Raw genomic sequence first — 112,908 nt, forward strand, 5'->3', positions numbered from 1 at the left:
CTCGCTCCGGTCAACCCGTCCGAGCGAGTGACGTGGACGGCGAGCAGATCCCCGCCGGACGACCGCGCGGCGATCCGGGCCGCACGCCGGATCAACGTCTCCCCCTCGGGTCCGCCGGTCACGGCGACCACGACCCGCTCCCGGGCCTCCCAGGTCGAATCGATCTCGTGCTGCGACCGGTACTGCTGCAGCCCCGCGTCGACCCGGTCCGCCAGCCAGAGCAACGCCAGCTCCCGCAGCGCCGACAGGTTGCCCACCCGGAAGTAGTTGCCCAGGGCAGCGTCCACCTTGTCGGCGGCGTACACGTTGCCGTGTGCCATCCGGCGCCGCAGCGCCTCCGGCGTCATGTCGACCAGCTCGATCTGGTCGGCTGCCCGGACCACGCGGTCCGGGACCGTTTCGCGCTGCGGGACGCCGGTGATCTTCTCGACCACGTCGTTGATCGACTCCAGGTGCTGGATGTTCACCGTGGAGATCACATCGATCCCGGCGGTCAGCAGCTCGTCGATGTCCTGCCAGCGCCGCTCGTTCCGGCTGCCCGGAATGTTCGTGTGCGCTAGTTCGTCGACCAGGACGACGTCCGGCCTGCGGGCCAGTACGGCGTCCAGGTCGAACTCGGTGAAGCTGGCACCGCGGTGATCGACGATCCGCCGCGGCACCACCTCCAGTCCTTCCAGCATCGCGTCCGTGTGGGGCCGGCCGTGGGTCTCCACAAAGCCGACCACCACATCGGTGTCCCGCGCCACCCGGCGCTGCCCCTCGCCGAGCATCTTGTACGTCTTCCCGACGCCCGGGGCAGCCCCGAGGTAGATCCGCAGTCGCCCGCGGCCGCTCCTGCTCATCCCTCGACCGGGCCGGTCAGCTCAGCTCGGCGAGATCGCGGTTCAGCGTCACGACGTTCACCGCGGTCTCCCCCAGGAACCCGAGCGTGCGGCCCTGGGTGTTGTCCTTCACCAGCTGCTGGACCTGGCCGACGTCGAGCCCACGCTCCCGCGCGACCCGCTGCACCTGCAGTGCGGCGTACGCCGGGCTGATGCTCGGGTCGAGCCCGCTCCCGCTGGCCGTGACCGCGTCCGGCGGAACCTGCGACGGGTCGACGCCCTCGAGCTTGGCGACGTCGGCACGACGCTGCTCGATCAGCTTCAGCAGCTCGGGGTTGTTCGGACCGTACTGCGACGCCGAGCTGCCCATCGCGTCGTAGTCGACCGCGGACGGCCGGGTCTGGAACCACTTCGGGTCGGCCTCCATGATCGGCTCGCCGTCCGCGTCCTTCTGGCCGGTGTCCCGGGTGTAGGCCTGACCGATCAGGTCCGAGCCGACGTCCTTGCCGTCCACCTGGACGATCGAGCCGTTCGCGTTGCCGTGGAACAGGGCCTGCGCGGCACCTGTCATCGCCAGCGGGTACACGATCCCGAGAGCGATGGTGAGCACCACCACGGCCCGGATCGCCACCCCGAACTGCCGTACGGAGCCGGGGAGATTGCTAGCCATTGCAGTACACCTTTCGAATCGTCATGACGGTCAGCCGATCCCGGGAATGAGCGAGACCAGCAGGTCGATGAGCTTGATGCCGACGAACGGGGTGACGAGTCCGCCGAGCCCGTAGATCAGCAGGTTGCGGCGCAGCATCGCCGAGGCCGACGACGGCTTGTACCGCACACCACGCAGCGCGAGCGGGACCAGCGCCACGATCACCAGCGCGTTGAACACGATGGCCGAGACGATCGCCGACTCCGGCGAGGCCAGCTGCATGATGTTCAGCTTGTCCAGCCCCGGGTACGACGCGGCGAACAGCGCCGGCAGGATCGCGAAGTACTTGGCCACGTCGTTCGCGATCGAGAACGTGGTCAGCGAACCCCGGGTGATCAGCAACTGCTTGCCGATCTCGACGATCTCGATCAGCTTGGTCGGGTTGGAGTCCAGGTCGACCATGTTGCCGGCCTCCTTGGCCGCCGACGTCCCGGAGTTCATCGCCACACCGACGTCGGCCTGGGCCAGCGCCGGGGCGTCGTTCGTCCCGTCGCCGGTCATCGCGACCAGTCGGCCGCCCTCCTGCTCCTTCTTGATCAGCGCCATCTTGTCCTCGGGCGTCGCCTCGGCCAGGAAGTCGTCGACCCCGGCCTCCTCGGCGATCGCCTTGGCGGTCAGCTGGTTGTCGCCGGTGATCATCACAGTCCGGATGCCCATCGCGCGCATCTGGTCGAACCGCTCCCGCATACCCGCCTTGACGACGTCCTTCAGGTGGATGACCCCCAGCGGCCGCGCCACCCCGTCCTTGCTGATGGCAACCACCAGCGGGGTCCCGCCGGAGGCCGAGATGCCGTCGACGAGGTCGCCCAGCCCGGCCACCACGGTGCCGCCCTGGTCGTGGATCCACGCGGTCACGGCACCGGCCGCACCCTTCCGGATCTGCCGGTCGTCGACGTCCACACCGCTCATCCGCGTCTGCGCGGTGAACTCCACGAACGTTGCGTGCGGCAACTCACCGGTGTGCCGCTCGCGCAGCCCGTACCGGCTCTTCGCTAGTACGACGATCGACCGGCCCTCCGGCGTCTCGTCCGCCAGGCTGGACAGCTGCGCCGCATCTGCCAGCTCGGTCTCGCTGACCCCCGCCAGCGGGATGAACTCCGCGGCCTGCCGGTTCCCCAGCGTGATCGTCCCGGTCTTGTCCAGCAGCAGCGTGTTCACGTCGCCGGCCGCCTCGACCGCGCGGCCCGACATCGCCAGCACGTTGCGCTGCACCAGCCGGTCCATGCCCGCGATCCCGATCGCCGACAGGAGTGCACCGATCGTGGTCGGGATCAGGCACACCAGCAGAGCGACCAGTACGACGATGCCGAGGTTCGTTCCGGCGTACGCCGCGAACGGCTTCAGCGTCACCGTGGCCATCAGGAACACGATGGTCAGGCTGGCCAGCAGGATGTTCAGCGCGATCTCGTTCGGCGTCTTCTGCCGGGAGGCACCCTCGACCAGCGCGATCATCCGGTCGATGAAGCTCTCCCCCGGCCTGGTCGTGATCTTCACGACGATCCGGTCCGACAGCACCCGCGTCCCACCGGTCACCGCACTGCGGTCACCACCGGACTCACGGATCACCGGCGCGGACTCACCGGTGATCGCAGACTCGTCGACGCTGGCCACGCCCTCGACGACGTCACCGTCGCCGGGAATGACCTGGCCGGCCTCGACGACCACCCGGTCGCCCAGCTGCAGCGCCGTGGCCGGGACCTCTTCCTCGGACCCGTCGGCGGTCAGCCGCCGCGCCGTGGTCTCCGTCTTGGCCCGCCGGAGCGTGTCGGCCTGGGCCTTGCCGCGGCCTTCCGCGACGGCTTCGGCGAGGTTGGCGAAGATCACGGTCAGCCAGAGCCAGACCACGATCCACCAGACGAAGACACTCGAATCGGTGAGGGCCAGCACCGTCGACGCGACCGCGCCGACCTCGACCACGAACATCACCGGGTTCTTCACCATCACCCGCGGATCCAGCTTCCGGACGGCGTCCGGCAGCGACGTCAGCAGCATCTTCGGGTCGAACAGACCCGAGCGCGTCTTCGTCACCGCCTTCTGCGGCGCCGGTGCCGGGGACGGGGTCTTCAACAGCGTGGTCACAGTCCCTCCGCGAGGGGTCCAAGGGTGAGTGCGGGGAAGTAGGTCAGGCCCGTGACGATCAGTACGACGCCGACGAGCATCGTGACGAACAGGGCCTTGTGGGTGGGCAACGTGCCTTCGTTCACCGGTACCGGCTGCTGCTTGGCGAACGAGCCGGCCAGGGCGAGAACGAGCACGATCGGTACGAACCGGCCGAGCAGCATCGCCAGGCCGAGCGCCGTGTTGTAGAACGGCGTGTTCGCGCTGAGACCGCCGAACGCGCTGCCGTTGTTGTTGGCCGCCGAGGTGAACGCGTAGAGCACCTCGGAGAAGCCGTGCGGGCTGTCGGTGTTGAAGATCGAGGCCCGGGCCGACTGCAGGCCCATCGCGATCGCCGTACCGGCCAGCACCAGGCTCGGGGTGGCCAGGATGTAGAGGGAGACCAGCTTCATCTCGCGGGCGCTGATCTTCTTGCGCAGGTACTCCGGCGTCCGGCCGACCATCAGCCCGGCGACGAAGACCGCCAGGACAGCCAGCACGAGCATGCCGTACAGGCCGGTGCCGACACCGCCCGGACTGACCTCACCGAGCATCATGTGGAACAACGTCGTTCCACCGCCCAGCGGGGTGAGCGAGTCGTGCGCGGCGTTCACCGCGCCGGTCGACGTACCGGTCGTGGACGAGGCGAACAGCGCCGACGCCCACTCGCCGAAGCGGGTCTCCTTGCCCTCCATGGCAGCGCCCGCGGCCTGCGTCGCCGTACCGGCACCGCGGACCTCGAAGATCGTCGCCGCGAAGGTGAAGGCCGCCCACAGCGTGCCCATCACGCCGAGAATGGCGTAGCCCTGGCGCTTGTCCTTGACCAGCAGGCCGAAGGTGCGGGTGATGCAGACCGGGATCAGCAGGATCAGGAAGATCTCGAACAGGTTCGACAGCCCGTTGGGGTTCTCGAACGGGTGCGCGGAGTTGGCGTTGTAGTAGCCACCGCCGTTCGTGCCGAGCTCTTTGATCACCTCCTGGCTAGCGACCGAGCCACCCGGGAGGGTCTGCGCCTGGCCGACCACACTGGTGACCTCGTGCCCCGACGACAGGTTCTGTACGACGCCCATCGCGACCAGCAGCAGGCCGCCCAGGATCGCGATCGGCAGCAGGATCCGCAGCACGGTCCGGATCAGGTCGACCCAGAAATTGCCCAGCCGGTCGGTCCGGGACCGGGCGAAGCCGCGCATCAGCGCGACGGCCACGCTGATACCGACCGCGGCGGAGACGAAGTTCTGCACCGCGAGGCCGGCGAACTGGACCAGGTGGCCCATCGTCACCTCAGGCGAGTACGACTGCCAGTTGGTGTTCGCGACGAACGACGCGGCGGTGTTGAACGACAGTCCCTGCTCGACCCCGGGCAGGCCGTTGGAGAACGGCAGGTGACCCTGCACGCGCTGCAACCCGTAGAGGAAGATCAGGCTGACGGCGGAGAAGGCGAGCAGCGACCGGGCGTAGACCGCCCAGGTCTGGTCGGCCTTCGCATCGACTCCCAGCAGCTTGTACGTACCACGCTCGACCCGGGAGTCCTTGTCCGTGCTGAAGACGTGGGCCATGTAACCACCCAGCGGCCGGTAGGCGGCCGCCAGGAGCAGGACCAGCAGGCCGACCTGGAGCAGGCCGGCGGCGGTGTCGGACATCAGAACCTCTCGGGAAAGATCAGGGCGGCGACCAGGTAGAGGACCAGCGCCGCGGCGACCACGAGGCCCGCGATGTTCTCGGCGCTCACAGCTTCTCCACCCCCCGCAGTACGAACCACACGGCCGCGAACGTACCGACACAGACGGCTAGGAACAGAAGGTCCTTCATGACCTGCCCCACCCCTCGACTAAAGAGCTCATGCCTCTACTGGACACCGCCGCCTGCCCAGTCAGGAGTCTTCTCGCAGACCTCTCACAGCCGCTCGCCCAGCTCTCACGCGACTCTCACGGCGACGCCGGGATCGTCGTCACGGCGACCAGGTTCACCCGCGAAGCAGCTCGACTCAGGCGGCGAACATCTCTCGCAGGGCCTGCTCCTGCTCGGCGGACAGGTTCGACTGGATCAGCTCCGGCTTCTGGAGGCCGGTCGCGTCGAACGTGGCTTTGACCTTGTCGCGGTCCACGTCGCTGGTCAGCAGGAACAGCGCCGATGTTCCAGGGGTGATCTGGTCGCGGGCCGACCTGATGAACTCGTCGTCGATCCCGACATCGACCAGGGATCCTGCCAGGGCGCCTGACGCGGCCCCCAGCGCGGCACCGGCCAGTGGCATCAGGAAGATCAGGCCGAACAGCATTCCCCAGAACATGCCGCCGATCGCGCCGACCCCGGTGAGATCGCGGACCTGCCGGGTTCTGGGGCGTCTCGCCTCGGGTTGCCACGACACCGAGGCGGCGTCGTGCACCTTGAGCAGATCCTGTTTCGCGAGCGCCTCGAGCGTGGCGATCGCCTGGTTGGCGCCGTCCCAGCTCGCGAACTTCCAGACGGTCAAGGTCGCCATCGGTCTGCTCTCCCTCGCGTGCGGATCATCGGAACAGGTCCAGGCCGCGGCCGATCAGGACGGTGGACAGGACGAGCAGGAGGACGACGGTGATCGTGTTCAGGTTGGTCAGCAGCCAGGTCTCGAGGCTCTTCAGGGTCTCGGCGGACTTCGCCGTACCGGCGATCACCACCGCGACCAGCGGGCCGAGGACGGTCAGTGAGGCCGCACTGACGAAGACGGCGGTGGCGGCTGTCAGGGATCCCGCGGCCAGACCGGCTCCGCCCAGGGAGCCGCCGGCGCTGACGATCAGGGGGAGGTTCTTCACGTTGGCCAGCGCCGCGCCGGCTCCGGTCAGGACGAGCGCGGGTCCGGACAGCGCGGCGATCCGGTCCACGATCGCCGGCCGGGGTGGCGGTTCACCAGGTACCGGCCGTTTGCGCCAGTACCGCACCGCGAGGCCGGCGAACAGCAGTCCGACCGCCAGTTGAACGAGGTCGACGCCGTCGCGTGCAGCCTCCGCGTCGTCCTGCGCGACGGTGTCGGTGAGCCACGCGACGAGACCGACCGCGATCGCCAGCGCGCCCACCCAGCCGACCGCGAAGCTCAGTCCCGCGCGCACCGGCCGGGCGGACATCAGCACCAGCACGATGCAGACCATCGGGACCGGGCTCAGGGCGATCGCCATCGCTTGCGGAAGGACGGCGCCGACCACAGGCCACACTCCGGGGCCGCCCCTCAGTCCTTCTCCGCCGACCGGTTCGGCGGAACCTGCACCACCTCGAGGATGTCCACGCCCAGCATGTCCAGGTGGTTGAGGATGCCGGCCAGCGCCGCCTGGTCGGCCAGGTAACCGTGCAGGATGGTCTGCGCGGGCTCCGGGTCGGCGGACAGGGCGGGGAACGCGTCCGTCAGATCGCGCGACAACTCGCCTTTGACCCGGATGACGTAGTGGCCCATGGCGTAACGCCCCTTTCACCCTTCGACCCGATGTTGCGGCCTCACGGCCTCGACCGACTCCCCCGGATCGGGGGATGGTGGCCGGGCTCCGGCTCAGCAGGCTGTACCCATGGCCGAGCCCCTGTCGCCTCCGGCGCACGCAGCTCCCCGGCGGAAGATCCCCAAGCCTGTCCTGCGATTCGGCCGGATCGCTCTCGTCGTCGTGGTGGGCTGGCTGCTCCTGCGTCTGCTCCGTGACGTCAGTTGGTACGACGTGGGTACGGCGCTCACCCATCTCAGCGTCTGGCAGATCCTGGTCCTGCTGGCCGCGATGCTGGTCCGGCGGGCCCTCCTCGCCGCTCCGATCGCACTGCTGATCGCCGGTCTGGGCTACCTGCGGGCCATGGTCAACGATGTCGCGGCCGCCTCGGTCGCCATGATCGCGCCGTCGCCGAGCGACGTGGTGATCCGGCTGGCCATGCTGCGGTCGTGGGGCATCGACACCACGAACGCGGCGTCCGGGCTGACCGTCAGCACGCTGCTGTTCTACGTCGCGCGGCTGAGCGCGCCGGTCCTGGGCTTCGCGATCTTCTGGGCCACTCGCACGTTCTACGCGCCGTTCGGCTGGTCGGCCTTGCTGTTCGGCTCCGCAGCGGCGCTTCTCCTGGGCGGACTGCTCTACGCGCTCCGGGCCGACCGGACCGCCGCGAAGCTCGGGCGTCTCCTCGGATCGTTGCTGCGCCGGGTACGGCCCTCCACCCGCGGACCGGACGCGTGGGCGCAGGTGCTGGTCGAGTTCCAGTCGCACAGCGCCGAGCGGATGCGCCGGCGCGGGGGTCTCGCGGTCGCCAGCCAGATCGTCCTGATCGCCGCGGAAGCGGGCGTTCTGATCCTTTGCCTGGCGTTCGTCGGCGTCCGGATCGACGGCCCCACCCTCGCGATCCTCGCCTGCAGCTTCTTCGTCATCTACCCGCTGACGGGCCTGCCGATGATGGGCGCCGGGGTGCTCGACGCGACGTACGCCGCCTTCGTCTCCGACCACAGCACGGTCGCCGCGACCGACCTGGTCGCGGGCCTGCTGGTCTGGCGGGTCGCCGTCCAGCTCGTGCCCGTGGTCGTCGGCCTGCTCACCGTCTTGTGGTGGCGCCGGTCCAACTCCACGACGGCAGCCACCGACTAGTCAGTCGTCCTGCAGGATCTTCGCCTTCTCGGCCTCGAACTCGGCCTCGGTCAGTACGCCGGAGTCCCGCAGCCCGCCGAGCTCCTGCAGCTGCCGCAGCATGGCGGAGCGCTCGTCGACCGCGGACGGCGCGGGTGGCGGCGGAGCCGTCGTCGACGCCGCCCAGGTTCCTTGCTGCCGGGCAGCGATCCGGTTGTGCACGCGGGTCGCCGTACCGGCGATGACGGCGGTCCGCGCCGCGGTCCTGAGCAGTCTCACCGTGGCTCCCCCTGGTCGACACCCAGTGCTGCTTCGAGGTCCGCGGCCGGGATCCGGCCGGCGGCGGCCAGTCGCGCGCCCTGCTCCCGCAGGGCGGCCTCCATCGACACGATCCACTCGTTCTCGTAGATGACGACGACGCCCAGCCTGCCCGGCTCGATGAAAGCCCCCGCCTCCCGGAGGTCGTCGGCGTCCAGCAGACCCGACGAGGCACCGGCGAACGGCGCCAGCTCCGGAAGGACGCCGTCGCCGGGGATGACGAAGGACAGCGTTCCGTCGGCGGACTTACGGACCACCTCGAGGTCGAGGATCCGGACGACGTCGCGCTCGGCGAGCTGCAGCAGCGCGCCGAACCCCTGCGGTCCGGGACCGTCCGGAGGGATCTCGACCACCAGCAGATCGATCGGACCCAGCACGTGATCGGCGTCCTGCTTCGCCATCTGCGACCTCCGCTCGTGTCGCGGCGCGGACGACACAAGCGCCGTACGCCGGGACGTCCGCCATGGTTCCAAGCTGTTCCGGCCGCGCGGATCACCCGGATCGGGTGACCCGGCGACGGGCGGTGGATCAGCGTTGGATGGTGCGGGAGCAGCTCCCGCGGACTCATCCTGACGACATGAAGGCATCCGCGTGGAGGCGTGCTGTGATGTCGGCCGCGGTCGTCGCGGTGCTCGTGTGCCTGCCCGGCCAGGCGGTGGCCGACGAATCTCCGCAGGACGAGGCCGGGAAGGCCCTGGCCGAGCGCTACTCCCCCGTCGTACGGCTGCAGCAGGACTCCCCGAGGTGTGCGGCCGGCGAGCAGTTCCGGCCGACCGACGTCGAAGCCGTGCTCGGCGATCAACAGGTGGCGCTCCGCGGGCCTTGGCGGCCGCCCGACCTGGTCAAGCCACAACCCGAGGGCACGGACCTGGGACGCCAGTACCCCGGCCACTTCCTCGACTTCCCCGGCGACCCGCTGCGCCCCGGGTGCGGCTACGCCGAATGGTCGACGCGGATCAACGCGGTGCATCCGGCGACCGTCTACGCCCACGTGGTCTCCGATCCGGGGTTCCCCGGCCAGCTCTCCTTGGAGTACTGGTTCTTCTACGTCTTCAACGACTACAACAACACCCACGAAGGAGACTGGGAGTCGATCCGGCTGGTCTTCGACGTCGGGACCCCCGCCGCCGCACTGACCACAGACCCGACCGCCGTCGGCTACAGCCAGCACGGCGGAGCCGAACGGGCGTTGTGGGGCGACGCGAAGCTCGAGCTCGTGGACGGCACCCACCCGGTCGTCTACCCGGCGGCGGGTTCGCACGCGAACAAGTTCGGCCGCCGGCTGTACCTCGGCCGAGGCTCGGAGGGACTCGGGTGCGACGACACCACCAGGCCGATGGACGCGATGGGCCCGCGCGTCGCCTACGTGCCGATGGCCCGCGCGGACTACCTGTCGCAGTATCCCTGGCTCGCCTTCGAAGGGCGTTGGGGCGAACGGCAACGGTCCTTCTTCGACGGTCCGACCGGGCCGAACATGAAGACGTCGTGGACCGCGCCGATCCAGGACGCCGAGGCGACCTGGCGGGACGACAGCAACACCGTGCCGGTCGGCGCGGTGCTCGGACCGAGCAGCACCGGCGTCTTCTGTACGGCGGTCGGAACCGGATCGAACCTGCTGCGCGAGACCCTCGACCGGACCTGGCTGCTGGGCCTGCTGCTCGCGACACTGGTGGTCCTGATCTGGTTCGCAGCGAGCCGTACTCGCTGGTCCGACGCTCCCCCGCTCCCGGCCCGCAAGCGGCGGGCCTGGGGTCAGACGGTTGTCGCCGCCCTTCGGCTGTTCAGGCACAGACCCGGTCTGTTCGCGGGCTTCGCCACGGCCTTCGTCGTGCTGAGCCTGGTGACCGTCGCCCTGGCCAGGATCCAGGTCGCCCGGCGGGACGCGCCGGCCGACCTCGGCGCCCCGACCGAGAACGCGACCGGCTTCTGGGCGTCCCTGCTCGCGCTGGTGGTCACGATCCTCACCATCGCGACGTACGTCGTCCTGCTGACCGCTGTCACGGCAACGCTCGACCGACTCGACCGCGGCGTCCCCGCGACGGCAGGACCCGCGCTGCGCCAGGTGACCTCGAACTGGCGTCCGGTGACCCGGGTGGCCGTGCAGTACTTCGTCGTGATCACCGTCCTGACGATCTTCGTGGCGACGATTCCCCTGGCGGTCTACTACACGGTCAGTCGTGCGTTCGCCCTGCCCGTCGTGATGGCCGAGCACTGCTCCGGCCGTACGGCGTTGCGCCGCAGCCGGTTGCTGATCAGAGGCCGCTGGTGGCGTACGGCGGGACCGCTCGCGGTCGTTCTCGGCCTGGGCCTGGCGGCCGGGCCGGTCGCCGGGATCGTGCTGCTGCTCGGGACCGACCTGTCGGCGACGCTGATCGACGTGGTGTCGTCGCTGCTGTTCGCCCTGGCGATGCCGGTCGCCGCCACGGCGGTCGTCTACCTGTACTTCGACCGCTTCGTGGCCGGGCCGCGATCACCTGGATCGGGTGAGCTTCCCGACGCCGGACGAACTTACGCTCGGGATGGTGACGGGAGCGTCGAGGACGACCTCACGCCGGCGCGCTCCGACTCCTGAACGCACGAAGGAGATCGAGATGGTCCAGACCGACGGCGGACCGCCGGATCCCGCAACCGCCCCACCGGTCCGTCGGCACCGCCAACTGCTGGTCCCGACGGCGGTCGGTGTGATCGTCGGCGCGCTGGTCACCGCGCTGATCTTCCTCGCCGTACGACGTGACGACGACACCGCCGGTACGGCGTCCGCCGCCGACCAGGCCGATCCGCAGCCGGCGATGTGCGCCGCGATCCCGGTGGCGAACCAGGTGCTGCCCTCGATCGTGAAGATCAGCGCGCGCCGCGGCGCCCAGGCCGGCACCGGATCGGGGCAGGTGATCCGGGACGGCGGCTACATCCTCACCAACGACCACGTCATCTCGGTCGCCGCGGCCGGTGGTGGCGCCGTCTCCGTCCAGTACAGCGACGGCCACGAGTCCGGCGCCGTGATCGTCGGCCGTGACCCGAGCACCGATCTGGCGGTGCTCAAGGCCGCCGATGCCGCGAAGGGCTTTCCGGTGATCGGGTTCGGTTCGTCGGAGTCGCTGCAGGTCGGCCAGCCCGTCGTCGCCCTCGGTGCGCCGCTGGGACTCGCCAGCACGGTCACCTCCGGCATCGTCAGCGCGCTGGACCGGTACGTGCCGGTGCCGGGTGACGGAGTGACTCACCACCTGATCGGAGCCATCCAGACCGACGCGGCGATCAACCCCGGCAACAGCGGAGGCGCGCTGGTGGACTGCGCCGGACGCCTGGTCGGGGTCAACGCCGCGATCGCCACCGTGCCGAACGCCGCCGGCATCAGCGGCGGTGGCAGCGTCGGGCTGGGCTTCGCGATCCCGCTGGACCTGGCCGAACCGATCGCGGACGCGCTGATCAAAACCGGAAAGCCGGGGCATCCGACGACGGGGCTGCAGGTCCAGGAGATTCCACCGGCGGCCGCCCAGGCGGCGAACGCGCCGACCGGCCTCTTCGTGCTCGCGGTCGACGCCGCGGGGCCTGCCGCCAAGGCCGGGCTCAAGGCCGGCGACATCATCACCGAAGTCGCGGGAGAACGCGCTGTCAGCAGTGAGCAGCTTGTCGTCGCCACCCTGACCGGCGCGGTCGGCGACGCTGTCGAGCTGACGTACCTGCGAGCAGGTCAGTCGATCAGCGCGACCCTCACCTTGGCCGCTCCGTAGCAACCGGTACGGCGGGCCGGACGGGCTGGGACGCGAGCAGGTCGAGACCGAGCCGCCGCGCCAGGAACCGTGCGGTCAGCTGGCCTCGCACGCTGTTGCCTGCCTGGTCCAGCCGCGGCGCGAACGTTCCGAGCGCTCCCTTGCCGGGCGAGACGGTGACGATGCCCCCGCCGATCCCGCTCTTGCCGGGAACCCCGACGTCGAGCAGCCAGTCCCCCGACGTCTCGTACAAGCCGGCGATCGTCATCACCGCAAGCGTCTCGCGGGCGGTGTCCGGGTCGACCACCCGCTCCTGCGTCACCGGGCAGATCCCGCCGTCGGCCAGGGTCGCGCCCATCACCGCGAGGTCGGTCGCCGTGACGCCGAGACAGCTCTGCCTGGTGTAGAGCTCGACCGCTTCGCCGGGGTCGCCGGCCAGACCGTCGACGCTGCGCAGCAGAGCGGCCAGGGCGCGGTTGTGGTGATTCGTGGCCAGCGCCGAGGCCAGGACGCTGCGGTCGAGCTGGAGTTCCCGACCCGCGAACGACGACAGACCGTCGGCGACGAAGCCCCAGCGCTCGTCCGCCGTACAGCCCGGAGTCAGACTGGTGGTCGCGATCGCGCCGGAGTTCACCATGGGGTTGGTCCGCCCGCGCGGCGATCGCTCGACCGCCTGCACGGAGTTGAAGGGCAGACCGGTGGCGTTCACCCCGACCAGCGCACGCACGGCGTCGACACCGGCTGCCTGGCAGACCAAGGCGAACACGAACGGTTTCGCGACGCTCATGATCGTGAAGGTCCGCCGTGAGTCCCCCGCCTCGACCAGCCGGCCGTCGGTGGCCGCGACGCAGACGCCGAAGGAGTCCGGGTCGGCCGCGGCCAGTGCCGGATACACGTCGGTCACCTCCCCCGTACCGACGTCCCGGAAGGTCTCGTACGCCGCCTGGACCAGCTCGGCGACGCTGGTCAGCTCGGGCAGGCCGCCGGTGGACACGTACCTGTCGACGGCCGGCATCTCAGAACGGCCAGACCAGCGGGATGATCGTCAGCGCCGTGAGCAGCCACCACGCCATCACGACCAGGCCGAGCTTCCAGTAGTCGCCGAAGCGGTAGCCCGCGGGGCTCATGATCATCATGTTCGCCGGGGTCGAGATCGGCGTCAGCAGCGAGGCCGCTCCGGCGACCGCGATCAGCATCAGGACCGGTTGGACCGACGTCCCGGTTCCCTCCGCGGCGGCCACCGCGATCGGCGCGACGATCAGCACGGTCGCGGTGTTGCTGACCATCTGCCCGAGCGTCGCGGTGAGGACGAAGAGGGCCACCAGCAACAGGTACGGCCGGCCCGGCCCGATCGCGTCGACGATCAGGTCGGCGATCCGGTCCGCGCCACCGCTGGACTGGATCGCAGCCGACAGCGGGATCAGCGCGCCGATCAGAACGACGATCTGCCAGGAGATGGCGCGGTAGGCCTGCCGCGGTCCGACCACCTTGGTCAGCACCATCGCGGTCGCGGCGAGCAGACCGGCCATCGCCGGCGGAACGGCTCCCGTGGCGAGCAGGACGACCATCGCCGCGAGGACGGCGACGGCGATCGATGCCTTCGGCCCCCAGGGCACGGCCTGCCGCCGTACGAGCTCCGGTGAGTCGACCAGCAACACGTCCCGGTCCTTGGTCAGCTCGTCGAGGGCATCCCACGGGCCGTGCACGAGGATCGCGTCCCCTTCGGCCAACTGGGTCTTGCGGCTGCCGCGGTCCTTGCCCATCCGCTGGACGGCGATGATGACCAGGTCCCGGCCGCGGTGCATCCCCGGAAAGACCGTCTCGCCGACCAGCGACGACCGCGGCGGGATGACGGCCTCGACCACTCCGGCCTCGCGCGACATCAGGTCGTCGACCGGCGTCGGCGTCGTACTGACCGCGAGCGACGAGTCACTCGTCAGACTGCCCACCTGGTCAGGCGGACCGGTCACCACCAGGACGTCGCCGACGTCGATGGAGGCATCCAGCCGGGCCCGTCCGCGTTCGTCCTGGACGCCGACAACCACGACATCGGGGTACGACGTGAGGTCGAGCTCGCCGATGCCCTGGCCGATCAGCCGGGACAACTCGCGCACGCGCAGCCGGTAGAACCCGTTGGTCAGCGCGTAGTGGCTGTCGAGCGTCTGGGCGTGCACGGCCAGATCGGCGGCCGGGTGGGCCGGTCGTGCGGCCGGGAGCAGCTTCGGGCCCAGCAGGACCGAGATCGCGATGGTGCCGACGACGAGCGGGACACCCACCACGGCGAACGAGAAGAACGGGAACGCGCCGGCGCCCGCATCGGCGGCCGCGTCGGAGACGATGATGTTGACCGGTGTCCCGGTCAGCATGAGCAGCGAGCCCGCGCTGCCGGCGAAGGTCAACGGCATCAGCATCCGGGACGGCGGTTCACCGATCCGCAGCGCGAGCATGACGACCAGGGGCAGCAGCGCCGCGGTCGCCCCGTTCAGCGTGATCAGCGCCGACAGCACAGCGCACAGACCGGTGACGGCGACCAGCAGCCGGACGCGCGTCGTTCCGGCGTACCGGACGATCGTCTGCCCGGCCCACGCGGTGACGCCGGTGGAGTCGACGGCCTCGCTGACCACGAACAGCGTGGCGATGAAGATCACCACCGGGTCGCCGAACCCGGCCAGCACCGCGGTGAAGTCCAGTACGCCGGTCGCCCAGAGGGCCAGAGCGGTGAGGACGGCGACGACCTCGACGGGGAGGCGGTTCCAGACGAACAGGGCGACGGTGAGCCCCAGGATGAGCAGGCTCACCGTTCCGTCATCCACGGCGACCGCCTAGCCCAGGTGCACCGGTGCGGACGGGCCCCACGGAATCCCGACCAGGTACCACGCGACGTAGAACAGCGTCCAGGCCACCAGCACGATGATCGTGTACGGCAGCATCATCGACACGACGGTGCCCAGGCCGGCCTTCTTGCGGTACTTCTGGCAGACCAGCACGATGAACGGCAGGTAGACCATCAGCGGCGTGATCACGTTGGCCGGACCGTCGCCGACCCGGTAGGCGGCCACCACGGTCTGCGGAGCGACGCCGAGCCGGTAGAACAACGGGATGAAGATCGGCGCCAGGATCGCCCACTTCGGGATCACCCCGGGCATGATCAGGTCGATGATCAGGACCAGCACGATGAAGCCGATCAGCAACGGCAGCGCGCCGATGTCGGCCCGCTCGAGCAGGTCGGCCAGCCCGGTCGCGGCGAGCGTCGACATGTTCGTGTAGTTGAAGTAGGCAATGAACTGGGCGATCAGCAGCATCAGGAAGATCAGGCCGCCGAGCCCGTTGAAGGTCTTGACGATCGCGTTGATGACGTTGGTGCTGCCGGTCAGCGACTTCGACCCCTGGCCGTAGCCGAGGCCGGCGGCGAGGAACAGCATCGAGATGATGAAGAGCAGACTGCTCATGAACGGCGAGGAGCCGAAGATCTCACCGGTCTCGGGATTGCGCAGCGGGGCGTTCGGGATGAACGTCAGCGCCGAGACGATCGCGACGGCGACCAGCAGGTAGTAGACCGACCAGCGCAGTCCACGGGACTCCAGCGCCGTCTCCTCCTCGGTGGGCTGGTGGTCGACCGGCGCGTCGGCCGGAGCCTCTGCCACGTCGTACTTGCCGAGCCTGGGTTCGAGGATGCGCTCGGTGATCACCGTCATGACGAGGGCGCAGAACAGCGTCGCCGCGATGCTGAAGTAGAAGTTGTGGGTGACGTTGAGGTGGACGTCGGGGGCGACCAGCGCGATGGTCTCGTTGGTGACCTCGGTGATGATGCCGTCGGCCGGCGTGATCAGGACGTTCACGAAGAAGGCCGCGCTGACTCCGGCGTACGCGGCCGCGATCCCGGCCAGCGGATGTCGCCCGAGCGACGCGAAGGCGGCCGCGCCCAACGGGATCAGGACCAGGTAGCCCGCGTCGGAGGCGACGCTGGAGATCCCGCCGAGCAGCACGATGATGAACGTGATCGCGCCTTTGGGGGCGACCTTCACCATCTTGCGGATCAGCGCCGCGATCAGGCCCGCCTCCTCCGCGACGCCGACGCCGATCATCGCGACCAGGATGACGGCCACGACTCCGAAGTCGTTGAAGTTCTGTACGGCGGTGGTGAAGATGAACCGGATCCCGTCACCGGTCAGCAGGCTTTCGGCGGTGATCGTCTCCTCGTGCACCTCGAAGTCCGGCACGGCCGTCGCCGGCGGCGCGTCGTTGCCGGGAACGCTGGTGCCTCCCGGGTACTCCGGGGCGACCTCGACCGTGGTGGGTTCGGCGACCTCGGTCGTGACGCTCGTCCCGGTCCAGGCCAGGATCTGCGAGGCGATGATGACGGCGGCGATCAGGCCCAGGAAGATCAGGGCCGGGTGCGGAACCTTGTTGCCGACCCGCTCGATCCCGTCCAGAACCCGTTGCATCCCGCCCTTCTTGACGGGCTTCTCCTCGACGGTCTTGGCGTTCACGGCCGTGTCCCACCGGCGAACCGCAGCGCGAACTCGATCAGCAGCTTGGTACCGGCGCCGGTCGCACCCTTGTTGCGCCACGTCCTCGGCGCCGCCAGCTGCGCGGTGCCCGCGATGTCCACGTGCGCCCAGGGCCTGCCGTCGACGAACTCCTCCAGGAACAGCGCGGCGGTGATGGATCCTGCGTTCGGGCCGCCCATGTTGCTCAGGTCGGCGATCGAGGAATCGAGCTGCGACCGGTACGACCGGTGCAGGGGAAGCTCCCAGACAGGTTCGTCGACGGCGTCGCCGGCCTGACGGAGCTGTTCCACCACGGCAGGGTCGTTCCCCATCACGCCGGCGATCTCGACGCCGAACGTCCGCAGGCAGGCTCCGGTCAGCGTCGCGATGTCGACGATCGCGTCGACCGGCTCCTCCGTGGCCAGTGCCAGCGCGTCGGCCATCACCAGACGGCCCTCGGCGTCGGTGTTCAGCACTTCGACCGTCGTACCGTTGCGCATTCTCAGGACGTCACCCAGCTTCATCGCCGAGCCCGACGGCATGTTGTCGGTACACATCAGGTAGCCGGTGACGGCCGTCGTACAGCCCAACGCCTGCAGGGCTGTCATCGACGCCAGTACGGCGGCTGCGCCGGACATGTCGTTCTTCATCTGCGCGTGCGACTCGTCGCTCGGCTTGAGGCTGATGCCGCCCGAGTCGTACATGACCCCCTTGCCGACCAGGGCGATCGCGCCGGTGGCGTTGTCGGGCCGGTAGCGCAGCCGGATCATCCGCGGTGGCTCGACGCTGCCACGGTTGACGCCGAGCAACCCTCCGCAGCCCATGGAGATCAGTTCGTCCTTGTCGAACACCTCCACCTCGAGACCTGCCGGCGGACCGAGCTCGAGCGCGACCTCGGCCATCCGGGCCGCGGACAAGGTGGTGGCCGGACAGTTGGCCAGGTCCCTGCCGAGGCAGTAGGCCTCGGCGACGACGCGGCCCCGCTCGACCCCGATGCCGACCGCGTCGGTGTCCTCGTCGGACGCCACCACCAGCAGCGACTCCAGCGGCGTACGGTCGGCGTCCTTGCCGACGAAGTACCGCCAGCGCGCCAGCAGCACTCCTTCGGTCACCGCCTGCGCGAAGTCCTGCGGGGAGATCCCCAGCCCGCGGGCCGGAACCTCGACCGCGAGGCGCCGGTGCCAGGGCACCGATCGCGCGAAGTCCGCGGCGAGATCACGGACGAGCGTGGCGTCGACGCCACCGGACGCACCGATCCCGACCGCGACGCGGACCGGGCCGTCCGTCCGGGTCCGGACGAGCGTCTGACCGCGCTCCGCGGTGAATCCGGCGGAGGCCAGTTCGGCAGCCGCGGCCCCGAGCTCTTCCGGCGGCGTCGCCCCGAGGCTCACCGGTACGGCGATCGCGTCGGCCTCCTGCTCGGCCTGCTTCAGCGTGCCGACGCCGACCGGTACCCGCTGCCGCGTCGAAGGGATCGGGTCGAAGTCTGTGGTCGTGTTCACGAGATCTCCTCGGCACCGCGGGATCAGGGCTGGAGGGCCTGAACGAGCTCTTCCTCGCGCTCCTTGCTCAGGTTGGTCTGGATCACCGTCGGGCCGTACGGCTTGAGCGCGTCGACCACGCGGTCGACGGTGGCCGACCGGGCGAGCAGGAACACGGCGGCCTTGCCCTCCTGCAGCTGCTGGCCGACCTCCTTGATCATCTGGTCGTTGATGCCGACGTCGGTCAGCTTGCCGGCCATCGCTCCGCTGGCCGCACCGACGGCCAGACCGGCGATCGGGTTCAGGAAGATCAGGCCGATCAACGTGCCCCAGAGGGCGCCACTGGCCGCCGCGGGTCCGGTCAGACTCATCGTTTGCTGGATGCGGACCTTGCCCTTGTCGTCCTTGTAGGCGATGGCCGCGTCCTCCCGCTGCAGCAGCTGCTGCTTGGCCAGGTCTTCGGTGAGCTGGACGACCTTCTCGGCGTCCTCACGGCTGTTCAGACCGAGCACCACCAGATGGGTCATGAGGGATCCTTCCCGGGTCGATGCCTGCGCTGGAGGTCATCGCATCAACCGGCCGCCGCGTCGGCATCCTCCGATTAGGGTGAGGCCCGCGTGAGGTCTAGGTGAGACCGACGGTCCTGGCGACCCGGAGCGCCGCGGACCGCTTCTCCACGCCCAGCTTGCGGTAGAGCGACATCAGGTGGGTCTTGACCGTGTTGTCGGTGATGTACAGCGCCTGACCGATCTCGGTGTAGGAACTGCCGAGCGCGAGCTGGTCGAGCACGTCCCCCTCGCGGACCGTCAGCCGGATCCGCGCGCCGTTCACCACGGCATCGAGGCGACGCGCCGCCGGAGTGTCCCGGCTCGGTCTGGTCCGCGCCAGCGGCGTCAGGCCACCGCCTTCCCGCGGCGCGGTCAGGTAGCCGGACAGCCTCTCCAGCCCGACGGCGGCGAACGGGTGCGGGTTCGGACCGGCCAGGTGGTTGCGCAGCTGATCCAGGAACACCGGCTCGCCTCCCGCGGTGACCAGGGCATGCAGGTTCCGTTGCTGGGTCGTCCGGTTCAGCGTGTCGATCAGCGACGCCTCGGCCGCCGACTCCTCGCCCATCCGGACCAGCAGCACCGTACGGAACGACGCGGCCGCCGCCGCGATCGGCGGGTACAGGTCCGGCCGTTCGAGCTTCTGGTCGATCGCCGCCACGGTGGCCTGCAGGCTCTCCTCGCCGAGCGAGATCATCGCCCGGACCAGCTCCGCCTCGGTGCGGTTCCCGATCCGGTCGAGGTCAGCGATCTGCGTGTCGGCACCGGACTGGTCCCCGACCAGAACCGCCAGCCACAACCGCATCAGGGCCAGGTCCCGCGCCAGGAAGGAGGGCAACGGCCCGGCCGCCGCGGGATCGCTGATCAATTCCGTCGACGCCTCGTCCAGGCGGCCGGCCTCGATCAGCAGCACGGACCGCAGGATCACCCGCAGCACCGTCACGACCGTGTCGGACTCGGCCACGTCGGTCGCGACCGCCAGCTCGTGCCAACGCCAGGCACCCTCGAGATCGAGCTGACTCATCGCGGCGAAGCCCATCACGAGATGCGCGCGGACGGCGTACTCGTCCGGCAGGTCGCCCTCGCCCACCGCGTCGAGCGCGGCCTGCGCCGATACCGCCGCGCTCTGCAGGTTGCCGCGCACGTACAGCACGACCGCGCGATGCGCGAGCCCACCGGCGACCAGCCGGGCGTGGTGGGCCATCCGCGCCGTGACCAGCGCCTCGTCCAGATGGACGAGCGCGGCGTCGAGATCGTCGGCCCAGGTCTCGGCCGCAGCGAGCTCGATCAGCAACCAGGCAAGCCGTTCAGGCGCCAAGACCACTCGCCTGCTTCCACCGTCCTCGCTCCGGTCGAGAGCCAGCAGGGACCGCGCCCCGTCGATCGCCGACCGTACGTCGTACCAGCCGTAGCGCGACTCCCACAACCGCAGCAGGGTCGCGTCCGCCCGCAAGGCGTCGTCGTCCGCTGTCGCCGGTCCGGACTGTCCGACACTGGCCAGCTCGTCGGCCGAAGCCGCATCCATCACGGCACCGGCGGCGTCCCCACAGACCCGCCGCAGCAGTCCGCGGACGCCGAGCAGCTGGGGACGGGATGCCAGAAAGCCTTCCGGGAGGGTCTCGAAACCGGCGGTGACCAGGTCGGCGTTGCCGGCCGCGAGGAGCTCCGGCCCGTGACCGATCAGGATCCGCGCGACCAGAGCCGAGTCGTCCGCGCCGAGCGCGCTGCGCAGCGCGGCGGCCCCGTCGCCGCGGTTCTCGTAGTGCAGTGCCGACCGGCGGTGCGCCGCGACCACGGTCTGGCCGTCCTCCGGGCTGCCCGCGACCCGTCGCCGGAGCAGCTCGATCAGGAGCGGGTGGTAGCGGTACAGGGGTTCGCCGTCCGGACCGTCGACGTACGCCATCACCAGCAACCCGTTGCCGGCCAGGTCCGCGAGCATCGCACCGGCGTCGGCGTGCCCGCTCAGCATCACCGCCAGCGGTTCGGTGACGGCACCGGCCGCGAACGTGCTGAGCAGCATCGCCTGCACCCGGTCGTCGAGGGTGCTGACGCTTTCGCCGAGCAGCAGGTCCAGCACCGGTCGCTGACTCACCAGCGGCCATCCGACTCCGGACGCCGCGAAGGTCCGGGCGGCAAGCACCAGCGCGGCCGCCCAGCCGGCGGTGTGGGCCTGGAACTGGAGAACGTCCTCTCCGGTGGCGTCCTGCGCGTGGGCCTGGACGAGCGCGATGGCCTCGTCGTCGTTGAAGCGAAGGTCTCCGGCACGCAACGTCAACGCCAGTCCTCGCAGCTCGAGCTCCGAAACCGGCAGCGGCAGGTCGTACCGCGTGGCCAGCACCAGCCGGACGGTGTACGAGGAGTCCTTCAGCACGTGGGACAGGTCCGCGATGCCGGCGGCCGGCAGCAGGTGGGCGTCGTCGACGACGATCGGGTCCGGGCTGCTGGTTCGGAGCGTCTCGTGCAGCAGGTCAGGTGATTGCCCCGACACCCAGACGACGGACTGGCCGAGCTGTCTTCGGCGGGCGACCCAGTCCGACAGCAGAACGGTCTTGCCGGTGCCGGCCGGCGCGATCACCATCGTCAGCGGAGCCCGTACGCCGAGGTCGAGAGCGGAGTGCAGCCGCTCGCGAGTCACCAGGGTCAGCGGCGGTCGAGGAACTCTGCCGTCGTCCTGGAACTGGAGTTCCTCGCGCCCCTGCCCCGGCGCCGAGGTGGTCACCATCGTCGCCCCTCCCCTGGCCGACGTACGTCTGGGCTCTGTCCGGTCTCCGCTCATTCGTCCCGAAAATATCGAGACTAACCGGTTCGCACCGAATGCGGCAGGGGGATCGCCTTCAGATCTTCGGTGGCCGGCGGCCCACCCGGGGGACCTTCGCGCCGATCCAGACCGCGACGGCGACCAGCGAACCGATGCCGAGCGACCATCCCCAGAGGCCTTCGGACACCGGCCCCAGACGGCCGAGCGCGAAGCCTCCCGGGTCCTCGGACTGCTGCAGTGCGACGACGTACGCGATCACTGCCCGCTTGTCCTCGGGGAGCAGGACCTGGTCGGAGAACACCGGCATCTGCTGAGGACCGGTCAGCATGGCCTGGTACAGATTCCTCGGTGAGGTCGTCATCAGCGACGGCGCGTAGCGGCCGTGCGGCAGCGCACCGCCGCGCCCGGCGAAGTTGTGGCACGCCGTGCAGTTGGTCCGGAACAGCTCGCCACCCCGGACGATCTCCTCCTGCGTCGCGTTGCTGACGTCGTAGGCCTCCTCGGCCGGGACCGCCGGCCCTGGACCGAGCGATGCGACGTACGCCGCGAGCGCCGCGATCTCCGCGGTCGTGTACACGGGAGGCTTCTGCGGGACCTGAGCCCCGGTCTGTGCCGCCGGCATCCGTCCGGTGCCCACCTGGAAGTCGACCGCGGCGGCGCCGACGCCGATCAACGGAGGACCGGTGTCGCGTCCCTCGCCGTTCGTCCCGCCTTCGGCGTTGAGCCCGTGGCAGCTGGCGCAACCAACCGCGAACAGCCGCCGGCCTTCCTCGATCTGCTGGGACTGCGGCCCGTCCGCACCTGTCGCGGCGGGGGGCAGCAGTACGGCGTACAGGAGGCCGACTGTCACCAGGGCCGCCGCGATCACCAGAGCTTTCGCGCCCCTGCTCCTGCGCAACGGGCGTGCGCCCCCGCTGTCCGCATCGCGCATCTCCGCACCTCCCGGCCCGCGCGCAACCAGCAGACACGACCCGACGACCGTTGAGATCACCCGATTCGGGCGAGGTCAGCGGGTGTCGCCTGTTGGCCCGTCGTCCCCCGGTTCTCGTGAGCCCTGTTGCGCGTCGGCCCGTCGTGCAGCGGTTCTGGCGAGGTCAGCGGGTGTCGCGGGCTGCCTGGCGGCGGGCGCCGGCGGCGCGGGAGGAGGCGTCCTTCTTGAGTCCACCGGTGGTCTTGGTCGCTCGACGTGGAGCACTGTCCGGGACGGGAGCGTCGACCGCGCGGGCCACGGGTGCGCTCACCGTCTCGCGGGCCGACCGAGCGGCCGCGATCCGTTCGCTGCGCAGCTCCGACGCCGCATGCCTCGCGGCCGTCGCGACGTCCCGGCTCACTCGCGCCAGGACCGTCTCGAACAGCTCCGCCTTGTCCCGGTCCCGCTGGTTCCTGGGATAGGACTGACCACGCCCGCCGGCCTGGGCAACCCCCGCACTCGCACCACGACGGTAGTTCTTCACGTACTTGGTGCGGGCCCGCCGGATCCGTTGGTGGAGCTCCAGCAACCCGTCCTCGTCGAGCCCCTTGACCACGTCGCGTTCTGCCTCGGCCACCAACTGGCGCTCGGCATCGGTCAACGAGTTGAGCAGTCCTTGGTTCATCGCGGTCTCCTAGGAGGATGCTCGGAGCGTACGTCGCCTGTCTTGCTCGGTCGAGAGCGAAAGCACCTACCTGCGGGGGCTTCCGCTCTCCCGTCGTACACACCGCTTCCGGCTAGTGGTGCCCGGACCCGTCATCGGAGGACTTACCCGAGTGGCCGTCGTCGGACGACTTGCCCGAGTTCGATCCGTGGTGACCGCCGTGGTCGTCGCCGCGCTCCGTCGTACGCGAGGACGACGGACGCAGCCCACCCTTGTCGTCCGTGGGGTGGGTGGTGGGAGTGGGCTGGGGGCGCGGGCAACGGCTATCGGACCTTGGTCGTAGTACGGATGGTCGGCTGCGCCGTACAGCGCCCGAAATCCGAGGCCGGCTACTCGGGCAGTTCCTGGCCGGTGCGCTCGGCGATCATGTACGTCGCGTACCACTGCGGCCACTGCTCGTCGAACACTCCACCGTTGCGCTTCTCGTGCTCGCCGTGGGCGCTGGCGGCGCGCTCGAGTGCGTGCTGAAGGTCGTCCACCGACGTGTACGCCGTCTCCGCCGGGTCAACACGGCCGGGGAGTCGAGTGGTGACCTCCTGCAGCAACCAGCCGTTGCCGTCGGGGTCGGAGAACGTCGCGAAGGACCCGTAGCTGGCATGCCCGTCGTCAGGCCCGGCCGCGCGCCCACTCGCGTCGTCGCGCTGGAACTGGGCGCCGGGCGCCTTGGGGTGGAACGTCTCGCTGACCTCGACCCCACGAGCGGCCAGCTCCTCGCGAGCGGCCTCGATGTCCGTGACCACCAGGTACAGCCCACTCGCCGACCCCGGCGCGGCCGCCGTGATGTTGCTCCCGAACTGCACCGACGCCGGCGACCCGGGCGGCGTGAACTGAACCACCCGGAACCCGTTGTCGAACGCGAAGTCGGCATCGAGCCGCCACTCCAGCTTCTCGTAGAACGCCTTCGCCTGGTCCACGTCCGTCACGGGAATGACGACAGCCTCGAGCTTGAGATCGGTGGTCATGGTTCTCCTCCAGTGAAGTGTTGTTCCCACCACCGACTATGACCACGCACCGCCCCCATCGCACCAGTGAGACCCCCTGGTCCCACCCCCGGGGCGCGAGCAGCTCGAGCTCAGCTCTTCGGCGCGGTGACTCGCTGGGCGATGCGATCGAAGAGACGGTCCGGCACCAGGCGCCGTACCTTCGGTACGACGGTGGCCGCGGCACCAGTGGCATACCGGGTCCGAGGCCGAGCGACTGTCACGGCCTCGACGATTCGCTCGACGGCCTGGTCCGCGCCGGCGCTGTCCTTGCCCATCCGCGTCAGCCGCTCGCGCAACGCGTCGACCCGCTCCCGGTAGCGGTCATTCGGCGGCAGCGCGTCGAGCGTCTTGGCCGCCTTCGACCAGATCGGCGTCGCCAGCGGACCCGGTTCCACGATCACGACCTGTACGCCGTCCGGCGCCAGCTCCTGCCGCCACGCGTCCGCGATCGCCTCGAGCGCGTACTTCGACGCGTGGTACGCCCCAGCGAACCCCACCGCGACCAGCCCACCGACAGACCCGACCAGTACGACGCGAGCGCCGTCGACCCGTCGCAGCATCGGCAGGAACTGCTGCGTCACCGCGACCTGCCCGATCACGTTCACCTCGAACTGGTCGCGCAGGCTGTCGATCGGCAAGGTCTCCAACGGACCCGCCACCCCCTTGCCCGCGTTGTCGACCAGCGCGTGCAGCCCGTCCGAGCCCAGCGCCAGATCGACCTGCCCCGCGAACTCCTTGATCGACTTCTCACTCGTCACATCCAGCTGTACGACGGTCGTCCGGTCCGACGTCTGCCGGTCCAGGATCTCCACGTCGTGCGGATCGTGCACGCCAGCGAACACCCGCCACCCGTCCCCGTCCAGCCGAACCGCTGTCGCCGCCCCGATCCCACTACCGGCTCCGGTCACCACCACGCTGCGCATCGCTCTCCTTCCGTCGAGCCTCGCCGGTGCCCCGGAAGCGCAGCTTCAAGCCGAACTGTTTGCCGGGTCCGATCCGGGACACCGGGGGCCTCCTGGGAAGACACCGCTTCGATGTCTGTCCACCGAGAGAAGGGCATCGCCGATGAGCACCACACCGATCCCGCCCGTTCCGCCGTTGCCGGACCCGGCCGACCCGGGTGAGGTCAATCCCGACGACCCGGACACCACGCCGTACCCGGAGCCCGAGTCGGACCCCGACGAGGACCCGAACGAGCAACTCCCCCGCGACTGACCCCGACCGAGCCGGCCTCCTGCTCGCCAAGGCGAACAGGGGGCCGACCGGTCACGTATGGGTCAGAAGGTCGCGATCGGATTGGCCGGGCTACCCGACGTACCAGCCAGCCGCAGCGGCGCGAGCGCAAGCTGGAAGTCCCACTGGCCAAGCTCCGCAGCCGTCGCCGCGCACGCTTCCAGGTCGCAGTTGTCGAGCAGCCACAGCCCCATCGCCACCAGGCTCACGGCGTGGACCGGCATCAGTACGTCGGCGTACCCCGAAGGCTGAACGTCCTGCGGTGTATCGGCGCCGATCACCGCGACCTCCCGCTCGTGCAGCCACGGCAGGCAGGACGCGTGCCAGCCGGCCTGCGTCAACCCACCGGCCACGCCGCCGGAGTGCCGAGCCCGCCCGTAGCCGGTCCGCAGCAGTACGGCGTCACCAGACCCCACCCGCACACCCTGCCGACGCTCGGCCTCCTCGAGGTCGTCAGGCGTGACACCCTCCCCCGGCTCCAGCCACTCGACCTCGCGGACCGCAGCAACGTCCAGCAACACACCACGCGTCACGATCCCATTGGCAGCCGCCGTGACAGCGGCCCATCCCGATCCCGTCTCGGCGTTGACGAGCGAGTGCGACCGCCCGTTGTACATCTTCCCGTCCCAGAACAGATGGCACGGCGAGTCGAGGTGAGTGATCGTGTTGCCGTGGAAGAAAATGCCGAGCTTCTCGTTCGAGAATCCCCAGCGCCGGTCGTTGTGGAACAGCTCCGGCATGTGCTCGGCCCCCGGCATCTCGGCGGCGCACGGGCACGCGGTCGTCGACCGCTCCATCTCCTCCGGTACGGCGACCTCCCACCCGCACGACACGCTCCTGCCGTGACGCACGGCCCGCGCCGCCGCCAGCCGGACGTCGTCGGTGATGAGGTTCAGGGTGCCGAGCTCGTCGTCGTCACCCCAGCGTCCCCAGTTCGACAGCCTGTCGAAGTACCCAAGCACGTCGTCCTGCGTCGGCATCGTCATCCCCGCACCCAACTCCTTCGCGTACTGATCAGCTGCTGATCTTGAACTTCGCCGACGTCACCAGCTCGGCCAGTTGGCCGGTCGTGAACACCGGTTGCTTCAGCGGCGATCGCTTCGCGTCGTCGCTCTTCCTGGCCTGCGCCAGGTACACGACCGTACCGTCAGCGTGCCGGTAGGCGGCCCGCTGGTCGGCGCTGCCGCTCCCGGTGGCGGTCACCACGCCGACCTTCTTGCCGCCGACGTCGACGACTGTGCAGGGACCGGTCCGACCCCAGTACCTCAACGCGAGCTTGCACGGGGTCGTCGCCGGCTTCCCGTCCGGAGTGATCGACTGCACCATCAACTGGCCGACCCCGCCGTCCTTCTGCACCGGGATGGAGGCCTGGTACTCCCAGTAGTCCCGCTCCCCGTCGTTGGACGCGTACTGGGTCTGCGGCGATCGCATCGCGCGACCGTCCGGGTACTTCAGATCCGGCGTACTGAAGCCCGCCGGGACCGACGAGCTCAGATCGGTCATCAGCGCCACGGCCCGGACCGCGCGAGGACCCACGGTCGCCGTCCGGTCCGTCTGGCCCTCCGGCCACGGGTCGCCGGTCTTGCGCGTTGTCGGCGCGACTGTCGGGGTCGGCGTCGCCACCGGCTTCGTCGTACTGATGCCTCCGGCCACCATCGGGCCCGCCGACCGGTCGGCCAGGTCCGCGATCAGCGACGGTCCAGCCCCGACCGCAACCACCAGCGGTACGACGGCAACCGCGGCCCACGCCACCCTGCGCCGCTTGCGCACCCGGCGGGCCTGCTCGAGGGCACGGGCGGAATCCATCGACGGCGGCGGGCTGCTGCGCACCATCACATCGCGCAACGCCTCGTTGAGATCCTCTTCGTTCATCGAACCTTCTCCTCTTCGAGCAGACCGCGCAGCGTCGCCAGCCCGCGAGCGGCCTGGCTCTTCACGTTTCCGGCCGAGCAGTCGAGCAGCGCGGCGGTCTGCTCGACGGACTGGTCCTCCCAGTACCGCAGGACCAGTACGGCGCGCTGCCGCGGCGGCACCTTCACGAGCGCGTCCAGCAGCACCAGCCGCTCAGCGGCAAGGTCAGGCGACGGCGCCGCCCGGTCAGCCGACCAGGCCCCGACCGACTCGAGCCGGAACCACCCCCGGCGCCGCTCGGACAGAAACGTCCGGACGAGCGTCTGCCGGGTGTAGTTGTCCATCGCCTCGTGCCGCTGGATCCGGCGCCACACCAGGTAGATCTTCGTGAACGTCTGCTGGACCAGGTCCTCCGCGCGGTGCCAGTCCCCGCACAGCAAGTACGCCGTACCGCGCATCGCGTCGGAACGCGCCGCGAAATACGCCTCGAACGCGGCGTCCCGATCGCTCATCTGCTCTCCCATCCTCGACCCCCCTGCGTTAGACACGCCTCCGGGCCCGAAGTTGGTTGCATCCGCTCAGGATTTCCTTCACCGAGCGACAGAGGTCAGTCGAAGGGCCAGGTACTCCGAGCCAGTTCCCAGGCCTCCGGCGTGGTCGCCGCGAGAGTCCCGAGGCCAGTGGCATCTGCCCGGTACGACGTACCGTCCAACCGCCGACTCACTCCGCCGGCCTCGGCGAGCAGCAGCGACCCCGGAGCGTGGTCCCACGGCAGGATCCGCCCCCAGCAGATGAAGTCGATAGACCCCTCGATCAGCGCCGGGTAGTCACAAGCGGAGTTGAGACTCCCCAGCGTCCGCCGATACGGCACCGGACGCGACTCCATCACGGCGTGCTGTTCCGGCGGGAAGAACCGGGTGTGGAACACACCGCGCAACTCCGACAGCGTTGACGCGGTCGGACCGACGTGGACCCGCTCGCCGTTGCGGTACGTCCCGGCTCCCGCTTCGGCCTGCCAGGCGACGCCGAACTCGGGCTGCCAGATCCAGCTCGCCACGGCCTCACCTCGCTCGACCAGCGCGATCGCCATCCCGTACGCCGGATCGCCGCGCACGAAGTTGCCGGTGCCGTCGACCGGATCCACCAGCCAGCATGAACCGCCGGGGTACAGCACGTCGAGCACTGACGGGTCGGCCGCCACGGCCTCCTCGCCGACCACCGGCAGGTCAGGCCGTACGGCGCGCAGCGCGGACTCCAGGAACGTCTCGGCCTCGCGGTCTGCGATCGTCACCCAGTCCCCGGGCGACTTCTCGGCCATGTCCGCATCGGCGAGCGCGCGGAACCTCGGCCGTACGAACCGCTCACCGGCCTCCTGCAACAACGCCATCACTGTCACTGCGCTCTCCCCCGGCGTCAGAGCTGATCATTTCCCGGCCACACTAGCTCTGACCGGGACCGCATCGTTGTGCTCAGCAATCACCTGCCCCGACGCACGACCCGCAAGAAGCAGGAACGGAAGCGCCAAGAGCTGGATCGCAGCACCCACCAAGTACGACGCCCCGAAGCCCCACACGTCGGCGGCCCGGCCGAGCGTCGGCTGGATGATCACACCACCGCCCGAAGCCAGCACGTTGTCCGACGACAGGACCGTGGCCCGCTGCGCCGAGGGAATGCGCTCGTTGAGATACGCCTGCCGAATCGGCCCGGTCGCCGCGGACAGCACGGCCCACACGGTCAGCAGGATCAGCACCGCCCAGAAACCAGACGCCAATCCCATCAGCACCAACACGATCACCGCGCCGATCGAAGCGACGAGCAGCACCGACGTACGCCGCCTGAAGATCTTCCCGATCACCGGCGCCGATGCGCCGCCGACGATCTGCGCCCCCGCGACCAGGGCGGCCGAGAGCCCGGAGATCACGTACGACCCGCTGTCGCCGTACAGCTGCAGCAGGTACGGCTGCGCCGCGTAGAAGCCGTACCCCGTGACGCCCGCGGCGAACGGCGCGGCCAGCATGACCCAGCGCACCGACGGTTTGCGCAGCCCGTGATCCAGCGAGGCCCGCAGGATGCCACCCATCTCGGCGACCACCGACACCCGCGGCTTGGGTGTGAAGCCGACATCACGCATGGCCCGCCAGGCGACGACGAACGCGGCCGCGAGCAGCACCGTGCGCACGCCGTACGGGACTCCGAGGTTCGTGGTCTGCGCGAGGATGCCGCCGGCAACGGTCCCGATCATCATCGCGACGCCGTTCGCGATCTGCCCCTTGGCGAAGGCCGACTCCAGCGAGCCCGTGTACCCGGTCGCCTTCAGCCCGTCGACCAGCCAGGCCTCGGTCGCGCCGCTGAAGAACGTGAAGCCCAGCCCGAGCATCATCGACACCACGGCCCACGCGGCGAACGGCGCTTCCACCTTCCACAGCAGCAGGTACAGCAGCGTCGAGACGAACAGCGTGGTGGTCCCGAGCAAGTACGACGCCCGCCGCCCGACGGTGTCCGCGACCACCCCGGTCGGCACCTCGAACAGCACCATGCCCACCGTGAAGAACGCGTTCGCCGCGAACGCCGCACCGACACTCAGGCCGGCATCGAGCAGGAACAGCGTGTTGATCCCCCAGATCAACGACGACGCACCGGTCGACACCACGGTCAGTACGACGTACGTCCGCAACAGCTGATCGGCTCTCATCGTGCGCTCCTTCACCACAGGTCATGTCACCTGCAACGTCGGAGCCCCTCCCGCCTTCTCGACCTGCGCCCGGGTGACACGATGGGGACATGCAGGTGTTCGCAGGGCCCGTGGACGACGCGGCGATGGAGCTGGCCGTGGCCAACGCGCTGGTACGGCGAGCGTCTGCTGGTGAAGTCACCGACGCCGTCCGGATCTACCGGCCGGCCGAGCCCGTGCTGGTCTTCGGACGCCGCGACACGCGTCATCCGGGCTTCGAGGCCGCCGTACAGGCCGGGCGGGACGCCGGATTCCAGCCGCTCATCCGCGCCGTCGGCGGACGACCGGTCGCCTACACCTCCGAAGCGGTCGTCGTCGACCACGTACGGCACGACCTGCGCGCGACCGAGGACCACCAACGACGCTTCGGCAGCTTCGGGACCCAGTACGCCGACGCGCTGCGCGCCCTCGGCGTCGACGCACGGGTCGGCGAGGTCCCCGGCGAGTACTGCCCCGGCGCGCAGAGCATCAACGCCCGCGGTGCCGTCAAACTCGTCGGCACCGCCCAACGAGTTGTCCAGCACGCCTGGCTGTTCAGCTCGCTGACCGTTGTCGGCGACGACGACCGGATCCGCTCACTCCTGGTCGAGGTCTACGCCCACCTCGAGCTGCCTCTCGATCCCACAACCGTCGGCTCGCTGACGACCGAGCGCCCGGGCCTGACCGCGGCGGCCGTCGAGCAGCACTTCAAGGGCGTCTTCGCCCCCGGCACGTCAGCCGAGGCTCTGGACCAGCCCACCCTCGAGCTGGCCGCCACGTACGCACCCGACCACCGCGTCTAGAAGATCTCGAGACTGACCGGCGCGACCGGCCAGCCGAACGCGGCCGTGGCCGCGGACAGCGCACCGGCCGTGTGTTCGACGACCCGCCCGGTCGCCGCGAACTCCGCCAGCGGCCGGCCGCCGAGGTAGACCGCGGAGAGCTCGGTCACCGACAGCGAGAGGTCGGGCGCGGACTCGGTCCGTTCGCAGGTGGCCTTCTCGGTGTCGCCGGTCAACCGGAAGCGCCCGTTGTTGCCCTCGATCAGGTCGTCGGTCACCTCGATCACCACGTCCACCCCGGTCGCATAACGCCGCTGCGCGAGCGCACGCGGTACGTCGGTGAGCCGGACCCACAGCGACTCGCCCAGCCGTCGGTTCAGCGCGACCGGGTTGCTCACCAGCTGCAGCAGCGGTTCGTCCACGGCGGCGCTGCCGTAATTCAGCTTGGCGGCCAGATCGAGCGTCAGCAGGTGGTGCCACAGCGCGTGGTACGCCGTCGGATCGAGAGCGACCAGCTCCTCGACCGACACCTCGTTGGCCGGACCGGTGGGTCCCCAGTTCATCTTGCCGCGCCACAGCGCGTACCCGTCCACCGCACCGGCCTCGTCGCGGTGCACCAGGATCTGCCGCGCGTTCCGCCCACCACGATGCTCGGGCTTGTCCTGCAACTGCCCGCGCCAGACCAGCTCGGACCGCCCCGACACCCCCGGACGCCTCGCCTGGAACTCACGCAGTACGCCGGCCAGCTGACCCGGTGCGTCCTCGACCGGCACCTCTTCGATGCGCCCGGCGTCGCCGTCCACGGGACGGGGCCTCACCGTGTGCAGATCGACCTCGTACGTCACGCCCCAGGCCGCCGGCGCGTAACCGAACCGGCCGTAGATGCCGGACTCGCTCGCCCACAGGATCGCCAGCGCCTCCGGCACCTCGCGCAACTGCCGACTCATCAGCCCGGACAGGATCCCCCGTCGCCGATGAGTCGCTCGGACGCCGACCGCGGTGACGTGCGCCGCCGCAACCACCGCTCCCGGGACCGACAGATCACGGGTCATCGCCTTCGCCGTACCGACGAACTGGTCACCGTCCACCGCGACCAGCGCCCGCTCCGGCTCGAACTGCTCCCGATCGAGGTCGCTCGGGGAGCTCTCGAACATCATCGCCGTCGCGAACAGCCCCGAGAACCGGTCGTGCTCGTCAGCCGTCGCCGCCCGCAGTACGTACTCAGAGTCCACCATCAACGCATCGTCACACGCCGCTCCGACATTTCTCCACAACTTTCTACCGGGCGACGTTGAACCAGGCCCGCAGAGCGCCGACCCGGCGGAGAACGAGCTGGTCGAGCAGCAGGACCGCGGCCAGCGTGATCCCGAACAGCGGCAGGAACAGCGCCAGCGCAACGACGAGCACCGCCAGGGCCGGCGTCGCGCGCAGCGGAAGGCGGCCGCGCGGCGCGCCGAGCGCCTTGGTCTTCGGGCGGCGACGCCACCACATCAGCGGACCGCTGACGCACATGAACATCACGCCGAGGCAGAAGACCGTGGTCAGGCAGAAGTTGAGCGTGCCCAGCCGTCGCCCCTCGTGCAGAGCGATGCCCTGGGCAACGACTTTCGCCAGCACCGGGTAGTCGCCGTACCCGTACGTCGACACCACGCGGCCGCCGTACTGGTCGACGTGCAGCGTGCGTTCCTTGCCGGGGTCGTTGAAGGCGTACCCGATCGCGGAGAAGACGCCCTCGTCGTCGGCCGGCAGCGCGACCGTCATCGGACGCTGCAGCCCGTTGCGCTGGCCGACCTCGATCGCGGTGTCGAGGGTGGCGACCGAGCGGCGCCCGTCCTCGGGGTTCGACCGGGGCACCTCGGTGTTGCCAAGTCCCCACGGGACGGTGTGGCTGTGCGGGAGCGACTCGTCCAGCGTCGACGTCGGCTTCGACAGCGCGCCCGGATCAGCACCCCAGAACGACGTACCGTGACTGGTCGCGAACTCCTGCGTCTTGGCTCCCCAGAACCCGGTCCACGGCAGCCCGGACACGATCAGGAACAGCAACCCGACGCCGAGGATCGCGCCGGTCCGCCCGTGCCGGGACCGCAGGACGGCGCCCGCCGCGCCGGCGGCCCTGCGCCGCGCCCGCGCGACTCGGCCGCGGACGAACAGGTAGTAGCCGGTCAACGCCATCACGATCGCCCAGCAGGCGGCGACCTCGATGACGAAGTCGCCCGCGCGCCCGGCCATCAGTTCGCCGTGCAGCAAGATCGCGGCGCCCGACAACGTCGTGTCCGGGTTCAGCGAGCCGAGCACCGTGCCCTCGTACGGATCGACGAAGACATCACGCGGGCCCGCCGCGGTGTCGACCGAGAAGACCGTCGACCGGTTCGGGCCGGACGGCTCGGTCATCGAGACCACGGTGGCGTCCGGAAGCGCCCGCCGTACGGCGTCGAGCTGCGACGAGTACGGCTGGGCGACCAGGCCCGCTTGATGGTCGACCTTCATCAGATCGGCGTGCAGGACCGGTTCGAGCTGGAAGCGGAACAGGTAGATCAGCCCGGTCGTGGCCAGGATCAGCAGGACCGGGATCACCAGGAAGCTCGCGTAGAAGTGCCATCGCCAGAACGCCCGGAACAACCCCGTCCCCCGGCCTCGGGAGGCCGGGCTCGCGACCTCTTCCGGAGGGCTTTGTACTGCGCTCACGCCTCACTCCTTCTGTTCATCGTCCGGAACAGGAGTCGGATCGCGGCGCTGTTCAGTTCCAGCGGATCGTTATGACCTGGCTCACACCGAGCCCGCGGTTCCGGTACGCCGGGCCCTGGGGCCGCGTGCACCGGGATGCGACGATGGTCCGGCCATGCAGCAGCACTGGGGATTCCGAGCCGCCCGCGCCGTGATGTTCTCGGGCGTCTGCGTGCTGCTCGCCGTCCTCGGCCACGTCGTGATGTCCGGCCAGGCGATCCCGTGGTGGGCGGTCGTCCCGGCGTCCGCGTCGATCGCCACGGCTGCCTGGATTCTGGCCGATCGGGAACGCTCGGTGCCGTTCGTCGTCGTGGGCACGGTCGTCGCGCAGACCGAGCTGCACATCGTGTTCACGCTCGCCCAGTCCCTGCAGCCGGCTCCGATGCATCATCACCACCACATGGCCGGCACGGCGTCAGTGGGGATGCTGGCCGCCCACTTGATCGCCGCACTGCTGTGCGGTCTCTGGCTCGCGTACGGCGAGAACGCGACGTTCGCCGTACTGCGAACTGTGGCCGACCGGATCCTGCTCCTTCTCCGGCCCTGGTCGAACGTCGTGTCCTGGCCGCAGCTCCGGCCGACGCCCTCGACGGCACCACCCCGCCAGTACCTGCTCGCGGATGCCATCACTTCCAGAGGTCCACCGCGCGGAACCGCTGTCGCCTGACAGCACGCACCACCCGGGCACGACCTGCCCGGGTCAGAGCCATGCCGTTCTCGGCCGGCCGCGCACTTCCGCCCGCCGGCGACGCTCGTCAGCGTCGCCGGATCCTGAACCTCAGAAGGACTTTCACCATGACGTCTGCCCCGGTGGACCATCCACCCAACGACCTCTGCACCCATCTCGCGATCGCTGCCCGCAACGGTGATCTGGTTGCCCTCGACAACTTCGTCCGGGCCCTCCAGCGCGACGTACGACGCTACGTCGCGCACCTCGCCGACGATCCGCAATCGGCCGAGGACCTCACCCAGGAAACCTTTCTGCGAGCCCTGACCAGCCTGCACCGCTTCCAGGGCCGCTCGTCGGCCCGAACCTGGCTGCTCACCATCGCCCGCCGTACCGTCGTCGACGACCTGCGCCGTCGCGCGTCCCGACCCCGAATCGCCGACCGCGACTGGTTGCTCGCCGCCGACCAGACCCAACCCCACAACCTCCCCGGCTTCGACGACGGCATCGCCCTCGCCGAGCTCGTCGACCAACTCCCCCGCGACCGCCGCGAGGTCTTCGTCCTCACCCAACTGGCCGGCGTCCCGTACGCCGAAGCGGCCGCCCACCTGGGCTGCCCGATCGGCACCATCCGCTCCCGAGTAGCCCGAGCCCGAACGACCCTCACCGCCCAACTGGTCGCCTGACCCCTGCGCGTCCGTACGGCGTACCAACCGGTACGCCGTACGGACGCGGTCGATCCGTTCCCCACCGATCCGTGCGGACCTCAGGTAGCCTCACGAGCCAGGAAGCCCACATCGCCAGGCTTGGCGATGCCCACGAATCCGGGACAGGCAGGGCAGATCATGAAACACACTCCGCCGATCAGCAGGCCGCCGTCGCTCAACGGGCCGCAGGGTTCCAACGATCTCGCCGCGCAGTTCCTGGCGACGGAGCACTGGAGTCTGCTGGCCACCCGCAGCATGACGTGGACCGAGATCTTCAGCCGGACCAACACCTACCTGACCGTCCTGTCGGCCACCGTGATCGCCCTGTCCCTGGTGGCCAACGCCAGCGGCTTCGGACGGGACTTCGTGACCTTCGCGCTGCTGGTGATCCCGGTGGCACTGCTGATCGGGATCGGCACGTACTTTCGCCTGATCGAGGCGGACGTCGAGGACGCCTGGCTGGTGATCGGGATGAACCGGCTCCGGCACGCCTACCTCGAGCTGGCCCCCGAACTGGAGCCGTACTTCGTTGCCAGCAGCCACGACGATGCGCCGGGCATCCTCACGACGTACAGCTTCCGCAGCCGGGTCGGCCTGACCCACTGGTTGTCCGGATCACCTGTTGTCGTCGGCATCATCGACGCGGTCGTGGTCGGCGTCCTGGCCGCGATCATCTGCGAGGCAGCGGGGGCCGGCGTCCTGCTCCGCACCCTCGTCGGCGCCCTGGCCGGCTGCGTGGCCGCCGTCGCGCTCGGCTACGTGGGCTACCGAAAACTCCGCGAGGTCACCCGCGACTACGAGCCGCGCTTCCCCCGCTGACGATCCGCCGTACGGACGAGTGACCAGGCTCACACCCGTCCGGTTTGACCTTCACATTGCTGTGAAGGTTCGACTCTGGGGGTATGCGAACCCGAATGACGCCGCCGATCGACACCTCGGCGGCGACGAGTACCAAGCTCCCGATGGCCGCGCTGACGGCCATGGCCACCGCGTCCTTCATCACCGTCCTGACCGAGGCCCTGCCCGGCGGTCTGCTGCCCTCGATGAGCGGCGACCTCCGGGTGACCGAGTCCGCGATGGGACAGGCGGTGACGATCTACGCGATCGGCTCCGCGGTCGCGGCGATTCCGCTGTCTGCCGCCACCGCCGGGTGGCGCCGCAAGCGACTGTTGCTGGCCACCATGGCCGGCTTCGCTGTCGCCAACACGCTCACCGCCGTCTCGGACCAGTACCTGCTGACGATGGTCGGCCGGTTCATCGCCGGGGTGTGCGGCGGACTGGTCTGGGCGATGATGGCCGGCTACGCGCGCCGGATGGTGCCCAGTTCCCTGCACGGCAAGGCGATCGCGGTCGCCATGGCCGGTACGCCGCTCTCGCTGGCGCTCGGAGTACCGGCAGGAACCCTGCTCGGCCAGGCGCTCGGGTGGCGGACCGCCTTCCTGGTCATGACCGGCATCGCCCTGGCCGTCCTCGGCTGGCTCGCCGTGACGGCGCCGGACTTCCCCGGCGAGCACCGCGCGCGCCGATCCCGCCTCGCGCAGACCGTCCGCGTGCCCGGAGTGAGCGCCGTGCTGTTCGTCGTACTGACGATCGTCCTGGCGCACACGATCCTCTACACCTACATCGCGACGTTCCTCGACAAGTTCGGCATGGTCGGATCCACCGCGCTGGTCCTGTTCGTCTTCGGTACGGCGTCAGTGGCGGCGATCGCGGTCGTCGGCTCCCACATCCACGGCCACCTGCGCCGCCTCACGATCACCGGCACTCTCCTGTTCGCCGCCGGAGCCACCCTCCTCGCGACACTGGCCGGCAGCCCGCCCGTCATCTACGTCGCAGCAGCCCTGTGGGGACTGGGATTCGGCGGCATGGCCACGCTCCTCCAAACAGCCCTCGGCCAGGCGGCAGGCCCAGCCGCCGACACCGCCCAAGCCATCCTCGTCACCCTGTGGAACACCGCCCTGGCCCTCGGCGGAATCATCGGCGGCCTGCTCCTCGACGGCGCGGGCGCCGGTTCCTTCCCGTGGTCCGTCCTCGTCATCCTCGTCCCGGTCCTCGCCACGGTCCTCATCGCCAAGCACGGCTTCCCGATGAGACCGAAGGTGTCCTGAACAGCCGCTCCGCCGCTCCGCCGGGTCGCCCGGTCGGCGGGTCGGCGGGTCGCCCGGTCGCCCGGTCGCCGGGGTCCGCGATCCCGCGGATCCGCGGCTCGGCGGCTCGGCGGTACGCCGTCAGCGGGTCGGCGGTACGCCGTCAGCGGCGGCGCGTTGGCTTGGTCCGGGGCGGCGGGGCGGTCGTGCTGCGGACCAGCAGGTGGGGTTGCACCGGTGCGGGCTGGATCGCCGTGCCGCTGATTCGGGCGAGGGCGACCTGGATGACGCGGCGGCCCAGTTCGGCGAAGTCCTGGCGGACGGTGGTCAGCGGGGGTGCGTAGTACGCCGCCTCTGGGACGTCGTCGAAACCGACGACGCTGATGTCCTCCGGCACCCGGATCTCGGCTTCGGCGAAGGCTCGGAGCAGGCCCAAGGCCATCTGGTCGTTGGCGGCGAAGACGGCGGTGACCTCCTCTCCCCCGCGGCGGCGAGCGATGAGCTCGCGGCCGGCCAGGTAACCGGTCGGTGGCCACCAGTCACCGTGCAGCACCGGCGGAACCACCGCACCGGCAGCTTCGAGCTCGCTGCGCCAGCGGCGTTCCCGGGCGTCCGCCTCGAGTGCGTTGGCCGGCCCCCGCAGATGGTGAACCGTCCGGTGACCGAGGTCGAGCAGGTGCCGGGTCGCGAGTGCGGCTCCCGCCTCCTGGTCGACCCAGACCGCGCTGTCCTGCCCGCCGTCCTCGGCCTGGACGGCGATCATCGGCACTCTGGGACTCACGTCCGGCAGCGCGCGAACAGCACCCTCGTACGTGCTCAAGGCCACGATCGCGTCGACGGACTGGGTCGCCAGTCGTTCGACGGCCTCGATCATGTCGCCGGCGGTGTCGTCGTCGAGGACCGACACGGTCAGGAAGTAGCCCGCCTCGCGCGCCGCACGTTCCAGGCCGAGCATCGTCTGCGCGGGTCCGTACTGGCTGATGTTGGCGATCGCGAGTCCGATCGTGCGCGACGAGCCGGTCGCCAGGGCCCGCGCCGCGCTGTTCGGCCGGTAGCCGAGCTCGGCGATCGCCTCCAGGACCTTCTTCCGGGTCGCCGCCGCCACGTTCGGTTGCCCGTTGATCACCCTGGACACCGTCTGGTGCGACACACCGGCGTGCGCGGCGACGTCCGACATGCCCAGGGAACGCGTCGCTCCTACCACCGCTGCTGCTCCCGAATCCGCAACGGTCCCCCCATGGCTGGACTCCGACTCCGTCGTCAGCGTGATGCGCCGGCGCGACGTTTATTGTAGATGTCGAAGGCAACGGCGAGCAGCAGCACCATGCCCTTCACGACCGACTGCGTCGACTGGTCGATGCCCATCAGCTGCATCCCGTTGCTCATCACCGCCATGATGAGCCCGCCGACCATCGCCCCGACCACCGTGCCGACGCCACCCGCGACGGCCGCGCCGCCGATGAACGCCGCCGCGATGGCGTCCAGCTCGAACATGTTCCCGGCGGCCGGCTGGGCCCCGTTGGAACGCGACGAGTAGATGACCCCGGCCACGCCGGCCAGGAACCCCATGTTGACGAAGATCCAGAAGTTGACCTTGCGGACCTTCACCCCGGACAGCATCGCGGCCGGCAGGTTGCCGCCGATCGCGTACACCTGGCGGCCGAAGACGGTGTTCTTGGTCATCAGCCCGTAGGCGATCACCAGGACGGCCAGGATGATCAGCACGATCGGCAGACCGCGCGCGTGCGCGAGCTGCCAGGCGAAGTACATCACGACCGCCGCCACCAGGACCACGCGCGCGACGAACAGCGGGAACGACTCGACCGGCTGCTCGTAGCGGACCCGGGCCAGCCGGGTGCGGAACACGCTGACGGCGTACCCGGCGGACGCGACCGCGGCGATCACCAGCGTGAAGGAGTCGTACCCGTGCCCGCCCATCAGGCCGTTCAGGAAGCCGCTGGCGACCTGCTGGTACTCGCCCGGGAACGGCGACAGCGAGACGTTGTCGAGCACCTGAAGCGTCAGGCCGCGGAACAGCAGCATCCCCGCGAGCGTCACGATGAACGCCGGCATCCCGACGTACGCGACCCAGAACCCGTGCCACGCGCCGACCAGGCTGCCGACCAGTACGGCCGCCACGACACCGACCCACCACGGCTGCCCGTGCTGGATCACCAGGACCGCCGACACCGCGCCGGTCAGCGCGACGATCGACCCGACCGACAGGTCGATGTGCCCGGCGATGATCAGGATCACCATGCCGATCGCGAGCACCAGGATGTAGGAGTACTGCAGCACGATGTTGGTGATGTTGCCCGGGCTGAGCAGCACGCCGTCGGTCAGGAACGCGAACAGCGCCACGATCACGACGAACGCGATGTAGATGCCGCTCTGCCGCAGGTTGCGCCTGATCAGGGTCAGCGGATCGCTGGTCCCGACGTGCAGCGAGGCCGCGGGGGCGCCCTCGGTGGCCGCGCGGTCCGCCGCTTCGTCCTGGGGACGTGGGGACGGTTTGGTGCTGGTCATCCGGCGAACTCCTTCTCCGTCGTCATGCGCGCCATCAGGCTTTCCTGGGTCGCCTCGCCGACCGGCAGCTCACCGGTGATCCGCCCGGCCGACAGGGTGTAGATCCGGTCGCACATCCCGAGCAGCTCCGGAAGCTCCGACGAGATCAGGACGACCGCTTTCCCCTGCGCCACGAGCCGATTGACGATCGTGTAGATCTCGAACTTCGCTCCGACGTCGATCCCGCGCGTGGGCTCGTCGAGGATGAGCACGTCCGGGTCGGTGAAGAGCCACTTGGACAGCACGACCTTCTGCTGGTTGCCGCCGGACAGCGTGCCGACCGGATCCAGCACCGTGCGCGTCTTGATGTTCATCTCCCGCCGGCCCTGCTCGGCGACCTTGATCTCCTCGTTGGCGTTGACCCATCCCGCTCGGGCCAGCTTGCCGAGGGCCGCGGCCGAGACGTTGGCCCGGACGTCGGCGATGAGATTCAGCCCGTACCGCTTGCGGTCCTCGGTGGCGTAGGCGATGCCGTGGCCGATCGCCTCGGACACGGTGCGGGCCCGGACCTCCTTGCCGTGCAGGTACAGCCGACCGCTGATGTTGCGTCCGTACGAGCGGCCGAACACACTCATCGCGAGCTCGGTCCGCCCGGCCCCCATCAGTCCGGCGATCCCGACAACCTCGCCGGCTCGTACGTCGAGACAGGCGCCGTCGACCACCTTGCGCTGCTGGGTCGGGTGCCACACCGTCCAGTCCTCGATCCGCAGCACCTCCGGCCCGGGTGCGGAGACCCGGTCGGGGTAGAAGCTGTCGAGGTCCCGCCCCACCATGTCGCGGATGATCCGGTCCTGCGTGACGTCGTCGGCGCGCATGTCGAGGGTCTCGACCGTGCGCCCGTCCCGGATCACCGTCGTGGAGTCGGCGATCGCGGTGATCTCGCTCAGCTTGTGCGAGATCATGATGCAGGTGATGCCCCGGTCCCGCAGGCGCCTCAGCAGGTCGAGCAGGTGTGCGGAGTCGACGTCGTTCAGCGCCGCGGTCGGCTCGTCGAGGATCAGCAGCCGGACCTCCTTCGACAGCGCCTTGGCGATCTCGACGAGCTGCTGCTTGCCGACCCCGAGCTGGATCACCGGCGAGACCGGGTTCTCGTGCAGCCCGACGGAGGTGAGCAGCTCACGGGCGTCGGCGTTGGAGCGGTTCCAGTCGATCAGGCCTCCGCGCCCCCGCCGTTCGTTGCCCAGGAAGAGGTTCTCCGCGATCGACAGGTTGGGGACGAGGGCCAGCTCCTGGTGGATGATGACGATCCCGACGGCCTCGGAGTCACGGATCCCACCGAAGTGGACAGGCTTCCCGTCGAACCTGATCTCGCCGTCGTAGCTGCCGGTCGGGTACACCCCGGACAGCACCTTCATCAGCGTCGACTTGCCGGCACCGTTCTCTCCACAGATGGCGTGGATCTCCCCGCGCCGGACACTGAGCGAGACGTCCTCGAGCGCCTTGACCCCGGGGAACTGCTTGGTGATACCCCGCATCTCGAGCAGGACGTCGTCCATGGATCCTCCTTCGGGTGCCGGCCGTGGTCGACTACTTGGCCTGACCGGCGGCGACCTCGGCGGTCGTGTAGTACCCGGAGTCGACGAGCTGCTTCTGGATGTCGGCCTTGAAGACGGTCTGGATCGGCAGCAGGTACGCCGGGACGACCTTCACCCCGTTGTCGTAGGTCTTGCTGTCGTTGGCCTGCGGCTCCTTCTTCTGCAGGAACGCCTCGGCAGCGTTGACGGCCTGCTCGGCCAGCAGCCGGGTGTCCTTGAAGATCGTGGAGCTCTGGACGCCGGTGTTGATCAGCTTGACCGACGCGATCTCCGCGTCCTGGCCGGTGAGTACCGGCGTGGGGTTGGCCGCCGTGCCGTAGCCCGCGTTGTGCAACGCGGTGATGATGCCGCGCGAGATTCCGTCGTACGGCGAGAGAACGCCGCCCACCTTGGCGCCGTCGTTGTAGCTCGAGGTCAGCAGGTCCTCCATCCGCTTCTGCGCGGCCTCCTGCTGCCAGCGCAGGGTGGCGACCTGCTCCATGCCGGTCTGCTTCGACTTGACCACCAGCGAACCGTTGTCGAAGTACGGCTTGAGGGTCTCCATCGCGCCCTTGAAGAAGTACTGGGTGTTGTTGTCGTCCAGCGACCCGGCGAAGACCTCGATGTTGAACGGCCCGGTCTTGGTGCCCTTCGAGCCGTCCGCGTTCTCCAGGCCGAGACCGCGCAGCAGTGCCTTCGCCTGGGCGACGCCGACCTTGAAGTTGTCGAAGCTGACGTAGAAGTTCACGTTCTTGCTGCCGCGGATCAGCCGGTCGTACGCGATCACCGGAATCGTCTTGTCGGCCGCGGCCTGCAGCTGGCTGCTGAGCGCGGTCCCGTCGATCGCGGCGATGATCAGCACGTCGGCTCCGCGGGTGATCATCTGGTCGACCTGCTGGGACTGCGTCGGGATGTCGTCGTTCGCGAACTGCAGATCGACCTTGTACCCCTTCGCCTCGAGCTTCTCCTTGACCGCCTTGCCGTCCGCGATCCACCGCTCCGAGGTCTGCGTCGGCATCGACACCCCGATGGTCAGGTCCGCGGGCTTGTCGGCGGCGGTGTCGGTGGCACCGCCGGCTCCCTCCCCGCCGCACGCACCGAGGCCGAGCACCAGCAGGGCACCACTCAGAAGCACCACAAGTTTGTTCTTCACGAACTCTTCCCCTCCGGGAGAGGCGTCACTCCCGCGAATCAGGCCCCGCATGGCTGTTGGCGGTCACAGTGTTAGCGCTAACACGAGGGTCGTCAAGACATCGGTCAGGCCTCACGGCGTCACGGTCCCGTAACGAGAGTTTTCGAAGCTCTGCTGGAAATCCATTGCCTGGAAGAACTTCGGCGCCGGCCGACAATTCTTGAGCGCGTTAACAACAGTAAGATGCCGGGTGTGAACAGCAGTGACGAGGTGCGGACCGAGACCCGACTGGCGTACGGCGATTCAGGACTGTCGCTGACCTTCGATCCGTCGGTGACGACCGTCGTCGAACCCGTGCACAGCGCGGCGGCGCCCGACCAGCTCGAGGCCGTTCGTACGGCGCTGCGGGAGCCCGTGGCCGGCCCGCCGTTACGCGAGCGCGTCCGGCCCGGGCAGACGGTGGCGATCTCCGCGTGCGACGGGACCCGGCCGCAGCCGCGGCACCTGATGATCCCGGCCGTGATCGAGGAGCTCGACGGCATCGTCGACCTGGACGACATCGTCATTCTCGTTGCCACCGGCACCCATCGGGGCAACACCGAGGACGAACTGCGCCTGATGTTCGGCGACGCGGTCGTCGACTCCGTACGTATCGTGAACCACGACTGCGCCGACTCGTCGCGGCTGGTGTGGCGAGGCACGCACGGCAACGGCGTACCGGTGTGGCTGAACCGCGAGTGGAGCGAAGCCGACGTGCGCATCACCACCGGCTTCGTCGAGCCGCACTTCTTCGCGGGCTTCTCCGGCGGCCCGAAGCTGGTGGCGCCCGGGCTCGCCGGCCTGGACACGGTGCTCGTCCTGCACGACGCGTCGAGGATCGGTGACCCCCGGGCGACCTGGGGCGTCACGCAGGGGAACCCGGTGCACGACGACGTCCGCGCCATCGCCACGGCGACCGGGGTGACGTTCGCGCTCGACGTCGTACTGAACCGGGACCAGGCCGTCGTCGCGGCCTTCGGGGGCGATCTGCTGCCGATGCACGTTGCCGCGGCGTCGTTCGCTCAGGGGATCGCGATGCGGCCGGTCGACCGGCTCTTCGACGTCGTCGTGACCACGAACTCCGGCTTCCCGCTCGACCAGAACCTGTACCAGGCGGTGAAGGGCATGTCGGCCGCCTACCAGGTCGTCCGGCCGGGTGGCACCATCATCTGTGCGGCTGAATGCCGTGACGGCTTCCCGGATCACGGCATGTACCGCAAGACCCTCGAGGCGGCCGACTCCCCGCAGGCGCTGCTGGACGAGATCGCCGCTCGGTCCGAGACCGTGCCCGACCAGTGGCAGATCCAGATCCAGGCCAAGATCCAGGCGGCGAACCGCGTGGTCGTGCACACCGGCTTCCTGAGCGACGACGACCTCGCCGCGGCGCACCTCGAGCAGACTCACGACATCTCGGCCGCCGCCGCGGAGGCCCTGGCCGCGGCCGGCCCGGACGCGGTGATGTGCGTCCTCCCGGAAGGGCCGCAAACCATTCCGTACCTGGTCGGAGCGCAGTAGCGGGGACTAGACGGTCAAGGTCTTGGAAACCCCGAGCGTGAGCCAGGTCAGGCTGTCGCGGACGGCCGCCGGTGCGGTGCTGAAGGCCTGCTCGATGCTGTCGCGGCCCTGGGTGAAGTGGCGCCAGCCCTCGTAGTGGACCGGGAGGACGGTGTGGGGGCGAACGAGTTCGCAGAGTCTGACGCCCTCGGGACCGGACATGGTATAGCGGATCGGTCCGGTGATGCCGAACTGGACCGCGCCGAGGTGCAGCAGCATCGTGCCGACGTCGAAACGCTCGCCGACGCGCCGCACCCCGTCGTACAGAACTGTGTCGCCGGTGATCCACAGGACGCCGTGCTCCTGGCCCTCCCAGCGCAGCGCGAAGCCGGTGACCTCCCCGGTGATCGCGCGGCTCAGCGGAGGGCCGTGGCGGCAAGGTGTCGCGGTGATCTCCAGCGACGGCCGGCCCGGACTGTGGAGCGTGTGGACGGCCCACGGCGCCAGACCGACGGCGTTGCCGCGCAGCCGGCGTGCGCCCGCGACGGTCGTCACCACGACATCGGCCTGCGGCAGCAGCGCGCGACCGGCGTCGTCCAGGTTGTCGCCGTGGTGGTCGTGGCTGAGCAGTACGGCGTCGATCGGCGGCAGGTCCTCGACCGCGACCGCGGGCCCGGCGTCCTTGTGGGAGGCCGAGCCCCAGCCGAAGGTGTAGCGGCGTCCGGGCGGGTCGAAGGTCGGGTCCGTGAGCAGCCGCCACCCGTCGACCTCGATCAGCGTGGTCGGGCCGCCGATGTGCGTGATCCGCGCGACGCTCACGGGGAGGTCGGGGTGGCGTGGGCGAGCGCCCAGTCGAGCACCTCGTCCGCGATCTGCTGCCAGCCTTCCTGGGCGGGCAGCAGGTGCGCGTAACCGTCGTACTGCTTGAGCTCGGTGAGGGTTTTCGACTTGTAGTGCTTGGCGTTCGAGCGCTGGACCTCCGGCGGCATGATGTGGTCCTCCGAGCCGGAGACGAACAGCAACGGCGCCCGGTTGTCGTTGTGGTAGTCGACCCAGGTGTCCTGGTGGCCGGGCTGGAAGTTCGCGAGCACGCTGCCCCAGAGGATGCCGCCGTTGGCCGGGATCGCGTACCGCTCGTACAGCGCGCGGGCATCGGAGTCGGTGAACGTGTTGGTGAACGCGTACTTCCACTCCTCGAACGTCAGCGGGACCACCTTGTGCCGGTTGCCCGGGTTCTTCAGGACGGGGAACGTCGACTTCACCTGCGACAGCGGTACGACGCGCACCCCCTCGGTGGGAGCGGAGTTCATCGCCACGCCGGCCGCGCCGAAGCCGTGGTCGAGCAGGATCTGGGTGAACGCGCCGCCCGCGGAGTGACCGATGATGATCGGCGGCGCCGGCAGCGCGCCGACGACCGCCTCCAGGTGCTCGATGATCTGCGGAACGGTCACCTTCAGGATCGGCGTGGGATCGGCGTTGAGCGCCTCGACCTCCACCTCGAAGCCCGGGTAGCCCGGCGCGATCACCTGGAACCCACGCTGCTCGTAGTGCGTGATCCAGTTCTCCCAGCTGCGCGGCGTGACCCAGAAGCCGTGCACGAGGACGATGGTGTCAGGAGCCATGATCGGTTTCCCCTTCGTTGCGGACAGCGGTCAGGACGTCTTCTTGGCGGCGGTGAGCACGCTGCGGAGGTACGCGCTGTGGAAATCCACACCCCGCGGCGGACGGGTGACGGCGATCGCTTCAGTGGGGCGCCTGCTGGCGGAAAACCTAGCCTCCCGCGCGCGGCGCGCCCTAGGATGTGGGTGCACGGGACTGGGGCCTCGGTGCACACTTTCGGCTGATCCGGGGGCGGGAACGGCAGGGGGCTGGCGTGGCTGTTCTGCTCGACACTGCCGCGCTGCCGCACCAGGACCGCGCGGAGGCCTTCTACGCGGCGATGATGTCCGCGAGTGTGCCGGCCCGCGTGGAGCACGAAGCTCCGCACGGCGAGGTGCACGCGCGGATGGACTTCTGGCAGCTCGGTACGCCGGACCTCTTCCGCAACGAGGGCTCGGGCATCCGGCTGGTGCGCACGCCGAAGCACGTCAGGATCGGGGCTCCCGAGCGGCTCGCGCTCGCTGTCCAGGTGATCGGGTCCGGGAGGTTCAGCCAGGCGAACGCCCAGCAACGGGTCAGCACCGGCGAGCTGATGCTGGTCGACCTGACCGCGCCGTACGAGTTCGCCTGGCGGAGCGCCGGCGCGTCACAGGCGTTCCAGATCGACTACGACGACCTCGGGCTGAGCGTCGAGACGGTCCGCGCGGCGGCCCAGCGGCTGCCCAGCAGTCCCCTGTACGACCTCGTGCTGCACCACCTCACCGTGCTGCCGACCGTCGCCGACGCACTGCAGGGCACCAGCGCCGCCGCCATGCTCGGCGAAGCCACCACCCGGCTCGTCCGCGCGCTGCTGACGTCCGCCGCCGAGGACGTCCGGTACGACGTACCGGCCATGACCGACGTGCTGTTCACCCGGATCACCTGGTACGCCCGACAGCATCTCGCCGACCCCGAGCTCAGCCCGGCCCGGATCGCGGCGGAGCACAGCATCTCGCTGCGCTACCTCTACAAACTGTTCGCCAGGCACCACCTGAGCTTCGAGCAGTGGCTCATCGCCGAACGCCTCGCCGGAGCGCGCCGCCAACTCACCTCACCCAGCAGCGCGCAACGACCGATCGCGTCGATCGCCGCCCAGTGGGGCTTCCTCGACGCCGGCCATTTCGCCCGCCGCTTCCGAATGGCCTACGGCACAACACCCCAGGAATGGCGCCGCCAGCACAACCCACCGCCGGACCACTGACCAACCGCACGGCTCGGGCGGATCGTCGCTATTCCGTACGGCGAAGATCTCCGCGGTGCGGTCACGGCGTACGGAGGAAGGCGAGGAACGTCTGCCGAAAGGCGGAAGGCTTCTGACCGGTCGTGTCGTACAGAACCGCCTGAGCGTGCCCCGACCCGGCGGGCAGCAGGACGAAGCGCGATCCCTTCGTCGCGGCGCTCAGAGACTTCATCTCCGCCACCGACGAGGCCGGGTCGTCCTGCGCGAGGACGTAGAGGACCGGTTGCCGAATACTCCGCGCGACGGACATCGCGGTGGCGTCCGTCGTACCGATCGGCATCGCCAGATTGGCCGGGGACAGCGTGACCACACCAGAGATCCCGGAGTTCGGCCTGACCGCGGCAACCAGCGGCATCGAGCCGCCCGCCGATGCGCCAACCACCACGACCTTGGTGGCCCCACGTCGCCGCAGCTCGGCGACCACCGCAAGCAGGTCCTCGACCGGCCGGACCTCGTCGGCGCAGGTACTCGCACCGACACAACTCTGGTCGTAGCCGACGACATTCAAACCGGCCTTCGCCAGCCAGCCGATCTCACCAGCCCAGTTACACACACCCCGCGCCCCCGACCCGTGCACCAGCACCACCCCCAGACGCCCGCTACCAGCTCCAACCTCGTACAACTGGACGCCGCCACTCCCCTTCACCACGCGAGCAGTCGTCACGTCCTGCTGAGCCGTCTGCCCACACCGCTCCCCCAGCGACTGCAACACAACCGACGGCGTCGCCGACGGCGATGACTCGCTGGTCCGCGGCGTCTCGGAGGCCACAGCCCCCGGCGTACCGTCCGCGCATCCGGCCACCAGCAGACCAGCACAAACCAAGGCCGTCATCCCGAGGAGGCGCACGCTGAAGATCCTTCCGGTGGTCGTCCCACCAGATCGTACGGGCGGTGCTGCCTGGCCGTAAGGTGACCAAGGCACTTTGAAGTGCCTTCTTTTGGGGGGCTTTGGGGTTCCTACGGTTGTGACGCTGCACTGCTCATGCCATGGTCTGCGCGCCGGCACGGCCGGGGGGAGCAGCCGGCGGTTGCCGGCTGCTCCCGCGGGTGGCCGGCAGGTGCCGGCGTGGTCGGTTGTTACTTCTCCACAGCGCAGGTGAGGTCCCTCGCCGGACGCTCCCCCGTGATCAGGAACTTCACCAGCGCGTCCTTGGCGCACGTGTTCTTGGTGACCGGGTAGACGCCGTGTCCGCCGCCGTCGACGGTGACCATCGTGGCGCGGTTGCCGAGGGCTCGGCGCATCTTGCGGGCACCGGCCAGCGGCGTTCCCGGGTCGCGCTCGTTCTGCACCAGGAGCACGTTCGACGGACCTCGGTCGCTGATATTCACCGGCGGCTCGACGCGCTGCTTCGGCCAGAACGCGCACGGGCCGATGTTGGCCGCGGCCGCACCCAGCATCGGGTACCTGATCCGATCGACCAGCACGTTGCGCCGATACTCCCGCACCGACGTCGGCCAGCGGCTGTCGTTGCAGACCACGTACAGCCGCGCCGACATCGCGATGTTGTTGTTGACCAGGTCGGGTGCCGGCGCCTCCGGCTGCGGGGTGTCCGTGTCGATGTCCTGCCAGAGCTTGGCCAGCACCGGCATGGTCGCCTCGCCGTACAGAAGCCCGAACGTGCTCGCGCGGAATCCCGTCTCGTCGAGACCCTCGACCGGCTTGGCCCGCAGCTTCCGGGCGAGCTCGAAGAACTTCGCCTTCACCTGCCGCGGCGTCTTGCCGAGGTTGTACTCCGGATGCGCGACGACGAACTTCGCGAAGTCCGGGAAGCGGTCCTCCAGCCCACGGCCGAACATCCGCATCGCCGTTGCGTCGTAGCCGTCGGGACCCATGACGCTGTCGATCACCACGCGGTCGGTGGTCTTGGGGAACAGCGTCGTGTAGACCACGCCGAGGTAACTGCCGTACGACGAGCCCAGGTACGACGCCTTCGGCTCGCCGAGCGCCGCACGGATCCGGTCCAGGTCGCGGGCCGTGTTGGCGGTGGTGATGTGGGGCAGCATCGACGCGGTCTTCGACGTCGTGCACTGCTTGGCGACGGTCCGTGCGTACGCCGCTTCGCTGGTGACGTCGGCCGCGGAATGCGCGTACTTCGCGAAGGCACCGTGGAGCTGCTGGGCCGGGGTGAGGTCGCAGCTCACCGGCGTGCTCGCTCCGGAGCCTCGCGGGTCGACACCGATCACGTCGTACGCGTCCAGCACCTCCTTCGCCGTCCCTGCCCTGGCGAGATAGCCCGGGTAGTCACGTCCGGTGAAACCAGGGCCGCCGGGATTGGTCAGCAAGATCCCGCGGCGCTTCGCCGGGTCCTTGCTCGCCAGCCGCGACAGCGCCAGCTCGATCTTCCGGCCGTCCGGCTTGCGGTAGTCCAACGGCACCTCGAGCTTCGAGCACTCCAACGGCACGTACTGCAAGACATCCGGCGGACACGGCGCCCACTCGACGGCGCTCGGCGCGGACGCCTTCGTCGCCGCCGAGACGTCCGGCGGCGCCACGGTCAAGGCCGGTACGGCGATCGCCGCGGCCAGTACGGTGGCGGCGAAGGCGAGAACAGGGGTTCTTCGCATCTGAAATCCTCCAAGGGCGCACGAAAGCGCCCGGATGGTCGTGATGGGAAAGGTCAGCCCGCGGCGCCGTCCAGCAGCCGGTTGAACCGCAGCCGCAGCGCCCGTTCCGTACTGGCCAGCAAGGTGACCACCACGATCGTGACGTTCAGCCAGGCCGGCAGGTGGATGGGCGAGTCGAAGACGCCGAAGTGCTCGGCAACCGGCGGGATCCGGGTGAACGGACCCACGATCTGCGGGATCAGCAGCAGTACGGCGATCCCGAGCACGGTCGCCGAGAAGACGCCGATCGCGCGGCTCAGGGCCGGGTGCGAGTGGTCGAGCCGCGCCCGGCGCCCCTCGGCGCTGTGCGGATCCGGCTCGAGCTGGTACTCGGCTCCCTCGTCGGTCACGTAGTGGCAGCGCTTGAGCCCGAAGTTGCTCATCCGCACCTCGATGATGCCGCCCTCGACCGGGAAGACCGCCGGGAGCCGGCAGACGGCGTGCTGCCTGCCGTTGAGGTACAGATCCGCTGTCGTCTCACCTGAGCTCTGATTGCCCCAGTGCCTGACATCGACGGCGTACACCGTTTGCCGGCCGTCGCCGGTCAGCCGGAGGTAGAACAGGGCACGGCCGATCGACTGCCACCAACGGACGCGCTGCAACTCTCGCCCGTCACCAGGCTTCACGCGCTGCACCGCCCGACGCTGCTGCCATTCCTTGAACATCCTGCACTCCCTCCGGCCGATCCGCCTTGTTTACTTGGGGTTGGGCGCGCAGGCGAGGACGTTCGCCGGGCGCTCACCGGTGAGCAGGAACTTCGTCACCGCGTCGTTGCCGCAGGTGTTGTTGCCCCACGGGTAGGCGCCGTGGCCGCCACCGTCGACGGTCACCATCCTGGCCCGCTGCCCGAAGGCGCGGTGCATCTCCTTCGCGCCGGCGATCGCCGTACCGGGGTCGCGCTCGAAGTCCCCCTCCGGAATCAGGTCCGGCGGCAGCCGGCCGGCGTCGAGCGCCTTCCAGATCTTGGCCAGGGTGGGGAACCAGGCGTCGCCGTACAGCTTCTCGAAGGTGATCCCCCGGAACAGCGTCCCGGTGACAACGCCCTGGACCGGCAACTTGTCGATCCGCTGCGCGAGCTCGTAGTACTTCGCGGTCACCTCCTGCGGCGTGCTGCCCAGCCCGGCCGACGGGTTCGCGGCAGCCCACTTCGCGAAATCCGGGAAGCGGTCCTGCATGCCACGGGCAAACATCCGCATCTGCTCGTAGCCGTAGCCCTTGGGGCCGGTCACGCTGTCGAGCAGAACCCGGTCGGTGGTCTTCGGGAACAGCGTCGTGTAGACCGCACCGAGGTAGCTGCCGTACGAAGTCCCGAAGTACGACGCCTTCTTCTCACCCAGCGCGATGCGGATCCGGTCCATGTCCCGCGCGGTGTTCGCGGTCGTGATGTGGGGCAGCATCGACGCGGTCTTCGACGTGGTGCACTGCTTGGCGACGGTCCGCGCGAACTTCGCCTCGCGGGCGACGTCGGCCGGGCTGTTCGCGTACGTCGGGAACGCGCCGGCCGCCTGCTGTGCCGGCGTGAGGTTGCAGCTCACCGGCGTACTGTGGGCGACTCCGCGCGGGTCGAAGCCGATCAGGTCGTAGGCGTTGAGGACTTCCCGCGGTACGCCGGTCGTCGCGAGAGTGCCGATGTGGGCGAGTCCGGAGCCGCCGGGGCCGCCGGGGTTGGTCAGCAGGACGCCGCGGCGCTGAGTCGGCTCCTTGGATGCCAGGCGGGAGATCGCGATCTCGATCTGCCGGCCGTTCGGCGTGCGGTAGTCCAGCGGTACGTCGAGGGCCGAGCACTCCAGCGCCACCTTCGAGACGACATCCGCGGGGCACGGCGTCCACTTCAGCGTGCTGGGCAGCGGTTTCGTGGACACGCTCGTCGTCGCGGCCGAAACCTCCGGCGGCGTCGCCATCGAGAACGCCGGTACGGCGACCGCCGCCACCGCTGTCGCGGCGAGGGCGAAGGTCAAGGTCCTGTGCATTTCTGATGTCCTCCAGAGGGCGCACGACGGGCGCCGATGTACGGTCACCAGAAAACCTAGTTTTCCGCGCGCGCCGTGCCATCCACCGTTCGTGCACGGTTCCCGGCCGAAAGGACACCGTGCCTTTCCACCGAAAGAACATTTCCCTTCGGTGCGATTACCGCATCAGGCCCGATTCCCACGCCCAGACGGCGATCTCGGTGCGGTTCCGGGCGGCGATCTTGCGCTGCACCGAACCGAGATGGGACTTCACGGTCGACAACGACACCAGCAGTTCCGCGCTGATCTCGACATTGGTCCGACCCCGGGCGACCGCCTTGACCGCGTCCAGCTCGCGTTCCGTCAACTCCGGTTCAGCACGCCGGGGCCGATTGCTGCCGGTGGCGAAGTGACCCAGGAGCCGGGTGGTGATCGAAGGTGAAACCAGAGCGTCGCCGTTGGCCGCGGAGTGCACGGCCTCCACCAGAAGTCGCGGCCCTGCATCCTTCAAGAGGAATCCGCAGGCACCGGACCGAAGCGCCTCGTGCACAAGCTCATCCAGGTCGAACGTCGTCACGACCAGCACCCGCAGCGGCTTGGTGACACCAGGACCCGCCAGCAACCGCGTCGCGGCCAGCCCGTCCATCAGCGGCATCCGGATGTCCATCAGTGTTACGTCGGGACGCAGCCGCTGAGCCAGCGCCACCGCGGTCTTGCCGTCTGCGGCCTCGCCGATCACCTCGATGTCGGGCTCGCGTTCAAGGATCAGCCGGAACCCGGTACGGACCATGGCCTGGTCGTCGGCGAGCAGAACACGCAGTGTCATCGGGTCACCAGCTCCCCCGGCGACCGCGCCGCACCGACGCCACCTGGCAGCGGAAGTTCGGCGAGGACCCGCCACTCGTGGTCGCCGTGATCCCCGACCGTCAGATGTCCGTCCAGCGCGTCGATCCGCTCGCGCATTCCGACCAGGCCGTAGCCGTCCATCGCCCGGCGGCCACGACTTCGGCTGTGACGATGCCCGTCGTTCAGCACCTCGACGCGCAAGTACTGCCGTCCCTCGTGGTCCACCGGCTCGACCGAGACGCTCACCCGCCGGGCCTCCGGAGCGTGCCTGCGGACGTTGGTCAACGATTCGAGTACGACGCGATGCACCGTCGTCACCGTCTCCGAAGCCACCGCGAGGCCAGCGAGCTCTGGCGCCAACCGCACCGTGACCGCCTGGTCACCACCCACCGCTGCCACGACCGTCTCCACCAGATCCCCGGCACCAGGTGACAACAGCTCGGGACTGCGCAGCATGATCACCAGCCGCCGTACGGCGCCAAGGGCTTCGGCGCCGGCCCGCTCGATGTCCTCGAGCAGTTCCCGCTCCGTTCCGTCGTCGAGCACCACCCGCGCGGCCTGGGTACGTACGACCACGCCCGTGATGTGGTGCGCCACCAGATCGTGCAACTCCCTGGCCAGCACGAGCCGTTCCGTGTTCCGGGCGGAGGCTAGCGCGACCTCGCGCCGAGCGTTCCCGTCGCGCAGGATCAGCCCGGTCGCGACACTGATGCCCCACAGGATCGCCCACAGCAGGGCGACGGTGAGGTTGACCGAGTCGCCGCCGTACCGCAGGACCGGCGCGACGACGAGCGCCAAGCCGCCGAGCACCGCGATGCCTCCAGCCTGCGGTCGCCGCAACTGGTGGCAGCTCGCTCCGACCAGCAGCAGCAAGGCCAGCGCCTCGGTGTCACCGCCGATCGACCCGCCAGGCTCGGCCAGGAAGCCGACGGTGCTGCACAGCAACGAGACGACGATCGCCGCCGTCGCGAGCTGAGCGAGCCGTTCCGGCCGGCGCCGCCGGAGAAGTGCGAATGCTCCGGCCACCACGCCGACACAGAGGTAGAGCGTCTCCCCCGGCGGCGGTGGTTCGTCCGGGAGCAGCAGGCGCCCGACGGCCTTCTCGACATTCAGGCCCACCACGACAACCACCTCGGCAACGACCAGGCCACGGCGCAGCAGCCGGCTGTTCGCGCGGATCATGGCGTCGTCCTCCATCAGCTGTTCCCGTGCACGGTGTGGACGTCGCCAGCTTTCCCGACTTCGTTCGCGCACACGTCCCACTCGCGACCATCCCGTATCAACCGAAAGTACGAGATCAGCATTTGCTGACGTCGCGCGCGAATGGCGAACAAGCGAGGCACGCCGACGTTGACCTAGGACCGGCGGTCGAGGTCAGATCCGGAACTGCTGAATGGTCCCGCTTTGCCGAAGGCGAGCTCGGCGAAGCGTTCGCCCATGAAGGCGTGGGTGGTGGTGTCCGGGTGCAGGGCGTCAGGAAGCGGGTGACTCCGCGCGTCGGTCTCGCCGTACAGGGTGCGGCCGTCGAGGTAGTGCAGGTTCGGGTCGTCGGACCTGCGGTCGACGAGCTCCTCGAGCGCCTGACGGACGACCTGCAGCGTCAAGCGGCCGTTGGCGGTGTCGCCTTGGGTGCCGGTGGCAACGAACTTCACCGTGTCGGTGCCGAACGTGGCCGGGTCGACGGCACCCGGCCCGGGGGTGTCCTCGTGGATGGCGCAGAAGACGGGCGACACGACGAGCAGCGGCGTCGTGGGATGGCCGTCGCGGATGGTGTCGAGGAAGCCGTGTACCGCCGGTACGAAGGTGCGCAGCCGCATCGCGTCGAGGTTGACGACGTTGATCCCGAACTTCACGCTGATCAGGTCCGCCGGGGTGTCCCGCATGACGCGGGCCACGAACGGATCCACCAGCGCGCTGCCCCCGAAGCCGAGGTTGTGCAGCTGCGCGCCGGCACTCCGAGCGGCGACGACGGGCCAGATGCTGGTCGGGCTGGTGGCGTTGGAGCCCTGGCTGATGGAACTGCCGTGATGCAGCCACACCGGACCCGACTGCGGCGCGGGACGCACCGGCGCGTCGGAATGCAGCGCCACCAGGTCGACCTGCTCGTTGTGCGGAAGCCAGATCTCGATCGTCTTCTCACCGGGCGGCAGGTCGATGACGGTGACCTGATCGGACGTCCCCGCTGCGAAGGTGGTCGTACCGGTCTGCATGTCCAGCTCGACGAGATCTCCCTGCGTGAGGGGGTACGACCCCAGCATCGTTCCGTCGACAACCACGTCGAGGGCACCGCGGGCACGTTCCATCCCGCGGTAGGCGACGCGCGTCGCGTGCACCTCGAGGGTCACGCTTCGGGCTGTCGTGACCACGGCGACCCGCACGCCCGAGGGCTGCGCCTCCATCAGCGTGAGGTGCTGATCGGCGTACCGTTCGACGACGGTCTTCGGAAGTCTGTGCGCACGGAGCCCACGATCGGTCGACTCGAGTTCGGTCGCGCCGTGCAGGAGGTCCGCGGTCAGCGGCGTGGTGATCATGAGATCTCTTTCTCGCGGAGCTCTCCGCGCTGAGGCCAATGGGTGAGGACGAGGTGGAGGGCGTCGAGCAGCTCGGTCCACGACTGGTCGGCCGGCGGCGTGCTGTGCGCGAAGCTGCCGATGCGTTCGAGGTTGAGGAAGCCGCTCAGGGCGGCACCGACGATGCGCGTGGCGTGCACGCGGTCCTCGCCGGTGATGCCGTAGCCGAGCAGGACCGCGTCGTTGACCCGCACGATGCGGCGGGCGGCCGGCGCCTCCACGGCACCGGCACCCGCCCTTCGGTGCAACGACTCCCAACGGCCCGGGTGCTCTTGCAGGTACGTGCGGTGCGCGGCTGCGAAGCCCAGCAGTGCGTCGTACTGCGAACGCCCGGCGATCGCGTCGGCGATGCGGTCGGTGAGCTCGTCCAGCGCCAGCGCCGTGATCCCGTCCCGAAGCGCCGCCAGGTCGCGAACGTGCGCGTAGAGGCTGGGTGTCTGTACGGCGAACGACCGCGCGATCGCGGCCAGGGTCACCGAGTCGAAACCGGCCTCGTCAGCCAGTTCGGCTGCTCGCGCGATCACCACCGCTTGGTTGAGCTGGGTTCTCTCCACGCATCCAATCTAACATAGATAGGTAGCTACCTAATACCCATAGGTCACCTCCGGGAGCTACCGCACGAACCGCACGTCCGGGTACTTCGGTGATTCGCCGAGCAGCAGATGCTGCGGGCGGTGCTTCAGAAACTGATCGAAGTACGCCGCCAGGTACGCCCGCTGCGCGGCGACACTGCGGGCCGGGTCCACCGTGCCGAGCAAGCCGGTGACGGCGTCAGCCGGGACGCCGAAGGCTTTCGCGATCGCGGGCAGGGAGAACTGGTAGTCGGCAAACGACGAATGCGTGCCCTCGGGAAGACGCAGGTTGAGCTTCCAGCCCCGCTGATGGGCCCAGAAGCTCGTCCAGGACGGATCGTTCATCGGCTGACCAGGCTGCGACAAGTGCGAATGATCCGCGCCGCCGAACAGCAGGAACGGGCGGTCCAGCCCACGCTTCGCGACCTCACTCAGCTCACCGTCCGGGAACGCGTACTGCAACGTGCCGTCAAGGTCGACACCGGCCGCGATCCGTCGATCGGTCAGCATCGTCTGCGCCGCGGTGAACCCACCCAGCGAATAGCCGAGCATCCCCACCTTCCGCAGGTCCAACGCGTGCCCCAGACCGCGCGGCAGCGACCGCCGCTCCGCATCCGGGTTCACACCACGAGCGAGCCTCGCGAGCTGGCCCAGCACGTACTTCGTGTCAGCGACCCGAACCGCCACCGCCCTCTCGAGCTCCTCCACCGGCGCGACGACCGGCGAGACGCGCCCGTCGGGGAACTCCACCGGAGCCTCGCCGGTGTGGTCCATCGTCACCACGACGTACCCGCGACTGACGAGATCCTCGACGTGCTGCGTGCCGAGCAGCCGGGACGTTCCGAAGCCCGGCGAGTACACGATCACCGGGTGGCGCCCGAGTGCGGCGATCCCGGTGCGCGCGTGGGTCGGCGTACCGGCGTAATCGACCGTTCCAGAGGCCAGGCCCAGCGCCGAGCCGACCTCGTCGGCCAACGCCGTCGCGACCTTCGCCGGCGCATAGGGATTCCGAGAGCCGTGGGTCGAGGGAACAGCCGGGTACCAGATGCTGACCATCAGTTCACGACGACGCGACGGCACCCACACGTCGGCACGAGAATCGTCGACCAGATGCAGCTCGGTGACACCGATCCGGAACCGACCGGTCGGTTCCGGCAGCACCAGCTGGTACTTCGCAAGGTCGGCAGTGGCGGATCGAGGCAGTACTGCGACGGTCGCGCCGGCAGCAAGGAGGGCGAGGACGGGACGTCGTCCGATGGCGGTCATGCCCCCGACTCTGCCGATCATGACCGGCCCCGCGGATCAGCCATTCGGGTGGAGTCGTCCACCCAATGGCCATTTCTCACGGCGCTCACTCGAACGTCTCCACGGTGTCGCCTGCGGCCCAGCCCGGGTTTCCGGTGCGGGCGAACCGGACCCACGCACCGTGCATCCGGGCAGCGAGGCCGGCGGGTGCCGGGGACGGGCCGAGCAGACCGGTTGCCCCGTGCAACCATGGCTCGTCGGCGAGGTCGAAGACGAACGGAAGCTCGACGGTGTGAGCGGCCCCGAGCTTTCCGTCGAGCGCGGTGGACCGATGGCCGAACCGGTAGACATGGGTGCGCCCGCCGGAGATCCGGCGGTGGGCCTCGATCATCCGTGCGGTGCCCGCGCCGAACAGTGTTTCGCCGAGAGCCGCGGACCGGAGTTCTCCCGACGTCGCGTCAAAGTTGCCCTGCGGAACCAGGTAGAGGTGGCCTTCCTCGGTGTTGGTGCCGATCAGGAGATCGACCTCGGAGGCAGGCCCGCCCGCCAGTGAGTCCGCGGGCTGCTCGGGCAGTACCAAGCTGAACGGGCTGAGACCGGCCAGCGGATCGTTGGCGGTCGCGGTCCGCAGGTCCAGCCCGGCGAGCCGCGGCAGGATCTCGAGGAAGCGCTCGTCCGGGACCGTCGCAAAGTCGTCCAGCGTGGGCGCCACACCCAACGCCTTCGCGGCCGCTCCCGTCACCCGCTGCGCCTGTTCCGGTGTGAACGCGCCGGTGCCGCTTCCGCTCTGCACGATCGCCCGACGGAACAGGCCCTTCGCCTCCGGGGCCGCGAGCAGGGCCGTGACGAGCGTCGCTCCGGCGGACTGCCCGAACACCGTGACCTCGTCCGGGTCGCCGCCGAACACCGCGATGGTGTCGCGAACCCAGGCGAGGGCCGCCAGTACGTCGAGCAGCCCACGGTTGGCCGGTGCTCCCTCGAGGTCGAGGAACCCCGGGATGCCGAGGCGGTAGTTCAGCGTCACCAGGACGATCCCGTCGCGGGCGAACGCCCGGCCGTCGTACAGGCTGGCTCGGGACGAGCCGGTGACGAATCCGCCGCCGTGGACGAAGACCATCACCGGCAGCGCACCGCCGCCCGACGACGGCGTACGGACGTCGACCGTGAGGTAGTCCTGCCCAGGGACCCAACCCGGCCCGAAGTACGGCGTCAGGTCGAGGCGGCCGAAGTCCCTGCGTGGTTGCGGCGCCGTGGGCGAAGGGCTGGTGCCGTCGCGCACGCCGGTCCAGCCCGCGTGCGGGACGGGGGCCGCGAAGCGGGCCGCGCCGGCGGGCGCTGCGGCGTACGGGATCGCTCGGTACAGCTCGCCGTACTCGTCACGTACGCCGCGGACGGCGCCAGAGGGGGTGTCGACGACGGCGGTGTCCTGGTGAGGCACGAGGCCTGTCCTTTCGGGAGTCGTGGCGATGATCAGGAGATGCGAGCCAGCCCGGCCCAGTCCTTGATGGCGAACTTCGAGCCGTCGCGGACGACCTCGGCCGCGCCGTGGCCGCCGAGGTGGGCCGGGAGGACGAGCGCGTTGTCGTCCGCGGCCCGGCCGAGCAGCCGACGCCGGGTCGCACGGGACTCGACCGGGTCCTCGCAGAAGCAGCTGTTCGTGTCCGGTTCGACGATCTGCAACGCGGTGTGGACGAGGTCGCCGACGAACAGCGCGCGGTCGGTGCCGGACTCCAGGCTCAGTACCGACGAGCCCGGCGTGTGCCCGGGTGCGAGGTCGAGCCGCAGGTTCGCGTCGATCCGGTACGTGTCGTCCCACAGGTGGACGAGCCCTGCCTCGTGGACCGGAGCGACGCTGTCCTCGAACACATTCTGGTTGCCGCGGCCAAGGATCGGCTGGTGCCCGTTCGCCGGGTTCCAGAAGTCGAAGTCCCGCTGCGTCATCAGGTACGTCGCGTTCGGGAAGGTCGGCACCCAGGTGCGGCCGTCGAGGCGGGTGTTCCAGCCGACGTGATCGACGTGCAGGTGGGTGTTGATCACCAGGTCCACGTCTTCCGGCCGTACGCCGGCAGCTGCGAGGTTGTCCAGGTAGTCGGTGTCGAGGCGGCTCCACACCGGTGCGTACGGCCGGTCCTTGTGGTTGCCGACCCCCGTGTCGACGAGGATCGTGCGACCCTCGCTGCGCAGGAGCCAGGTCTGGATGGCGGAGACGCACTCGTGCGTCTCGGGATCCCAGAAGTCCGGCGCGAGCCAGTCCTGGTGCTCGGCCCAGGAACCCGCGGGGCTCTCCGGGAAGAAGGTCTCGGGGCTCATCGCGACCGAGCCGTAGTACTCCTTGATGCGGGTTACGGTGACGTCGCCCAACACGATCTGGTCCATCGTCCGTCCTCGGGGTCTGCACGGTCGTCGACCGTGACGGGTGAGCTGCACCCGAGCTTGCTGCGGCGACGACCGGGCAGCCACTCCCCCTTCGTCCTACCCCCGGCGGGGTGTGGCTGGGGGTTGAACGACCACGAATACTGGACCAATGGACGATTCCGGACCGCTCGGTGATTTCCTGCGCGCACGACGGGCGCGACTGCGACCCGAAGACGTCGGGCTCCGTGACTTCGGGCCGCGACGGCGAGTGCCGGGCCTCCGGCGAGAAGAGCTGGCCCAGCTGGCGGGTGTCGGGGTGTCGTACTACGCGCGGCTCGAGCAGGGCCAGTCCCGTGGCGCGTCCCCGGAGGTGCTCGAGGCGATCGCTCGCGCGCTCAGGCTCGACGCCGCCGAGCAGGCGCACCTCGAGAGGCTGGCGAACGCATCACGCCGTACGCCGAAAGTCCGCCGCCGGCAGCCCGAGTGCGTCACGGCGGAGACCCTCGATCTGCTCCGAGCGCTGGACGGGATTCCCGCGCTGGTTCTCGGACGGCGTACCGACGTACTGGCCTGGAACGAACTGGGCCACGCCTTGCTTGCCGGCCACATCGATCCCGCCTCGCCCGACGAGCCCGCCAACCGCCCGAACACGAGCCGGATGCTCTTCCTCGACGAGCACTGCCGTGAGCTCTACACCGACTGGAAACGCAAGGCCAGAGCCGTGGTCGGCAACCTGCGGATCGCCGTCGGTCTCCACCCCGACGACCCGGAGCTGGCAGCCCTGATCGGCGAGCTCTCGATGAAGAGCCCGGAGTTCGTCGCCCTGTGGGCCGATCATCGCGTCGCGCCGTGCGACGCCGCTTCCTACGACCTGCAGCATCCGCTGGTCGGCGCGGTCACCGTCACCCAACAGACACTCGCGATCGTCCGTTCACCGGAGCAGAGGCTGATCGCGGTGACAACACCCGCAGGCTCGTCGTCGGAGTCTGCACTCGCGCTCCTCAGGCAGACCATCGGCCGTACCAGCCCACTGCGCTCAAGGAGCCACGCCGGATGACTTCCCTCGCCACAGAACTCGACCGGACCTACCCGCTGTCCGCGACCGCCACCGCCGACTTCGCCCGCGACGGCTTCGCCCACTTGTCGAACGTGCTGGCGCCGGAGACCGTCGAGCACTTCGAGCCGACGATCACGGACGAGGTCATCCGGCTGAACACCCAGCACCTCCCGCTCGAGGAACGCGGCACCTACGGCAAGGCCTTCCTTCAGGTGACCAACCTCTGGGAGCACAACGAGGTAGTCCGGGAGCTGGTGTACTCCAAGCGGCTGGCCGGCATCGCCGCTGGGCTGCTGGGAGTCCACGCGGTCCGCCTCTACCACGACCAGGCGCTCTACAAGGAGCCGAACGGCGGTATCACCCCCTGGCACGCGGACCAGTACTACTGGCCGCTGTCCAGCGATCGCATCTGCACGCTCTGGCTGCCGCTGCAGGACACGCCGCTGGAGATGGGCCCGCTCGCCTTCGCGCGCGGCAGTCACAACTTCTCGTCCGGCCGCGACCTGCCGATCAGCGACGAGTCGGAGGCCGCACTCGCGCAGGCCGTCGCCGAGCAGCGGTTCGAGCACGTCGTCGAGCCCTTCGCGCTGGGCGACGCCAGCTTCCACCGTGGCTGGACCTTCCACCACGCCGGCCCGAACCACGGCACCGTTCCACGCCGGGTGATGACCGTCATCTACATGGACGCCGACATCCGCATCACCGACCCCACGAACGACAACCAGATCAGCGACCTCGCCTGGATGCCCGGCACCACCGTCGGCCAGGTCCCGGACACCCCGCGTAACCCCGTCCTGTACGACGCGCGGTGACCTCCGTCAGATCTGTTTCAGGTACTGCGTGACCAGGTGGTCCGTGTACTTGCGGGAGACCGGCTCGCCGGTGACGAGGACTCGGTAGTAGATCGGGCCCACCAGCTGGTCGACGGCGAAGTCGACGTCGGTGCCGGCCGGGAGATCGCCCCGACTGATTGCCCTGAGCAACGGCTGGCGACCCCTCTCGCGCTGCGCGCCGAGATGCTCCGCCCGGAGACGTTCCGCCAGGGCCGGGTCATGCTGCGCCTCGCCGGCCAGGGCGCGGAAGACAGCGCCAGCGTCCGTAGCGGTCAGGAAGGTGGCGAGCTTGGCGAGGTGGCGGCGCAGGTCCGTGGCCAGGTCGCCGGTGTCGGCCGGCGTGAGGTACTCCGCGGCGTCGTCGACGAACGCCTCGATCAGGATCTCGGTTTTCGACGACCACCAGCGGTAGATCGTCTGCTTCGCCACCCCGGCGCGGCGCGCGATTCCCTCCATCGTCAGGCCGGCGTACCCCTTCTCCACCAGCAGATCGTCGGCCGCCTCGAGCACGGCCTGCCGCGCCTCTTCGCTCCGTCCGTGCCGGTTCCCGTGATGCACTGCCGTCCTCCTCGCGATCTCTCTTGCCTAGACTCTACGTTGCGTCTAGCGTAGCGGCCATGACCAACACACTGCAAAGCCCCGCGGTCCGGAAAGTCCTCGATCGACTGTTCGCCGGTGCCGACCGCGACGACGCCGCGCCCTCGCCATGGACCGACGACAACCCCTACGAGTCGGCGACCGCGCAGGAGCGAGCCGACGCCCTGGCCGACATCTACATGCCGATCTCCGCGGCCGGCGGAGCGCTGCTCTACTCGCTCGTGCGCGCCGCGAGACCTACGACGGTCGTCGAGTTCGGTACGTCGTACGCGATCTCGACCATCTACCTGGCGGCCGCGGTCGCCGACAACGGCGTCGGCCAGGTCCTCACGACCGAGCTCAGCGCGGCGAAGATCGCCGCGGCCCAGGCCAACCTGGACGAAGCCGGCGTCGCGGAGCCGGTGACGATCTTGGCCGGCGACGCACTAACCACCCTCGCGGACGTGCCGGGCCCGATCGGCCTGGTCCTGCTCGACGGCTGGAAGGACCTCTGCCTCCCCGTACTGCGGTTGCTGGAAGACCGCCTCGCCCCCGGCGCCCTGGTGGTTGCCGACGACATCACCTTCCCGAGCATGGCGGGCTATCTCGACTACGTCCGCGACCCGGCCAACGGGTACGTCACCACCGCCTTCCCGGTCGAGGACGGCATGGAGATCTCCTGCCGGGCATGAAGCACCGGCGACGGTTACAGGGGACCGTCGCCGGCGGGACGAGAGCGCGTCAGGAGTGCGGGCAGGTGTCCCGGTACTCCGCGATGCGCAGATCAGGTGACGGTGCCGGGCAGAGGAACTGCTCGTACCTGGTGTCGTTGTCGATGAACCGCTTGAGCCACGAGATGCTGTACTTCGCGATCGTCGTGTTGGAGCTGTTCGGCGTGAAGTGGGTCGCGCTCCGCAGCTCCAGGTAGGCCTTGTCCAGCGTCGACGGCAACGTGTTGTAGAACGGCGACGAGTGCGACGCCACCGGCGCGATCGTGTCGCCGTCCGCGCCGACCACGAGCGTCGGCACCCGGACGTCACCCCAGGTCTTGTCCGTGTGCCACCCGGTCAACGGGATCGCCGCCTGCAGCGCGGGCCGCTGGGCCGCGGCCCGCAACGTGCCACCACCGCCCATCGAGTGGCCCATCACGCCGAGCCGCGTAGCGTCGATCCGGGTCCGGACCGTACTGCGCTGGGTCAGGTAGTCCAACGCCGCCAGCAACTGGTCGGCTCGGCTGTCAGGCTGGTCGTAGACCGTGTCGGTGTCGATCGTGAACACGACGAACCCCTGCGAGGCCAGCCGCGGACCCAGCCAGGAGATCGACGACTGCCGGGCGGTGAACCCGGGCGAGATGGCCACCGCGCCGAAGGTGCCGGCCGTGGTCGTCGTCGGGTAGTAGATCGTGCCGCCGCCGAACCCGGCGACGGTCGACGACACCGTCGTGGAGGACGTCGCGAACGACCCGCGGGAGGCCTCGATGCTGGAGTTGCTCGGCGCGGGTCCGCGCTCGTACGGATTGTCGGCGGCCTGGCTGGCCGGCGCCGTGACGGCGACGGTGGCAACCAAAGCCACCGTCAACGTCACTGTCGGGAGAACACTGCGAAATCTCACGTCACTCACACCCTTGAAGATCGGGACGGATTCAGGTGGTCACGTTCACTGTCATCCTCCGACGCGCGGGCCCTGGGCGCATCGGTGCAATCACCGGCCGACGAGACCGATCTCCTCGGGCGTCGATCGCTTCTCCTCGTACGGCGTCACGTCGCCGGTCTCGCGGTCGGTCACGCGTGGCTCCTGCAGCGTCTTGACGTTGCCGTCGGCAGCGATCTGGAACACCAGGGCTCCGGTGTACCCGGCGTGGTTGTCCTTGCTGAAGCCGAACGGCGTCAGGCCAGGCCCTTTGAGCTCGCCCGAGGACATGGCGTCGATCAGCTTCTGCCGGGTCAGATCACGGCCGGCGGCCTTGAGCACCTGCCCGAAGGTGTAGGCCTGCACCATCCCGTAGACCAGTGTGTCGGTGAAGGGCTCCTTCGGGATGTACTTGTCGTGGATCCCCTTGAAGAAGGCGGTCCACGGATCGTCGGCCGCCCGCGAGCTCGGCAGGTACCGGGTGCCGATCACGCCGGCCAGCAGCGCGGCACCGGACACCTCGCTCCCGCCCTGCTTGGCGAACTGCTCGACCAGCCCGGTCAGCGTCGCCGGGTCGGCCCCGATACTGCTCACCACGAGCTGCGGCTTGTAGCCGAGCTTCAGCGAGGTGAGGATCGTCAGCGCCGTGAAGGCGGGGATGCACTCGCACACCAGTACGTCGGCGCCGGACGCCTTCAGCGCCGAGATCTGCGGGGTGACGTCGGTGTTGGCCGGGTCGTAGGTCTTGCGCGCCACGATCTGCGGCTTGATGAACTGGTCGAGACCCTTCTGGGTGTCGGTGCCGACGTCGTCGCCCTGGACCAGCAGACCGACCTTCTTCCCGGCGAACTTCTCCTTGATGTACTGCCCCTGGACCTTGCCCTCGCGGGTGTAGTCGACCTGGTAGCCGAAGGTGTTCGGGTGCTTGTCCGGCGAGTTCCACAGCAGCGCGCCGGAGGACACGAGCAGATCCGGTACGCCTTCGGCCGTCAGGTAGTCGAGCACCTTCGAGTGCGTCGGCGTTCCCAGGCCGCCGACGATCGCGAAGACCTTGTCCTGCAGGACGAGCTTCTTGACCACCTCGACCGTCCTGGTCGGGTTGTACCCGTCGTCCTCGACCTTGTACGTGATCTTGCGCCCGTTGATCCCGCCGCTGTCGTTGAGGTGGTCGTACACGGCCTTGGCGCCGACGGAGATCTTGCTGTACCCGGGCGCGGCCGGACCGGTGAGCGGTTGGTGCGTACCGATCACCACCTCGGTGTCGGTCACCCCCGGCGCCGCCTCGCCCTTCTGCGTGCCGCTGTTGGCCGGCGTCTCGCCGGCACCGCCGCACCCGCTGAGCGCCAGCGCGGACGCCAGGACGACCGCGACGGCCGAACGCTTGTTCCTCATTGTTCTCCTCGTTGAGAGGGAGCCGGGCGTCGCACCCGGCTCCGGACCTTGCGCAGGCCGCCTTGGATCCCTGCCGGGAAGGCAAGGACGATCACGATGAGCACCACGCCGTACAGGGCGAGCGGGAGGTTGTCGGACAGGTTGCTGCGCAGGCTGAGCAGCTCGGCGAGGTCGTCGGTCCAGACCTGGATGTAAACCAGTGCGATCGCTCCCCACAGCGCGCCCCACAGGCTCCCGAGCCCGCCGAGGACCAACGCGGCGAGCAGCGAAAGCGACAATGCCGGAGTGAACGAGCCGGGCGCCGCCGTACCGAGCAGGAATGCCTGCAGACCGCCCGCGAGCCCGCCGCAGGCCGAGCTGACGAGGAACGCGAGGATCTTCGTCCGACCAACATGTACGCCGGCCAGCGCCGCGGCGACCTCGTCGTCACGGACTGCCCGCAGGGTGCGTCCCAGCCGGCCGCGGGCGAGATTCGCGAGCACCACCAGGGCGAGCAGGACAGCAGCCCAGACGATCCACGCCTGCCAGCGGGTCGCCGGTACGGCGCTGAGCCCCGCAGGCTGACTGTTGACCGTGAAGCTCAGGCCGTTGCTGCCGGCAAGTAGATCCGGGAAGCGTTGCGTGACCGCCGGAAGCCCGACCGCCAGCGCCAGGGTGGCGCCTGCGAGGTACGGCCCACGTAACCGGGCCGCGGCCGCGCCGGCCAGCAGGCCCGCGAGCCCTCCCGCGACCGCCGCCAGCGCGAGGTCGATCCAGATGGGGAGTGCCGGCACCCGCAGTACGAGAAGAGCGACCGTGTAGGCACCGATGAACATGAACGCGCCGTGGCCCAACGAGATCTGCCCGTTGAACCCGGTCAGCAACGCCAGCCCGGCCACCGCGATCAGGTAGTAGCCGACGGTCGCGATCCGCAGGTTCGTGAACGGATCCGTGGCGATGGTGAGCAGGACCAGCAGCACCAAGGCGGCCCCGGCGGCAGCCAGGTGGACGGCGAAGGGCGGGAGCCTCCTCATGCGCGCCTCGCCATGGCCCGGCCGAACAGCCCGGTGGGCCGGATCGCCAGTACAGCAACGAGAATCGCCAGCGCGGCCAAGGGCACCAGCTCCGGGCCCAGCAGCCCCGACACGTACGACAGGCCGATCCCGAGCGCTAGACCACCGACGATCGTGCCGAGCGGATTGTCGAGCCCGCCGAGTACCGCCGCGGTCAGCGCGTAGACGAACACCTCGTCCAGCACGGTCGGCGAGATGAACGGCGGAATCGCGAGCATCCCCGCCAGCGACCCCACGGCCGCGGCCAGTCCCCAACCGATCGTCAGCATCACACCGACCCGTACGCCGAGCAGCCGCGCCACCTCGGGATTGAAGGCCGCTGCCCGCATCCGCAACCCCAGCGCCGTGAACTTGAACAGCAGCAGGACCCCGGCCGCGGTGGCAACCACAGCCAGTACGGCGAACAGATCGCTGGCCGAGAACCGCCCGCGGAAGTCGAACGGGTAGGAGAACGCGTGCGGTTCGTTGGACCAGATCATCCCCGCGACCGCCTGCAGCACCAGGAGCAGCCCCAGCGTCACAATGATTGCGCTGAGCTCCCCCGCGTTGCGGAGCGGCCGGATCAGCAGCCGCTCGACTGCGACCCCGAGCAACGTGCCCGCCACGACGGCGACCGCGAACCCGAGCCAGTAGCTGCCGGTGCTCTTGGTGACGGAGTAGGCGAGGTACCCCGAGATCAGGGCGAGAGCGGGCTGCGCGAAGTTCACCACCCGTGTCGCGCGGTAGATGATCACCAGCGACAGCCCCAACGCGGCGTACACGGCACCACTGGACAGACCGGCCACGGTCAGGTTGAGGAACGTGGTCACCGTGCTCCCTTCAGGCCGAGATACGCGTCGCTCAACTGCTCGTCCGCGAGCAGGGACGCCGCGTCGTCCGACGCGACCAGCTCGCCGAGCCCCAGGACGAAGCCGTGGTCGGCGACCGACAACGCACTGCGTGCGTTCTGCTCGACCAGTACGACGGTCAGGCCGGTGTCCGCGCGGAGGTCGCGGAGTACGGCCATGATCTTGGCGGTGACCAGCGGCGCGAGGCCGAGCGAAGGCTCGTCCAGCAGCAGCATCCGCGGTCGGCCCATCAGCCCTCGGCCGATCGCCAGCATCTGCCGCTCGCCCCCGGACAACGTCCCGGCCGGCTTGTCGAGCCGCGGCGCCAGCGGCGGGAACAGCTCGAGGGTCGCACCCAGGGCGGCGGCGCGATCCTCTCGATCTGTCCGCCACAGCGCGCCGAGCCGGAGGTTCTCCGCGACCGTGAGCTCGGGAATGACGCCGCCGCCCTCGGGAACGTGCGCGATCCCGGACCGCGCGATCCGGTCGGCGGGCAACCCGGTGAGGTCCTGGCCGAAGGCGGTGATCCGGCCCGCGGTCGGCCGGATCAGGCCGCTGACCGCACGCAGGAGAGTCGTCTTGCCTGCGCCGTTCGCACCGAGGACGGCGGTGATGCTGCCCTCCTCCACCCGCAGCGTCACGTCCGAGAGCGCGCGGACGAGTCCGTGGTGAACGGTCAGCGCCTCGATCTCAAGCACTGGGCCTCTCCCCAGGGGCAAGGCCCAGATAGGCATCGGCGACGGCAGGATCGGCCCGTACGTCGTCAGGCGAGCCGGCCGCGATGACCTCGCCGAAGTCGAGCACCACCACCTCGTCGCAGACGCCCATCACGAGATCCATGTGGTGCTCGACCAGGACGACCGCGGTGGCATCGGTCAACGCACGGATCCGGGCGGCCAGTTCGTCCGTCTCCGCCATCGACAAACCGCTCGCGGGCTCGTCGAGCAGCAGCAGCTCCGGCTCGGACACCAGTGCCCGGGCGAGTGCGACCCGCTTGCGCGAGCCGTACGGAAGTGCGCCGGGAAAGTGGTCGCGGACGTCGGCAAGATCGAGCTCGCGCAGCAGCCGGAGGGCTCGGCTCCGCAGTTCTTCCTCGTCGCGAGCTGCGCCCGCCGTACCGAGCAAGGCCGCGATAGAGCCGGTCCGAGCGAATCCGCCGGCGCCGGCCATCACGTTCTCGAGCACGGTGAGACCGCCGAACAGGCCGAGTCCCTGGAGGGTGCGGGCAATGCCGAGCCGGGCGAGCTGGTCCGGCCGGTGACTGCCCAGCGCCCGGCCCTTCCAGCGCAGCTCACCGGCGTCCGGCCGGACGAACCCGCAGATCACGTTGAAGAGCGTCGTCTTGCCGGCCCCGTTGGGTCCGATCACGCCCAGCACGCTGCGCGCCGCGATGCTCAGCGAGACCTCACGCAGCGCGACGAGGCCGCCGAACCGTACCGTGACTCCGCTGACGTCGAGCACCTTCTCGGGGAAGGGGGTCGTCATCTGGCTCCTTCCCGCCGGCGATGGTGTGCAGCAGTCTGGGCCGATCGCTCCCGGGCGGCATCGGTACAACCACCAGTCGTGCGGCCCGCCGACAATTCCGCGCCAGCCCTTCCCAGTCCGGGAACGGTGACGATACTGATCGGTATGGCTGCCGAGGGCGTACTCCGCGGAAGGGACCAGGAGTGCGCGACGGTGCAGGAGGTCCTGACTTCGGCGCGTTCCGGCCAGGGCTCTGCCTTGGTGATCGCCGGCGGCCCGGGCGCGGGCAAATCGTCGCTGCTGCGCAGCGGATCGACCGCAGGCTTCCGCGTGCTGACAACTCAAGGCGTGCCGGCCGAGACCGCGCTCGAACCCGCCGGTCTGCATCGATTGCTCCACCCGGTGACCGATCGGCTCCCGCAGTCGTTGCGGGAGGCAACGGGATTGGCGACGGGATCGCCAGCCGGAACCTTCGTGCTGCAGACCGAGGTGCATCGCCTACTCTGCGAGCTGGCGGCCGAGCAGCCGCTCCTCGTCCTCGTCGACGACGCAGGTCTGCTCGACCGATCGTCTCTGGAAGCGCTGGCGTTCGTCGCCCGCCGCGTCACCGGCCACCAGCTCGCCGTACTGTTCACTGTGGAGCCGCAGCGCGGCGAGAATCCGCTGGCCGGTCTCCCGGCGCTGGCCCTGCGTCCGTTGGACGACCCGGCCGCGATGGAACTGCTGTCCGACCTCGCTCCCCTGGGCCTGTCGGAGGATGTCGCCGAGGATCTCCTTCACCTCGCCGGAGGCAATCCGCTGGCGCTGACCGAGCTTGCTTCGACCGAACCACCCGGCCGGTTGCCGCAGGACAGCGTGCTGCGGGCTCGCCTTCGAGGCGGCTTCCGCGCGCTGTCCCCCGAGGCGCAGCAGCTCGTCCTGCTCGCGGTGGTCGACGAGGACCTCGAGCTCGACTCCGTGGTCCGCGCCGAGCTCGACGCGCTGGACGAGGCGCGCGACAGTGGGCTGCTGCTGGTGCAGGGCGATCACGTCGGGCTGGCTCAGCTGACCCGGTTCGTACTGCGTACCGAGATCCCCTTGAGTGAACAGCGACAGGCCCACGCCGTGCTCGCGAACGTGCTCGACCCCGAGCAGCACACCGCACGCTGGCTGTGGCACCGGGCAGCGATGAGCCGTACGGCGTTGAGCCGCGCCCAGGCCGGCAACCAGGCTGACGAACTCGGCGCCGCGGCGGCGCGCTCACGGCGTACGGGCAACTACGCCGTGGCCTCGGCGGCCTCACAGCGCGCTGCGACCCTCGCGGAATCGCCGCAGGACAAGGCCGCGCACCTGATCGCCGCCGCGGCCGATCAATGGTCGACAGGCCGGCCACGAACGTCTCGCGCGATCCTGCGTGAAGCCGCCATCCACGTGCGCGGACGGGAGCTGCACGGGCTCGCCGACTTCGTCCGCGGCGGCGTCGAGCTGGGCGACAGCGCACCCGGTACGGCGGTACGCAGCCTGCTCAAGGCGTCCGAGGAACTGCTCGATTCGCATCGCACGCTCGCCGTCACCGCGCTCGTCTTCGCCGCGGAGGCCGCCAGCATCGCGGGCGACCAGGCCGAGCACGCCGGCACCGCGGCCCGCGCGGCCACCCTTCGTCGCGCGGACGAACCACCCGTCACCGCGCTGATGTTCGATCACCTCGAAGGCATGGCCGCCACGTTCGCCGGTGACCATCCGGCTGCCCGGGCCGCCCTCGACCGCGCCGTACGGCTGTCCCGAGAGCTGCCGGATGCGCGCTCGAAGATCTGGGGCAGTCAGGCGGCGTACGTCCTCGGCCGGGCCGGTCGTTCCCTCGAACTCGCCTCTCAGGCCGTGGCCGTGGCGCGTGACACCGGGATGACCTCGCTCGTACCTTGGGCGCTGGTCTACAAGTCGCTGGCCGCGCTCCTGCTCGACCAGCACTCGATCGCGCTGGACTGCTCGCTGGAAGGCGTTCGCGAAGCGACGTCGATGGGCCAGCCGAACACCGTGGTCGACCATCTGACGATCCTCGCGCTGCAGGCCGCGCTGCAGGGCGACAAGACCACCGCTGTCCACCGGCTGCACCTGGCCGCCGCCGATGTGACGCGCCGTGGCCTCGGCCGTCCCAGCACCTTCGGGTCGTGGACGCTGGCGTGCGTCGACCTGGTCGACAACCGGCCCGCCGACGCGCTCAACCGGCTCCGCCTGCTCGCCGTCGACACCGGCCGGGTGCACCCGGGCATCAAGGTGATGACCGCTCCTCACTACGTCGAGGCGGCGGTGGCGTGTGGCCGGCAGGCGGCGGCGACCAAGGTCCTGCAGCAGTACGAGGGCTGGGCGACCAGCACGGGCTGCCCGGCCCGGCTCGCGCTCTCCCACCGTTCGCACGCCTTGCTGGCCGGCGCCGGGCCTGCGGCGGACGAGCACTTCCGGGAAGCCATCCGCCTGCATCGGGTCAGCGGTACGCCGATGGAGCTCGCCAAGACCGAGCTCTTCTACGGTCACCGGCTCCGTCGCGACCGTCACCCGAAGGCCGCCCGTCAGCATCTGCGCGACGCGCTCCAGATCTTCCAGCAGTACGACGCCGCCCACTTCGTCGGCCTGGTCCGCGCCGAGCTACGGGCCGCCGGCGACACCATCTCCCCCACCCGGCCGACGCCTACCGCCGACCTGACTCCGCAGCAGTCGCAGATCGCCCAACTTGTCGCCGGAGGCGCCACCAACCGGGAGATCGCCGCGCAGCTGTTCATCAGCCACCGCACGGTGGAGCACCACCTGCGCAACATCTTCGCCCGCCTGGACGTCCGCTCCCGGGTCGAGCTCGCTCGCCTGCTGGGCTAGTCGGCGTCGGCGTAGAACGGGAGGAGAATCTCGGCGAGGCGGCCGGGTGCTTCCATCGCGACGAAGTGCCCGATGCCGTCGATCACCGCCGACCTGACGTCGGTCGCGACCTGGGCGAAGGTGTTCGGCGTGAAGTCGCCGGACGAGCCGCCGATCGCCAGCACCGGCATCTCGAGCTTCCGTTGCGACAGCTCCTTGATCTGTTCGCCTTCCGACAGCATCGACCGGTAGAGACCGGCCGCACCGGCCCACGCGTTCGGCCGCGAGTACGAGCGCACGAGTTCGTCGATGTCGTCGCTGCTGAAGGCGTCAGGGGTGCCGCACATGGCCGGGATCGCGTAGTCGGCGATGAAGGCTCGTTCGCGGCCGGTCAGGAGCATGTCGGCGATACCGGGCGCAGCCACTACGCCGAGGTGCCACGCGCCGCCGTGCGTGACGTCGCCCAGCCTCTCGACGCCGAATCCGGGCAGTCCTGTCTCGATCGCCGTGAGGCTCCTGACGAGCTCGGGGTGCGTGGCAGCGACGCGGTAGACGGTCGCGCCGACGACGTCCTGGCCGCTCAGATGAACTGGCCCCACGTCCAGCGCCGCGATGAGTTCACTCAGGTCGGCCGCCGCGGTCTCGCTGTCGTGCTGGTCCCCCGCGACCGCGGAATCCCCGAAGCCGCGCAGGTCGACAGCGAAGACGCGATGCCGCTCGCTGAGCAGTGGAATGAGCTTGTGGAACACCCGCCAGGTCTCAGGAAACCCGTGGACCAGGAGGACGGGCGACCCAGCGGTGCCGGACGCGACGTAGTGCAGCCGCGTCCCGTTCACGTCCGCCGTGTGATGGGTGATACCGGTGACCCTCATGATCGACTCCCAAATCGACAACATTGTTGTCCTTCACGATAGACAACAATGTTGTCGTTGTCGAGGTTCGGCCCTAGGGTGAGGCCATGTCACGCTCTGGTGCCGACCTCGCCCTGCTGATGCTCGGAGGCTTTCGTTCGCTGGTCGACGCGGCCACGCTCGAACTGGCCGCCCGCGGCTACGACGACGTACGGCCGCTGCACGACTTCGCTCTGCGGGCCGTCGCGGCCGGCGCCGACAGCGCGTCGGAGCTCGGCCGGCGCATGTCGGTGACGAAGCAGGCAGCGGCCAGGACGGTCGCCACGTTGGAGGATCGCGGGTACGTCGTACGCACGGCGGATCCTGCTGACGCCCGGCGGATGCGCATCGAGGTCTCCGACCGGGGGTTCGCCCTGCTCCGGGAAGGCGAGGGCATCTTCGACGACCTCCGCGCCCAGTGGCAGCAGCGGATCGGGCCCGAGAAACTCGCGGAGCTCGAGTCACTGCTGATCGAACTGGTCGGCCCCCAGCCGGTCCGCTTCGACACCCCGGGCTGGCTGGCCCGAGACCTCGGAGAGTCGATCTAGGACTCGCCCTGCGCCGTACGACGAACTGCTGTGATCAGGTGGCCAGGCGGGCGTAGCGGCCGTTGCTCTCGACCAGGGTGGCGTGCGTTCCCGACTCGATCACCCGGCCGTGGTCGACCACGACGAGCTGGTCGGCGTCGCGCACCGTCGACAGCCGGTGGGCGATGGTGATCGTGGTCCGGCCCTCGGCCAGCCGGTCGAACGCCAGCTGGACCGCCCGCTCGGTCTCGGTGTCGAGCGCACTGGTGGCCTCGTCCAGGACCAGGACCCGAGGGTTGCGCAGGAGCGTCCGGGCGATCGCGATCCGCTGCTTCTCCCCGCCGGAGAAGCGGTGCCCGCGAGAGCCGACCATGGTGTCGTAGCCGTCCGGGAGTCCGGCGATCAACTCGTGCACCTGGGCGGCCCGGGCCGCGTCCTCGATCTCCGCGTCGGTGGCGTCGGGCTTGGCGTAGCGGAGGTTCTCGCGCACTGTCGTGTGCAGCAGATACGTCTCCTGGCTGACGACGCCGACCACGCCGGCCAGATCGGCCAGTCGCAGATCGCGCAGGTCGATGCCGTCGATGGTGACGCGTCCGCTGGTCGGGTCGTAGAGCCGCGCGACCAACGAGGCCAGGGTGCTCTTGCCCGAGCCGGTCTCACCGACCAGCGCCAGCGTCGTACCGGCCGGAACGTCCAGGCTGACGCCGGCCACGGCGGCCGTCTCGCTGCCCGGGTAGACGAAGGTGACGTCCTCGAAACGCACGTGGCCGGCGAGGCGGGCCGGGTCGAGCTCGACCGGGTCGGCCGGGTCGTCGACGTCGATCGGCAGGTCGAGGTACTCGAAGATCCGCGCGAACAGGGCCAGCGAACTGGTCAGCGAGATCCCGACGTTGAGCAGTCCCATCAGCGGCCGGAACAGCCCGGCCTGCAAGGTGGTGAAGGCGATCAGGGTGCCGATGGACAGCGTTCCGGCCGTGATCGGCAGACCGGCGCTCAGGTAGATGATCGCCGGGATGGCCGCGAAGATGACGCTCATCGAGGCCATCCGCCACCGGCCGGCCAGCTCCGAGCGGAGCTCCAGATCGATCAACCGGGCCGACGAGGCGGCGAAGCGCTCGACCAGGGTCGCGGCGGTGCCCATGGTCTTGCTGAGCTGGATCCCGCTGATCGACAGGCCTTCCTCGACGGTGACGTTGAGATCGGCCAGCTCGCGCTGTCGCTGCGCGGTGATGGCGCGGCGCATCCGGGCGACCTTGCGGGTCAGGTAGATGGCCGGGGGCATCACGACCAGCGAGATGAGCGAGAGCTGCCAGGACAGCGCGAGCATCGCCACGGTCGTCGCGATCGCGGTGGTGAGGTTGGAGGCGATGGAGGTGGCCGTCGACGTGACGACGGGTTCCATTCCCCCGATGTCGTTGGTGATCCGCGACTGCACCTCGCCGGTGCGGGTCCGGGTGAAGAAGGCGATCGACTGGCGCTGCAGGTGGGCGAAGACGTCGGTCCGCAGCCGGTGCATGACCTGCTGGCCGACTGTCGTACTGATCCAGGTCTGGACGACGCCCAGGGCCGAGGTCACGGCGGCGACGGCGACCATGCCGACGACCAGCCAGACCAGGAGTTTCAGGTCCTGCTGCGGGAGCGCGGTGTCGATGACCGCGCGGAGCAGGAAGGGTGACGCCATGGCCACCACGGAGGATGCGACGATGATCGCCGTGACGACGGCGAGGGACAGTTTGTGGGCGGTGAAGAGCCGTCCGATCCGGGCCAGCGAGACCTCGCGGGCCTGGGCCTTCTCGGCGGCTGTGGCTGATTTCGGGCCGCCGCGGCGGCCTCTCTCCAGATTCTCGTGATCCAAGGCGAGCACCGTTCTGTCGGGGACGAATATACTGAGGTTACCTCATAATGAGGTTACAACACGATTGGTTGGTACGGTATTCCCATGGCCGCTGACGAAGAGGAGACCCTCCCCGAGACGTTCTGGGGAGTCGCTCATCAGCTGCGCCACCTGCGCAAGAAGACCCTGGCCCCGTGGGACATCGCGCCGTCCCACGCGCGCGCCCTCGGTGTCCTCACCCGCGAGGGCCCGCTCCGCCTCAACGAGCTCTCCGACCACCTGCGGATCGCGGCCCGCTCGACCACCGAGGTGGTTGACGCCTTGCAGGACCGCGGACTGGTCGAACGGCGTCCCGACCCCCAGGACCGCCGGGCGACGCTGGTAGCGCCGACCGACGAGGGGACCCAGGTCGGCGAGGCGATCCGCGCCTCCCGCGACGCCGAGGCCGAGGCCTACTTCAGCATCCTCACCGAAGCCGAGCGCGCCGAACTGACCGACATCCTCCGCAAGCTCCGCAACTCGGAGCACTAGCCCGCACGGTTACAACGCGACCGCGTCGGTGCTACGGGCGTCGCACGAGGAGGAAGGCCAGGGCCATGCCTGCCAGGCAAGGGATGCCGTGGTTGTCCTGGACGATCGTGTCGGCCACGGCCAGGACCGGTACGACGACTGCCGCGATCCGGAGTTGCAGCGGCAGCACGACGCCGTACCGACTGTTGGCGAGGAGGCCGACGGTGGCCAGGCCTCCGATCAGACCGGCGACGCACATCGAGTTGCCCGCACCGACCGGGTTCAGCCAGACGTAGCTGACGAACTGCCCGATCCATCCGCAGCCGAAGTAGAGGACCAACCACCGCCACCGGCCGAGCACGCGCTCGGCCACCGCGCCGAACACTGCCAGCAGCAACAGGTTCGAGATCAGCCCAGACGCCCACCCGTCCTGGAAGAACATGCCGGTCAGCAGGCGGTACCACTGACCGTCGTCGATGCGAGCAGCGTCCCGTACGACGTGCTCGTACAAGGGCCGGTACGCGAGCTGCGCGATCCCGCAGGCCAGTGTCACCGCGAACACCGTCGCGGTCAGGAACGGCCGGCGCGGCCCGGCAGTGAGGGTCGTCAGCGGAGCAGACGCCACGGAGCGAGTTGTCACTGTGTGAATCTAGTTCCGCGGACGCCGCCGTACCTCCGACATTTGTCACGCCGCACCCTGCCGTTTGTCACGGCCGAGTCAGCGGGAGAAGTGTGTGACGACCCGGTCCAGCCGCACCCCGTCCACGGTCAGGTCGACCTGCTCGTTCAGGAACGCGACCATCCCCATGACCGGACGCAGCGCGACCGTGGGGAAGTCGTACGACCAGGCGAGGTCGGGTTCGTCCCCCGACGACCAGTACTCCCCAGTGCGTCCCTTGTACGGGCACTGCGCCCGCGTCGGGCTTGGGGTCAGGTGCTGGAAGTTCACGGCGTGCCGGGGAAAGTAGTACCGGGTGGGCAGCCCTGTCTCGAACACCATCACCGTGGCGTCGGACTCGGCGAGGACGATCCCGTCGAGCTCCACCCGGACCCGGCGCGACGAGCGCATCGGGTCGACCCGGTGGTACGGGCTCCTGGGATGGACCCAGACCTGGTCGTCCTCCTCGAACCAGGCGTCCATCGCGTCCCACTCGAACGTCACCCGTCCGGGCACAAGCCCGTCGTCGTACACGCGGGCCCGTCCGCGACCGGCTTCGTGAATCCTGGCCAGACCGCGATCCTGCGGCTCGGTCTCCCCGGTGTCCCGCAGCAACCCGGCCGCCACGTCCTCGACGGGGACGTAGTACGCCGGGTAGCCGGGCCATTCCCACAGGTAGAGCGCGTTGGTGGTGTCGACGACGCAGCGGTTGTCGAGCTGCGCCCTGATCCGGCGCGGGACCGGGGCGGTGTGATCGACCGGCACGATCATCGGAGGGAAGTCGGTCACGACAGCGGCCTGTTCATGGTCTGGGTCCGTTCCGTCTTGTCAATCACTTGGAGTGGAGCACCGCTCGAAGCGTCTGGACGGCTTGCTCGGTCGCGGCCGTGCTGGCCGCGGTGTGGCGAACGGGGTTGAGCATCATGAAGTCGTGCAGCGTGCTGTTGTAGCGGATGCTCGTGGTGTGGACGCCTGCCGCGACGAGCTTGCGGGCGTACGCCTCTCCCTCGTCACGCAGTACGTCGTTCTCGTCCACGACGACGAGCGCCGGCGGCAGTCCCGTGAGTTCGTCGAGACTCGCTCGCAGCGGTGAAGCGGTGATCTCGGCGCGGGCCGCGAGGTCGGGCAGGTACGCGTCCCAGAACCAGGCCATCGCCTTCGCCGTCAGGTGCGGCCCGTGGGCGAACTCGCGGTAGCTGCCGGTGTCCTGCGCGGCGTCGGTCACCGGGTAGTAGAGGGACTGGTGCACGAAGGTCACATCACCGCGCTGCTTGGCCAGAATGGTGAGGGCGGCGGTCATGTTCCCCCCGACGGAGTCGCCCGCGATCGCCATCCGCGCCGGATCGAGGTTCTCGCTGTCGCCGTACCGGACGATCCACTGCGCGGTGGCGTACGCCTGCTCGATGGCGACCGGGTACCGGGCCTCTGGCGACCGGGTGTACTCGACAAAGACGACCGCCGCGCCGGCGCCGACCGCCAGTTCACGGACCAGGCGGTCATGGGTCCCGGCGTTCCCGAGGATCCAGCCACCTCCGTGCACGTACAGCACAACCGGCAGAACGCCTTCCACACCGACAGGTTTGACGATCCGCACGCCCACGTCGCCGACCGGCGCGGTGACGGTGATCCACTTCTCGTCGACCTCCGGCAGCTCGACCGGCTCCGCCTGGACACTGTCCAGCAACGCCCGCGCGCCGTCCACTCCCAACTCGTACAGCAACGGCGGCTTGGCCGTGGCGTCGGCGAACTCCTGCGCTGCGGTTTCAAGAACGTGTTCGCTCACTGACTGCATCCTCTCGTCCGGCCTCGAGCCCGTCGGCAGGTACCGCCCCGACGAGCATGCTCACGCATCAAGACCGGACAGCGGCCGTCCTTGTGACGACGGCGCTTATGCCTCGCGCGGGTCTACTCGGTGATCCAGCCGCGCTCGACCGCCCACTCGCGCGTGAGGTCTTCGGCAGCCGGCAGCGTCACGATGGCCACGGCGTACAGAACGACGACGGGCCCGATCGGAACCACCCAACCGCGAGGCTTCGCCCGACCGGCCGGCCTCAACGCCCAGGACAGCATGGCGAACGCCGCGAACATCAACGGCGGCCCCCACGACACAACACCGTCACCGGTCGCCAGATGCGACACCACGGCCCCCAACCACACCAGAAGCTCCGCCTGTCAGCGAGGAGGCGTCGCTGTCATCGGATGGATGACGGATGGCTTGTCATCCATTCGATGACGTGTTAGAAAAGTTGTGCGTGTTGACGCCCGATGATGACGACTCTCAGGAGGTGGAACCATGTTGATGCGCACTGACCCGTTCCGTGAGTTCGATCGGCTGGCGCAGCTAGTGACCGGCGGTTCGACGGCGGGGACCTGGTCGAAGCCGAGCCCGATGCCGATGGACGCGTACCGGTCGGGTGACGAGTACGTGGTCGTGTTCGATCTGCCCGGGGTCGCGCCCGACGCGATCGATCTCGACGTCGAGCGGAACGTGCTGACGGTGAAGGCCGAACGGCGGCCGGCGCCGGTCGGCGACGGGGTGGAGATGCAGGTCGCCGAACGCCCGCTCGGGGTGTTCTCGCGGCAGCTGTTCCTCGGCGACATGCTCGACGCGGAACGGATCGAAGCGGCGTACGACAACGGCGTACTGACGCTGAAGATCCCGGTGGCGGCGCAGGCCAAGCCTCGCAAGATCTCGGTCAACGCCACCAGGGCCGAAGCCAAGCAGCTCGACAGCTGACCGACGGCATGCTTGCCTGCGGCCACTACCGGTGTGAGGTGTCATGACATCGACCGATCCTGCGCGTCAGGCTGAGGAAGCTGCGGCGACGCTTGCCTTCGTGACCGACGTACTGGCCAGGCTGGACGAGCCCGACTCAGCTGGTGTGCTGGAAGCGTTGACGCGGTTGCGGAGTCTGCGGGATCGGCTGAACCAGTGGGAGCCCCAGCTGATCGACGCCGCGCGAGCGGACGGGGTCAGCTGGGTGCAACTGGCTCCCGCACTCGGGGTGGCCAGCAGACAGGCGGCCGAACGCAGGTACCTGCGGATGAAGCCCAACACCGCCGACGCCTCGATGAACGGTGAGCAACGGGTGGAGGCGGCGAGGGCCCAGCGGGCCGGCGATCGCGCTGTCGAGTCGTGGGCCAAGGACCACGCCGCCGATCTCCGCCTCCTGGCGGGGCAGGTCGTCGCGGCAGCGGGAGCCGATCACGCCGCGCAGACCACCGTCGAACGAGTCCACGACGCTCTGGGCAGCGACGACTCCGCCGCGCTGCTCGAGCCACTCGCCGACGCAGGATCGCAACTCGGCCACGGCCATCCCGGCCTGGCCGAACGGATCCTCGCGATCAGCGAACAGACCGACGCCGTACGGCGAGCCAGTGGTACGTCAAGAACCCGAGAAACCCAGGAGGGACCGCAATGAAGCTGTTGTTCGAACTCCGACCCGTCGACCACCTCGACGCCAGTGTCGACTACTACCGCAGCATCGGCCTGGAGGCAGTCGCCTGGCCGGACGACGACACCGCACTGCTGGCGCCGTCGGGCGGTGCGGCGACCATCGCGCTGGTCCGGGATCCGGCCGAAGGAGCACTCGGATCCGGTGGCGTGTACGACGTCGGCGACGTCGACACGTTCTTCGAGGCCCACCCAGACCTGGACTGGCTGGTCGCCCCGGCCCCCAGCCCACTGGGCCGCTACGCGGTCTTCGCCGACCGCACCGGCGCCTGTATCCGGCTTCTCGACCCGGCCCTTCATCTCAGCGAATCAGCCGGCGTGCCGTCCAGCCTGTACGCCGTCGCCAGCTGATACCAACCTCCGGGCGTTTGCTGACGCCCTGGGAGGTCCCTGCCCCGCGGTGAGGAGACGACGGATGACCGACCAGGCCAGCTACCACGATTTGGCCATGACCTTGCACGACCAGAGTGGAACCCTCGCGACAGTCGAGGGCGTGCTGCAGTTCGCTGTCGAGGCGCTGCACTACGACCACGCGTCGGTGATGCTGATGCACCGCAAGCAACCTCGCACGGTCGCGGCGACCGACCAGTTGATCACCGACGCGGACCAGCTCCAGATCGATCTCGGCGAAGGTCCCAGCCTGCTGGCCATCAGCGGTCACGACGATGTCCTCATCGAGGACACCAACACCGACAACCGGTGGCCGAAGTGGGCGGCCACCGCCGCCGCCGGCGGGATCCGGAGTGCCCTGGCGATCCGCTTGTTCACGTCGCACTCGACGAGCGGAGTCCTCAACCTGATCTCCTCGCAACCGGCCGTCTTCAGCGAGGCCGATCGCGAGGCGGCGCGGCTCCTCGCCTTGCACGCGTCGATCGCCATCGCGTCGGCCCGGACGGAGGATTCGTTGCACCAGGCCCTCGATTCGCGCAAGGACGTCGGGCAGGCGATCGGACGACTGATGGAGCGGTACGACGTCGACGCGGTGCAGGCGTTCGCCGTACTGAAGCGCTACTCGCAGGACCGCAACCAACGCCTGCACGCCGTCGCACAGCGCGTCAACGAAACCGGCACCCTGGACGAAGATCGTCCGCTCCGCACCTGAGTTGTGGGTTACCGCTTGGGTACAGAGCGAGTGCTGACATCCGGAACTTCAGGACCTTCCAGCTGCCGCGCCGGGCTCTCCGCGCCTGGTACCGGCCTGCCGAGAACAAGGTGGGAGCTGTGCCTTCACTACGAGTGCACGAGATCCTGGTCGAGATCCTGACGGTCACCGGCGACAACAACGGGAACGTCCTGCACAGACTGTGCGAAGCGTCGGTCGCCACGCTCCCGATCTCCGGCGCCGCGCTGGCTCTGATGACCAACCGGGGTCACAGCGGCACACTGGCGGCGACCGACGGACCGGCAAGCACCATGGAGGATCTGCAGCAGACTCTCGGCGAAGGGCCCTGCCTGGACGCCTACCGGGACGGACAGCCGGTACTGCAGCCTGACCTCGCCTCGACGGGAATCTCGCAGTGGCCGGGCTACGCACCCGCCGCGCTCGACGCCGGGATCGCGGCAACGTTCGCCTTTCCCGTGCGACTGGGAGCGATTCGGTACGGCGTACTGGATCTGTACCGCGCAACCACCGGCGGGCTGGACTCTCAGCAGGTCGCTCAGGCCTCGGACTTCGCCGCGGCCGCCTCTGCACTGTTGCTCGATCTCCAGGACTCCGCTCCTCGAGGCCAGCTGCATCCCCACCTGGCCAACGCCGCGGACAGCCATCGGGCGATCCATCAAGCTGCCGGCATGATCACCATCCAGGCGAAGGTCGGCATCGCCGAGGCGCTCCTGCTGCTGCGGGCGCGTTCCTACAGTCAGGGCCGCCGCCTCTTCGAGCTCGCCAAGGACGTCGTCTCCCGCCGCGAGACGTTTCGGCCCGAGGACGAGCAGCGCGACTGAGGACTGCCGCCCTCCAGAGCCGAATGACTTTTGCATAAGTTCTGCACCGTCGCCGGCACCACCTCCGGGGTACCGGACGGCTGACGCAAGAGTCAGCCGATCGAAGAGGTGCTTACCCCAGATGACCGAACAGACAGACCCCGTGACCCGGATCGCCGAACTGGTCGAGCGGGCCAGAATCTGCATGCTGACCACGATGACGCTCGACGGGCGGCACGTCGCGCGGCCGATGGCCGTGCAGGAGGTCGAGTTCGACGGTGACCTGTGGTTCTTCGCCTCGTCGGACTCGGCGAAGGCGGCCGAGATCATGGCCAACCGCCAGGTCAACGTGAGCTTCTCCAACGACAAGGCGAGCGAGTGGACGTCGATCGCCGGAACCGCCGAGGTCGTCGAGGACCGCCAGAAGGCCGAGGAACTGTGGTCGCCGCCGCTCAAGACCTGGTTCCCCGACGGCCTCGACACCCCCGGGTTGATCCTGCTCAAGGTCCGCGCCGAGACCGCCGAGTACTGGGACGCCCCGAACAGCAAGGTCGTCAAACTGCTCGGTGCTGCCCGGGCCATGGTCACCAAGGACCCGGACAAGTTCCCCGCCGACAACGAGACGGTCGACCTCCGCGGCAAGACCGCCGGCGCCTGATCGCCTAGTCAGTACGCCGCCGGCACGCCCATGCCGGCGGCGTACTGCTGAGCAGAACCCGAGACCTAGGTCGCCATCACCTGTTCGGCGCGCTCCCAGACGCGGTGCAGGCCGACCGCGTCGAGCAGCTCAGTGGTGAAGGGTTTCGCCGGGCTCTCACCCAGTACGACGCCCGGCGCGGTCGTGTCGACACCGGCCGCGGTCAGCACCTGGTCGCCGTCTCCCCACGCGCCGATCACCTTGCAGTGCCGGAACAGCTCGCCGAGCAGGATCGACAACTTGATGTCCGTGAAGTCGGCAATTCCGCCCGCGACCACCACAGCGTCGTACTCGATCGACCTGGTGGTCAGCAGGGTGCGCTCGATGATGTGCTCCGAGCGGCCCTTCTTGAGGACTCCCCCGAACGGCGCGATCAGCCGCAGTACGGCGCCGCGCCCCTCCACTGCCCGCCGCAGCTTCGTGATCCCGCCCAGGTCGGCGCCAGGCGCCGCGAAGACACCGATCACTCGACCCGCGATCGGTCCAGGCCCCGGCGGGATCTGCGACAGCGCCGGCGACGGCACGACCTCGGCGGGAGCACCGGTCGGCGCCGGGAGGCCGAGCCCCTCGGCCACCGCAGCACACAGGTCGGCATCGACGTTCGCCAGTACGCCGAGCATCCGCTCGCGAATCGGTTGCTCGTAGCACTTACCGAGCTCGAAGGTGAACGCCTCGACGATGTGGATCTTCTCGACCTCGCTCATGCTCGCCCAGAACAGCGTCGCCTGCGAGAAGTGGTCCCCGAACGACACCGGGTTCTCCCGCACCGCCCGGCCCTCGATCTCCCGCGGCACCTGCACGTACCCGCCCTGATCCTCACGAGCAGGCTGCGGCGAGGCGTCGATGCTGTTCGGCAGGTACGGCGAAACGCCTTGGTGGACGGCGGTCTGGTGCATCCCGTCGCGCAGGTTGTCGTTCACCGCGGCGTGCGGGCAGTTGATCGGCAACTGGGTGAAGTTCGGCCCGCCGAGCCGGGTCAGCTGCGTGTCCAGGTACGAGAACAACCGGGCCTGCATCAACGGATCGTTGGTCACCTCGATGCCCGGCACCAGGTTTCCGGTGTGGAAGGCGACCTGCTCGGTCTCGGCGAAGTAGTTGGTGGGATTGCGGTCCAGCGTCAGCTTGCCGACCAGCTGGACCTCGGCCAGCTCCTCGGGCACCAGCTTGGTCGGGTCGAGCAGGTCGATCCCCTCGAAGGTCTCGTCCGCGGAGTCGGGGAACAGCTGCAATCCCAGCTCGAACTCCAGCGGCGCACCGTTCTCGATCCCGTCCGCCATGTCGCGCCGGTGGAAGTCCGGGTCGGTCCCGGCCGCGAGCTGCGCTTCCTCCCACACCAGCGAATGCACCCCGGCCACCGGCTTCCAGTGGAACTTGGCCAACGCGGTCGCTCCGTCGCCGTTGACCAGCCGGAAGGTGTGGACGCCGAAGCCCTCCATGGTCCTGTACGAGCGCGGGATGCCGCGGTCCGACATCGCCCACATCACGTGGTGGGTCGCCTCGGTGTGCAGCGACACGAAGTCCCAGAAGGTGTCGTGCGCGGACTGCGCCTGCGGGATCTCCCGGTCCGGGTGCGGTTTGCCGGCGTGGATGATGTCGGGGAACTTGATCCCGTCCTGGATGAAGAACACCGGCATGTTGTTGCCGACCAGGTCGAAGTTGCCTTCCTCGGTGTAGAACTTCACCGCGAAACCCCGGACGTCGCGCACGGTGTCGGCCGAGCCGCGCGACCCGAGCACGGTGGAGAACCGCACGAACACCGGCGTCTCGCGGCCCTTCTGCAGGAACCCGGCCTTGCTGGCGGCGGTCGCGTTCCCGTACGCCGTGAAGGTGCCGTGCGCGGCGGCCCCGCGCGCGTGCACGACGCGCTCGGGGATCCGCTCGTGGTCGAAATGGGTGATCTTCTCGCGCAGGTGGAAGTCCTCGAGCAGCGTCGGCCCGCGCGATCCGGCCTTCAGCGAGTGGTCCGTGTCCGGCAGCCGCACGCCCTGCGCGGTCGTCAGGTAGTCGCCCGTCTGAGCCCGCGCATCCTGTACGCCGTACCGCGCACTCGCAGCCTCGGCCGCCTTCCGTCCCGTCGGCCCCGCTGCTTTCGGTGCTGCTTGGTCGGCCTTACGTTTCGGGGGCACGGTATCTCCTCAACTAGCGGGTCAGGACGCGTCCCGGTACCCCGGTGCAATCAATCCAGCCAGCAGATCCGCCAGCCCACCCTCCGCCCGCCCGACAACCCGCGCGCTGGTCCGCACGGTCAGATCCAACGGCTGCCGCAGTACGAACCCGGCGTCCAGCAGCCGGAACCACAGATCCCGGTCCTCCCCCGTCCGGATCGGCCGATAGCCACCGACAGCGAGGAACGCACTCCCCCGTACGCCGAAGTTCGCGCCGTGAACATGGTCGTGACTCAACGGCCGGATCCCCGCCGCGACCACCTGCGCGTAGCGCGCCCGCAGTACGGCGGTGAGATGCGCCGCCGGCTGCAGGTCGACCAAACCGGTCACCGCATCGGCTCCTTCCTGCGCATGAATCAGTTGCCTGCTGACCCAGTCGGCCGAGACCTGCGTGTCCGCGTCGGTCCCCAGCAACCAGACCGACTCCGGATCACCGCAGCCCAAGGCCTCGAGAACCGTCCGCGCCCCGAGATCACGCAACGCGCCGAGACTCAACGCCTCGTCGACCTCCACAATCGTTGCTCCAGGCATCGTCTCGCGGACGATCCGGACGGTCGCGTCGGTGCAGCGATCGGCAACGACGCACACGACGGTTCGCAGAGCAGCAGACTCCACAGCCGTCGACAGCGCCCGCAGACAGTCCCCGATCACCAGTCCCTCGTCGTGCGCCGGGATCACGACGCCGATCGCCGTGATCATCGCCGGCGCAGCACGTGCAGGACGAAGTCGTCCTCGATGTGCTCGACCAGAACGTCCAACTCCTCCCGCGCGAGCAGGATCCGATGCGCCGCGTCCCCGTCCCGCGGCGCCTCCGGAGCCCATGGCCGCCAGTGCACCGCGACCAAATCCCCGCCGGGCTCGAGCGCAGCCAGTACGCCGTCGAGCGTGGCCGTCAACGTGTCGTCGTCCAGGTAGTAGAGGATCTCGCTCAACACCACCAGATCAACCGACGACGACGGAATCTCAGGTAACGCGCCGACCAGAACCTCCGCGGACGGCGCCGCACGGCGTGCCCTGTCGACCGCTTCCGGTACCGGGTCGAAGGCAACAACGTGATCCGCGCGGTGGACGAGCTCCCGCGTCAGCTCACCGACCCCGCACGCCGGCTCCAGCACCCGGCGGTACCACTCGTTCGGCAGCGCGGCGAGCAGCATCGACCGCTTCCGCCGTTCGTACCAGCTGTCGGCCGTGTGCCACGGATCCTCCGCCTCCCGGTACAGCTGGGCGAACCGCTCAACGGGCGCCGACTCGTGCCGTGGCTCCCGGAACAGCACCTCGAAGCCGCGATCGAAATGGGTCAGCATCAACGGATCCACGATCGGGTCCTCGCCGTTCGGCCCCGGCACGAGCTGGGAGACGAAGGCTGCGATCGCCTCGGCCTTGCCGGCGCGCAGCTCGTCGGACAGCGGCACCCGAGCAGCGCGCTCCCACGGCGGCACTTCGTCGTACGGCGTCATCCAGTGCCACATCCAGACCGGGTACGACCACCGGTGCGCCTCCACCGGCGCTGCCGCCAACCCGGCCCGTCCAACCGCTGCATGATCTGGATGAGGGTCGCCGGGCCACGGCAACAGCACGCAGTCGACTCCCCGCAGCAGCTCGACCAGCCGCTCCCGCAACTCTCCTTCGCGCTCCGCGAGCCCGGAGTCGGGAAAGCCGAGGAACACCACCTCGACCTTCCCCGAGCCCAGAATCTCCATCGCGGTCGCCAGCTCGACCCGCCGACGCGCGGCCAGCTCAGCCCGATCCGCCGGTCCGAGCGCCGGAAACGCAGCCTCCCCATCGCTCGCAACCACCAGCGTGACCTCGGCACCGGCCGCGTGCAGTGCCTGCACCGTCCCACCGACCCCGAGCGTCTCGTCGTCTGGATGCGCAGCCAGTACGACGACCCGCCGCGGCGCCGTCGGGTCGAACACCGGCAGCTCCCGGCCGGCGAAGAACTCGACCCACTCGTTCTCGCCGGTCAGCTCCCGCGTCACGCCGTACCGTCCAAGAACCGGCGTCCCAGCGCGGCGTAGTCCCGCTCGGCGTGATGCTGCCGCACGTAGACCTGCAGATCCGCGAACTGCTGCGCGAACCCACGATCACGCGACAACAGCGTCGGCCCGACGATCCGAGGCACTCGATCCGCCACGGCCCGAGCAGTCTGCTCAGCGCTTGCCCTTAGCAACCAGATCCGCGTCATCAGGTCGGCGCCCGGATCGGCGTCGATCGCGGCTGCGGTCAACTGCAGCAGCCCTTCGGTCGCCGCCAGCGCCGTACGAAGCTCTCCCAGATGGGCGACCTGGTGATCGTCGGCGCCCTTTCCGGCGCGCAGGTACTCCGTTGCTCGCTCCACCACACCGAGCGAACCGCCGTACCAGACCGCGGCCACACCACCGCCACCCCACCAGAACCCTGGCCGCGACGTGTAGAAGCCGGGCGGCCCGATCTGGTTGTCGACAGCAACATCCTCGAAGATCACGTCGGGACTGTCGGAAGCATCCATGCCGACGGCCTGCCAGGTCTCCGCGACCCGGACGATGCCCGGCTGGTCCAGCGGCACGTCCCAGGTGCTGCTCTCGCCGGTCTCCGACAAGGCGACGACGAGCGCCCGGTCGAGCGAGTGCGCGCCGGAACAGAAGCGGACCGTCCCGGACAGCCGACCGTCCCCGAACCTCGCGCCGGTCCCGCCCGACCGCGCGGCCCAGACGCCGTACGTTGCGCCGGGCACCGGTTCGCGACCGGCCTGGCGCAGGATCGAGGTCGCGTCGGTGTGCCCCTCCGCCAGCCGCGCCAGCGCGAGATCGGCCCGGCCCAGCTCGGTCAGCGACCGCCATCTGTCCGCCGTACGGCCAGCTCCCGGATCCGGCAGCTCCAGGCGACCACTGTCCGCGAGCTCACGAAGGCCGGCCGCCACCGACCGCGCCGTACGCGGCTCAGAACCCGCCCGCAGCGCACCGTCCGTCATCAAGTCGTTGCCCATGCCCCGCCGGTACCCGCGCACGAACCCCGCGCTAGATGATGCGCGATGGGTACCGGCGACGCATGAACCGACACCGGAGCGCATCGTTGGCGACCGTCATCATGATCGGTCTGGTCGCAATGCTCGGCCTGATCCTGACCACCGCCGCAGCGGAGGCGCACACCACCGCGATCTCCGCTGCCCAGCCGCTCGCGGACACCCCCACGCCCACCCTCGGATCGACACCTGCCGCCGAAGCGAACCCGCCCGGCTCAGCCGACGGCGACCCGAACGACTGGTCCGGCCTGAAGTGGCTGCCGCTAGGACTGCTGATCCCGGTCCTCTTCATCGCCGGCGTCTTCCTGGCCAAACGCCGAGACCGCCGCCGCGACGACAGCACGACCAACCCGCCCTCCCCCAGAGTCAACTAGACAGCCTCAGCTGAGGCCCCAACAAGTCTGAAACCTTGCCCGCCTGCGGATCAGGGCTTCGGCCTGGCCAGGATCAGCAGGCCGGCCATGGAGACCAGGGCGCCGGTCGTCATGAGGGTGGCCATGGGTACGGCGGTGTGTTCGCCGCCGAGTCCGGCGATCGGTGCGATCGTTCCGGCCGCGACCCATTGGACGAAGCCCTGTACGGCGGATCCGGTGCCGGGGTGGTCCGGTACGGCGGCGGAGGCGAGGGCGCCGCCGTTGGGGATCATGAGGCCTTGGGCGGTCATCAGGACGAAGAAGCACACGAGCGCGAGAGGCAGTGGTGTGCCGAGCCACAGGGCGCCGGCCAGCATGGCGAGGCCTGCGGCCAGAGCAGCGAGCTGGCCGCCCAGGATGAGTTTGCGGGTGGAGACCCGCCCAGCGAGCCGAGCCGCGATGAGCGCGGCGACCGTCATCCCGCCGGCGTTGGCCGCGAAGTCGATGGAGTACGCGATCGGTGAGAGCCCGTTCATGGACTGCAGGACGAAGGCGGACGTGGCGACGTACGCGAACAAGGCGCCCATCGCGGCGCCGGCGACCACCAGGTAGCCGACGTACTCCCGATTGCCCAGGACGATGCGCCCGGCGGCGAGGAAGTTGCCTAACCCGCCGGCATGGCGGCGTTCGGGCGGGAGCGATTCGGGCACCGCGACCAGCACAGCCAGCGTCATCGCGACACCGAGCACCGCGACGAGCCAGAACGAGACCCGCCAGTGCGACAGTTGCAGGATCAGCCCGCCGAGGAGCGGGCCGGCGATCGGGGCGATGCCGCCGACAGCGGCGATGACGTTCAGTACCCGGATCAGCCGTACGCCGGTGGCCAGGTCGACGATGATCGCGCGGCCGATCACCATCGCCCACCCGCCCGCGAATCCCTGCACGAGCCGCGCCACCGTCATCACCGCGATGGTCGGCGCGAGCGCGCAGACGATCGAGACCGCGGACATCGCCAGCAGTGCCGCGAGCAACGGGATCCGCCGCCCGCGTTGGTCCGACACCGGTCCACCGACCAACTGGCCGAGCGCCATGCCGACGAAGAACGTCGTCAGGGTCAACTGGACTTGCGTCGCCGTACTGGACAGGTCACCGGCGACCCGCGGGAACGCCGGGACGTACATGTCGGTGGCCAAGGGTGCGATCGCGGTCAAGAACACCACGGTCGCGACCAGCCCGGTGGTCAGTCGAGCCTGCCGGCGCGCTCTCAGCAGCGCCGGCGTCGGCTCGGCGACGTCGGGGGGCAACGGGGCCTGTCGCATCGTTCCTCTTCAGGTTGCGGCTGGATCAGACGGTCAGAAGGACCTTGGTGGCGGTCCGCTGGTCCATGGCGCGGTAGCCCTCGGCGGCGCGGTCCAGGGGCAGGGTGAGGTCGAAGACCTTGCCGGGGTCGATCTTGCGGTCCCAGATGAGCTGGATCAGATCGGGCAGGTACTGGCGCACCGGGGCAGGGCCGCCGTGGATGTGAACACCGGCCATGAACAGCTCGTCACCGGGGATGGCGACGTCGTGGGAGACGCCGACGAACCCGACGTGACCGCCCGGCCTTGTCGAACGGATCGCCTGCATCATCGCCTCCTGCGTGCCGACCGCCTCGATCACCGAGTGCGCTCCGAGCCCGCCGGTGAGTTCCTTGACGCGAGCAACGCCGTCGTCGCCTCGTTCCTCGACGATGTCGGTGGCACCGAACTCCCTGGCCAGGGCCTGGCGATCGGCGTGACGGCTGAACGCGATGATCCGCTCGGCGCCGAGCTGCTTGGCGGCCAGGATGCCCAACAGGCCCACAGCACCGTCGCCAACGACGGCGACCGTCTTCCCCGGGCCGGCTTCGGCTGCAACAGCGGCGAACCAGCCGGTGCCCAGTACGTCGGAAGCCGCCATCAACGACGGGATCAGGTCCGGGTCGGGCATCCCCGGGGTGGCGACCAGGGTGCCGTCGGCGAGCGGGATCCGCGCCAGCTCGGACTGGGTGCCGATGGTGCCCATCAGGACACGGTGCACGCAGTACGCCTGGTAGCCGGCCTGGCAGATCTCACAGGTGTTGTCGGAGGCCCAGAACGAGCCGACGACGAAGTCGCCGACCTTGACGGTGCGCACCTCGTCGCCGATCTCCTCCACGACGCCGACGTACTCGTGGCCCATGACCTGGTGCTCGACGGGCTCGGCGCCGCGGTAGGGCCACAGGTCGCTGCCGCAGATGCAGGTCGCCGACAAGCGAATGATCGCGTCGGTCGGTACGAGGATCTTCGGGTCCTCGCGATCCTCGACCTGAACGTTCCCGGGTCCGTGCATCACTACCTGGCGCATGACCTACTCCTTGTTCGCGGCTGTCTCGGCTCCGAGTCAACCGGGCTCGGCGGGGCCGGAGAAGTCCCTGTCGATGGGTGTACTGACAGGGCACCTTTCCTCCGTCCGCGAGGCTGTCGCGCCGACTACTGTCGGGGTGTGGACAACCGTCAGGAGGTACGCGAGTTCCTCACGACTCGCCGCGCCCGCATCACTCCGGACCAGGCAGGGCTTCCCACGACCGGCGCCCGGCGGGTGCCGGGTCTTCGCCGCAGCGAGGTCGCGACGATCGCCGGTCTCAGCGTCGAGTACTACGCGCGACTGGAGCGCGGCCAGATCGCTGGTGCGTCGACCGGCGTACTGGAAGCTCTCGTACGGGCGCTGCAGCTGGACGAGACCGAGCGTGCTCACCTGTTCGACCTCGCCCGGGCCGCTGACGGCATCCCGACCTCGGGCCGTTCCCGGCGCCGTACGACGGGGAAGACGGCGTCGCGGCTCAGCCTGCAGTGGGCGCTGGACGCGATCAAGGACGGCGTCGCCTTCGTCCGCGACCCGCGCCAGAACCTGCTCGCCACCAACTCCCTGGGCCGGGCGTTCTACTCGCCGGTCATCGGCGACAGCGGACGGACGCCGAACCTGGCCCGCTTCCAGTTCCTGGACCCTGCCTCCCGGGACTTCTACCCCGACTGGGACGTGTTCGCTCAGATGTGTGTGGGCATCATGCGCGCCGAAGCCGGCCGTGACCCGCACGACCGCGGCCTCCAGGACCTCGTCGGTGAACTCTCCACCCGCAGTGAGATCTTCCGCCGCCTCTGGGCCGACCACAACGTCCGCACCCACGGCACCGGCACCAAGCGGTTCAACCACCCCGACGTCGGCGAACTCACGCTGGTCTACGAAGAGTTCGCGGTCACGGCCGAGCCGGGTCTGGTGCTCCTCGTCTACACCGCCGAACCCGGCTCACCGTCGGCAGAACGACTCCAGCTGCTCGCCTCGTGGGCGGCACCACTACAAACCCCGACAGCAAACGAGTAATCGGCTGGCTAGGGATTGCGCAGCAACGCGTCGACGTCCGGCAGCTGCTCGAACCGCGAGAACGTGCCCGCGTCCGCGATCTCCTGCGCTGCTTGGAGAAAGCCCGCCCAGGCGGCGCGCGCCAGAGTGCCGCCGACGCTGATCCGCCGGACGCCGAGCGCCGCCGCTTCAGCAACCGTGATGAACGGAGCGTTGATCAGCAGGTTCACCGGTTTGGGCGACACCGCGGCGACGATCGCCCCAACCTGTTCGACGGTCCCGATCCGTGGAGCGTAGAGACAGTCGGCGCCGGCTTCCGCGAACGCCTGCAGCCGTCGAATCGTCTCGTCGAGGTCCGGCCGCCCGACCACGAACCCTTCGGACCGAGCGGTCAGAACGATCCCCGTCCCACTGTCGTCGATCGCCTGACGCGCGGCCCGGACCCGCTCCACGGCCAACCCGAAATCGTGCAACGGCTGCGCCGCGTCGCCCGTCGAGTCCTCGATCGAAAGCCCGGCGATCCCGGTAGCGGCCGCCAGCGTCACGTTCCGGGCGACTCCCTCGGGATCAACCGCGTAACCACCCTCGAAATCCGCACTCACAGGGACCTGTACGGCGTCGACCACGACCCGAAGGTGCTCGATCGTCATCTCGAGCGTGGCCTGGTTGTCCGCACGCCCCGCCGTCCAGGCGAATCCGGCACTCGTCGTGGCGAGCGCCTTGAAACCGACCTGCTCCAGGGCCCGCGCACTTCCCGCGTCCCACGGATTCGGCATCACGAACGTCCCACCGGAATGCAGGCGATGGAACTCGGCAACCCGACCGTCCTGCGCGTTCATGCCCCACCCCCGGGAACCGCCATGCCCCTGTCCCGCCACCCTCCCCCTGCACCCCAACCCCGTCAAGAGACCACAGCAGCCGAGCACCGGGAACACAGGCGGCGCCGCCCAGCCCGAATCCGGTCGAGGTCAGGCCGGGCGGATGCGGACGAACTCTTCCGCGCCGCGGCGAATCGGTTTACAGTCCGCGATGTGAGAGCGCTCTCACACCGCGAGTGTCTACCCGCCCTCTTCCGCCCCGGAGGTGGTACCCGTGTTTCGGAGTCCAGAAAGAAGTCACCGAAGGCGTCCCGGCTGGCGTGCGGCCGTCGTCGCACTGGCCCTGGCCGTCTGCTCGACCCTCCTGGTGGGTGGCGTAGCGACGGCGGCTGACGACTACACGCAGACGGCCACCTCGCTCAGCACGAGCCAGGCCCAGATCTCCTTCACCCCGACCACGACAGCGGTGTACGTCGATGTCCACTACACCGTCGCCGGCCAGGGTCAGCAGAACTTCCGGATGGACCTCAGCGGCGGGACCTGGCGCAAGACCGTCAGCGGACTGTCGTCGGGGACCGTCGTCGACTACTGGTTCACCTACGAGAAGAGCGGTCCGCAGTACGACACCCCGCACTTCAGCTACACCCACGGCGGCTCGACCACGCCGGCTGTTGCGACCCCCACCTTCTCCCCCGCCGGCGGCAGCTACTCGACCGCGCAGACGGTGACGATCTCGACGGCGACAGCGGGTTCCACGATTCGCTACACGGTCGACGGTTCCACGCCGACGGCGTCGTCAACGCTGTACAGCGGACCGATCAGCGTGCCGACGACGCGTACGGTCAGCGCGATCGGACTCAAGTCCGGGCTGGCGAACTCCGCGACGGCCACTGCGACGTACACGATCGGCACCACCACGCCGGTCAGCTGCACGACGCAGCCGGACGTCCCGAACTTCGGGCCCAACACGCGCATCCTCGACCCGAGCATGTCGTCCGCCTCCATCCAGGCGCAGCTCGACGCCGACTTCGCCACGCAGAAGGACACCCTGACCGCGCAGATGGCGAACCGCCGGATCGCGCACCTGTTCAAGCCCGGCGCGTACAGCGTGCACGACGACGTCGGCTACTACACCTCGGTCGCGGGCCTCGGCCAGAACCCCGGCGACGTGGTCATCAACGGCGCCATCACGGTCGACGCGTTCAACGAGTCCGACCAGGGCGTCGCGCTGCAGAACTTCTGGCGGTCCGCGGAGAACATGGCCGTGAACCCGATCGGCGGCTCCAACCGCTGGGCCGTCGCGCAGGCGGCGCCGTTCCGCCGGATGGACATCCGCGGCAACCTGCAGCTCTACCCGGCCAGCTACGGCTTCGCCAGTGGCGGCTACATCGCCGACTCCAAGGTGTCCGGACAGACTGCGTCGATCTCGCAGCAGCAGTGGTACACCCGCGACAGCAACCTCGGCAGCTGGGCCGGTGGCGTCTGGAACATGGTCTTCTCCGGTACGCCGGGCGCCCCGCCGACCACGTTCCCGAACCCGCCGGAGACAACGCTGGCCACCACGCCGGTCTCGCGAGACGTGCCGTACCTCTACCTCGACAACACCGGCAAGTACCGCGTGTTCACGCCCGCCCTGCGCACCAACGCCTCCGGCGCGAGCTGGGCCAACGGCTCCACCCCCGGTACGTCGATCCCGATGAGCCAGTTCTACGTCGTCAAGGCCGGCGACACCGCGTCGACCATCAACTCGGCACTGGCGTCGGGCTGCAACCTGTTCTTCACACCCGGCGTCTACCACCTCAACCAGACCCTCAACGTGACCAGGGCCAACACGGTCGTGCTCGGCATCGGCTACCCGACGCTGATCCCGGACAACGGCGTCAACGCCATGCAGGTCGCCGACATCGACGGCGTACGCATCAAGGGTCTGCTGTTCGACGCCGGTACGACGAACTCCGCGGCGTTGCTGACCGTCGGCCCGTCGGGCTCGTCCGCGAACCACGCGGCCAACCCGACGACGCTGCAGGACGTGTTCTTCCGCATCGGCGGGTCGATCGCCGGCCACGCGACGACCAGCCTGGTCGTCAACAGCCACAACACGATCATCGACCACATCTGGGCCTGGCGCGCCGACCACGGCAACGCGGGCACCTGGGGCTGGACCCAGGCCACCGGCGACACCGGACTGATTGTCAACGGCAACAACGTGCTGGCCACCGGCCTGTTCGTGGAGCACTACCAGAAGACCCAGGTGATCTGGAACGGCCAGGGCGGCCGGACGATCTTCTTCCAGAACGAGATGCCGTACGACGTACCGAACCAGGCGAGCTGGAACCGCCCGAGCGGCCGCAACGGCTACGCGGCGTACAAGGTCGGCGACAACGTCACCTCGCACGAGGCCTGGGGCTTGGGAAGCTACAACTTCTTCAACGTGAACCCCTCGGTCAGCGCCTACAACGCGTTCGAGGCGCCGAACAACGCTGGAGTGCGCTTCCACAGCCTGTGCACCGTGTCCCTGAACTACCAGGGCACGATCACCCACGTCATCAACGACACCGGCGCGGTAACCCCACCCGGCACCGTCCCGGTCAACGTGGTGAGCTACCCGTAATTGCGTCATCCGGCCCGGGTCAATGCAAGTTGCCCCGGGCCGGACTCTCCGGAAACGTCAGCCCAGGGTGATGGCCAGGCAGTTCGCCACGTCCAGCGGAGCCTTGTCGGGGAGGCGAACCGTCAGTACGCCGTACGACTGCTCGAACGGAACCGGGCCGTGGCCGAGGAGCCGGACCTCTGTCGCGGTCTCGTGACCGACGAGGCTCCGGATCACCGATCGGCCGTCGGCGGGCCAGGCCAGTTGGAAGGCGTACAGGGTGTTGTCGCGGCGGGTGAAGCGGAAGTCGGAGCTCGTCCAGCTGACCCGATCCTCGGTGAAGCCCTGGACGACCACGTTGGACGTTCCCTCACCGGACACCCGGAACGGCCGGGTCCCGTAGATGCCCTCGCCGCAAATTCGCATCCAGGCACCGACGTCCTCGAGCAACTGTGCGCACTCGCTGTCGATCGTGCCGTCGGGGAGTTGCGGGACGTTCAGCAACAGGTTCCCGTTCTTGGACACGATGTCGACCAGCAGCTCGACCACGTGACCGGCGGTCTTGTAGACGTCGCGGACGTTGTAGAACCAGTCGCCGACCGACGTGTCGGTCTGCCACGGCGTGGGATGGATCGCCCGGGTCTGGCTCCGCTCGATGTCCATCACCCCGACCGCGCTCACCTCGGGCGTGCGGTCCTTCTGCTGGTACACCGCGCGGCTCGTGCCGTGCACCTTCGCGCTGGTGTTGTAGAGGTGTGCGACGGCCCGCAGACCGGGGCCGTAGTCGGCCTCGCCGAACGGCAACGGACCGTCGGTGTACAACAGGTCCGGCTGGTACTTGTCGATCATCTCGGTCACGGCCGCGAGCCAATACTCGTGCCACGCGGATTCGGTGGCGTACCAGGGGTCCGGGACGTCGACGTCCTCCGCGGGCAGGTACCGGCTGTTGTCGAGGTACAGGTCCTGGTAGGCCGGGTCCGTCCCGTCGTACGGTACGCCGGCGTAAGCGCCCAGTCGGTCGGCGCTCTTGTTGACAGCCGTCCAGCTGAACGTGGCCCCGAGATGCTCGGTGAGCCCGAACGGCAGCCCGCGGTCGTCCGCGGCCGCCTTCCACAGCGCGACGATGTCCTTGCCCGGACCCATCCGTACCGAGTTCCACGGGTTCACGGCCGAGTCGTAGTTGAAGAAGTGGTCGTGGTGTGCCGCCTGGGCCACGAAGTACTTGGCGCCCGCGGCAACGAAACGGTCCATCAGTTCGTGCGGGTCGAACCGTTCGGCCCGCCAGAGCCGGACGAGGTCCTTGTAGCCGAACTCCGACGGATGCCCGTAGGTCCGCAGGTGGTACCGGTACTGGTCGCTGCCTTCCCGGTACATGTTGCGTGCGTACCAGTCGCCGTACCGGGGCACCGACTGCGCGCCCCAGTGCGACCAGATCCCGAACTTCGCGTCCCGGAACCACTCCGGGCACTCGAAAGCCGTCAGGGACTCGAAGCTCGCGTCGAACGGCACAGATTTCTCCTCGTGACAGTGGACAGGACACCGGACCGGCCGTTCACCAACCGGCCGGTCCGGGGCTGAGTTACTTGGTGGGGACCTTGTCGTACGCCGTCTGCTGGATCTCCAGGTAGCGCTTCAGGCCGAGGCCCTCGAGGCCCTTGACGTAGGCGTCCCAGTCGCTGTCGATGTTCTTCGACCCGGTGACGAACTGCAGGGAGTTCTGCTGGATGTAGTTCTCGAGGTTGGTCTGCAGAGTCGCCACCTCGCTGGCCAGCGACGGGTCGATCCACACCTTCCAGAACGGGTAGATCTGCGCCTTGTCCTCCTTGCCGGCGTACAGCTTGGTGGCCTCGAACAGCTTGCGCTCGTACCCGGGCTGGGAGTGGATGTCGGTGTCGATCACCTCGGAGTTCCGGAACTTCGCGGTGTTGTTGTACTGCGCCAGCGGGCCCCACCCGGAGTTCCGCGGCGTCGAGCCGGGCTTCAGCGGGATCTGCTTGAAGCTCGGCTTCAGCGACTTGTCGAGCGCCACGTCACCGGGACCGGGATTGGTCCAGGCCTTGCCCTCGGAACCGAACTGCCCGTTCCTCTGGCCCTCGTCGGTGAAGATGTAGTCGAGCATCTTGATCGCCTGGATCTGCTTTTCCGGTGTGGCCTTCGACGTCAGGACGAACGTGGCGCCGGGAATACTCGGGAAGACGTAGCCGGCGTAGTTCGCGCCACCCGGACCGGTCAGCGGCGGTACCGCGTCGTACTGCTTGTCCCGCCCGTCCGCCGAACCGACGGTGACGAAGATGCCCGAGTGCATGACGGTGCCCCCGCCGAGGATGACCGAGCCGCCGTGGTCGCCCTCCTGCTGCATCGCGTCCGGGTTCTGCGTGAAGGCGCCCTTGTCGATCAGGCCTTCTGTGTAGAGCGAGTTGATGTACCGCAGGCCTTCGCGCCAGCCGTCCTTGTTCGCCTGGACGTCGACCTTGCCGTTGTTGAGAACCAGTGTGGTGTTGTTGCCGCCGCTGTTGTTCTGTCCTTGCGGGTCGTAGATGAAGGCGTTCATGAAATACGGGATGAGGCTGTCGCGGACGTTCGCGCTGATCGGGATCTCGTCGGCCTTGCCGTTGCCGTTCGGGTCCTGGGTCTTGAACGCCTGGAGCACCTTCCGCAGGTCCTCGGTGGTCTTCGGCTGCTCGAGGCCCAGCTTCTTCAGCCAGGCCGAGTTCATCCACAGCTTGTCCGGGTACGAGCAGTGGAAGCAGTCCACCCACTGCGGCATCCCGTAGATCTTTCCGTCCGGCGCGGTCGCCATCGCCTTCCACTCCGGCGTGGAGTCCAGCGCCTTCTTGATGTTCGGCGCGTACTGGTCGATCAGCTCGTTCAGCGGTACGACGACACCCTGACTTCCCAGCTTCAGCAGTTCCGCCGTCGTGAACTGGTCGACCCAGGGGATCAGCAGGTACAGATCCGGATAGTCGCCGCTGGCCAGCGAGATCTGCCGCTTCTCCTTGGCGGGGCCGCCGTCGTACGTGGTGGTCTGCCACTTGACGGTGACGTTGACCTTCTGTTTCACCAGCTTGGTGAAATCGCTCGTGGCGAGGTTCTGGTCGGCCGACTGCGGCGCGAACACGTTCAGCGTGACATCGGGATTCCCGGTGATCGTCGGCAGCGGCTTGCCCTGCGCGTCGTCACCCGAGCCTTGCCCGGAGCAGGCCGCCAGCGCGAGTGCCAGGAGGCTCAGGCCGGCAACCGCGGCCTGCCTCCTCCTTGTGAACTGTACAGACATAAGTCCCTCACAGGGTCGAGGTGTTGCGGAGGATCAGCCCTTCACGGCGCCGATCAGGATTCCCTTGGTGAAGTAGCGGGCGACGAACGGGTAGATCAGCAGCACCGGCACACTCGCCACCACGATCAGCGAGTACTTGAGCAGGTCGGCCAGCTCCTGGCGTTGCAGGGCGACGGACGCGTCCACGGCCCCACCACCGGACGTGTTGAGGATGAGGATGTTGCGCAGCACCAGCTGCAGCGGGTACAGGTCCGGGTTCTTCAGGTAGATCAGGGCGTCGAAGTACGAGTTCCACTGCAGGATCGCGTACATCAGCGCCACCACCGCGATCATCGGCTTGGCCAGCGGGATCACCACCGACCACAGGAACCGCAGGTCCCCGCAGCCGTCGAGATCGGCGGCCTCCACCAGTTCCTCCGGGATCGCGGTCCGGAAGTAGGTCCGCGCGATGATGACCTGCCAGACCCCGATCGCCTGCGGGACGATCAACGCCCACCGGGTGTCCAGCAGACCGACCGACTGCACCACCAGGTAGGTCGGTACGAGCCCGCCGGTGAACAGCATCGTGAACAGGATCAGGCTCATCACGGCGTTGCGGCCGACCAGCGTACGGCGCGACATCGGGTACGCGATCGCGATCGTCATCGTGACGCTGACGACGGTGCCGACCACGGTGTAGAACAACGAGTTCACGTAACCGTGGACGACCTGCGGGTTCTGGAACACCGCGTGGTACCCGCGCAGCGAGAAGTCCACCGGCCAGAACAGCACCCGGCCGGCCGACACCGCCTCCGGACTGCTGAACGAACTGGCCACGATGTAGAGCAGCGGCAGCAGCACGACCAGGCCGAACACCACCAGCAGCAGGTAGACGCAGAACATGAAGACGCGGTCGGTGCGCGGCTCGCGGATCCGGCGGGCGCGAGCCGCCCGGCGCTCGGCCCTGGTCATCGTCCTTGGCTCAGTCGCAGTGGTCATGACCACAATCCGTTCCCGGTGATCCGCTTGGCGATGACGTTCACGATCAGCAGCAGGGCCAGGTTGATCACCGAGTTGAACAGCCCCACCGCGGTCGCCATGCTGAAGTCGGCGTTGAGCAGACCGGTCTTGTAGACGTAGGTCGCGATGATCTCCGACTGGCTCAGGTTGAGCGGGTTCTGCAGCAGGAAGGCCTTCTCGAACCCGATCGCCATGATGTTGCCGACAGCAAGTACCAGGATGATCACCGCGGTCGGCATGATGCCCGGCAGGTCCACGTGCCGGATCCGCTGCAACCGGCTGGCGCCGTCGATCCTGGCTGACTCGTGCAGGGCGGGATCGATGCCGGACAGCGCGGCCAGGTAGATCACCGCGGAGTACCCGGTGGTCTGCCAGACGTCGGACCAGACGTAGATGTGCCGGAAGTAGTCCGGATTTCCCAGGAAGTCGATGGACGGTACGCCGAAGAAGCCGAGGCCCTCGTTGACGATGCCCAACCGCGGCGACAGCAGCAGGATCGTCATCGAGACGACCACGACGGTGGAGATGAAGTACGGCGCATAGGTGACCAGCTGCACGGTCTTCTTGAACAGTCCGGTGCGCAACTCGTTCAGCGCCAGGGCCAGGACGATCGCGAGCGGGAAGCTGGCCCCGACGGTGTAGAGCGACAGCACGAAGGTGTTCTTCACCAGGGTCCAGAACACCGGGTTGTGGAAGAACGTGTCGAAGTTCTGCCAGCCGACCCACGGGCTGGCCCAGATGCCCTTGATCACGTTGTAGTTCTTGAACGCCAGCACCGAGTTCGACATCGGGATGTACTTGAAGACGACGAACCACACCAGCGGCACGACCATCAACAGGTACAGGGTCCAGTGCCGTCCGAGACTTCGCCGGAACCTCTTGATCCCGACGCGTTCCCGGCGCCGTCGTTTCCGCCGCTCCGGAAGCTCACCGGCCGGTGGCCGTACGGTCGTCAGCGTTGCCATCAGACCTCCTCGTCCTGGCGGAGCACTGCGTTCACCCGGAGTCCGACTCCGGCGGTCAGCCGTACGTCGGCGCGTTCCGCACCGTGACGGACGACCCGGTCCTGGTCCCGGTCCGCGGTGAGGACGGCCTCCACGCCGTACGGCGTCCAAGCGATGTCGACGGTCACGGCTCCCCGCGCCCTGAGGCCGGACACCCGTCCGCTGGCCCACTCGGTCGGCAACGCGGGCAGCAGCTCGATCTCGTCGGTGTGGCTCTGCAGCAGCATCTCGGCGATCCCGGCGGTCGCGCCGAAGTTGCCGTCGATCTGGAACGGCGGGTGGGCGCAGAACAGGTTCGGGTAGACACCGGCGCCGCTGCCTGGCCGGCCGGTCGCCGTGTCGTCGGCCGGTCTGAGGAACGCCTGCACCAGGCGGTGCGCCGCGGCCGCGTCGCGCAACCGCGCGCGGAGGCAGATCTTCCACGCCAGCGACCATCCCGTCGCTTCGTCACCCCGCAGGTCCAGCGATCTGGCCGCGGCGGCGGCGAGCTCGGGCGTGCCGTCCGGTGTGATCGCGCTGCCGGGATGCAGGCCGATCAGGGGGGACATGTGCCGGTGGTGCGGATCTTCCTCGGGCAGGTCGGCGGCCCACTCCTGCAGTTGCGCCCGAGCGCCGATCGCCGGCTCGGGCAGCCGCTTGCGGGCGGTCGTGAGCTCGCCGACCAGCGGATCGACCACGTCGAGCAGTTCCGCGGCCTGCTCGACCCGCAGGAACAGGTCCGAGATCAGCGCGAGGTCCATCGTCGACGACACCGTGACGGAGGCGGGTTGCCCGTCGTCGGCGAGGTAGTCGTTCTCGGGCGAGGTCGACGGCGCCGTACCGAGACTGCCGTCGGGCAGCTCGACCAGCCAGTCGATGCAGAACTCCGCCGCACCCCGCAGTACCGGCCAGGAATCACCGAGGAACTTCAGATCGCCGCTGAACTCGTAGTGGTCCCACAGGTGACGAGCCAGCCAGGCACCGGCCATCGGCCAGTTCGACCAGCGGGGATCACCCTCGACGGGGAACGACCAGCACCAGGCGTCGGTGTTGTGGTGCGCGGTCCAGCCGCCGCAGCCGTAGCGCTCCTGGGACGTCCGGCGGCCGGCTCGCGCGAGGTCACCGACGTACCGCAGCAAAGGCTCGTGGCACTCGGACAGGTTGGTCGTCTCGGCCGGCCAGTAGTTCATCTCGGTGTTGATGTTCACGGTGAAGTTGGAGCTCCACGGCGGCCGCAGGATGTCGTTCCAGATTCCCTGCAGCGTGGTCGGCAGCCCGCCGGGCCGCGAGCCCGCGACCATCAGGTAGCGCCCGTAGTTGAAGGCGAGCGCGGCCAGCGCCGGGTCGTCGGCCTGGGAGCTTCGTTCGATCCGGACATCGGTCGGCAGCGCGGATTCCTCCGCCGGTCCCGCCAGCTCGAGCGACGCACGGCGGAACAGTCGTCGATGGTCTCGCTGGTGATCAGCCAGTAGTACGTCGTACGAACGCTCCAGCGCCGAAAGCACGGTCCGGTCCGCGGTCGACCAGCACTCCTGCGCGGTCCGGGTCGGCGTGGCGAACGGACCGTCGTACCCCGTAGCCGTGGACAGCACGACGGTGATCTGGGTCGCGCCCTCCACCACGAGCTCGCCCTCGCTCGCGCGGATCCGGCCGTCGCTCGTTACCCGCAAGGCGATCGCGCCCTCCATTCCGCGGTCGGCACCGTCCGAGTACCGCACGGGTTCCGGCACGTCGCGGTGCGGCGGTGCGACGTCGGCGGGTGCCTGCACGAACAGGCCGAGCCCGTCCTCGACGGCGTACGGCGTTGCCCGCAACTGCGACGTCAAGCGGCAGCCCAGGCCGAGGACGGGCTCCGACGCGGTCAACTGCTGAACGAGCACGCCGTCCGGCGCGCTGACGAAGACCTCCTGCCGAACCGCCACTGTCCCGTACTCGTACTGCGTCGTGGCGATCGCACCGTCGAGATCGAGCTCTCTTCGGTACGCCGTAACCTCTTCCACCACAGGGATCCGGCCGCCGATGCGCGTTTCGAGCAGCAGATCGCCCAGCGGCAGGTAGGCCTGGCAGTAGCCGGAGTGGAAGCCGCCCGCCAACTCGTGCGCCCGGCGAACGTCGCCCGCCTCAAGCGCATCACGGACGGCCTGTACGGCGTCCGCGCCGGTCGCGCCCAGCGGCGCCGACAACAGCCGGGCGGTTTCGGGGCCACCCGACCACAGCGTCTCGTCGTTGAGCCCGATCCGGTCGCTGCCGACGCCCCCGAAACACATCGCTCCGATCCGCCCGTTGCCGACCGGCAACGCCTCCAGCCAGGTTCCGGCGGGCCGGTCGTAGAGCAGCCTTCGCGCACCGGCGGGATTCGAGCTCTTCAGGTCGCCCACATCAGAGCCTTCCGAGACGAGTGAGTTATTGATCCCATGAATTGCCGGGATCGTAGCGCCGCGTGCGCTCCTGGTCCATACTTGGTCGTCATCGAGGCAGATAAAGATGCCATCAATTGTGAACGTGAGGGGTCCGCATGCCACGCATCAGTTCGGTGGAGGTCATCGACGTCCGCTTCCCGACCTCGCTGAACCAGGACGGCTCGGACGCGATGAACAAGGACGGCGACCACTCCGCGGCGTACGTCGTCCTGCACACCGACGACCCCGGTCTCAGTGGCTTCGGCTTCACCTTCACCATCGGCCGCGGCAACGACCTGTGCGTCGCGGCCGCGGTGCAACGGGCGGAGCCGCTCATCGGCCGGGACGTCGACGAGATCTGCTCGGACCTCGGCGCGATCTACCGGGAGTTGCAGTCGGACAGTCAGTTGCGCTGGCTCGGTCCGGACAAGGGGGTCATCCACCTCGCCCTGGCCGCGGTGATGAACGCGGTCTGGGACCTGGCTGCCCGGCAGGCCGGGCTTCCGCTGTGGCGACTGCTGGCCGAGATGTCACCCGAAGAGCTGGTCGCCGCTGCCGATCTGCGGTACCTGAGCGACGTTCTCACCGCCGAGCAGGCCGTCGCCCTGCTGGCCGCGCAGGAGCCGGGCCGCAAGGAACGGATCCAGCAGATCGAGGAGTCCGGCTACCCGTGCTACACCACCTCCGCGGGGTGGCTCGGCTACTCCGACGAGAAACTTCGCCGGCTCTGCGAGGAAGCCGTTGCCAGCGGCTACAAACACGTCAAGCTGAAGGTCGGCGCGAACCTGGCCGACGACGTCCGGCGCTGCGGAATCGCTCGCGAGGTGCTGGGCCCCGACGGCCACTTGATGATCGACGCCAACCAGGTGTGGGACGTGCCGCAGGCGATCGAGTGGATCAAGGCCCTGGCCGAGTTCGACCCGCTGTGGATCGAGGAGCCCACCAGCCCCGACGACATCCTCGGCCACGCGGCGATCCGCAAGGCCATCGCGCCCATCGGTGTCGCCACCGGCGAGCACGGCATGAACCGGGTGCTGTTCAAGCAGCTCTTCCAGGCCGAGGCGATCGACTACTGCCAGCTCGACGCGGCCCGGCTCGGCAGCGTCAACGAGGTCCTCGCGGTCTACCTTCTCGCCGCCTCGTTCGGCGTACCGGTCTGTCCGCACGCGGGCGGTGTCGGGCTGTGCGAGCTCGTCCAGCACCTCGCCGTCTTCGACTACGTCGCCGTGTCGGGCAGCCTCGAGGGCCGGGTCACCGAGTACGTCGACCATCTGCACGAGCACTTCACCGAACCCTGCGTGGTCAGCAACGGTGCGTACGTACTGCCGGCGGCGCCCGGTTACAGTGCCGAGATGCACAGGCAGTCACTGGAGACCTACCAATTCCCCGAAGGCACCTACTGGTCGTCCCGCGCCGGCGAGGATCCGCGTCCATGACCCCCGCCAAGGTGGCCGAACAGCCTCGTACTCCCGGCTTCTCCCAGAGCGACGTGGTCGTGCAGGGAATCCGGCAGATGATCGTCGACGGCGACCTCCGCCCGGGCGACCGGCTCCCGATCGAGAAGGACCTCGCCGCGGCCCTCGGCGTCTCGCGCAACCCGCTGCGGGAAGGAGTGCGGGCCCTGTCGATCATGGGCGTCCTGGAGACCCGGCAGGGCGACGGGACGTACGTCACCGCGCTCGATCCGTCGATCCTGCTGGCCCCGATGGGGTTCGTGGTGGACCTGCAGGCCGGCAGCGGAACCCATCACCTGCACGGCGTACGACGAATTCTCGAGACCGAGGCGGCCGCCGCGGCCGCCCAGCGCATCGGCCCGGACGACCTGCAGGCCGCCGCCGAGCTGCTGCGCCACAACGAGGCCGAGCTGATGCTGGACGAGCCCAACCACGAGACCGTGATCGAGAACGACATCGCCTTCCACCGCATCATCGCGCAGTCGGCCGGGAACCCGGTCCTGGCCGCTCTGATCGACGCGCTGGGTGGACGGACGATGCGCGACCGGTTGCGCCGATCCATCACCCAGCCCGGCGCGGACGACACCGCGCACCGCGAGCACCTCCTGATCCTGTCCGCCCTCACGGCCCACGACCCCGACCGCGCGCGGGTCCGGATGGCCACGCATCTGTTCACCGTCGAGGACTCGCTCCTCGGACTCGACCTGACGGGCACGAAGAGAGAGTCACCGGATGAGACCACTGCACTGGAACACGCCTGACCTGTCCCTGACGTTCACCCTCGACGACGGTCCTGTCCGGCTGACTGTCGGTCACGAGCCGCAGACCGGCACCGGCGCACCGGGCCAGGCGTTGGTCGAGGTCTCGGCCGTCGGCTCCGGGCGCACGCTCAGCAACAACCGGCACGTCGACACCGTGCTCGGTGAGCGGCTGCGCTACGTCCGCCACGACGACACCGGTACGACGCTGCGCATCCTCCAGGAGGATCCCGAGTCGGGTCTGCAGGTCACCAGCGTGTTCGAAGCCGGCGCCGGGGTTCGCGCCTGGTCGGAAGCAGCACTCGTCGGGTCGGGGACGCTGCAGCTCACCTTCTTGTCGTCGCTGGTCGTCGGCCTCGGGTCGGTGGACGTCGAGCTGTACTCCGCCGAGACGACCTGGATGGCGGAGAGCCGGTGGTCCGTCCAGCGGTTGCGCTCCGGAGCGCTGGTCGACATCGTCCGCGCTCCCCACCGCCCCGTCGCCAGAAGCCGGACCGCGGTGACCAGCGTGGACTCGTGGTCGAGCGGCGAGCGGCTGCCTGTCGGCGTACTGCTCGACTCCCGGTCCGCCCTCGGGTGGCAGATCGAGCACAACGGGCCGTGGCACTACGAGATCGGCGAGAGCCGGTACGGCGGCTACCTGCTGCTGAGCGGTCCGACCGATCAGGAGCACCAGTGGAGCGTCGAACTCAGCGCGGACAGGCCGTTCACGACCGTGCCGGTGTCACTCGTCGCCGGGCCGGACCGGGACGGCGCGTTCGCGGCCCTCACCCGCCAGCGCCGCGCCGTACGGCGTCGTCGTCCGATCGACGACCGGATGCCGGTCGTCTACAACGACTACATGAACACCCTGCTGGGTGATCCCACCACCGAGAAGCTGCTGCCGCTGATCGACGCGGCCGCGGACGTCGGCGCCGACTACTTCTGCATCGACGCCGGCTGGTACGCCGAAGGCGACTGGTGGAACACGGTCGGTGCCTGGCAACCGTCGACGACCCGCTTCCCCAACGGACTCGGTGAAGTGATCAAGCGGATCCACGCGCGCGGCATGGTGCCCGGCCTCTGGCTCGAGCCCGAAGTGATCGGCACCCGCTCGCCGGTCGCGCTCGAGCTCCCCGACGACGCGTTCCTGACCCGCGGCGGCACCCGGATCACTCAGTCCGGCCGGTACCTGCTCGACCTGCGCAGCCCGGCCGCCCGGCAGCACCTGGACGACACGGTCGACCGGCTGGTCGCGGACTTCGGGGTGGGCTTCTTCAAGTTCGACAACAACACGACGACCGGCCCGGGTACCGACAAGGGCGGAACATCTTTGGGACAAGGGCTTCTGGAGCACAACCGCGCACTGCTCGACTGGCTCGACGGTCTCCAGGAACGGCATCCGGACCTGCTGATCGAGAACTGCGCCTCGGGCGCGATGCGGATGGACTACGCCATGCTGTCCCGCCTGCACCTGCAGTCGACGTCGGACCAGGAACATCCGTTGCTCTACGCACCGATCACCGCAGCCGCGCCGGCCGCCGTACTGCCGGAACAGGCGGGTCACTGGGCGTACCCGATCAGCGGCAGCACCCGGGAGGAGTTCGTCTTCGCGCTCGTCAACGGCATCCCCGGCAGGCTTTACCTCTCGGGCCACCTGAACCGGATGGACGCGACCGAGCTCGAGCTGATCCGGTCGGCGCTGGCCGCACACCGCGAGATCCTCGCCGACCTCGACACCCTCGTCCCGTCCTGGCCGCTGGGCCTTCCCGCGTGGGACGACGAATGGATCGCCCTCGCCCTCAACGGCCCGACCGTCTCCTACCTGACCCTGTGGCAGCGCGCGGCGGGACCGTCCACCATCACGCTCCCGCTCCCCCACTCGACCGTGGCCCCACACTTCCCCACCGACCTCGACGGCTGGACCTTCACCCAGACCGACGACTCCCTGACCGTCACCACCACGACCCTCGAACCATCGGCGCGCGTCTTCCGCCTGACGCCTGGCCGACCCTGAGCCGAACCGCCCAGGCCAACGATCTCGGCCTGCGTCAGATCCCTTCCCGCCGGCGAGGTGTCATCGGCCTCCGACCGCAGCGGACGCAGACCCGGTGGTTCCGCGGGGCGGCCGCGGAGATGACGCGGGGATGGCGTTGTCGATGAGGACAGCAGCGATGGCGGCAGCGGTCGGGAAGGATTCGCTGTTGAGGACTCGGGTGCGGGCCGAGGCGCCGTCGATGAGCAGCGCCAGTTGTTCGCCGAGTTGTTCGGGGTCGGCGGCGCCGGCTTCGCGGGCGGTTTCGGTCAGCCGCGCGGCGATGGCGAGCTTGTAGTCGCGGGCGTACTCGGACGCCGGGTGCTGAGGGTCGTGGAGTTCGACGGCCGCCGCGATGTAGGGACACAGGGGCATGGACGCGGGGATCTCGAAGGCGGCGAGAAGTCGTTCGCGAGGTGTGAGGTCGGTGCGGTCGAACACTCCGGGCATGACGTCGGGATCGAATCGACGCAAGTACTCAGCGACCAGCTCGTCCTTGCTCGGGAAGTGCTGGTACGCCGTGCGCTTGGACACCTGGGCCACGGCGCAGAGCTGGTCCATGCCGGTGCGGTTGATGCCCTGATCGCGGAACAGCTGCTGTGACGCGCTGAGGATCCGCTCGCGTGCACCTCTGCCGCGACGTCTGCCCAGGGGCCCTTTCTCCGACTCCGTCATGCGTCCAGTGTAGGCCGCTTGGTACCGATCGGTGTACTTAGCTTGCACTCCGCCCGATCGCCGGGATACGTTACGTACACAAGTTGGTGTACATAACCAATTCCTCAACCCCAGCGGAGTGATCGTGGGAAAGCTCGATGGCAAGGTCGCGGTGATCACCGGCGGATCCACCGGCATGGCACTGGCCGGCGCCAAACTCTTCGTCGACGAAGGAGCGCACGTCTTCGTCCAGGCCCGGCGTCAGGACGCGCTGGACGATGCCGTCAAGGAGATCGGCCGCAACATCACCGCCGTACAAGGTGATGCGGCCGATCTGGACGACCTGGACCGCTTGTACGACACCGTCAAGCGGGAGAAGGGCTCGATCGACGTCCTGTGGGCCAGCGCCGGAATGGGAGAACCCGCCGTCCTCGGCGAGATCACCGAGGAACAGTTCGACCGCGCCTTCGGGCTCAACGCGCGCGGGACCCTGTTCACCGTGCAGAAGGCACTGCCACTGATCAACGACCACGGCTCGATCATCATGACCGGGTCCAACGCCTCACTCGGCGCCTTCCCCGGCTGGAGCCTGTACGCCGGAAGCAAAGCCGTGCAGCAGGCCTGGGCCCGCGTCTGGCTCAACGAACTGCGCGACCGCAAGATCCGGGTCAACGTCCTGACCCCTGGCCAGGTCGCGACCGCCAAGCAGGAAGAACTCTTCGACGAGGCAACCAGGGCCGCCTTCGAGTCCCTCATCCCCCGCGGACAGATGGGCCGCCCGGAAGAGATCGCCACCGTCGCCCTGTTCCTGGCCTCCGACGACTCCAGCTACGTCAACGGCCTGGAACTGACCGCCGACGGCGGCACCACCGCCATCTGAACCACACCAGAAAGAGAGCACACCTCATGAGCAGCATCACCCTCATCGGCACCGGGAACATGGCCCGCACCATCGGCACGCTCGAATTCACCGACTGAGCCCGGGGTCGTCGGCTTCCCAGCGTTCCAGCAGTACGGCGATTCGTGCGAGTACTTCGCGCGCCGTGTCGTACTCCGCTCGGCCGATCTCGTCGGCGAAGCGCTGGTCGAGCTCGATCAGGTGCTCGTACCCGCGCCCGGCGACCCAACGGCCGTGCTCGGTGTAGGTGACCAGCTTGGCCCGCCGGTCCTCGGGATCCGGGCGCATCTCGAGCAGGCCGAGGGCGACCATGTCACGGATCACCTCCCCCATCGACTGACGGGTGATCCCGGCCCGGACAGCCATGTCCGCGGCGCGCGAGCCCTCCTCGGCCAGCGTCGCGAAGACGGAGTTGTGGGCGGGCTTCACCTCGAGGTGACCGCGCCGGTGCGCGGTCCGCACCATGTCCGCCTGCAGTGCCCGGTTCGCCCGGTCGACCAGCGCGATCATCGGCTTGCGATCCGGCCGGGGCAACTCAGCCCTTGACATCCGTAAGGATTCCTTCCAATATTTCGACAGGAATCCTTACAGTATCAGGGGGCATCATGGATCCCAAGGAGCTACGCACGCTGGTCACCGGCCTGTTCGCCCAAGGCCGCCGGCGGACTCGGGTCGCGGTGGAGCAGGAGTTCATCGTCGCCGACACCGCGACCGGCGCGGCCGTGCCCATCGAGCGAGTACGCCGAGCAGCCCGTACGGCGGCCGCCGCGCGGTACGTCGGCTTCGAACCCGGCGGTCAGCTCGAACTGAGCCTGCCCTGCGCGCCCGGATCGGCCGCCATGATGCGCCTGGTCAGTGACATGACCGACGACCTCCAGCGCAACCTCACCACGGCCGGGATCCGCATCGACGCACTCCCCTGCGACCCGCGCCCCGAAGCTCAGGTCCCGCTGCAACTGACGGCTCCCCGGTACGCCGCCATGCAGCGCCACTTCGACACAATCGGTCCAGCAGGCCGCCGGATGATGCGCCGAACCGCCTCCACGCAGGTGTGCCTGGACTGGTGGCCCGGCCGTGCCGGTGCCGAGCAGTGGCGGGTCCTCAACCTCGCCGGCCCGTTCCTGGCCGCAGTCTTCGCGAGGAGCGCCGGACCCGGCGGCAGGCTCAGCACCTGGCTGGAGGTCGACCCCGACCGGACCGGATTCGACGAGCGGCTGTTGCTCGGCGACGACCCGATCACGGCGTACACGTCCTTCGCGGCGGGCGCCACGGTCTTCACCTCCGGCGGCCCGGCCGAGCACCTGACCACGCTGTTCCCGCCCGTGCGACCGCGGACGACCTATCTCGAGGTCCGCTTCCTCGACGCACAGCAGCCGGCCGCGCTCGGTCGCGTGGTCGCCGTACTCGAGAACCTCCTGTACGACGACGAGCTGCGCCGCCGAACGCTCCGCGCACTCGAACCCGAAGTCCCCCACCTGGCCGAGCACTGGCGCGCGGCCGCCGCAGGAGACCCCGCCATCGCAGACCGCGGTCGCGAACTGGTGCGGGTCCCAGATCTGGAGCCAGTCGCATGAACACCGTCTTGTTCGTCACCGACCCGCTCAACGGCCTGCAGCCCGACATCGACGCCACCATCGGCCTGATGAGTGCGACCCAGGATCTCGGCCTCGACGTCTTGTGCTGCCGGCCCGAAGAGCTCGCCGTCGTGGATGGCCGAGTGCGTGCCGACGCCCGCCGCATCCGGCTGCGACCGCGACGCCCGTCGGGTGGCGACCATCGCTGGATCGTCGATTCGACCTGGTGGGACGAGCGCGACCGCGCCGTCATCGACGTCGCCGGCGCCGACCTGGTGCACCTGCGCATCGACCCGCCGGTCGACCAGCGGTACCTGCACACGACGTACCTGCTCGACCTGGTCGAGGCCGCGGGCACCCGCGTGATCAACCGGCCCGAAGGCATCCGCGCGATGCACGAGAAGCTCATCGCGCTGCGCTTCCCCGAACTGTGCCCACCGACGTACGTCGGCACCGCGGTCACCGATCTCCGCGACTTCGTGGCCAGGGTCGGTACGGCGGTGGTCAAGCCCGTCGACGGCTTCGCCGGACTCGACGTCTGGCTGGTCGATGACGACCACGCCGCGATCGCGCTGCTCGAGTCCGCCACCCACGGCGGTCGTCGCCAGGTGATCGCCCAGCAGTACCTGTCCAGCGTCGAGGACGGCAACAAGCGACTGTTCCTGCTCGACGCGGAGATCGTCGGCGCCGTACTGCGCCGGCCGTCGGTCGACGACTTCCGGATCGGCCCGCCGGTCGCGGTCGCGGACATCGACGACGACGACCGGGCGATCGTCGCCGCGCTCCGTCCGCACCTGCGCCGTCACGGCATCGCGATCGCCGGTCTGGACGTCATCGCCGGCCGACTGATCGAGGTCAACGTGACCTGCCCCGGCGGCATGCACAAGACCGACGCCCTGCTCGGCACCGAGCTCAGCCTCGACATCGTCCGCCAACTGACCGCATCAACCCTGGGAGTCCTCACATGAGTACCGTCACCGTCATCTGCATCGCCTTGATGGGCATCCTGCTGTTCCTCCTGGGTGCCAACGTCAGCCGCCAGCGCGGGATCACCGGCAAGCAGGGCGGCAACCAACTGCCGACCGACCCCGCCTCCGCGCTGATGATCGCCGTACGGGCCCATGGCAACGCCGCCGAGTACATCCCGACGATGATCGTCCTGCTCCTGGTCTGCTCGGTGCTGTCCTCCACCTGGTGGGTCGACGCCCTGGCCGTCGCGGCGTTGCTGGTCCGCACCGTGCACGCCGCCGGCATGCTCACCGCGAAAACCCTCGCCGCGTACACCCCTCTGCGCGCTCTCGGCGCAACCGGCACCTACGTCGTCGGCGTCGCCCTCGGAGTGACCGCGATCGCGACGCTGTAGAACCCGGAGTCTCAGTGCTCACCTTCGGCTTCGGGTGAGCGCTGGCCGCGGAGCGATCCGGGGTGCGCCTTGGCCGCCGTACACGCTCGCGAACCACACCAGGCGCCGGGTCCGTTCAAGCCCGGCGTTGCACAACTTTCGCACAGGTGCATCCGCAACGGGCCGCCATCCGGAAGAAGCATGGAGTACGGCGGCAACGGTGCCGTCGTCCCGGCCGAGAGGTTGTCCCATGCGCAAGATCTCACGACGTCTGACCGCCAGTGCCGTCGCGTTCGGAGTGCTGCTCACCAGCGCCGTCGCGACCACGACCCAGGCCGACGCGACCCAGCGGCTCGGAACTCGCAGCCTGGCCGCCGTACTGGCCTCGGACGGTGACACGTTCGACCGCAACTGGAAGGACTACGACGTGCTGACCCAGGCGGTCGGTGCGGTCCTGGCGGCCAAGCCGAACAGCCCGGTCAAGGTGCTTGCCGACGGCAACACCGCGCTCACCGCCTTCCTGCCGAGCGATCGGGCCTTCCAGCTGCTGGCCAAGGACCTGACCGGCAAGTGGTACCGCTCGGAGAGCCAGCTCTTCGCCGGGCTGGCCGGACTGCTGGGCGTCGACACCATCGAGGCCGTTCTGCTGTACCACGTGGTCCCCGGCGCCACGATCGACAGCCGTACGGCGCTCAAGTCCGACGGCGCCAAGCTGACCACGGCGCTGCCCGGAGGCACTCTGAAGGTCGATGTGCTGAGCAAGCGCTACCGCCTGATCCGGCTGATCGATGCTGACCGCAACGACTCCGACCCGCTGGTGAACCCGTGGGCCCTGGACATCAACAAGGGCAACAAGCAGATTGCCCACGGCATCTGGTTGGTGCTGCGGCCGCTGGACATCTGATCGGGTAGGGCAGCCCGGGGATTGGGTACTGCGGGACCATGAAGCGACGATGGCTGTTCGCCGACCAGCTCGGACCTCATTTCCTGGACGCGACCGACCAGCCGGCTCTGCTGATCGAGTCGAGGGCGGTGTTCGCCCGGCGGCGGTTCCATCGTCAGAAGGCCCACCTGGTGCTGTCCGCCTTGAGGCATCGCGCGGCCGAGCTCGGCGACCGGGTCCAGTTCGAACAAGCGGACACCTACCGGGAGGCGCTCGACCGGGTCAGCGGTGAGCTCACCGTCTGCCAACCCACGTCGTACGCCGCTGATCGGTTCGTCCGCGGTCTCGAGCGCGTCGAGGTCCTCGCGGCGCGGGGGTTCGCTACCAGCCGCGAGGACTTCGAGGACTGGGCCGGCCGGCGCGGTGCGAAGCGGTTGCTGATGGAGGACTTCTACCGCGAGGCCCGGGTCCGGCTCGACGTCCTGATGGAGGGCAGCAACCCGGCCGGCGGCCGGTGGAACTTCGACCACGACAACCGCGAAGCACCACCGAAGCAGCCGACCCTCGGCACCGCGGAACCGTGGTGGCCCACCGAGGACGAGATCGACGAGGAGGTCCGGGCCGATCTCGACCGCTGGCAGCGCGACGGCGACGTCAGCTTCGTCGGCGACGACGGTCCTCGCCGGTTCGCCGTCACCCGGCGGGAGGCGTTGCACGTCCTGCGCGACTTCGTCGAGCACCGGCTGCCCGGGTTCGGTCCGCACGAGGACGCGATGCTCACCGCCGACGACTGGATGGCCCACTCGTTGCTGTCGGCACCATTGAACCTCGGCCTGCTCGATCCGCTCGAAGCGGTCGAGCGCGCCGAGGACGCCTACCGCGACGGTGCCGCGCCACTCGCCTCGGTCGAGGGGTTCGTCCGTCAGCTGATCGGCTGGCGCGACTACATGTGGCATCTGTACTGGCACTTCGGCGACGACTACCGGCATCGCAACAAGCTCCTCGCCCGCCGGCCGCTCCCCGACTGGTTCACCGAGCTCGATGCCGACGGCACCGTCGAAGCGCGTTGCCTGTCGGAAGTCCTGCGCGGCGTCCGCGAGCACGGCTGGGTCCACCACATTCCCCGGCTCATGGTCCTCGGCAACTACGCGATGCAGCGCGGCTGGAACCCGCAGGAGGTGACGGACTGGTTCCACCGCTCGTTCGTCGACGGCTACGACTGGGTGATGGTCGCCAACGTGATCGGCATGTCCCAGTACGCCGACGGCGGCCTTCTCGCGACCAAGCCGTACGCCGCCGGCGGTGCCTACATCAACAAGATGAGCGACTTCTGCGGCGACTGCCGCTACAACCCGCGCCTCCGCGTCGGCCCCGACGCCTGCCCGTTCACCGCCGGCTACTGGTGGTTCCTCGACCGCAACGCCGACCGCCTCCAGGACAACCAACGCATCGCCCGCCAACTGACAGCCCGCACCCGCCTGAAAGACCTGCCAGAGCTGGTCCACCAGGAACAAGCCCGCGAAAACAGCCCGCCGTGAGTCTCAGACGGCCAAGAGGTCGCCGCAGAAGAAGCGGATGGCGCGGTTGACCGTCTCGGGTCGCTCCCACGGCAGGAAGTGACCGGCGCCCTTGACCCAGAGCGGTCCGGCCGCGCCCGGGAAGGCAAGTGCGCATCGCTGGTCGATGTGGTCGCCGAGGGTGACCTGGTCGGTGCCGATCAGGATGAGGGCCGGCTGCCGGACCGGGCGGTCGAGCATTTCCGGGGCCGACAGCGAACGGGTGCCCATGACCACCTCGTAGTCGGCGAAGGCGGCGCGCAGCCGCGCGGCATCGCCGTACGGCTCGGTCAAGAAGGCCAGATCCTCTTCGTCGAAGGCATCGGGTGGACACCACATGCGGTGCCCGTAGAACTCACCGACATAGCGTCGCCGCTGTTCAGGCGTCGCCAGTTCGGCGATCAAGGCGTCGGCATGGCGCCCTTGGAGGCGGTGGTAGTCGTAGACGGCGGGCTTGGGTCGGTTCGGCGGGATGCCCGCTGCCGCGAACGCTTCGGCCAGGTCGGGCATCGAGTCGTCCAGGATCACCAGGCGATCCACCCGGCCGGGGTGGCGGTTGGCCAGGTCGAGGGCGACCGCCCCGCCGAGATCGTGGCCGACGACGACGGCGCGGTTCCAGCCAAGCTTGTCGAGCAGGCCGATGAGGTCGGTGGTGAACGCGTTGAGGTCGTAGAAGTCGTCCGGCGCGAAGTCGGAGTCTCCGTAGCCGCGCAAGTCCGGTGCGACGACGTCGAACCCCGCCTCGGCCAGCGGGACGAGGTTGTGCGACCAGATGCGGCTCGTGCAAGGGAACCCGTGAATGAGCAGCAGCGGCACGCCGCCGCTTCCTTGTCGCCGTACCGCCAGGTGATGTCCCGGGCGGACCTCGACCAGCTCGGGCGCAACGAGCTCAGAAGGAGCAACCATGCAGCCGGTCTACACCGCATCCCGGACGACGAACTTCCGGGATGCAGCGGGACCCGGACGAAGGTCTAGCCGAGCAGCATCCTGAGCCAAGCAGCAGCAACACCGAGGAATCCGACGATCGCGATCGCGGTGACGAACAGTTGGGCGATGACGAGTGC

General features: G+C 69.2%; 108 protein-coding genes and 1 pseudogene (2 of these 109 running past the window's edge). 35 read left to right on the forward strand and 74 right to left on the reverse strand.

Going from position 1 to position 112,908, the window contains the following annotated elements:
* The 8 genes from ACYVIO_RS34670 to ACYVIO_RS34705 form a co-directional block, all read right to left on the reverse strand.
* Positions 1-842 carry the start of a sensor histidine kinase gene (locus ACYVIO_RS34670; protein WP_460655184.1) on the reverse strand. The gene continues 1,708 nt to the left of window position 1, outside the view, so 842 of the gene's 2,550 nt are visible here — the first part of the coding sequence; it begins with the start codon at positions 840-842; its stop codon lies beyond the left edge, outside the window.
* 16 nt (positions 843-858) lie between these two features.
* Positions 859-1,491 (reverse strand): K(+)-transporting ATPase subunit C, encoded by a 633-nt coding sequence (gene kdpC / locus ACYVIO_RS34675; RefSeq protein WP_460655185.1) that lies wholly within the window; start codon positions 1,489-1,491, stop codon positions 859-861.
* A 30-nt stretch (positions 1,492-1,521) separates the two neighbouring features.
* Positions 1,522-3,558 carry a potassium-transporting ATPase subunit KdpB gene (kdpB, locus tag ACYVIO_RS34680; RefSeq protein WP_460655469.1) on the reverse strand — a complete coding sequence of 679 codons (2,037 nt, stop codon included), beginning with the start codon at positions 3,556-3,558 and terminating at the stop codon, positions 1,522-1,524.
* 47 nt (positions 3,559-3,605) lie between these two features.
* Entirely contained in the window at positions 3,606-5,267 is a 1,662-nt protein-coding gene (gene kdpA, locus ACYVIO_RS34685; RefSeq protein ID WP_460655186.1) for a potassium-transporting ATPase subunit KdpA, read from the reverse strand.
* On the reverse strand, positions 5,267-5,356 hold the full coding sequence (gene kdpF, locus ACYVIO_RS34690) for a K(+)-transporting ATPase subunit F (protein ID WP_130442715.1): 90 nt from the start codon (positions 5,354-5,356) through the stop codon (positions 5,267-5,269). Before kdpF ends, kdpA begins: the two co-directional genes overlap by 1 nt.
* Positions 5,357-5,611: 255 nt before the next feature.
* Positions 5,612-6,106, reverse strand: a complete 495-nt coding sequence (locus tag ACYVIO_RS34695) for a DUF1269 domain-containing protein (RefSeq protein ID WP_460655187.1) — start codon at positions 6,104-6,106, stop codon at positions 5,612-5,614.
* A gap of 25 nt (positions 6,107-6,131) precedes the next feature.
* On the reverse strand, positions 6,132-6,809 hold the full coding sequence (locus tag ACYVIO_RS34700) for a GAP family protein (RefSeq protein WP_460655188.1): 678 nt from the start codon (positions 6,807-6,809) through the stop codon (positions 6,132-6,134).
* 14 nt (positions 6,810-6,823) lie between these two features.
* Positions 6,824-7,045: a hypothetical protein gene (locus ACYVIO_RS34705; RefSeq protein WP_460655189.1), complete on the reverse strand. Its 222-nt coding sequence runs from the start codon at positions 7,043-7,045 to the stop codon at positions 6,824-6,826.
* Positions 7,046-7,154: 109 nt separating this feature from the next.
* Between ACYVIO_RS34705 and ACYVIO_RS34710 the strand changes: the two genes are divergently transcribed.
* Positions 7,155-8,204 (forward strand): lysylphosphatidylglycerol synthase domain-containing protein, encoded by a 1,050-nt coding sequence (locus ACYVIO_RS34710; RefSeq protein WP_460655190.1) that lies wholly within the window; start codon positions 7,155-7,157, stop codon positions 8,202-8,204.
* On the opposite strand, the gene ACYVIO_RS34715 is transcribed toward ACYVIO_RS34710, so the two are convergent.
* Positions 8,205-8,462: an SHOCT domain-containing protein gene (locus tag ACYVIO_RS34715; RefSeq protein ID WP_460655191.1), complete on the reverse strand. Its 258-nt coding sequence runs from the start codon at positions 8,460-8,462 to the stop codon at positions 8,205-8,207.
* Positions 8,459-8,902 (reverse strand): DUF6325 family protein, encoded by a 444-nt coding sequence (locus tag ACYVIO_RS34720; RefSeq protein ID WP_460655192.1) that lies wholly within the window; start codon positions 8,900-8,902, stop codon positions 8,459-8,461. Before ACYVIO_RS34720 ends, ACYVIO_RS34715 begins: the two co-directional genes overlap by 4 nt.
* A gap of 176 nt (positions 8,903-9,078) precedes the next feature.
* Here ACYVIO_RS34720 and ACYVIO_RS34725 point away from each other — a divergent pair, with 176 nt between their 5' ends.
* Positions 9,079-11,073 (forward strand): hypothetical protein, encoded by a 1,995-nt coding sequence (locus ACYVIO_RS34725; RefSeq protein WP_460655193.1) that lies wholly within the window; start codon positions 9,079-9,081, stop codon positions 11,071-11,073.
* A 19-nt stretch (positions 11,074-11,092) separates the two neighbouring features.
* Positions 11,093-12,229: a S1C family serine protease gene (locus tag ACYVIO_RS34730; protein WP_460655194.1), complete on the forward strand. Its 1,137-nt coding sequence runs from the start codon at positions 11,093-11,095 to the stop codon at positions 12,227-12,229.
* Here the strand turns inward: ACYVIO_RS34730 and glsA are convergent.
* The 10 genes from glsA to ACYVIO_RS34780 all read right to left on the reverse strand — a co-directional run bounded on the left by glsA (position 12,210) and on the right by ACYVIO_RS34780 (position 25,022).
* On the reverse strand, positions 12,210-13,223 hold the full coding sequence (glsA, locus tag ACYVIO_RS34735; RefSeq protein WP_460655195.1) for a glutaminase A: 1,014 nt from the start codon (positions 13,221-13,223) through the stop codon (positions 12,210-12,212). The genes ACYVIO_RS34730 and glsA overlap by 20 nt on opposite strands.
* A gap of 1 nt (position 13,224) precedes the next feature.
* On the reverse strand, positions 13,225-15,006 hold the full coding sequence (locus ACYVIO_RS34740) for an SLC13 family permease (protein ID WP_460655196.1): 1,782 nt from the start codon (positions 15,004-15,006) through the stop codon (positions 13,225-13,227).
* Positions 15,007-15,030: 24 nt separating this feature from the next.
* A complete protein-coding gene (locus ACYVIO_RS34745) occupies positions 15,031-16,698 on the reverse strand; it encodes an AbgT family transporter (RefSeq protein WP_460655197.1) in 1,668 nt (555 codons plus the stop codon).
* Positions 16,695-18,200, reverse strand: coding sequence for a leucyl aminopeptidase family protein (locus ACYVIO_RS34750; RefSeq protein WP_460655198.1), 1,506 nt, complete (start codon positions 18,198-18,200; stop codon positions 16,695-16,697). The genes ACYVIO_RS34745 and ACYVIO_RS34750 overlap by 4 nt, the downstream gene beginning before the upstream one ends.
* 23 nt (positions 18,201-18,223) lie before the next feature.
* Positions 18,224-18,706 (reverse strand): DUF1269 domain-containing protein, encoded by a 483-nt coding sequence (locus tag ACYVIO_RS34755; RefSeq protein ID WP_460655199.1) that lies wholly within the window; start codon positions 18,704-18,706, stop codon positions 18,224-18,226.
* A gap of 97 nt (positions 18,707-18,803) precedes the next feature.
* A complete protein-coding gene (locus ACYVIO_RS34760; RefSeq protein WP_460655200.1) occupies positions 18,804-21,446 on the reverse strand; it encodes a LuxR C-terminal-related transcriptional regulator in 2,643 nt (880 codons plus the stop codon).
* Positions 21,447-21,558: 112 nt separating this feature from the next.
* The gene (gene qcrC, locus ACYVIO_RS34765) at positions 21,559-22,413 is read right to left on the reverse strand and encodes a cytochrome bc1 complex diheme cytochrome c subunit (protein ID WP_460655201.1); all 855 of its coding nucleotides are present in this window, start codon (positions 22,411-22,413) and stop codon (positions 21,559-21,561) included.
* A gap of 163 nt (positions 22,414-22,576) precedes the next feature.
* The gene (locus ACYVIO_RS34770; RefSeq protein WP_460655202.1) at positions 22,577-23,077 is read right to left on the reverse strand and encodes a hypothetical protein; all 501 of its coding nucleotides are present in this window, start codon (positions 23,075-23,077) and stop codon (positions 22,577-22,579) included.
* 368 nt (positions 23,078-23,445) lie between these two features.
* Entirely contained in the window at positions 23,446-24,078 is a 633-nt protein-coding gene (locus ACYVIO_RS34775) for a VOC family protein (RefSeq protein ID WP_460655203.1), read from the reverse strand.
* Positions 24,079-24,188: 110 nt separating this feature from the next.
* Entirely contained in the window at positions 24,189-25,022 is an 834-nt protein-coding gene (locus ACYVIO_RS34780) for an SDR family oxidoreductase (RefSeq protein WP_460655204.1), read from the reverse strand.
* Positions 25,023-25,164: 142 nt separating this feature from the next.
* On the opposite strand from ACYVIO_RS34780, the gene ACYVIO_RS34785 reads away from it, so the two are divergent.
* Entirely contained in the window at positions 25,165-25,314 is a 150-nt protein-coding gene (locus tag ACYVIO_RS34785; RefSeq protein ID WP_460655205.1) for a hypothetical protein, read from the forward strand.
* 62 nt (positions 25,315-25,376) lie between these two features.
* Here the strand turns inward: ACYVIO_RS34785 and ACYVIO_RS34790 are convergent, their stop codons facing one another.
* The 5 genes from ACYVIO_RS34790 to ACYVIO_RS34810 form a co-directional block, all read right to left on the reverse strand.
* Positions 25,377-26,318, reverse strand: coding sequence for a cyclase family protein (locus tag ACYVIO_RS34790; protein ID WP_460655206.1), 942 nt, complete (start codon positions 26,316-26,318; stop codon positions 25,377-25,379).
* Between the two features lie 28 nt (positions 26,319-26,346).
* A complete protein-coding gene (locus tag ACYVIO_RS34795) occupies positions 26,347-27,204 on the reverse strand; it encodes a hypothetical protein (protein ID WP_460655207.1) in 858 nt (285 codons plus the stop codon).
* Complete coding sequence (locus tag ACYVIO_RS34800; RefSeq protein WP_460655208.1) at positions 27,201-27,695, reverse strand: SigE family RNA polymerase sigma factor; 495 nt, start codon at positions 27,693-27,695, stop codon at positions 27,201-27,203. Before ACYVIO_RS34800 ends, ACYVIO_RS34795 begins: the two co-directional genes overlap by 4 nt.
* Before the next feature lie 95 nt (positions 27,696-27,790).
* Entirely contained in the window at positions 27,791-28,570 is a 780-nt protein-coding gene (locus ACYVIO_RS34805) for an inositol monophosphatase family protein (RefSeq protein WP_460655209.1), read from the reverse strand.
* Positions 28,571-28,606: 36 nt separating this feature from the next.
* Positions 28,607-29,875, reverse strand: a complete 1,269-nt coding sequence (locus ACYVIO_RS34810) for an MFS transporter (RefSeq protein WP_460655210.1) — start codon at positions 29,873-29,875, stop codon at positions 28,607-28,609.
* 89 nt (positions 29,876-29,964) lie between these two features.
* Here ACYVIO_RS34810 and ACYVIO_RS34815 point away from each other — a divergent pair, with 89 nt between their 5' ends.
* A complete protein-coding gene (locus ACYVIO_RS34815; protein WP_460655211.1) occupies positions 29,965-30,696 on the forward strand; it encodes a lipoyl protein ligase domain-containing protein in 732 nt (243 codons plus the stop codon).
* Here ACYVIO_RS34815 and ACYVIO_RS34820 read toward each other — a convergent pair.
* Together ACYVIO_RS34820 and ACYVIO_RS34825 are read right to left on the reverse strand one after the other, a co-directional pair.
* Positions 30,693-31,910: a GNAT family N-acetyltransferase gene (locus ACYVIO_RS34820; RefSeq protein ID WP_460655212.1), complete on the reverse strand. Its 1,218-nt coding sequence runs from the start codon at positions 31,908-31,910 to the stop codon at positions 30,693-30,695. The genes ACYVIO_RS34815 and ACYVIO_RS34820 overlap by 4 nt on opposite strands.
* Before the next feature lie 43 nt (positions 31,911-31,953).
* Positions 31,954-33,360 carry a PepSY-associated TM helix domain-containing protein gene (locus ACYVIO_RS34825; protein WP_460655213.1) on the reverse strand — a complete coding sequence of 469 codons (1,407 nt, stop codon included), beginning with the start codon at positions 33,358-33,360 and terminating at the stop codon, positions 31,954-31,956.
* Positions 33,361-33,514: 154 nt separating this feature from the next.
* Between ACYVIO_RS34825 and ACYVIO_RS34830 the strand changes: the two genes are divergently transcribed.
* The 4 genes from ACYVIO_RS34830 (at position 33,515) to ACYVIO_RS34845 (ending at position 36,881) form a co-directional block, all read left to right on the forward strand.
* Positions 33,515-34,066: a hypothetical protein gene (locus ACYVIO_RS34830; protein WP_460655214.1), complete on the forward strand. Its 552-nt coding sequence runs from the start codon at positions 33,515-33,517 to the stop codon at positions 34,064-34,066.
* Between the two features lie 128 nt (positions 34,067-34,194).
* Positions 34,195-34,752 carry a sigma-70 family RNA polymerase sigma factor gene (locus ACYVIO_RS34835; RefSeq protein WP_460655215.1) on the forward strand — a complete coding sequence of 186 codons (558 nt, stop codon included), beginning with the start codon at positions 34,195-34,197 and terminating at the stop codon, positions 34,750-34,752.
* A gap of 159 nt (positions 34,753-34,911) precedes the next feature.
* Positions 34,912-35,592 carry a hypothetical protein gene (locus tag ACYVIO_RS34840; RefSeq protein WP_460655216.1) on the forward strand — a complete coding sequence of 227 codons (681 nt, stop codon included), beginning with the start codon at positions 34,912-34,914 and terminating at the stop codon, positions 35,590-35,592.
* An 83-nt stretch (positions 35,593-35,675) separates the two neighbouring features.
* Complete coding sequence (locus ACYVIO_RS34845) at positions 35,676-36,881, forward strand: MFS transporter (RefSeq protein WP_460655217.1); 1,206 nt, start codon at positions 35,676-35,678, stop codon at positions 36,879-36,881.
* Positions 36,882-37,023: 142 nt separating this feature from the next.
* Here ACYVIO_RS34845 and ACYVIO_RS34850 read toward each other — a convergent pair whose 3' ends face one another.
* The 4 genes from ACYVIO_RS34850 to chvE all read right to left on the reverse strand — a co-directional run bounded on the left by ACYVIO_RS34850 (position 37,024) and on the right by chvE (position 42,092).
* On the reverse strand, positions 37,024-38,037 hold the full coding sequence (locus ACYVIO_RS34850) for a LacI family DNA-binding transcriptional regulator (protein WP_460655218.1): 1,014 nt from the start codon (positions 38,035-38,037) through the stop codon (positions 37,024-37,026).
* Between the two features lie 83 nt (positions 38,038-38,120).
* Complete coding sequence (gene mmsB, locus ACYVIO_RS34855; protein ID WP_460655219.1) at positions 38,121-39,386, reverse strand: multiple monosaccharide ABC transporter permease; 1,266 nt, start codon at positions 39,384-39,386, stop codon at positions 38,121-38,123.
* The gene (gene mmsA, locus ACYVIO_RS34860; protein WP_460655220.1) at positions 39,383-40,921 is read right to left on the reverse strand and encodes a multiple monosaccharide ABC transporter ATP-binding protein; all 1,539 of its coding nucleotides are present in this window, start codon (positions 40,919-40,921) and stop codon (positions 39,383-39,385) included. Before mmsA ends, mmsB begins: the two co-directional genes overlap by 4 nt.
* Before the next feature lie 31 nt (positions 40,922-40,952).
* On the reverse strand, positions 40,953-42,092 hold the full coding sequence (gene chvE, locus ACYVIO_RS34865) for a multiple monosaccharide ABC transporter substrate-binding protein (protein WP_460655221.1): 1,140 nt from the start codon (positions 42,090-42,092) through the stop codon (positions 40,953-40,955).
* Between the two features lie 231 nt (positions 42,093-42,323).
* Here chvE and larA point away from each other — a divergent pair, with 231 nt between their 5' ends.
* On the forward strand, positions 42,324-43,625 hold the full coding sequence (larA, locus tag ACYVIO_RS34870; protein WP_460655222.1) for a nickel-dependent lactate racemase: 1,302 nt from the start codon (positions 42,324-42,326) through the stop codon (positions 43,623-43,625).
* A 6-nt stretch (positions 43,626-43,631) separates the two neighbouring features.
* Here the strand turns inward: larA and ACYVIO_RS34875 are convergent, their stop codons facing one another.
* Both ACYVIO_RS34875 and ACYVIO_RS34880 read right to left on the reverse strand, forming a co-directional pair.
* Positions 43,632-44,423 (reverse strand): MBL fold metallo-hydrolase, encoded by a 792-nt coding sequence (locus ACYVIO_RS34875; RefSeq protein ID WP_460655223.1) that lies wholly within the window; start codon positions 44,421-44,423, stop codon positions 43,632-43,634.
* On the reverse strand, positions 44,420-45,226 hold the full coding sequence (locus tag ACYVIO_RS34880; RefSeq protein ID WP_460655224.1) for an alpha/beta hydrolase: 807 nt from the start codon (positions 45,224-45,226) through the stop codon (positions 44,420-44,422). The genes ACYVIO_RS34875 and ACYVIO_RS34880 overlap by 4 nt, the downstream gene beginning before the upstream one ends.
* A 251-nt stretch (positions 45,227-45,477) precedes the next feature.
* On the opposite strand from ACYVIO_RS34880, the gene ACYVIO_RS34885 reads away from it, so the two are divergent.
* Positions 45,478-46,443, forward strand: a complete 966-nt coding sequence (locus tag ACYVIO_RS34885; RefSeq protein WP_460655225.1) for a helix-turn-helix domain-containing protein — start codon at positions 45,478-45,480, stop codon at positions 46,441-46,443.
* Between the two features lie 61 nt (positions 46,444-46,504).
* On the opposite strand, the gene ACYVIO_RS34890 is transcribed toward ACYVIO_RS34885, so the two are convergent.
* The 11 genes from ACYVIO_RS34890 to ACYVIO_RS34940 form a co-directional block, all read right to left on the reverse strand.
* On the reverse strand, positions 46,505-47,329 hold the full coding sequence (locus tag ACYVIO_RS34890) for an alpha/beta hydrolase (RefSeq protein ID WP_460655226.1): 825 nt from the start codon (positions 47,327-47,329) through the stop codon (positions 46,505-46,507).
* 230 nt (positions 47,330-47,559) lie between these two features.
* Complete coding sequence (locus ACYVIO_RS34895; RefSeq protein WP_460655227.1) at positions 47,560-49,047, reverse strand: alpha/beta hydrolase; 1,488 nt, start codon at positions 49,045-49,047, stop codon at positions 47,560-47,562.
* A gap of 53 nt (positions 49,048-49,100) precedes the next feature.
* The gene (locus tag ACYVIO_RS34900) at positions 49,101-49,751 is read right to left on the reverse strand and encodes a hypothetical protein (RefSeq protein WP_460655228.1); all 651 of its coding nucleotides are present in this window, start codon (positions 49,749-49,751) and stop codon (positions 49,101-49,103) included.
* 30 nt (positions 49,752-49,781) lie between these two features.
* A complete protein-coding gene (locus ACYVIO_RS34905) occupies positions 49,782-51,056 on the reverse strand; it encodes an alpha/beta hydrolase (protein WP_460655229.1) in 1,275 nt (424 codons plus the stop codon).
* A gap of 157 nt (positions 51,057-51,213) precedes the next feature.
* On the reverse strand, positions 51,214-51,861 hold the full coding sequence (locus ACYVIO_RS34910) for a response regulator (RefSeq protein ID WP_460655230.1): 648 nt from the start codon (positions 51,859-51,861) through the stop codon (positions 51,214-51,216).
* On the reverse strand, positions 51,858-53,078 hold the full coding sequence (locus ACYVIO_RS34915; protein ID WP_460655231.1) for a sensor histidine kinase: 1,221 nt from the start codon (positions 53,076-53,078) through the stop codon (positions 51,858-51,860). Before ACYVIO_RS34915 ends, ACYVIO_RS34910 begins: the two co-directional genes overlap by 4 nt.
* Positions 53,079-53,236: 158 nt before the next feature.
* A complete protein-coding gene (locus ACYVIO_RS34920) occupies positions 53,237-54,412 on the reverse strand; it encodes an SGNH/GDSL hydrolase family protein (RefSeq protein WP_460655232.1) in 1,176 nt (391 codons plus the stop codon).
* Positions 54,409-55,005: a TetR/AcrR family transcriptional regulator gene (locus ACYVIO_RS34925; RefSeq protein WP_460655233.1), complete on the reverse strand. Its 597-nt coding sequence runs from the start codon at positions 55,003-55,005 to the stop codon at positions 54,409-54,411. The genes ACYVIO_RS34920 and ACYVIO_RS34925 overlap by 4 nt, the downstream gene beginning before the upstream one ends.
* 57 nt (positions 55,006-55,062) lie before the next feature.
* The gene (locus tag ACYVIO_RS34930) at positions 55,063-56,289 is read right to left on the reverse strand and encodes an alpha/beta hydrolase family protein (protein ID WP_460655234.1); all 1,227 of its coding nucleotides are present in this window, start codon (positions 56,287-56,289) and stop codon (positions 55,063-55,065) included.
* Positions 56,290-56,374: 85 nt separating this feature from the next.
* Positions 56,375-57,706: a carboxylesterase/lipase family protein gene (locus tag ACYVIO_RS34935; RefSeq protein WP_460655235.1), complete on the reverse strand. Its 1,332-nt coding sequence runs from the start codon at positions 57,704-57,706 to the stop codon at positions 56,375-56,377.
* A gap of 32 nt (positions 57,707-57,738) precedes the next feature.
* Complete coding sequence (locus ACYVIO_RS34940; RefSeq protein ID WP_460655236.1) at positions 57,739-58,644, reverse strand: MBL fold metallo-hydrolase; 906 nt, start codon at positions 58,642-58,644, stop codon at positions 57,739-57,741.
* 148 nt (positions 58,645-58,792) lie between these two features.
* Here ACYVIO_RS34940 and ACYVIO_RS34945 point away from each other — a divergent pair, with 148 nt between their 5' ends.
* Positions 58,793-59,680 carry a helix-turn-helix domain-containing protein gene (locus ACYVIO_RS34945; RefSeq protein ID WP_460655237.1) on the forward strand — a complete coding sequence of 296 codons (888 nt, stop codon included), beginning with the start codon at positions 58,793-58,795 and terminating at the stop codon, positions 59,678-59,680.
* Positions 59,677-60,492, forward strand: a complete 816-nt coding sequence (locus ACYVIO_RS34950) for a phytanoyl-CoA dioxygenase family protein (protein ID WP_460655238.1) — start codon at positions 59,677-59,679, stop codon at positions 60,490-60,492. The genes ACYVIO_RS34945 and ACYVIO_RS34950 overlap by 4 nt, the downstream gene beginning before the upstream one ends.
* A 6-nt stretch (positions 60,493-60,498) precedes the next feature.
* Here ACYVIO_RS34950 and ACYVIO_RS34955 read toward each other — a convergent pair whose 3' ends face one another.
* Entirely contained in the window at positions 60,499-61,071 is a 573-nt protein-coding gene (locus tag ACYVIO_RS34955; RefSeq protein ID WP_460655239.1) for a TetR/AcrR family transcriptional regulator, read from the reverse strand.
* Positions 61,072-61,130: 59 nt separating this feature from the next.
* Between ACYVIO_RS34955 and ACYVIO_RS34960 the strand changes: the two genes are divergently transcribed.
* Positions 61,131-61,781: an O-methyltransferase gene (locus tag ACYVIO_RS34960; RefSeq protein WP_460655240.1), complete on the forward strand. Its 651-nt coding sequence runs from the start codon at positions 61,131-61,133 to the stop codon at positions 61,779-61,781.
* A 49-nt stretch (positions 61,782-61,830) separates the two neighbouring features.
* Here the strand turns inward: ACYVIO_RS34960 and bdeA are convergent, their stop codons facing one another.
* From bdeA to ACYVIO_RS34990, 6 genes are all read right to left on the reverse strand, one after another.
* Entirely contained in the window at positions 61,831-62,700 is an 870-nt protein-coding gene (gene bdeA, locus ACYVIO_RS34965) for a bis(hydroxyethyl) terephthalate hydrolase (protein ID WP_460655241.1), read from the reverse strand.
* A gap of 90 nt (positions 62,701-62,790) precedes the next feature.
* Positions 62,791-64,110, reverse strand: coding sequence for an ABC transporter substrate-binding protein (locus ACYVIO_RS34970; RefSeq protein ID WP_460655242.1), 1,320 nt, complete (start codon positions 64,108-64,110; stop codon positions 62,791-62,793).
* Positions 64,107-65,123: a branched-chain amino acid ABC transporter permease gene (locus ACYVIO_RS34975; RefSeq protein WP_460655243.1), complete on the reverse strand. Its 1,017-nt coding sequence runs from the start codon at positions 65,121-65,123 to the stop codon at positions 64,107-64,109. Before ACYVIO_RS34975 ends, ACYVIO_RS34970 begins: the two co-directional genes overlap by 4 nt.
* A complete protein-coding gene (locus ACYVIO_RS34980; RefSeq protein WP_460655244.1) occupies positions 65,120-65,971 on the reverse strand; it encodes a branched-chain amino acid ABC transporter permease in 852 nt (283 codons plus the stop codon). Before ACYVIO_RS34980 ends, ACYVIO_RS34975 begins: the two co-directional genes overlap by 4 nt.
* A complete protein-coding gene (locus tag ACYVIO_RS34985; protein WP_460655245.1) occupies positions 65,968-66,687 on the reverse strand; it encodes an ABC transporter ATP-binding protein in 720 nt (239 codons plus the stop codon). Before ACYVIO_RS34985 ends, ACYVIO_RS34980 begins: the two co-directional genes overlap by 4 nt.
* Positions 66,680-67,474: an ABC transporter ATP-binding protein gene (locus ACYVIO_RS34990; protein WP_460655246.1), complete on the reverse strand. Its 795-nt coding sequence runs from the start codon at positions 67,472-67,474 to the stop codon at positions 66,680-66,682. The genes ACYVIO_RS34985 and ACYVIO_RS34990 overlap by 8 nt, the downstream gene beginning before the upstream one ends.
* A 144-nt stretch (positions 67,475-67,618) precedes the next feature.
* On the opposite strand from ACYVIO_RS34990, the gene ACYVIO_RS34995 reads away from it, so the two are divergent.
* Positions 67,619-70,300 (forward strand): helix-turn-helix transcriptional regulator, encoded by a 2,682-nt coding sequence (locus ACYVIO_RS34995; RefSeq protein WP_460655247.1) that lies wholly within the window; start codon positions 67,619-67,621, stop codon positions 70,298-70,300.
* Here ACYVIO_RS34995 and ACYVIO_RS35000 read toward each other — a convergent pair.
* Positions 70,297-71,151 carry an alpha/beta fold hydrolase gene (locus ACYVIO_RS35000; RefSeq protein WP_460655248.1) on the reverse strand — a complete coding sequence of 285 codons (855 nt, stop codon included), beginning with the start codon at positions 71,149-71,151 and terminating at the stop codon, positions 70,297-70,299. The genes ACYVIO_RS34995 and ACYVIO_RS35000 overlap by 4 nt on opposite strands.
* 86 nt (positions 71,152-71,237) lie before the next feature.
* Between ACYVIO_RS35000 and ACYVIO_RS35005 the strand changes: the two genes are divergently transcribed.
* A complete protein-coding gene (locus ACYVIO_RS35005) occupies positions 71,238-71,717 on the forward strand; it encodes a MarR family winged helix-turn-helix transcriptional regulator (protein ID WP_460655249.1) in 480 nt (159 codons plus the stop codon).
* A 34-nt stretch (positions 71,718-71,751) separates the two neighbouring features.
* Here ACYVIO_RS35005 and ACYVIO_RS35010 read toward each other — a convergent pair whose 3' ends face one another.
* Positions 71,752-73,551, reverse strand: coding sequence for an ABC transporter ATP-binding protein (locus tag ACYVIO_RS35010; protein WP_460655250.1), 1,800 nt, complete (start codon positions 73,549-73,551; stop codon positions 71,752-71,754).
* Positions 73,552-73,635: 84 nt separating this feature from the next.
* Between ACYVIO_RS35010 and ACYVIO_RS35015 the strand changes: the two genes are divergently transcribed.
* Positions 73,636-74,061: a MarR family winged helix-turn-helix transcriptional regulator gene (locus tag ACYVIO_RS35015; RefSeq protein ID WP_460655251.1), complete on the forward strand. Its 426-nt coding sequence runs from the start codon at positions 73,636-73,638 to the stop codon at positions 74,059-74,061.
* 31 nt (positions 74,062-74,092) lie between these two features.
* Here the strand turns inward: ACYVIO_RS35015 and ACYVIO_RS35020 are convergent, their stop codons facing one another.
* From ACYVIO_RS35020 to ACYVIO_RS35035, 4 genes are all read right to left on the reverse strand, one after another.
* Positions 74,093-74,680, reverse strand: coding sequence for a rhomboid family intramembrane serine protease (locus tag ACYVIO_RS35020; protein WP_460655252.1), 588 nt, complete (start codon positions 74,678-74,680; stop codon positions 74,093-74,095).
* Positions 74,681-74,758: 78 nt separating this feature from the next.
* Positions 74,759-75,487 carry a DUF427 domain-containing protein gene (locus ACYVIO_RS35025; RefSeq protein ID WP_460655253.1) on the reverse strand — a complete coding sequence of 243 codons (729 nt, stop codon included), beginning with the start codon at positions 75,485-75,487 and terminating at the stop codon, positions 74,759-74,761.
* 43 nt (positions 75,488-75,530) lie between these two features.
* Positions 75,531-76,481 (reverse strand): alpha/beta hydrolase, encoded by a 951-nt coding sequence (locus ACYVIO_RS35030; protein ID WP_460655254.1) that lies wholly within the window; start codon positions 76,479-76,481, stop codon positions 75,531-75,533.
* A gap of 122 nt (positions 76,482-76,603) precedes the next feature.
* Positions 76,604-76,840 (reverse strand): hypothetical protein, encoded by a 237-nt coding sequence (locus ACYVIO_RS35035; protein ID WP_460655255.1) that lies wholly within the window; start codon positions 76,838-76,840, stop codon positions 76,604-76,606.
* Positions 76,841-76,991: 151 nt separating this feature from the next.
* Here ACYVIO_RS35035 and ACYVIO_RS35040 point away from each other — a divergent pair, with 151 nt between their 5' ends.
* From ACYVIO_RS35040 to ACYVIO_RS35065, 6 genes are all read left to right on the forward strand, one after another.
* Positions 76,992-77,435 carry an Hsp20/alpha crystallin family protein gene (locus tag ACYVIO_RS35040; RefSeq protein ID WP_460655256.1) on the forward strand — a complete coding sequence of 148 codons (444 nt, stop codon included), beginning with the start codon at positions 76,992-76,994 and terminating at the stop codon, positions 77,433-77,435.
* Positions 77,436-77,478: 43 nt separating this feature from the next.
* Positions 77,479-78,120 (forward strand): hypothetical protein, encoded by a 642-nt coding sequence (locus ACYVIO_RS35045; RefSeq protein ID WP_460655257.1) that lies wholly within the window; start codon positions 77,479-77,481, stop codon positions 78,118-78,120.
* Positions 78,117-78,503: a VOC family protein gene (locus tag ACYVIO_RS35050; RefSeq protein WP_460655258.1), complete on the forward strand. Its 387-nt coding sequence runs from the start codon at positions 78,117-78,119 to the stop codon at positions 78,501-78,503. The genes ACYVIO_RS35045 and ACYVIO_RS35050 overlap by 4 nt, the downstream gene beginning before the upstream one ends.
* Before the next feature lie 64 nt (positions 78,504-78,567).
* Positions 78,568-79,254 (forward strand): GAF and ANTAR domain-containing protein, encoded by a 687-nt coding sequence (locus ACYVIO_RS35055; protein ID WP_460655259.1) that lies wholly within the window; start codon positions 78,568-78,570, stop codon positions 79,252-79,254.
* 119 nt (positions 79,255-79,373) lie between these two features.
* Positions 79,374-80,096 (forward strand): GAF and ANTAR domain-containing protein, encoded by a 723-nt coding sequence (locus tag ACYVIO_RS35060; protein ID WP_460655260.1) that lies wholly within the window; start codon positions 79,374-79,376, stop codon positions 80,094-80,096.
* Between the two features lie 121 nt (positions 80,097-80,217).
* Positions 80,218-80,733, forward strand: a complete 516-nt coding sequence (locus tag ACYVIO_RS35065; protein ID WP_460655261.1) for a pyridoxamine 5'-phosphate oxidase family protein — start codon at positions 80,218-80,220, stop codon at positions 80,731-80,733.
* A gap of 65 nt (positions 80,734-80,798) precedes the next feature.
* Here the strand turns inward: ACYVIO_RS35065 and ACYVIO_RS35070 are convergent, their stop codons facing one another.
* Genes ACYVIO_RS35070 through ACYVIO_RS35085 form a run of 4 tightly spaced genes read right to left on the reverse strand, consistent with a single transcriptional unit; the run spans position 80,799 to position 85,902 of the window.
* The gene (locus ACYVIO_RS35070) at positions 80,799-82,898 is read right to left on the reverse strand and encodes a catalase (RefSeq protein ID WP_460655262.1); all 2,100 of its coding nucleotides are present in this window, start codon (positions 82,896-82,898) and stop codon (positions 80,799-80,801) included.
* 21 nt (positions 82,899-82,919) lie between these two features.
* On the reverse strand, positions 82,920-83,636 hold the full coding sequence (locus ACYVIO_RS35075; protein ID WP_460655263.1) for a glycosyltransferase family 2 protein: 717 nt from the start codon (positions 83,634-83,636) through the stop codon (positions 82,920-82,922).
* Complete coding sequence (locus tag ACYVIO_RS35080; protein ID WP_460655264.1) at positions 83,633-84,916, reverse strand: PIG-L family deacetylase; 1,284 nt, start codon at positions 84,914-84,916, stop codon at positions 83,633-83,635. Before ACYVIO_RS35080 ends, ACYVIO_RS35075 begins: the two co-directional genes overlap by 4 nt.
* Positions 84,913-85,902: a hypothetical protein gene (locus ACYVIO_RS35085; RefSeq protein ID WP_460655265.1), complete on the reverse strand. Its 990-nt coding sequence runs from the start codon at positions 85,900-85,902 to the stop codon at positions 84,913-84,915. Before ACYVIO_RS35085 ends, ACYVIO_RS35080 begins: the two co-directional genes overlap by 4 nt.
* Before the next feature lie 86 nt (positions 85,903-85,988).
* Between ACYVIO_RS35085 and ACYVIO_RS35090 the strand changes: the two genes are divergently transcribed.
* Positions 85,989-86,312 (forward strand): hypothetical protein, encoded by a 324-nt coding sequence (locus ACYVIO_RS35090; protein WP_460655266.1) that lies wholly within the window; start codon positions 85,989-85,991, stop codon positions 86,310-86,312.
* 50 nt (positions 86,313-86,362) lie between these two features.
* Here the strand turns inward: ACYVIO_RS35090 and ACYVIO_RS35095 are convergent, their stop codons facing one another.
* Together ACYVIO_RS35095 and ACYVIO_RS35100 are read right to left on the reverse strand one after the other, a co-directional pair.
* Positions 86,363-87,610 (reverse strand): multidrug effflux MFS transporter, encoded by a 1,248-nt coding sequence (locus tag ACYVIO_RS35095; RefSeq protein ID WP_460655267.1) that lies wholly within the window; start codon positions 87,608-87,610, stop codon positions 86,363-86,365.
* 25 nt (positions 87,611-87,635) lie between these two features.
* Complete coding sequence (locus ACYVIO_RS35100; RefSeq protein WP_460655268.1) at positions 87,636-88,655, reverse strand: zinc-dependent alcohol dehydrogenase family protein; 1,020 nt, start codon at positions 88,653-88,655, stop codon at positions 87,636-87,638.
* Positions 88,656-88,793: 138 nt separating this feature from the next.
* Between ACYVIO_RS35100 and ACYVIO_RS35105 the strand changes: the two genes are divergently transcribed.
* A complete protein-coding gene (locus tag ACYVIO_RS35105) occupies positions 88,794-89,669 on the forward strand; it encodes a helix-turn-helix transcriptional regulator (RefSeq protein ID WP_460655269.1) in 876 nt (291 codons plus the stop codon).
* Between the two features lie 8 nt (positions 89,670-89,677).
* Here the strand turns inward: ACYVIO_RS35105 and ACYVIO_RS35110 are convergent, their stop codons facing one another.
* Complete coding sequence (locus ACYVIO_RS35110; protein WP_460655270.1) at positions 89,678-90,487, reverse strand: isocitrate lyase/PEP mutase family protein; 810 nt, start codon at positions 90,485-90,487, stop codon at positions 89,678-89,680.
* 253 nt (positions 90,488-90,740) lie between these two features.
* On the opposite strand from ACYVIO_RS35110, the gene ACYVIO_RS35115 reads away from it, so the two are divergent.
* A complete protein-coding gene (locus ACYVIO_RS35115; protein WP_460655271.1) occupies positions 90,741-93,077 on the forward strand; it encodes a chitobiase/beta-hexosaminidase C-terminal domain-containing protein in 2,337 nt (778 codons plus the stop codon).
* Positions 93,078-93,134: 57 nt separating this feature from the next.
* On the opposite strand, the gene ACYVIO_RS35120 is transcribed toward ACYVIO_RS35115, so the two are convergent.
* From ACYVIO_RS35120 to ACYVIO_RS35145, 6 genes and pseudogenes are all read right to left on the reverse strand, one after another.
* Positions 93,135-93,482 (reverse strand): alpha-L-fucosidase C-terminal domain-containing protein, encoded by a 348-nt coding sequence (locus ACYVIO_RS35120; protein ID WP_460655470.1) that lies wholly within the window; start codon positions 93,480-93,482, stop codon positions 93,135-93,137.
* Positions 93,477-94,568: pseudogene (locus ACYVIO_RS35125) on the reverse strand (alpha-L-fucosidase); the annotation flags it as partial. The pseudogene ACYVIO_RS35125 and the gene ACYVIO_RS35120, both read right to left, overlap by 6 nt.
* A gap of 67 nt (positions 94,569-94,635) precedes the next feature.
* A complete protein-coding gene (locus ACYVIO_RS35130; RefSeq protein WP_460655272.1) occupies positions 94,636-96,330 on the reverse strand; it encodes a type 2 periplasmic-binding domain-containing protein in 1,695 nt (564 codons plus the stop codon).
* A 33-nt stretch (positions 96,331-96,363) separates the two neighbouring features.
* Positions 96,364-97,308 carry a carbohydrate ABC transporter permease gene (locus ACYVIO_RS35135; RefSeq protein ID WP_460655273.1) on the reverse strand — a complete coding sequence of 315 codons (945 nt, stop codon included), beginning with the start codon at positions 97,306-97,308 and terminating at the stop codon, positions 96,364-96,366.
* Positions 97,305-98,294 (reverse strand): ABC transporter permease, encoded by a 990-nt coding sequence (locus ACYVIO_RS35140; RefSeq protein ID WP_460655274.1) that lies wholly within the window; start codon positions 98,292-98,294, stop codon positions 97,305-97,307. The genes ACYVIO_RS35135 and ACYVIO_RS35140 overlap by 4 nt, the downstream gene beginning before the upstream one ends.
* Complete coding sequence (locus ACYVIO_RS35145; protein ID WP_460655275.1) at positions 98,294-100,690, reverse strand: glycoside hydrolase family 95 protein; 2,397 nt, start codon at positions 100,688-100,690, stop codon at positions 98,294-98,296. The genes ACYVIO_RS35140 and ACYVIO_RS35145 overlap by 1 nt, the downstream gene beginning before the upstream one ends.
* Positions 100,691-100,827: 137 nt before the next feature.
* On the opposite strand from ACYVIO_RS35145, the gene ACYVIO_RS35150 reads away from it, so the two are divergent.
* Genes ACYVIO_RS35150 through ACYVIO_RS35160 form a run of 3 tightly spaced genes read left to right on the forward strand, consistent with a single transcriptional unit; the run spans position 100,828 to position 104,919 of the window.
* On the forward strand, positions 100,828-102,147 hold the full coding sequence (locus ACYVIO_RS35150; protein WP_460655276.1) for an L-fuconate dehydratase: 1,320 nt from the start codon (positions 100,828-100,830) through the stop codon (positions 102,145-102,147).
* Positions 102,144-102,926, forward strand: coding sequence for a FadR/GntR family transcriptional regulator (locus ACYVIO_RS35155; RefSeq protein WP_460655277.1), 783 nt, complete (start codon positions 102,144-102,146; stop codon positions 102,924-102,926). Before ACYVIO_RS35150 ends, ACYVIO_RS35155 begins: the two co-directional genes overlap by 4 nt.
* Positions 102,898-104,919, forward strand: a complete 2,022-nt coding sequence (locus tag ACYVIO_RS35160) for a glycoside hydrolase family 36 protein (RefSeq protein WP_460655278.1) — start codon at positions 102,898-102,900, stop codon at positions 104,917-104,919. The genes ACYVIO_RS35155 and ACYVIO_RS35160 overlap by 29 nt, the downstream gene beginning before the upstream one ends.
* Positions 104,920-104,979: 60 nt before the next feature.
* Here ACYVIO_RS35160 and ACYVIO_RS35165 read toward each other — a convergent pair whose 3' ends face one another.
* The gene (locus tag ACYVIO_RS35165) at positions 104,980-105,612 is read right to left on the reverse strand and encodes a TetR/AcrR family transcriptional regulator (RefSeq protein ID WP_460655279.1); all 633 of its coding nucleotides are present in this window, start codon (positions 105,610-105,612) and stop codon (positions 104,980-104,982) included.
* A gap of 124 nt (positions 105,613-105,736) precedes the next feature.
* On the opposite strand from ACYVIO_RS35165, the gene ACYVIO_RS35170 reads away from it, so the two are divergent.
* A complete protein-coding gene (locus ACYVIO_RS35170; protein WP_460655280.1) occupies positions 105,737-106,471 on the forward strand; it encodes an SDR family NAD(P)-dependent oxidoreductase in 735 nt (244 codons plus the stop codon).
* A gap of 87 nt (positions 106,472-106,558) precedes the next feature.
* Here the strand turns inward: ACYVIO_RS35170 and ACYVIO_RS35175 are convergent, their stop codons facing one another.
* Positions 106,559-107,038 carry a MarR family winged helix-turn-helix transcriptional regulator gene (locus ACYVIO_RS35175; RefSeq protein WP_460655281.1) on the reverse strand — a complete coding sequence of 160 codons (480 nt, stop codon included), beginning with the start codon at positions 107,036-107,038 and terminating at the stop codon, positions 106,559-106,561.
* 56 nt (positions 107,039-107,094) lie between these two features.
* Here ACYVIO_RS35175 and ACYVIO_RS35180 point away from each other — a divergent pair, with 56 nt between their 5' ends.
* The 5 genes from ACYVIO_RS35180 to ACYVIO_RS35200 all read left to right on the forward strand — a co-directional run bounded on the left by ACYVIO_RS35180 (position 107,095) and on the right by ACYVIO_RS35200 (position 111,826).
* The gene (locus ACYVIO_RS35180; protein ID WP_460655282.1) at positions 107,095-108,063 is read left to right on the forward strand and encodes a glutamate-cysteine ligase family protein; all 969 of its coding nucleotides are present in this window, start codon (positions 107,095-107,097) and stop codon (positions 108,061-108,063) included.
* Positions 108,060-109,031 (forward strand): ATP-grasp domain-containing protein, encoded by a 972-nt coding sequence (locus ACYVIO_RS35185; RefSeq protein ID WP_460655283.1) that lies wholly within the window; start codon positions 108,060-108,062, stop codon positions 109,029-109,031. The genes ACYVIO_RS35180 and ACYVIO_RS35185 overlap by 4 nt, the downstream gene beginning before the upstream one ends.
* Positions 109,028-109,426 (forward strand): MAPEG family protein, encoded by a 399-nt coding sequence (locus ACYVIO_RS35190; RefSeq protein ID WP_460655284.1) that lies wholly within the window; start codon positions 109,028-109,030, stop codon positions 109,424-109,426. The genes ACYVIO_RS35185 and ACYVIO_RS35190 overlap by 4 nt, the downstream gene beginning before the upstream one ends.
* Before the next feature lie 229 nt (positions 109,427-109,655).
* Positions 109,656-110,309 (forward strand): fasciclin domain-containing protein, encoded by a 654-nt coding sequence (locus ACYVIO_RS35195; protein ID WP_460655285.1) that lies wholly within the window; start codon positions 109,656-109,658, stop codon positions 110,307-110,309.
* Between the two features lie 38 nt (positions 110,310-110,347).
* Complete coding sequence (locus ACYVIO_RS35200) at positions 110,348-111,826, forward strand: cryptochrome/photolyase family protein (protein ID WP_460655286.1); 1,479 nt, start codon at positions 110,348-110,350, stop codon at positions 111,824-111,826.
* Positions 111,827-111,829: 3 nt separating this feature from the next.
* On the opposite strand, the gene ACYVIO_RS35205 is transcribed toward ACYVIO_RS35200, so the two are convergent.
* Both ACYVIO_RS35205 and ACYVIO_RS35210 read right to left on the reverse strand, forming a co-directional pair.
* A complete protein-coding gene (locus tag ACYVIO_RS35205) occupies positions 111,830-112,660 on the reverse strand; it encodes an alpha/beta fold hydrolase (protein ID WP_460655287.1) in 831 nt (276 codons plus the stop codon).
* Positions 112,661-112,815: 155 nt separating this feature from the next.
* Positions 112,816-112,908, reverse strand: the 3' end of a protein-coding gene (locus ACYVIO_RS35210; RefSeq protein WP_460655288.1) for a M56 family metallopeptidase. It continues 804 nt past the right edge of the window; the window shows 93 of its 897 coding nt (coding positions 805-897); its start codon lies beyond the right edge, outside the window; it ends in the stop codon at positions 112,816-112,818.

The sequence above is a fragment of the Kribbella endophytica genome (assembly GCF_054781295.1).

What these genes read in the sequence shown, in the direction of transcription:
- kdpC (WP_460655185.1), bottom strand. Translation starts at nt 1,491, where the DNA reads ATGGCTAGCAATCTCCCCGGCTCCGTACGGCAGTTCGGGGTGGCGATC.
- kdpA (WP_460655186.1), bottom strand. Translation starts at nt 5,267, where the DNA reads ATGTCCGACACCGCCGCCGGCCTGCTCCAGGTCGGCCTGCTGGTCCTG.
- ACYVIO_RS34695 (WP_460655187.1), bottom strand. Translation starts at nt 6,106, where the DNA reads ATGGCGACCTTGACCGTCTGGAAGTTCGCGAGCTGGGACGGCGCCAAC.
- ACYVIO_RS34705 (WP_460655189.1), bottom strand. Translation starts at nt 7,045, where the DNA reads ATGGGCCACTACGTCATCCGGGTCAAAGGCGAGTTGTCGCGCGATCTG.
- ACYVIO_RS34710 (WP_460655190.1), top strand. Translation starts at nt 7,155, where the DNA reads ATGGCCGAGCCCCTGTCGCCTCCGGCGCACGCAGCTCCCCGGCGGAAG.
- ACYVIO_RS34720 (WP_460655192.1), bottom strand. Translation starts at nt 8,902, where the DNA reads ATGGCGAAGCAGGACGCCGATCACGTGCTGGGTCCGATCGATCTGCTG.
- ACYVIO_RS34725 (WP_460655193.1), top strand. Translation starts at nt 9,079, where the DNA reads ATGAAGGCATCCGCGTGGAGGCGTGCTGTGATGTCGGCCGCGGTCGTC.
- ACYVIO_RS34730 (WP_460655194.1), top strand. Translation starts at nt 11,093, where the DNA reads ATGGTCCAGACCGACGGCGGACCGCCGGATCCCGCAACCGCCCCACCG.
- glsA (WP_460655195.1), bottom strand. Translation starts at nt 13,223, where the DNA reads ATGCCGGCCGTCGACAGGTACGTGTCCACCGGCGGCCTGCCCGAGCTG.
- ACYVIO_RS34755 (WP_460655199.1), bottom strand. Translation starts at nt 18,706, where the DNA reads ATGACCCATCTGGTGGTGCTCGGTCTGAACAGCCGTGAGGACGCCGAG.
- ACYVIO_RS34760 (WP_460655200.1), bottom strand. Translation starts at nt 21,446, where the DNA reads ATGGTGACCACCTCGGCGCCGGGGCAGGGGCGCGAGGAACTCCAGTTC.
- qcrC (WP_460655201.1), bottom strand. Translation starts at nt 22,413, where the DNA reads ATGCGCGATGCGGACAGCGGGGGCGCACGCCCGTTGCGCAGGAGCAGG.
- ACYVIO_RS34770 (WP_460655202.1), bottom strand. Translation starts at nt 23,077, where the DNA reads ATGAACCAAGGACTGCTCAACTCGTTGACCGATGCCGAGCGCCAGTTG.
- ACYVIO_RS34775 (WP_460655203.1), bottom strand. Translation starts at nt 24,078, where the DNA reads ATGACCACCGATCTCAAGCTCGAGGCTGTCGTCATTCCCGTGACGGAC.
- ACYVIO_RS34780 (WP_460655204.1), bottom strand. Translation starts at nt 25,022, where the DNA reads ATGCGCAGCGTGGTGGTGACCGGAGCCGGTAGTGGGATCGGGGCGGCG.
- ACYVIO_RS34785 (WP_460655205.1), top strand. Translation starts at nt 25,165, where the DNA reads ATGAGCACCACACCGATCCCGCCCGTTCCGCCGTTGCCGGACCCGGCC.
- ACYVIO_RS34790 (WP_460655206.1), bottom strand. Translation starts at nt 26,318, where the DNA reads ATGACGATGCCGACGCAGGACGACGTGCTTGGGTACTTCGACAGGCTG.
- ACYVIO_RS34795 (WP_460655207.1), bottom strand. Translation starts at nt 27,204, where the DNA reads ATGAACGAAGAGGATCTCAACGAGGCGTTGCGCGATGTGATGGTGCGC.
- ACYVIO_RS34800 (WP_460655208.1), bottom strand. Translation starts at nt 27,695, where the DNA reads ATGAGCGATCGGGACGCCGCGTTCGAGGCGTATTTCGCGGCGCGTTCC.
- ACYVIO_RS34805 (WP_460655209.1), bottom strand. Translation starts at nt 28,570, where the DNA reads ATGGCGTTGTTGCAGGAGGCCGGTGAGCGGTTCGTACGGCCGAGGTTC.
- ACYVIO_RS34810 (WP_460655210.1), bottom strand. Translation starts at nt 29,875, where the DNA reads ATGAGAGCCGATCAGCTGTTGCGGACGTACGTCGTACTGACCGTGGTG.
- ACYVIO_RS34815 (WP_460655211.1), top strand. Translation starts at nt 29,965, where the DNA reads ATGCAGGTGTTCGCAGGGCCCGTGGACGACGCGGCGATGGAGCTGGCC.
- ACYVIO_RS34820 (WP_460655212.1), bottom strand. Translation starts at nt 31,910, where the DNA reads ATGGTGGACTCTGAGTACGTACTGCGGGCGGCGACGGCTGACGAGCAC.
- ACYVIO_RS34830 (WP_460655214.1), top strand. Translation starts at nt 33,515, where the DNA reads ATGCAGCAGCACTGGGGATTCCGAGCCGCCCGCGCCGTGATGTTCTCG.
- ACYVIO_RS34835 (WP_460655215.1), top strand. Translation starts at nt 34,195, where the DNA reads ATGACGTCTGCCCCGGTGGACCATCCACCCAACGACCTCTGCACCCAT.
- ACYVIO_RS34840 (WP_460655216.1), top strand. Translation starts at nt 34,912, where the DNA reads ATGAAACACACTCCGCCGATCAGCAGGCCGCCGTCGCTCAACGGGCCG.
- ACYVIO_RS34845 (WP_460655217.1), top strand. Translation starts at nt 35,676, where the DNA reads ATGCGAACCCGAATGACGCCGCCGATCGACACCTCGGCGGCGACGAGT.
- ACYVIO_RS34850 (WP_460655218.1), bottom strand. Translation starts at nt 38,037, where the DNA reads ATGTCGGACGTCGCCGCGCACGCCGGTGTGTCGCACCAGACGGTGTCC.
- mmsB (WP_460655219.1), bottom strand. Translation starts at nt 39,386, where the DNA reads ATGACCAGCACCAAACCGTCCCCACGTCCCCAGGACGAAGCGGCGGAC.
- mmsA (WP_460655220.1), bottom strand. Translation starts at nt 40,921, where the DNA reads ATGGACGACGTCCTGCTCGAGATGCGGGGTATCACCAAGCAGTTCCCC.
- ACYVIO_RS34880 (WP_460655224.1), bottom strand. Translation starts at nt 45,226, where the DNA reads ATGGCTCCTGACACCATCGTCCTCGTGCACGGCTTCTGGGTCACGCCG.
- ACYVIO_RS34895 (WP_460655227.1), bottom strand. Translation starts at nt 49,047, where the DNA reads ATGCGAAGAACCCCTGTTCTCGCCTTCGCCGCCACCGTACTGGCCGCG.
- ACYVIO_RS34900 (WP_460655228.1), bottom strand. Translation starts at nt 49,751, where the DNA reads ATGTTCAAGGAATGGCAGCAGCGTCGGGCGGTGCAGCGCGTGAAGCCT.
- ACYVIO_RS34905 (WP_460655229.1), bottom strand. Translation starts at nt 51,056, where the DNA reads ATGCACAGGACCTTGACCTTCGCCCTCGCCGCGACAGCGGTGGCGGCG.
- ACYVIO_RS34910 (WP_460655230.1), bottom strand. Translation starts at nt 51,861, where the DNA reads ATGACACTGCGTGTTCTGCTCGCCGACGACCAGGCCATGGTCCGTACC.
- ACYVIO_RS34915 (WP_460655231.1), bottom strand. Translation starts at nt 53,078, where the DNA reads ATGGAGGACGACGCCATGATCCGCGCGAACAGCCGGCTGCTGCGCCGT.
- ACYVIO_RS34920 (WP_460655232.1), bottom strand. Translation starts at nt 54,412, where the DNA reads ATGATCACCACGCCGCTGACCGCGGACCTCCTGCACGGCGCGACCGAA.
- ACYVIO_RS34930 (WP_460655234.1), bottom strand. Translation starts at nt 56,289, where the DNA reads ATGACCGCCATCGGACGACGTCCCGTCCTCGCCCTCCTTGCTGCCGGC.
- ACYVIO_RS34940 (WP_460655236.1), bottom strand. Translation starts at nt 58,644, where the DNA reads ATGGACCAGATCGTGTTGGGCGACGTCACCGTAACCCGCATCAAGGAG.
- ACYVIO_RS34945 (WP_460655237.1), top strand. Translation starts at nt 58,793, where the DNA reads ATGGACGATTCCGGACCGCTCGGTGATTTCCTGCGCGCACGACGGGCG.
- ACYVIO_RS34950 (WP_460655238.1), top strand. Translation starts at nt 59,677, where the DNA reads ATGACTTCCCTCGCCACAGAACTCGACCGGACCTACCCGCTGTCCGCG.
- ACYVIO_RS34960 (WP_460655240.1), top strand. Translation starts at nt 61,131, where the DNA reads ATGACCAACACACTGCAAAGCCCCGCGGTCCGGAAAGTCCTCGATCGA.
- ACYVIO_RS34970 (WP_460655242.1), bottom strand. Translation starts at nt 64,110, where the DNA reads ATGAGGAACAAGCGTTCGGCCGTCGCGGTCGTCCTGGCGTCCGCGCTG.
- ACYVIO_RS34975 (WP_460655243.1), bottom strand. Translation starts at nt 65,123, where the DNA reads ATGAGGAGGCTCCCGCCCTTCGCCGTCCACCTGGCTGCCGCCGGGGCC.
- ACYVIO_RS34990 (WP_460655246.1), bottom strand. Translation starts at nt 67,474, where the DNA reads ATGACGACCCCCTTCCCCGAGAAGGTGCTCGACGTCAGCGGAGTCACG.
- ACYVIO_RS34995 (WP_460655247.1), top strand. Translation starts at nt 67,619, where the DNA reads ATGGCTGCCGAGGGCGTACTCCGCGGAAGGGACCAGGAGTGCGCGACG.
- ACYVIO_RS35000 (WP_460655248.1), bottom strand. Translation starts at nt 71,151, where the DNA reads ATGAGGGTCACCGGTATCACCCATCACACGGCGGACGTGAACGGGACG.
- ACYVIO_RS35005 (WP_460655249.1), top strand. Translation starts at nt 71,238, where the DNA reads ATGTCACGCTCTGGTGCCGACCTCGCCCTGCTGATGCTCGGAGGCTTT.
- ACYVIO_RS35015 (WP_460655251.1), top strand. Translation starts at nt 73,636, where the DNA reads ATGGCCGCTGACGAAGAGGAGACCCTCCCCGAGACGTTCTGGGGAGTC.
- ACYVIO_RS35040 (WP_460655256.1), top strand. Translation starts at nt 76,992, where the DNA reads ATGTTGATGCGCACTGACCCGTTCCGTGAGTTCGATCGGCTGGCGCAG.
- ACYVIO_RS35045 (WP_460655257.1), top strand. Translation starts at nt 77,479, where the DNA reads ATGACATCGACCGATCCTGCGCGTCAGGCTGAGGAAGCTGCGGCGACG.
- ACYVIO_RS35050 (WP_460655258.1), top strand. Translation starts at nt 78,117, where the DNA reads ATGAAGCTGTTGTTCGAACTCCGACCCGTCGACCACCTCGACGCCAGT.
- ACYVIO_RS35055 (WP_460655259.1), top strand. Translation starts at nt 78,568, where the DNA reads ATGACCGACCAGGCCAGCTACCACGATTTGGCCATGACCTTGCACGAC.
- ACYVIO_RS35065 (WP_460655261.1), top strand. Translation starts at nt 80,218, where the DNA reads ATGACCGAACAGACAGACCCCGTGACCCGGATCGCCGAACTGGTCGAG.
- ACYVIO_RS35075 (WP_460655263.1), bottom strand. Translation starts at nt 83,636, where the DNA reads ATGATCACGGCGATCGGCGTCGTGATCCCGGCGCACGACGAGGGACTG.
- ACYVIO_RS35085 (WP_460655265.1), bottom strand. Translation starts at nt 85,902, where the DNA reads ATGGGCAACGACTTGATGACGGACGGTGCGCTGCGGGCGGGTTCTGAG.
- ACYVIO_RS35095 (WP_460655267.1), bottom strand. Translation starts at nt 87,610, where the DNA reads ATGCGACAGGCCCCGTTGCCCCCCGACGTCGCCGAGCCGACGCCGGCG.
- ACYVIO_RS35100 (WP_460655268.1), bottom strand. Translation starts at nt 88,655, where the DNA reads ATGCGCCAGGTAGTGATGCACGGACCCGGGAACGTTCAGGTCGAGGAT.
- ACYVIO_RS35110 (WP_460655270.1), bottom strand. Translation starts at nt 90,487, where the DNA reads ATGAACGCGCAGGACGGTCGGGTTGCCGAGTTCCATCGCCTGCATTCC.
- ACYVIO_RS35120 (WP_460655470.1), bottom strand. Translation starts at nt 93,482, where the DNA reads ATGCGAATTTGCGGCGAGGGCATCTACGGGACCCGGCCGTTCCGGGTG.
- ACYVIO_RS35130 (WP_460655272.1), bottom strand. Translation starts at nt 96,330, where the DNA reads ATGTCTGTACAGTTCACAAGGAGGAGGCAGGCCGCGGTTGCCGGCCTG.
- ACYVIO_RS35135 (WP_460655273.1), bottom strand. Translation starts at nt 97,308, where the DNA reads ATGACCACTGCGACTGAGCCAAGGACGATGACCAGGGCCGAGCGCCGG.
- ACYVIO_RS35140 (WP_460655274.1), bottom strand. Translation starts at nt 98,294, where the DNA reads ATGGCAACGCTGACGACCGTACGGCCACCGGCCGGTGAGCTTCCGGAG.
- ACYVIO_RS35150 (WP_460655276.1), top strand. Translation starts at nt 100,828, where the DNA reads ATGCCACGCATCAGTTCGGTGGAGGTCATCGACGTCCGCTTCCCGACC.
- ACYVIO_RS35155 (WP_460655277.1), top strand. Translation starts at nt 102,144, where the DNA reads ATGACCCCCGCCAAGGTGGCCGAACAGCCTCGTACTCCCGGCTTCTCC.
- ACYVIO_RS35160 (WP_460655278.1), top strand. Translation starts at nt 102,898, where the DNA reads ATGAGACCACTGCACTGGAACACGCCTGACCTGTCCCTGACGTTCACC.
- ACYVIO_RS35165 (WP_460655279.1), bottom strand. Translation starts at nt 105,612, where the DNA reads ATGACGGAGTCGGAGAAAGGGCCCCTGGGCAGACGTCGCGGCAGAGGT.
- ACYVIO_RS35175 (WP_460655281.1), bottom strand. Translation starts at nt 107,038, where the DNA reads ATGTCAAGGGCTGAGTTGCCCCGGCCGGATCGCAAGCCGATGATCGCG.
- ACYVIO_RS35180 (WP_460655282.1), top strand. Translation starts at nt 107,095, where the DNA reads ATGGATCCCAAGGAGCTACGCACGCTGGTCACCGGCCTGTTCGCCCAA.
- ACYVIO_RS35185 (WP_460655283.1), top strand. Translation starts at nt 108,060, where the DNA reads ATGAACACCGTCTTGTTCGTCACCGACCCGCTCAACGGCCTGCAGCCC.
- ACYVIO_RS35190 (WP_460655284.1), top strand. Translation starts at nt 109,028, where the DNA reads ATGAGTACCGTCACCGTCATCTGCATCGCCTTGATGGGCATCCTGCTG.
- ACYVIO_RS35195 (WP_460655285.1), top strand. Translation starts at nt 109,656, where the DNA reads ATGCGCAAGATCTCACGACGTCTGACCGCCAGTGCCGTCGCGTTCGGA.
- ACYVIO_RS35200 (WP_460655286.1), top strand. Translation starts at nt 110,348, where the DNA reads ATGAAGCGACGATGGCTGTTCGCCGACCAGCTCGGACCTCATTTCCTG.